Annotated in this window: 103 protein-coding genes (1 of these 103 running past the window's edge); 43 read left to right on the top strand and 60 right to left on the bottom strand. The window is 70.6% G+C overall.

The window, feature by feature from the left end; translation table 11 throughout:
- Positions 1-715: the 5' portion of a type I methionyl aminopeptidase gene (gene map, locus IEW13_RS13755; RefSeq protein ID WP_188551501.1), read on the bottom strand. 161 nt of this gene lie to the left of the window's left edge; only the first 715 of its 876 coding nucleotides appear in the window; its start codon is at positions 713-715; its stop codon lies beyond the left edge, outside the window.
- Between the two features lie 76 nt (positions 716-791).
- Here map and IEW13_RS13750 point away from each other — a divergent pair, with 76 nt between their 5' ends.
- Positions 792-1,535: a FadR/GntR family transcriptional regulator gene (locus IEW13_RS13750; RefSeq protein WP_188551500.1), complete on the top strand. Its 744-nt coding sequence runs from the start codon at positions 792-794 to the stop codon at positions 1,533-1,535.
- Between the two features lie 45 nt (positions 1,536-1,580).
- Here IEW13_RS13750 and ald read toward each other — a convergent pair whose 3' ends face one another.
- Entirely contained in the window at positions 1,581-2,696 is a 1,116-nt protein-coding gene (gene ald / locus IEW13_RS13745) for an alanine dehydrogenase (protein ID WP_188551499.1), read from the bottom strand.
- Positions 2,697-2,794: 98 nt separating this feature from the next.
- Between ald and IEW13_RS13740 the strand changes: the two genes are divergently transcribed.
- Genes IEW13_RS13740 through IEW13_RS13730 form a run of 3 tightly spaced genes read left to right on the top strand, consistent with a single transcriptional unit; the run spans position 2,795 to position 7,411 of the window.
- Positions 2,795-2,974 carry an SPOR domain-containing protein gene (locus IEW13_RS13740; RefSeq protein WP_188551498.1) on the top strand — a complete coding sequence of 60 codons (180 nt, stop codon included), beginning with the start codon at positions 2,795-2,797 and terminating at the stop codon, positions 2,972-2,974.
- A gap of 5 nt (positions 2,975-2,979) precedes the next feature.
- A complete protein-coding gene (locus IEW13_RS13735) occupies positions 2,980-4,317 on the top strand; it encodes a glutamine synthetase family protein (RefSeq protein ID WP_188551497.1) in 1,338 nt (445 codons plus the stop codon).
- Positions 4,304-7,411: a bifunctional [glutamine synthetase] adenylyltransferase/[glutamine synthetase]-adenylyl-L-tyrosine phosphorylase gene (locus IEW13_RS13730; protein ID WP_188551496.1), complete on the top strand. Its 3,108-nt coding sequence runs from the start codon at positions 4,304-4,306 to the stop codon at positions 7,409-7,411. Before IEW13_RS13735 ends, IEW13_RS13730 begins: the two co-directional genes overlap by 14 nt.
- A 1,172-nt stretch (positions 7,412-8,583) precedes the next feature.
- On the opposite strand, the gene glgC is transcribed toward IEW13_RS13730, so the two are convergent.
- A complete protein-coding gene (gene glgC, locus IEW13_RS13725) occupies positions 8,584-9,849 on the bottom strand; it encodes a glucose-1-phosphate adenylyltransferase (protein ID WP_188551495.1) in 1,266 nt (421 codons plus the stop codon).
- A gap of 64 nt (positions 9,850-9,913) precedes the next feature.
- Here glgC and glgA point away from each other — a divergent pair, with 64 nt between their 5' ends.
- Positions 9,914-11,113 (top strand): glycogen synthase, encoded by a 1,200-nt coding sequence (gene glgA / locus IEW13_RS13720; RefSeq protein ID WP_188551494.1) that lies wholly within the window; start codon positions 9,914-9,916, stop codon positions 11,111-11,113.
- 46 nt (positions 11,114-11,159) lie between these two features.
- Here the strand turns inward: glgA and IEW13_RS13715 are convergent, their stop codons facing one another.
- Both IEW13_RS13715 and glnA read right to left on the bottom strand, forming a co-directional pair.
- Positions 11,160-12,584: a mycothione reductase gene (locus tag IEW13_RS13715; RefSeq protein ID WP_188551493.1), complete on the bottom strand. Its 1,425-nt coding sequence runs from the start codon at positions 12,582-12,584 to the stop codon at positions 11,160-11,162.
- 121 nt (positions 12,585-12,705) lie between these two features.
- The gene (gene glnA / locus IEW13_RS13710) at positions 12,706-14,130 is read right to left on the bottom strand and encodes a type I glutamate--ammonia ligase (protein WP_229745172.1); all 1,425 of its coding nucleotides are present in this window, start codon (positions 14,128-14,130) and stop codon (positions 12,706-12,708) included.
- 164 nt (positions 14,131-14,294) lie between these two features.
- Between glnA and IEW13_RS13705 the strand changes: the two genes are divergently transcribed.
- Entirely contained in the window at positions 14,295-14,738 is a 444-nt protein-coding gene (locus tag IEW13_RS13705) for an RDD family protein (protein WP_188551491.1), read from the top strand.
- Between the two features lie 16 nt (positions 14,739-14,754).
- Here IEW13_RS13705 and IEW13_RS13700 read toward each other — a convergent pair whose 3' ends face one another.
- The 3 genes from IEW13_RS13700 to lipB all read right to left on the bottom strand — a co-directional run bounded on the left by IEW13_RS13700 (position 14,755) and on the right by lipB (position 17,334).
- Positions 14,755-15,504 carry a DUF4191 domain-containing protein gene (locus tag IEW13_RS13700; RefSeq protein ID WP_188551490.1) on the bottom strand — a complete coding sequence of 250 codons (750 nt, stop codon included), beginning with the start codon at positions 15,502-15,504 and terminating at the stop codon, positions 14,755-14,757.
- A 149-nt stretch (positions 15,505-15,653) separates the two neighbouring features.
- Positions 15,654-16,667: a lipoyl synthase gene (lipA, locus tag IEW13_RS13695; protein ID WP_188551489.1), complete on the bottom strand. Its 1,014-nt coding sequence runs from the start codon at positions 16,665-16,667 to the stop codon at positions 15,654-15,656.
- A 22-nt stretch (positions 16,668-16,689) separates the two neighbouring features.
- Positions 16,690-17,334, bottom strand: a complete 645-nt coding sequence (gene lipB / locus IEW13_RS13690; RefSeq protein ID WP_188551488.1) for a lipoyl(octanoyl) transferase LipB — start codon at positions 17,332-17,334, stop codon at positions 16,690-16,692.
- Positions 17,335-17,481: 147 nt separating this feature from the next.
- On the opposite strand from lipB, the gene IEW13_RS13685 reads away from it, so the two are divergent.
- Complete coding sequence (locus IEW13_RS13685) at positions 17,482-18,903, top strand: hypothetical protein (protein ID WP_188551487.1); 1,422 nt, start codon at positions 17,482-17,484, stop codon at positions 18,901-18,903.
- 22 nt (positions 18,904-18,925) lie between these two features.
- Here the strand turns inward: IEW13_RS13685 and sucB are convergent, their stop codons facing one another.
- From sucB to IEW13_RS13660, 5 genes are all read right to left on the bottom strand, one after another.
- The gene (gene sucB, locus IEW13_RS13680) at positions 18,926-20,791 is read right to left on the bottom strand and encodes a 2-oxoglutarate dehydrogenase, E2 component, dihydrolipoamide succinyltransferase (RefSeq protein ID WP_188551486.1); all 1,866 of its coding nucleotides are present in this window, start codon (positions 20,789-20,791) and stop codon (positions 18,926-18,928) included.
- A 19-nt stretch (positions 20,792-20,810) separates the two neighbouring features.
- On the bottom strand, positions 20,811-22,205 hold the full coding sequence (lpdA, locus tag IEW13_RS13675) for a dihydrolipoyl dehydrogenase (protein WP_188551485.1): 1,395 nt from the start codon (positions 22,203-22,205) through the stop codon (positions 20,811-20,813).
- Positions 22,206-22,350: 145 nt separating this feature from the next.
- Positions 22,351-23,937, bottom strand: coding sequence for a leucyl aminopeptidase (locus IEW13_RS13670; RefSeq protein ID WP_188551484.1), 1,587 nt, complete (start codon positions 23,935-23,937; stop codon positions 22,351-22,353).
- Positions 23,938-24,011: 74 nt separating this feature from the next.
- On the bottom strand, positions 24,012-24,350 hold the full coding sequence (locus IEW13_RS13665; protein ID WP_188551483.1) for an RNA polymerase-binding protein RbpA: 339 nt from the start codon (positions 24,348-24,350) through the stop codon (positions 24,012-24,014).
- Positions 24,351-24,536: 186 nt separating this feature from the next.
- The gene (locus IEW13_RS13660; protein ID WP_188551482.1) at positions 24,537-25,283 is read right to left on the bottom strand and encodes a glycerophosphodiester phosphodiesterase family protein; all 747 of its coding nucleotides are present in this window, start codon (positions 25,281-25,283) and stop codon (positions 24,537-24,539) included.
- 171 nt (positions 25,284-25,454) lie between these two features.
- Here IEW13_RS13660 and IEW13_RS13655 point away from each other — a divergent pair, with 171 nt between their 5' ends.
- The 4 genes from IEW13_RS13655 to IEW13_RS13640 all read left to right on the top strand — a co-directional run bounded on the left by IEW13_RS13655 (position 25,455) and on the right by IEW13_RS13640 (position 29,828).
- Positions 25,455-25,955, top strand: coding sequence for a DedA family protein (locus IEW13_RS13655; RefSeq protein ID WP_229745171.1), 501 nt, complete (start codon positions 25,455-25,457; stop codon positions 25,953-25,955).
- Between the two features lie 53 nt (positions 25,956-26,008).
- On the top strand, positions 26,009-28,426 hold the full coding sequence (locus IEW13_RS13650) for an ATP-binding cassette domain-containing protein (RefSeq protein WP_188551481.1): 2,418 nt from the start codon (positions 26,009-26,011) through the stop codon (positions 28,424-28,426).
- Positions 28,427-28,689: 263 nt separating this feature from the next.
- Complete coding sequence (locus IEW13_RS13645; protein WP_188551480.1) at positions 28,690-29,568, top strand: SDR family oxidoreductase; 879 nt, start codon at positions 28,690-28,692, stop codon at positions 29,566-29,568.
- A gap of 5 nt (positions 29,569-29,573) precedes the next feature.
- A complete protein-coding gene (locus IEW13_RS13640; protein WP_188551479.1) occupies positions 29,574-29,828 on the top strand; it encodes a DUF7218 family protein in 255 nt (84 codons plus the stop codon).
- Here IEW13_RS13640 and IEW13_RS13635 read toward each other — a convergent pair.
- The 5 genes from IEW13_RS13635 to IEW13_RS13615 form a co-directional block, all read right to left on the bottom strand.
- A complete protein-coding gene (locus IEW13_RS13635) occupies positions 29,815-31,401 on the bottom strand; it encodes an NAD-dependent epimerase/dehydratase family protein (RefSeq protein ID WP_188551478.1) in 1,587 nt (528 codons plus the stop codon). The genes IEW13_RS13640 and IEW13_RS13635 overlap by 14 nt on opposite strands.
- A gap of 65 nt (positions 31,402-31,466) precedes the next feature.
- The gene (locus IEW13_RS13630) at positions 31,467-32,609 is read right to left on the bottom strand and encodes a glycosyltransferase family protein (RefSeq protein WP_188551477.1); all 1,143 of its coding nucleotides are present in this window, start codon (positions 32,607-32,609) and stop codon (positions 31,467-31,469) included.
- The gene (locus IEW13_RS13625; RefSeq protein ID WP_188551476.1) at positions 32,606-33,508 is read right to left on the bottom strand and encodes a galactosyltransferase-related protein; all 903 of its coding nucleotides are present in this window, start codon (positions 33,506-33,508) and stop codon (positions 32,606-32,608) included. Before IEW13_RS13625 ends, IEW13_RS13630 begins: the two co-directional genes overlap by 4 nt.
- A complete protein-coding gene (locus IEW13_RS13620) occupies positions 33,492-34,493 on the bottom strand; it encodes a glycosyltransferase (protein WP_188551475.1) in 1,002 nt (333 codons plus the stop codon). Before IEW13_RS13620 ends, IEW13_RS13625 begins: the two co-directional genes overlap by 17 nt.
- On the bottom strand, positions 34,490-35,623 hold the full coding sequence (locus IEW13_RS13615) for a glycosyltransferase (RefSeq protein ID WP_188551474.1): 1,134 nt from the start codon (positions 35,621-35,623) through the stop codon (positions 34,490-34,492). Before IEW13_RS13615 ends, IEW13_RS13620 begins: the two co-directional genes overlap by 4 nt.
- 297 nt (positions 35,624-35,920) lie before the next feature.
- On the opposite strand from IEW13_RS13615, the gene IEW13_RS13610 reads away from it, so the two are divergent.
- Positions 35,921-36,784, top strand: a complete 864-nt coding sequence (locus IEW13_RS13610; RefSeq protein ID WP_229745170.1) for a serine hydrolase domain-containing protein — start codon at positions 35,921-35,923, stop codon at positions 36,782-36,784.
- Positions 36,785-36,832: 48 nt separating this feature from the next.
- Here the strand turns inward: IEW13_RS13610 and IEW13_RS13605 are convergent, their stop codons facing one another.
- Both IEW13_RS13605 and IEW13_RS13600 read right to left on the bottom strand, forming a co-directional pair.
- Complete coding sequence (locus IEW13_RS13605; protein WP_188551473.1) at positions 36,833-38,260, bottom strand: amidase; 1,428 nt, start codon at positions 38,258-38,260, stop codon at positions 36,833-36,835.
- Entirely contained in the window at positions 38,229-39,221 is a 993-nt protein-coding gene (locus IEW13_RS13600) for a CPBP family glutamic-type intramembrane protease (protein ID WP_188551472.1), read from the bottom strand. Before IEW13_RS13600 ends, IEW13_RS13605 begins: the two co-directional genes overlap by 32 nt.
- A gap of 203 nt (positions 39,222-39,424) precedes the next feature.
- Here IEW13_RS13600 and IEW13_RS13595 point away from each other — a divergent pair, with 203 nt between their 5' ends.
- Complete coding sequence (locus tag IEW13_RS13595; RefSeq protein ID WP_188551471.1) at positions 39,425-39,946, top strand: ferritin; 522 nt, start codon at positions 39,425-39,427, stop codon at positions 39,944-39,946.
- Here the strand turns inward: IEW13_RS13595 and IEW13_RS13590 are convergent.
- Positions 39,934-40,710: a class I SAM-dependent methyltransferase gene (locus tag IEW13_RS13590; protein ID WP_188551470.1), complete on the bottom strand. Its 777-nt coding sequence runs from the start codon at positions 40,708-40,710 to the stop codon at positions 39,934-39,936. The genes IEW13_RS13595 and IEW13_RS13590 overlap by 13 nt on opposite strands.
- A gap of 148 nt (positions 40,711-40,858) precedes the next feature.
- Here IEW13_RS13590 and IEW13_RS13585 point away from each other — a divergent pair, with 148 nt between their 5' ends.
- Positions 40,859-42,151, top strand: coding sequence for an aspartate aminotransferase type Ic (locus IEW13_RS13585; RefSeq protein WP_229745169.1), 1,293 nt, complete (start codon positions 40,859-40,861; stop codon positions 42,149-42,151).
- A gap of 35 nt (positions 42,152-42,186) precedes the next feature.
- Here the strand turns inward: IEW13_RS13585 and def are convergent, their stop codons facing one another.
- Together def and IEW13_RS13575 are read right to left on the bottom strand one after the other, a co-directional pair.
- Entirely contained in the window at positions 42,187-42,678 is a 492-nt protein-coding gene (gene def, locus IEW13_RS13580) for a peptide deformylase (protein WP_188551469.1), read from the bottom strand.
- Positions 42,671-46,072 carry a pyruvate carboxylase gene (locus tag IEW13_RS13575; RefSeq protein WP_188551468.1) on the bottom strand — a complete coding sequence of 1,134 codons (3,402 nt, stop codon included), beginning with the start codon at positions 46,070-46,072 and terminating at the stop codon, positions 42,671-42,673. Before IEW13_RS13575 ends, def begins: the two co-directional genes overlap by 8 nt.
- A 100-nt stretch (positions 46,073-46,172) precedes the next feature.
- Here IEW13_RS13575 and IEW13_RS13570 point away from each other — a divergent pair, with 100 nt between their 5' ends.
- Genes IEW13_RS13570 through IEW13_RS13560 form a run of 3 tightly spaced genes read left to right on the top strand, consistent with a single transcriptional unit; the run spans position 46,173 to position 51,152 of the window.
- On the top strand, positions 46,173-47,297 hold the full coding sequence (locus IEW13_RS13570) for an exonuclease SbcCD subunit D (protein ID WP_188551467.1): 1,125 nt from the start codon (positions 46,173-46,175) through the stop codon (positions 47,295-47,297).
- Positions 47,294-50,308, top strand: coding sequence for an AAA family ATPase (locus IEW13_RS13565; RefSeq protein WP_188551466.1), 3,015 nt, complete (start codon positions 47,294-47,296; stop codon positions 50,306-50,308). Before IEW13_RS13570 ends, IEW13_RS13565 begins: the two co-directional genes overlap by 4 nt.
- A gap of 37 nt (positions 50,309-50,345) precedes the next feature.
- Positions 50,346-51,152 carry a ParA family protein gene (locus tag IEW13_RS13560; RefSeq protein WP_188551465.1) on the top strand — a complete coding sequence of 269 codons (807 nt, stop codon included), beginning with the start codon at positions 50,346-50,348 and terminating at the stop codon, positions 51,150-51,152.
- Between the two features lie 154 nt (positions 51,153-51,306).
- Here the strand turns inward: IEW13_RS13560 and IEW13_RS13555 are convergent, their stop codons facing one another.
- Positions 51,307-51,891, bottom strand: coding sequence for a MerR family transcriptional regulator (locus tag IEW13_RS13555; RefSeq protein WP_188551464.1), 585 nt, complete (start codon positions 51,889-51,891; stop codon positions 51,307-51,309).
- 233 nt (positions 51,892-52,124) lie between these two features.
- Positions 52,125-52,862 (bottom strand): lysophospholipid acyltransferase family protein, encoded by a 738-nt coding sequence (locus IEW13_RS13550; RefSeq protein ID WP_188551463.1) that lies wholly within the window; start codon positions 52,860-52,862, stop codon positions 52,125-52,127.
- Between the two features lie 169 nt (positions 52,863-53,031).
- Between IEW13_RS13550 and IEW13_RS13545 the strand changes: the two genes are divergently transcribed.
- The 4 genes from IEW13_RS13545 (at position 53,032) to IEW13_RS13530 (ending at position 56,351) form a co-directional block, all read left to right on the top strand.
- On the top strand, positions 53,032-53,793 hold the full coding sequence (locus tag IEW13_RS13545) for an alpha/beta hydrolase (protein WP_188551462.1): 762 nt from the start codon (positions 53,032-53,034) through the stop codon (positions 53,791-53,793).
- Positions 53,790-54,281: a hypothetical protein gene (locus IEW13_RS13540; RefSeq protein WP_188551461.1), complete on the top strand. Its 492-nt coding sequence runs from the start codon at positions 53,790-53,792 to the stop codon at positions 54,279-54,281. Before IEW13_RS13545 ends, IEW13_RS13540 begins: the two co-directional genes overlap by 4 nt.
- Positions 54,282-54,342: 61 nt before the next feature.
- Complete coding sequence (locus IEW13_RS13535; RefSeq protein ID WP_188551460.1) at positions 54,343-56,076, top strand: DEDD exonuclease domain-containing protein; 1,734 nt, start codon at positions 54,343-54,345, stop codon at positions 56,074-56,076.
- Positions 56,073-56,351, top strand: a complete 279-nt coding sequence (locus tag IEW13_RS13530) for an Lrp/AsnC ligand binding domain-containing protein (RefSeq protein ID WP_188551459.1) — start codon at positions 56,073-56,075, stop codon at positions 56,349-56,351. Before IEW13_RS13535 ends, IEW13_RS13530 begins: the two co-directional genes overlap by 4 nt.
- A 4-nt stretch (positions 56,352-56,355) precedes the next feature.
- Here IEW13_RS13530 and trpD read toward each other — a convergent pair whose 3' ends face one another.
- Positions 56,356-57,447: an anthranilate phosphoribosyltransferase gene (gene trpD / locus IEW13_RS13525; protein ID WP_229745168.1), complete on the bottom strand. Its 1,092-nt coding sequence runs from the start codon at positions 57,445-57,447 to the stop codon at positions 56,356-56,358.
- A 297-nt stretch (positions 57,448-57,744) separates the two neighbouring features.
- On the opposite strand from trpD, the gene ctaE reads away from it, so the two are divergent.
- The 4 genes from ctaE (at position 57,745) to qcrB (ending at position 62,022) form a co-directional block, all read left to right on the top strand.
- Positions 57,745-58,383, top strand: a complete 639-nt coding sequence (gene ctaE, locus IEW13_RS13520; protein WP_188551457.1) for an aa3-type cytochrome oxidase subunit III — start codon at positions 57,745-57,747, stop codon at positions 58,381-58,383.
- A 97-nt stretch (positions 58,384-58,480) separates the two neighbouring features.
- A complete protein-coding gene (qcrC, locus tag IEW13_RS13515; protein ID WP_188551456.1) occupies positions 58,481-59,266 on the top strand; it encodes a cytochrome bc1 complex diheme cytochrome c subunit in 786 nt (261 codons plus the stop codon).
- Positions 59,267-59,338: 72 nt separating this feature from the next.
- The gene (gene qcrA / locus IEW13_RS13510; RefSeq protein ID WP_188551455.1) at positions 59,339-60,364 is read left to right on the top strand and encodes a cytochrome bc1 complex Rieske iron-sulfur subunit; all 1,026 of its coding nucleotides are present in this window, start codon (positions 59,339-59,341) and stop codon (positions 60,362-60,364) included.
- Positions 60,361-62,022, top strand: coding sequence for a cytochrome bc1 complex cytochrome b subunit (gene qcrB / locus IEW13_RS13505; protein ID WP_188551454.1), 1,662 nt, complete (start codon positions 60,361-60,363; stop codon positions 62,020-62,022). The genes qcrA and qcrB overlap by 4 nt, the downstream gene beginning before the upstream one ends.
- A 1,103-nt stretch (positions 62,023-63,125) precedes the next feature.
- Here qcrB and IEW13_RS13500 read toward each other — a convergent pair.
- The 6 genes from IEW13_RS13500 to IEW13_RS13475 all read right to left on the bottom strand — a co-directional run bounded on the left by IEW13_RS13500 (position 63,126) and on the right by IEW13_RS13475 (position 68,780).
- Positions 63,126-63,527 carry a cytochrome c oxidase subunit 4 gene (locus IEW13_RS13500; RefSeq protein ID WP_188551453.1) on the bottom strand — a complete coding sequence of 134 codons (402 nt, stop codon included), beginning with the start codon at positions 63,525-63,527 and terminating at the stop codon, positions 63,126-63,128.
- Positions 63,524-65,215, bottom strand: a complete 1,692-nt coding sequence (gene ctaD / locus IEW13_RS13495; RefSeq protein WP_188551452.1) for an aa3-type cytochrome oxidase subunit I — start codon at positions 65,213-65,215, stop codon at positions 63,524-63,526. Before ctaD ends, IEW13_RS13500 begins: the two co-directional genes overlap by 4 nt.
- Positions 65,212-66,087, bottom strand: coding sequence for an aa3-type cytochrome oxidase subunit II (gene ctaC / locus IEW13_RS13490; RefSeq protein ID WP_188551451.1), 876 nt, complete (start codon positions 66,085-66,087; stop codon positions 65,212-65,214). The genes ctaD and ctaC overlap by 4 nt, the downstream gene beginning before the upstream one ends.
- Before the next feature lie 95 nt (positions 66,088-66,182).
- Positions 66,183-66,848: a leucyl/phenylalanyl-tRNA--protein transferase gene (aat, locus tag IEW13_RS13485; RefSeq protein ID WP_188551450.1), complete on the bottom strand. Its 666-nt coding sequence runs from the start codon at positions 66,846-66,848 to the stop codon at positions 66,183-66,185.
- A 25-nt stretch (positions 66,849-66,873) separates the two neighbouring features.
- A complete protein-coding gene (locus IEW13_RS13480) occupies positions 66,874-67,230 on the bottom strand; it encodes a HesB/IscA family protein (RefSeq protein ID WP_188551449.1) in 357 nt (118 codons plus the stop codon).
- A 92-nt stretch (positions 67,231-67,322) separates the two neighbouring features.
- Positions 67,323-68,780, bottom strand: a complete 1,458-nt coding sequence (locus tag IEW13_RS13475) for a dipeptidase (RefSeq protein ID WP_188551448.1) — start codon at positions 68,778-68,780, stop codon at positions 67,323-67,325.
- A 22-nt stretch (positions 68,781-68,802) separates the two neighbouring features.
- Here IEW13_RS13475 and IEW13_RS13470 point away from each other — a divergent pair, with 22 nt between their 5' ends.
- Positions 68,803-69,420, top strand: a complete 618-nt coding sequence (locus IEW13_RS13470) for a DUF3043 domain-containing protein (protein WP_188551447.1) — start codon at positions 68,803-68,805, stop codon at positions 69,418-69,420.
- On the opposite strand, the gene IEW13_RS13465 is transcribed toward IEW13_RS13470, so the two are convergent.
- The 3 genes from IEW13_RS13465 to IEW13_RS13455 form a co-directional block, all read right to left on the bottom strand.
- Positions 69,408-70,487, bottom strand: coding sequence for a quinone-dependent dihydroorotate dehydrogenase (locus tag IEW13_RS13465; RefSeq protein ID WP_188551446.1), 1,080 nt, complete (start codon positions 70,485-70,487; stop codon positions 69,408-69,410). The two genes, IEW13_RS13470 and IEW13_RS13465, sit on opposite strands and share 13 nt — an antisense overlap.
- 11 nt (positions 70,488-70,498) lie before the next feature.
- The gene (locus tag IEW13_RS13460) at positions 70,499-71,263 is read right to left on the bottom strand and encodes a polyprenol monophosphomannose synthase (protein WP_188551445.1); all 765 of its coding nucleotides are present in this window, start codon (positions 71,261-71,263) and stop codon (positions 70,499-70,501) included.
- Between the two features lie 392 nt (positions 71,264-71,655).
- Positions 71,656-72,804, bottom strand: coding sequence for a hypothetical protein (locus IEW13_RS13455; protein ID WP_188551444.1), 1,149 nt, complete (start codon positions 72,802-72,804; stop codon positions 71,656-71,658).
- Positions 72,805-72,885: 81 nt separating this feature from the next.
- Here IEW13_RS13455 and IEW13_RS13450 point away from each other — a divergent pair, with 81 nt between their 5' ends.
- From IEW13_RS13450 to secA2, 3 genes are read left to right on the top strand one after another with little or no spacing between them, the layout of a single operon-like run.
- A complete protein-coding gene (locus IEW13_RS13450) occupies positions 72,886-73,860 on the top strand; it encodes a 5'-3' exonuclease (protein ID WP_188551443.1) in 975 nt (324 codons plus the stop codon).
- Positions 73,857-74,552: a 3'-5' exonuclease gene (locus tag IEW13_RS13445; protein WP_188551442.1), complete on the top strand. Its 696-nt coding sequence runs from the start codon at positions 73,857-73,859 to the stop codon at positions 74,550-74,552. Before IEW13_RS13450 ends, IEW13_RS13445 begins: the two co-directional genes overlap by 4 nt.
- A gap of 5 nt (positions 74,553-74,557) precedes the next feature.
- Complete coding sequence (secA2, locus tag IEW13_RS13440; protein ID WP_188551519.1) at positions 74,558-76,831, top strand: accessory Sec system translocase SecA2; 2,274 nt, start codon at positions 74,558-74,560, stop codon at positions 76,829-76,831.
- Between the two features lie 9 nt (positions 76,832-76,840).
- Here secA2 and IEW13_RS13435 read toward each other — a convergent pair whose 3' ends face one another.
- The 5 genes from IEW13_RS13435 to IEW13_RS13415 form a co-directional block, all read right to left on the bottom strand.
- Positions 76,841-79,222, bottom strand: coding sequence for a DEAD/DEAH box helicase (locus tag IEW13_RS13435; RefSeq protein WP_188551441.1), 2,382 nt, complete (start codon positions 79,220-79,222; stop codon positions 76,841-76,843).
- Positions 79,215-80,036 (bottom strand): twin-arginine translocase subunit TatC, encoded by an 822-nt coding sequence (tatC, locus tag IEW13_RS13430; RefSeq protein ID WP_308420831.1) that lies wholly within the window; start codon positions 80,034-80,036, stop codon positions 79,215-79,217. The genes IEW13_RS13435 and tatC overlap by 8 nt, the downstream gene beginning before the upstream one ends.
- 4 nt (positions 80,037-80,040) lie before the next feature.
- Entirely contained in the window at positions 80,041-80,334 is a 294-nt protein-coding gene (gene tatA, locus IEW13_RS13425) for a Sec-independent protein translocase subunit TatA (protein ID WP_188551440.1), read from the bottom strand.
- 73 nt (positions 80,335-80,407) lie between these two features.
- Positions 80,408-81,382 (bottom strand): helix-turn-helix transcriptional regulator, encoded by a 975-nt coding sequence (locus IEW13_RS13420; RefSeq protein ID WP_188551439.1) that lies wholly within the window; start codon positions 81,380-81,382, stop codon positions 80,408-80,410.
- Positions 81,379-82,380: a helix-turn-helix transcriptional regulator gene (locus IEW13_RS13415; RefSeq protein ID WP_188551438.1), complete on the bottom strand. Its 1,002-nt coding sequence runs from the start codon at positions 82,378-82,380 to the stop codon at positions 81,379-81,381. Before IEW13_RS13415 ends, IEW13_RS13420 begins: the two co-directional genes overlap by 4 nt.
- A 35-nt stretch (positions 82,381-82,415) precedes the next feature.
- On the opposite strand from IEW13_RS13415, the gene IEW13_RS13410 reads away from it, so the two are divergent.
- On the top strand, positions 82,416-83,570 hold the full coding sequence (locus tag IEW13_RS13410; RefSeq protein WP_188551437.1) for a DUF3866 family protein: 1,155 nt from the start codon (positions 82,416-82,418) through the stop codon (positions 83,568-83,570).
- Between the two features lie 9 nt (positions 83,571-83,579).
- Here the strand turns inward: IEW13_RS13410 and IEW13_RS13405 are convergent, their stop codons facing one another.
- The 6 genes from IEW13_RS13405 to IEW13_RS13380 form a co-directional block, all read right to left on the bottom strand.
- Positions 83,580-84,185 (bottom strand): DNA-3-methyladenine glycosylase I, encoded by a 606-nt coding sequence (locus IEW13_RS13405; RefSeq protein WP_188551436.1) that lies wholly within the window; start codon positions 84,183-84,185, stop codon positions 83,580-83,582.
- Positions 84,186-84,189: 4 nt separating this feature from the next.
- Complete coding sequence (locus tag IEW13_RS13400) at positions 84,190-85,323, bottom strand: glycosyltransferase family 2 protein (protein ID WP_188551435.1); 1,134 nt, start codon at positions 85,321-85,323, stop codon at positions 84,190-84,192.
- A gap of 38 nt (positions 85,324-85,361) precedes the next feature.
- Entirely contained in the window at positions 85,362-86,174 is an 813-nt protein-coding gene (locus tag IEW13_RS13395) for a phosphatase (protein ID WP_188551434.1), read from the bottom strand.
- Between the two features lie 106 nt (positions 86,175-86,280).
- The gene (locus IEW13_RS13390; protein ID WP_188551433.1) at positions 86,281-87,105 is read right to left on the bottom strand and encodes a TrmH family RNA methyltransferase; all 825 of its coding nucleotides are present in this window, start codon (positions 87,103-87,105) and stop codon (positions 86,281-86,283) included.
- Entirely contained in the window at positions 87,095-87,892 is a 798-nt protein-coding gene (locus tag IEW13_RS13385; RefSeq protein WP_188551432.1) for a sulfite exporter TauE/SafE family protein, read from the bottom strand. The genes IEW13_RS13390 and IEW13_RS13385 overlap by 11 nt, the downstream gene beginning before the upstream one ends.
- Before the next feature lie 5 nt (positions 87,893-87,897).
- Positions 87,898-88,680, bottom strand: a complete 783-nt coding sequence (locus tag IEW13_RS13380; RefSeq protein WP_188551431.1) for an ABC transporter ATP-binding protein — start codon at positions 88,678-88,680, stop codon at positions 87,898-87,900.
- A 38-nt stretch (positions 88,681-88,718) separates the two neighbouring features.
- Between IEW13_RS13380 and IEW13_RS13375 the strand changes: the two genes are divergently transcribed.
- Both IEW13_RS13375 and serB read left to right on the top strand, forming a co-directional pair.
- Positions 88,719-89,441: a hypothetical protein gene (locus IEW13_RS13375; protein ID WP_188551430.1), complete on the top strand. Its 723-nt coding sequence runs from the start codon at positions 88,719-88,721 to the stop codon at positions 89,439-89,441.
- A 26-nt stretch (positions 89,442-89,467) separates the two neighbouring features.
- A complete protein-coding gene (serB, locus tag IEW13_RS13370) occupies positions 89,468-90,346 on the top strand; it encodes a phosphoserine phosphatase SerB (protein WP_229745166.1) in 879 nt (292 codons plus the stop codon).
- Here the strand turns inward: serB and IEW13_RS13365 are convergent.
- Positions 90,343-90,864: a SixA phosphatase family protein gene (locus tag IEW13_RS13365; RefSeq protein WP_188551429.1), complete on the bottom strand. Its 522-nt coding sequence runs from the start codon at positions 90,862-90,864 to the stop codon at positions 90,343-90,345. The two genes, serB and IEW13_RS13365, sit on opposite strands and share 4 nt — an antisense overlap.
- A gap of 7 nt (positions 90,865-90,871) precedes the next feature.
- Positions 90,872-91,600, bottom strand: a complete 729-nt coding sequence (locus IEW13_RS13360) for a beta-ketoacyl-ACP reductase (RefSeq protein WP_229745165.1) — start codon at positions 91,598-91,600, stop codon at positions 90,872-90,874.
- A 106-nt stretch (positions 91,601-91,706) separates the two neighbouring features.
- Between IEW13_RS13360 and IEW13_RS13355 the strand changes: the two genes are divergently transcribed.
- From IEW13_RS13355 to IEW13_RS13345, 3 genes are read left to right on the top strand one after another with little or no spacing between them, the layout of a single operon-like run.
- Entirely contained in the window at positions 91,707-92,057 is a 351-nt protein-coding gene (locus IEW13_RS13355; RefSeq protein ID WP_229745164.1) for a DUF3099 domain-containing protein, read from the top strand.
- A complete protein-coding gene (locus IEW13_RS13350; RefSeq protein WP_188551426.1) occupies positions 92,054-92,263 on the top strand; it encodes a hypothetical protein in 210 nt (69 codons plus the stop codon). Before IEW13_RS13355 ends, IEW13_RS13350 begins: the two co-directional genes overlap by 4 nt.
- Positions 92,260-93,159 (top strand): SURF1 family cytochrome oxidase biogenesis protein, encoded by a 900-nt coding sequence (locus tag IEW13_RS13345; RefSeq protein ID WP_188551425.1) that lies wholly within the window; start codon positions 92,260-92,262, stop codon positions 93,157-93,159. The genes IEW13_RS13350 and IEW13_RS13345 overlap by 4 nt, the downstream gene beginning before the upstream one ends.
- Before the next feature lie 26 nt (positions 93,160-93,185).
- On the opposite strand, the gene IEW13_RS13340 is transcribed toward IEW13_RS13345, so the two are convergent.
- The 10 genes from IEW13_RS13340 to IEW13_RS13295 form a co-directional block, all read right to left on the bottom strand.
- On the bottom strand, positions 93,186-94,784 hold the full coding sequence (locus tag IEW13_RS13340; protein ID WP_188551424.1) for an ABC-F family ATP-binding cassette domain-containing protein: 1,599 nt from the start codon (positions 94,782-94,784) through the stop codon (positions 93,186-93,188).
- Between the two features lie 14 nt (positions 94,785-94,798).
- Complete coding sequence (locus IEW13_RS13335) at positions 94,799-95,500, bottom strand: ribonuclease H family protein (RefSeq protein ID WP_188551423.1); 702 nt, start codon at positions 95,498-95,500, stop codon at positions 94,799-94,801.
- Positions 95,500-95,835: a metal-sulfur cluster assembly factor gene (locus tag IEW13_RS13330; RefSeq protein ID WP_188551422.1), complete on the bottom strand. Its 336-nt coding sequence runs from the start codon at positions 95,833-95,835 to the stop codon at positions 95,500-95,502. The genes IEW13_RS13335 and IEW13_RS13330 overlap by 1 nt, the downstream gene beginning before the upstream one ends.
- Positions 95,835-96,356, bottom strand: coding sequence for a Fe-S cluster assembly sulfur transfer protein SufU (gene sufU / locus IEW13_RS13325; RefSeq protein WP_188551421.1), 522 nt, complete (start codon positions 96,354-96,356; stop codon positions 95,835-95,837). Before sufU ends, IEW13_RS13330 begins: the two co-directional genes overlap by 1 nt.
- A gap of 83 nt (positions 96,357-96,439) precedes the next feature.
- Positions 96,440-97,729 (bottom strand): aminotransferase class V-fold PLP-dependent enzyme, encoded by a 1,290-nt coding sequence (locus IEW13_RS13320; RefSeq protein ID WP_188551420.1) that lies wholly within the window; start codon positions 97,727-97,729, stop codon positions 96,440-96,442.
- A gap of 11 nt (positions 97,730-97,740) precedes the next feature.
- Complete coding sequence (gene sufC / locus IEW13_RS13315) at positions 97,741-98,499, bottom strand: Fe-S cluster assembly ATPase SufC (protein ID WP_188551419.1); 759 nt, start codon at positions 98,497-98,499, stop codon at positions 97,741-97,743.
- A 14-nt stretch (positions 98,500-98,513) separates the two neighbouring features.
- Positions 98,514-98,846, bottom strand: a complete 333-nt coding sequence (locus tag IEW13_RS13310) for a non-heme iron oxygenase ferredoxin subunit (protein WP_188551418.1) — start codon at positions 98,844-98,846, stop codon at positions 98,514-98,516.
- The gene (sufD, locus tag IEW13_RS13305; RefSeq protein ID WP_308420830.1) at positions 98,843-100,048 is read right to left on the bottom strand and encodes a Fe-S cluster assembly protein SufD; all 1,206 of its coding nucleotides are present in this window, start codon (positions 100,046-100,048) and stop codon (positions 98,843-98,845) included. The genes IEW13_RS13310 and sufD overlap by 4 nt, the downstream gene beginning before the upstream one ends.
- A gap of 104 nt (positions 100,049-100,152) precedes the next feature.
- On the bottom strand, positions 100,153-101,589 hold the full coding sequence (gene sufB / locus IEW13_RS13300) for a Fe-S cluster assembly protein SufB (RefSeq protein ID WP_308420829.1): 1,437 nt from the start codon (positions 101,587-101,589) through the stop codon (positions 100,153-100,155).
- On the bottom strand, positions 101,582-102,304 hold the full coding sequence (locus IEW13_RS13295) for a helix-turn-helix transcriptional regulator (RefSeq protein WP_229745163.1): 723 nt from the start codon (positions 102,302-102,304) through the stop codon (positions 101,582-101,584). The genes sufB and IEW13_RS13295 overlap by 8 nt, the downstream gene beginning before the upstream one ends.
- A gap of 232 nt (positions 102,305-102,536) precedes the next feature.
- Between IEW13_RS13295 and IEW13_RS13290 the strand changes: the two genes are divergently transcribed.
- The 3 genes from IEW13_RS13290 to IEW13_RS13280 are packed head-to-tail and all read left to right on the top strand — an operon-like array spanning position 102,537 to position 105,200.
- A complete protein-coding gene (locus IEW13_RS13290; protein WP_188551417.1) occupies positions 102,537-103,481 on the top strand; it encodes an ABC transporter ATP-binding protein in 945 nt (314 codons plus the stop codon).
- Positions 103,478-104,260 carry an ABC transporter permease gene (locus tag IEW13_RS13285; protein WP_188551416.1) on the top strand — a complete coding sequence of 261 codons (783 nt, stop codon included), beginning with the start codon at positions 103,478-103,480 and terminating at the stop codon, positions 104,258-104,260. The genes IEW13_RS13290 and IEW13_RS13285 overlap by 4 nt, the downstream gene beginning before the upstream one ends.
- A gap of 1 nt (position 104,261) precedes the next feature.
- Positions 104,262-105,200, top strand: a complete 939-nt coding sequence (locus IEW13_RS13280) for a COX15/CtaA family protein (protein ID WP_188551415.1) — start codon at positions 104,262-104,264, stop codon at positions 105,198-105,200.
- Here IEW13_RS13280 and IEW13_RS13275 read toward each other — a convergent pair.
- Entirely contained in the window at positions 105,197-105,979 is a 783-nt protein-coding gene (locus tag IEW13_RS13275) for a hypothetical protein (protein ID WP_188551414.1), read from the bottom strand. The genes IEW13_RS13280 and IEW13_RS13275 overlap by 4 nt on opposite strands.
- Positions 105,980-106,092: 113 nt before the next feature.
- Between IEW13_RS13275 and IEW13_RS13270 the strand changes: the two genes are divergently transcribed.
- Together IEW13_RS13270 and IEW13_RS13265 are read left to right on the top strand one after the other, a co-directional pair.
- The gene (locus tag IEW13_RS13270; protein ID WP_188551413.1) at positions 106,093-106,560 is read left to right on the top strand and encodes a DUF3592 domain-containing protein; all 468 of its coding nucleotides are present in this window, start codon (positions 106,093-106,095) and stop codon (positions 106,558-106,560) included.
- 71 nt (positions 106,561-106,631) lie between these two features.
- The gene (locus IEW13_RS13265; RefSeq protein WP_188551412.1) at positions 106,632-107,558 is read left to right on the top strand and encodes an NADP-dependent oxidoreductase; all 927 of its coding nucleotides are present in this window, start codon (positions 106,632-106,634) and stop codon (positions 107,556-107,558) included.
- Here the strand turns inward: IEW13_RS13265 and IEW13_RS13260 are convergent.
- Positions 107,548-108,480, bottom strand: a complete 933-nt coding sequence (locus IEW13_RS13260; protein WP_229745173.1) for a heme o synthase — start codon at positions 108,478-108,480, stop codon at positions 107,548-107,550. The genes IEW13_RS13265 and IEW13_RS13260 overlap by 11 nt on opposite strands.
- A 253-nt stretch (positions 108,481-108,733) precedes the next feature.
- Between IEW13_RS13260 and tkt the strand changes: the two genes are divergently transcribed.
- The 3 genes from tkt to IEW13_RS13245 all read left to right on the top strand — a co-directional run.
- On the top strand, positions 108,734-110,839 hold the full coding sequence (gene tkt / locus IEW13_RS13255; protein ID WP_188551410.1) for a transketolase: 2,106 nt from the start codon (positions 108,734-108,736) through the stop codon (positions 110,837-110,839).
- Positions 110,836-111,954 (top strand): transaldolase, encoded by a 1,119-nt coding sequence (gene tal, locus IEW13_RS13250; RefSeq protein ID WP_188551409.1) that lies wholly within the window; start codon positions 110,836-110,838, stop codon positions 111,952-111,954. The genes tkt and tal overlap by 4 nt, the downstream gene beginning before the upstream one ends.
- 24 nt (positions 111,955-111,978) lie before the next feature.
- On the top strand, positions 111,979-113,276 hold a 1,298-nt coding region (locus IEW13_RS13245), incomplete at its 3' end, for a phosphoglucose isomerase-related protein (RefSeq protein ID WP_188551408.1).

The following is a 113,276-nucleotide window of genomic DNA, read 5'->3' as shown; positions in this document are numbered from 1 at the left end:
ACACCATGCCCGGCAGGATCTCCGCGTCGTGCTCGGGGGAGTCGTAGTGCGGGATGACCAGGCCGGTGTGGAACGCCTCGCCGACGCCGTGGCCGGTGAAGTCGCGGACCACGCCGTAGCCGAACCGCTTGGCGTACTTCTCGATCACCCGGCCGATCACGTTGATCTGCCGCCCGGGCCGCACGGCCTTGATCGCCCGCTGCAGCGACTCGCGGGTGCGCTCGATGAGCAGCGCGGACTCCTCGTCCACCTGCCCGACCGTGAACGTGGCGTTGGTGTCGCCGTGCACGCCGCCGATGTAGGCGGTGATGTCCACGTTGACGATGTCGCCCTCCTGGAGCACGGTCGAATCGGGGATGCCGTGGCAGATGACCTCGTTGACGGAGGTGCACACGGACTTCGGGAACCCCCGGTAGCCCAGCGTGGACGGGTAGGCGCCGTGGTCGATCAGGAACTCGTGCCCGATGCGGTCCAGCTCGTCGGTGGTGATGCCGGGCCGTACCGCGCGGCCCACCTCGGCCAGGGCATCGGCGGCGATCCGGCCGGCGATGCGGATGCGCCCGATCGTCTCCTCGTCCTTGACCTCGCTGCCCTCGAACGGGCGCGGACCGGGCCGGCCGACGTACTCCGGGCGCGGAATGGACGCCGGAACCGGGCGGGTGGGCGATAGGATGCCACGAGTGAGGGTGCCGACTGGCGCAGTGCTCGCTGTCATGATGACTCGATTCTAGTGGCAGCCGCGCGGCGGCACACGCCCGCAGCGCACGTGAGGCACACGGTGAGGAGGACGCATGGCCGCCGGAAGCACACCGCAGGAACCCGCGGAGCCGGTCCTCCCTGATCTGCGGGCCGTCGTCCAGCAGCCGAGCACCCCCGAGCAGATCGCCGAGCACATCCTGTCCTCGATCGTCGTCGGTGCCCTGGCGGAGGGCTCCGCGCTGCCACCGGAGCGGCAGCTGGCCCAGGCGCTGGAGGTGTCCCGGTCCAGCGTCCGCCTGGCCCTGGCCCGGCTGGAGCAGGACGGCGTGCTCGAGCGGCGGCGGGGCCGCAACGGCGGTACGTTCGTCCGGCCGCTGCACGAGGCGCGCAGCCGGCTGGCGAAGACCTCGGGCCTGGAGGCGTTCTGGCAAGCACGGGAAGAGCTGCTCGACGCGCGTGCGCTGCTCAACCGGCTGCTCTCGGAGACTGCGGCACGCCGTCGTGGTCAGCAGCACGTCGAGGCGATCATGGCTGCGCAGGCGGAGCACGCGCGGGTCGCCGATGCGATGCAGGCCCGCGCCGCTGACGGCAGGTTCCATTCCGCGATCGCCGAGGCGAGCGGCAACGCCGAGCTGGCGAGGCTGGCGGTCGAAGTGGATTCGAGGATCAACCTGGGCTTCCGCCACGACCCGTTCTCCGCCTCGTTGCACGCCCAGGCGGTGGAGCACCACCGGCAGATCGCCCAGGCCATCGCCGATGCCGACGCGGCCGCCGCGGGCGAGCTGACGGAGCAGCATTTCCGCGCCACCTCGGCGCAGCGCGCCCCCGAGAACTAAGAACGGGCGCCTGCCGGGCACGGATGCCCGGCAGGCGCCGGCGGCTCAGGCCAGGGCGTCGGCCAGGTCCGCGCCTTCCAGGCCGTGGGCGGCCGCCACCGGCGCGTAGGTGACCTTGCCGGCCCAGGTGTTCAGTCCCTTGGCCAGGGAGGCGTCGTCGCTCAGCGCCTGCTTCCAGCCCTTGGCGGCGATGGCCGCGACGTAGGGGAGGGTCGCGTTCGTCAGCGCCCGCGTGGAGGTGGTCGGGACGGCACCGGGCATGTTCGCCACGCAGTAGAAGATGGACTGGTGCACCTCGAAGGTGGGGTCCTGGTGCGTGGTGGGGCGGGAGTCCTCGAAGCAGCCGCCCTGGTCGATGGCGATGTCCACGAGCACGCTGCCGGGCTTCATCTGCGCGACCATCTCGTTCGTCACCAGCTTGGGCGCCTTCGCGCCGGGCACCAGGACCGAGCCGATCACGAGGTCAGCCTCCTTCACCGCGGCAGTCACCGCGAGGGTGTTGGAGACCTTGGTCTGCAGGGCGGCGCCGTAGAGGTCGTCCAGCTGGCGCAGCCGGGGGATGTTGATGTCGAAGACGGTCACATTGGCGCCCAGGCCCATCGCGATCCGCGCGGCATTGGTACCGGCCACGCCAGCGCCGAGGACCACCACGTTGGCCCGGTCCACGCCCGGCACGCCGGAGAGCAGGATGCCGCGGCCGCCGTTGACCTTCAGCAGGGACTCCGCACCCACCTGGGCGGACAGCCGGCCGGCGACCTCGCTCATCGGCGCCAGCAGGGGAAGCCTGCGGTCCGGGGTCTGCACCGTCTCGTAGGCGATGGCGGTCACCCGCTGCTCCGCGAGCCGGCGGGTGAGGGGCTCGTCGGCGGCCAGATGCAGGTAGGTGAACAGCGTCTGGTCCTCGCGCAGGTAGCCGTACTCCTGCTCGATGGGCTCCTTGACCTTGATCAGCAGCTCGCCGGCTTCCCAGGTGGAGGCGGCGTCGGGCAGGACGGTCGCACCGGCGGCCCGGTAGTCGGCGTCGGAGATGCTGGAGCCGGCGCCGGCCTGCGTCTCGACGAAGACCTCATGTCCGGCGGCGACGAGCTCGTGCACGCCATCGTCGGTGATGGCGACGCGGTACTCGTTGTTCTTGATTTCCCTGGGCACGGCGATTCTCATGGCTGACACTCTACGTCCGTGAAGGTCTGCTCGCAAGACCTTTTGGTTTCCGCGTTAGGCTGGAGGTGAGCACCGCGAAGGGAAGGACGTGAGAGGCCATGTCCGAGGAGAAGTACTGGTACAACCTGGTCACAGGCGAGATCGAACACGGCCGGCAGTCCAGCTGGGAGAACCGGATGGGGCCGTATGATTCTCGTGAAGAGGCCCAGGCGGCCCTGACGCGGGCGCAGCGCCGCAACGACAGCTGGGACGCCGAAGACCACGAGTGGAAGAGCTAGCGCGCATGGATCGTCAGCAGGAATTCGTCCTCCGCACCGTCGAGGACCGCAACGTCCGCTTCGTGCGGCTCTGGTTCACGGACATCCTGGGACAGCTCAAATCCGTCGCCATCGCCCCGGCCGAGCTGGAGGGCGCCTTCACGGAGGGCCTGGGCTTCGACGGCTCCTCGGTGGAGGGCTTCTCCCGCGTGCATGAGTCCGATATGGTCCTGCGGCCCGATCCGAGCACTTTCAGCCTGTTGCCCTGGCGCGGCGAGACCGAGCCGACGGGCCGGATGTTCTGCGATATCTACAACACCGACGGGGAGCCGGCAGCGGTGGATCCCCGCAACGTCCTCAAGCGGGCGATGGACCGGGCCGCCGCGCTGGGGTTCACCTTCTACGTGCACCCCGAGATCGAGTTCTACCTGTTCCGCTCCGCCCACCTGAAGGGCGGGCTGCCCGAGCCCGTCGACGAGGCCGGCTACTTCGACCATGTGCCCGGCGGCACCGCGAACGACTTCCGCCGCGCCGCGGTCAACATGCTGGAGTCGATGGGCCTCTCGGTGGAGTTCTCGCACCACGAGGCCGGGCCCGGGCAGAACGAGATCGACCTGCGCTACGCCGACGGCCTGACGATGGCCGACAACGTCATGACCTTCAAAGCGGTCGTGAAGGAGGTCGCGCTCTCCCAGGGCGTGTACGCCTCGTTCATGCCCAAGCCGCTGGAGGGCCAGCCGGGGTCGGGCATGCACACGCATATGTCCCTGTTCGAGGGTGAGACGAACGCGTTCTTCGAGGCCGGGGCCCAGTATCAGCTTTCCCGCACCGCCCGGCAGTTCATCGCCGGCGTCCTGCGCCATGCCCGGGAGATCTCCGCGATCACCAACCAGTACGTCAACTCCTACAAGCGAATCTGGACCGGTCACGAGGCGCCCAGCTACATCTGCTGGGGGCACAACAACCGCTCCGCGCTGGTGCGCGTGCCGCAGTACAAGTCCGGCAAGGAGTCCAGCGCCCGCATCGAGTACCGGGCGCTGGACTCCGCGGCCAACCCGTACCTGGCCTACGCCGCGCTGCTCTCGGCCGGGCTGAAGGGCATCGAGGAGAAGTACGAGCTCCCCGAGGGCGCCGAGGACGACGTCTGGTCGCTCAGCCCGCAGGAGCGCCGCGCGATGGGCATCAAGGCGCTGCCGAACAGCCTCAACGACGCGCTGGAGCACATGGAGGAATCCGAGCTCGTCGCCGAGGTGCTCGGCGAGCAGGCCTTCGACTTCTTCCTGCGCAACAAGTACCAGGAGTGGAACGACTACCGGGCGCAGGTGACCCCGTTCGAGCTCCGGCACCACTTTGGCACGCTCTGAACCGACCCTCGGCGCACGGCTGCGGCGCGCGGGCCTGGCAGAGGCCGAGCGCGCCGAGCGGTTCCTGCGTGAGGCCGGAGGACATCTGGGCCTGGACGGTGAGCTCGCCGATGAGCGGCTGGTGCGGATCATCGCCGCCACCGCGGATCCCGATGCGGCGGTACTCGGCCTGGTGCGCTTCGCCGAGGCGCTCGCGCAGGCCGGTGCGGCCGGCGAGGGCGAGGCCGCCCGGTTCGCGCAGGCTGTCCGGCACGACCGCATCGGCGGCCGGGGCAGCTCCAGCGGCTCCGGTGTTTTCGAAGGACCGCTCAACCTCCCGCTGCTGACCCGCCTGCTGCGGGTCTTCGGCGCGTCCCAGGCACTCACCGACCACGCGGTGCGGCATCCGGCCTGCTGGCGGCGCCTGGACGACGACGCCCCCCGGGTGCTGCTGGGCACCCCCCGCGCGGCGGCGGAGTCCCTGGGCGCCGAACTCGCCCAGGCCGGGTCCCCGGACGCCCTGCGCGCCCGGTACCGCGATCTCGTCCTGCAGCTGGCCGCGGACGATCTGAGCGAGCCCGAGCCGGCACGCGTCGTCGGCGAGGTCTCCGGCGTGCTCTCACACCTCGCCGGCGCGGCCATCGACGCCGCTCTCACGCTGGCCCGCGCCGAGCTCCCCGGCTCCGAGCGCATCAGATTCGCCGTCATCGGCCTGGGCAAATGCGGCGCGCTGGAGCTGAACTACGTCAGCGACGTCGACGTGATGTACGTCTGGGAGCCGTCCCGTCCGGCCGGCGAGTCCGGCACCGCGGATGAGACCGGCACGGGCGAGCTGGCCGGGATCGCCGCCGCGCTGGCACGCCGGACGGCGGAGATCTGCGCCGCCCCCGGCCAGGAACCCGCGCTCTGGGAGGTGGATGCCGCCCTGCGCCCGGAGGGCCGCGACGGCCCGCTGGTCCGGCGGCTGGGGGAGTACCGCGCCTACTACGACGCCTGGGCCCAGAACTGGGAGTTCCAGGCGCTGCTCAAGGCGCGTCCCATCGCCGGGGACCCCGAGTTGGGGGAGGAGTGGGCGAACGCGATGCGGCCCCTGGTCTGGTCCGCCGCCGGCCGGGACGGCTTCGTGGCGGAGGCCCGTGCGATGCGCCGGCGCGTCGTCCGTCTGCTCCCGGACCGGGAAGCGGCCCGGCAGGTGAAGCTCGGGCCGGGGGGCTTACGAGACGTGGAGTTCACCGTGCAGCTCCTGCAGCTCGTCCACGGGCGCGCCGACGAGTCGCTGCGCACCGCCAATACCCTCCAGTCGCTCGCCGCCCTGGCCGACGGCGGGTACATCGGCCGGTCGGCGGAGGCCGCCCTGGCCGAGGCCTACCGGTTCCTCCGCGTGGTGGAGCACCGCCTGCAGCTGGCCCGCCTGCGTCGTACCGCCCTCATTCCCACCGAGCCGGAGGCGCTGCGCCGGCTGGCCCGCGCCGTGCTGACGGAGGAGGCCGCCGACCGGTCCGCGGAGGCGCTGGAGCAGCTGCGCGCCGCGTACAGCCGGAAGGTGCGCACCCTGCACGAACAGCTCTTCTACCGGCCGATCCTGGAGTCCGCCGCCCGGCTGACCACAGCGGAGGCACGGCTGAGCGAGGAAGCCGCGCGGGCCCGGCTGGAGGCTTTCGGCTACGCCGATCCGGCCGGCGCCATGCGGCACATCGCGGCCCTGACAGCGGGCGTGAGCCGCCGGGCCGCGATCCAGAAGCAGCTCCTGCCGGTGCTGCTGGACTGGTTCTCCGAAGGAGTGGATCCCGACGCCGGCCTGCTGGCGTTCCGCACTCTCAGCGACAATCTGGGCGACTCCGCCTGGTACCTGCGGATGCTGCGCGATTCCGGCGCCGCCGCGCAGCGGATGACCACGCTGCTGTCCACCTCCGCGTTCGTGGCGGGACTGCTGGAGCGGCGCCCCGCGGCGGCCGCCTGGCTCGACGACGACCGTGCCCTCAGCCCCAAGGATCCGCAGGCGCTCCGGGCCGAGATCAGCGGCCTGGCCGACCGGCACGCCGGGGAGCCCGGCCGGCCGGGCGACGCGGTCACCCGGATTCGCGCCGCCTACAGCCGCGAGGTGCTCCGCAGCGCCATCCGCGAAGTGCTCCAGCTGGCCGACGTCGAGGAGATCGCCGCCGAGCTGACCTGCGCGATGGACCTGACCATCGACGGCGTGGTGAAGACGCTGCGCCGGCAGCTGGAGGGCGTGCACCAGGCACCGGAGTTCCGCTTCGCGGTGATCGCGATGGGCCGGCTGGGCGGCCAGGAAGTCGGTTTCCACTCCGATGCGGACGTCATGTTCGTCATGGACGTCCCGGCGGAGGCCGGCGACGAGCACCGGCAGGCCGCCGCGGCCGCGGCGCGGGAACTGGCCCTGGCCGTGCGCAGCCGCCTGGGGGAGGCCTCGGGAGAGCTGGGCATCGACGTCGACGCGGATCTGCGGCCGGAAGGCAAGCAGGGCCCGCTGGTGCGCACGCTCGCCTCCTATGCCCGCTACTACGAGAGCTGGTCGGAGCCCTGGGAGGCACAGGCACTGCTGCGGGCCCGCCCCATCGCGGGCGACGAGGACCTCGGCCGGGAGTACCTGGCGCTCATCGACCCGCTGCGCTATCCGGAGCGGATGCCCGCCGCCTCGGTGCGGCAGGTGCGCCGGCTCAAGGCGCGGATGGAGGCGGAGCGCCTGCCCCGCGGCGCGGATGCCACCCGGCACTGCAAGCTCGGGCGCGGCGGACTGGCGGACGTCGAATGGACCGTGCAGCTGCTCCAGCTACGGCACGCGCACGCGCATCCGAAGCTGCGTACCACCGGCACATTGGAGGCACTGAGGGCGGCGGTGGACCTCGGGCTGATGGACGCCGATGACGCCGATGTGCTCCGGGCGGCCTGGCGGATGGCCTCCCGGGTGCGTTCGGCCGCCGTGCTCTGGCGCGGGCGCACCGCGCATTCCCTGCCCACGCACGGCATCGACCTGGAGGCGGTGGCACGGATCTGCGGGTACCCGCCCGAGGCCGGCCGCGATTTCGAGCAGGACTACCTGCGCACCACGCGCCACGCCCGGAAGGTCATGGAGCGCCTGTTCTACGAGGGCTGAGGCCGAGGGCCTGAGAGAGGCAGCACCGCCCGTCCTTCTTATGACGCGGTATGAACCCCATCAGCCCCGATGATGAGGCGTCCATGTCCGGCGGGCATGGCCCAGTACTCCTCTTCAAGGTGTGTCACCAGGAGACGCCAGGCGGTTTCCTCCGCCGACACATCTGCTCCCCAGGGCGAAACGCTCCCCTTATCGGTCAGGGCCTCCAACCGCGCGGCGAGCTTCCCGGGCTCGGTCTCGATCACGACGTCGCGCTCACCCTCCGCTGGCTTCCACATAAGCTGCCATGGTCGCACCGCCGCGGAGACCGTGCCTTCACTCGCGTTCCCGAGCCGCTCGGCCAGGGTATGGATCAAATCATTCCCGCCCATAATGAGACCTCTAATGCGTTGTTAGGCGCTTCGCGGAAACGCAGTGATTATATTTCCAGACCCTGCTGCTACAGACACTAGCGGCCTATAGTTACCAACGACCTCTCCGCTCGGGTCTCTGATCTCAATTGGAGCCGTATATCCGTAAGTGTCATTTCCACTGTTGTAGGAAGCTGACTCCGGCGCTGACAAGATCACACCTACAGCCCAGTCCGCAAAGCTCTCCCAGTCGCCACCAACCCTGGAAGCGATCGTTCCCCAGTCGGACGAATGGCGCAGATCGATGTGTCGGAGACCCCACGCATCATTGCCGCATCGCAGATAGGACGTTCCCGAGGGGAGACCACCCCCGGTGGGTGGCGTTCCCCGGTTGTAGGTGTACACGACACGCTGGTTATCGTCACCGCTCGCGCAACTAGACGCAAAAGCCTCAAAGTCGGCGTCTGGATCTTATGTCTCGTCACCGATGACTATCTGATACTCGGATTCTTCAGACGCCACCGCAGGCGATACAAACCCGCCGATGAGGATAAAAAGCCAATCCTATTATTCCGGAGATGGTCAGGAGTCGAGGGCTCCGCACGTAACCCGTTCTTGACGATTGCATGGCGACCCACCTTCCGCTTGCGAAATGTCACACTGACATCCCCAGCCTAAGAAGCCCTTCCGAAGGTAGCAAGGGGGCATGTAAGAAAACCCGATTTCGTAGGTCACACGGAAGAAGGATGACGAAAGCGGTACCTGAGTCCACATACCGCTACGCACTGCGTAAAAATATACTGACACGCCAGGGCACCGGCTTCAGAGCCAGGGGTCCTCGAAGGGGTTGTCGTCGACGACCTGGTTCTTGGCCACGACGGTCAGGCCGGACTCGGTGACGGTGAAGCCCCGTTCGGCGTCGAGCTCGGGGAAGATGCCGACGGTCTCGCCCGGCGGGACGAACACGTTCTTGTCCAGGATCGCCTTATGCACCCGCGCACCGCGGCCGATATGCACGTCGTTCATGATGATCGATGACGACACCGCTGCCAGGGAGTCGATCTTCACCGCATCGGAGACGACGCTCCCTTCGACGTAGCCGCCGGAGACCACCACGCCCGGCGCGACGATCGAGTCCACCGCCCGGCCGGGATGGTTGTCCACGTCGTGGATGAACTTCGCCGGCGGCAGCACAGTATGCCGGGTGTAGAGCGGCCAGCTCATGTTGTACAGATTGAACAGCGGCACCGGCGCGATCAGGTCCATATGGGCGTCGTAGAACGCGTCGATGGTGCCCACGTCCCGCCAGTAGTCCTTGTCCCGCTCCGAGGCGCCCGGCACCGTATTGCGGCTGAAGTCGTAGACCCCGGCCTCCCCGCGGGCGACGAAGGCGGGGATGATGTCCCCGCCCATGTCCCGCTTGCTGTACTGATCTCCCGCATCGGCCCGGACCGCACCGACCAGGGCGCGAGCATCGAAGACGTAATTGCCCATCGAGGCCAGGAACTCGCCCGGCGCATCGGGCAGGCCCTCGGTGGTCTCCGGTTTCTCCACGAACCGCGCGATCCGCTCCGGATCGTTCGGATCGGTCTCGATCACGCCGAACTGATCGGACAGCGCGAGCGGCTGCCGTACTGCCGCCACGGTGCACGCCGCCCCGGAGTTCATATGCGCCTCGATCATCTGCCGGAAGTCCATCCGGTAGACGTGATCGGCGCCGGCCACCACCACGACATCGGGTTTGGCGTCGTACACCAGGTTCAGGCTCTGGTAGATCGCGTCGGCGCTGCCCTGGAACCAGCTCTTGCCCACCCGCTGCTGGGCCGGCACGGAGGCGATGTAGTTGCCCAGCTGACTGGAGAAGCGCCAGGTCTCGGAGATGTGCCGGTCCAGGCTGTGGGACTTGTACTGGGTGAGGACCACGATGGCGCGCAGGCCCGAGTTCACCAGATTCGAGAGCACGAAGTCGATCAGCCGGTACGTGCCCCCGAAGGGCACCGCGGGTTTGGCCCGGTCGATGGTCAGGGGCAGCAGCCGCTTTCCCTCACCACCGGCGAGGACGATGGACAGCACCTTCGGATCCGGCATCGTAAGATCGCTCCCTTCGAGCAGCGTCTCGCCTGGTCCCCAGCCTATGGCCTAGATTGGCCTTATGCGAGTCGATATCGTCACGAGGGAGTTCCCGCCCCACGTCTACGGGGGCGCGGGCGTGCACGTGGCCGAGCTGAGCCGGAATCTCGCCGCGCGAATGGACGTGCGCGTGCGCTGTTTCGGTCCCGCCGACGACTACGCCGATGAACCGCTCGCCACCGGCTACCCGGAGCCCGCCGGCCTGGCCGCGGGCAATGGCGCTCTGCGCACTCTCGGCACGGATCTTGCCATGGTGGAGGACATCGGCGGTGCCGATCTGGTGCACTCGCACACCTGGTACGCCAATATGGCCGGGCACTGGGCGCATCTCTACCACGACATCCCGCACGTGCTCTCCGCGCATTCGCTGGAGCCGCTGCGGCCGTGGAAGGCCGAGCAGCTCGGCGGCGGTTACGCGCTGTCCTCCTGGGCTGAGCGCACCGCCTATGAGGGAGCCGCCGCCGTGATCGCGGTCTCCCACGGCATGCGGCGCGACATCCTCCGCTGCTACCCGTTCCTGGACCCCGAGCGGGTCCAGGTGATCCACAACGGGATCGACGCCTCGCTGTGGCGGCCCGATCCGCAGACCGCCGCGCTGGGGGAGCACGGCATCGACCCGGGGAAGCGGAGCATCGTGTTCGTCGGCCGGATCACCCGGCAGAAGGGACTGCCGTACCTGCTGCGGGCCATCCGGCACGTGGACCCGGAGGTGCAGGTGGTGCTGTGCGCCGGCGCCCCCGACACGCCTGAGATCGCGGCCGAGGTGTCCGGTCTGGTCGCCGAGCTGCAGGGCCGCCGGCCGGGCGTGTTCTGGATCGAGCGGATGCTCCCGCGCGATGAGCTGGTCCAGATCCTCAGCCACGCCACCGCCTTCGTGTGCCCCAGCGTGTACGAGCCCCTGGGGATCGTGAACCTGGAGGCCATGGCCTGCGGAGCTCCCGTGGTGGGGACCGCCACCGGGGGGATCCCCGAGGTCGTCGCCGACGGCGAGACCGGCCTGCTCGTCCCGATCGAGCAGGCGCAGGACGGCACCGGCACGCCGGTGGACGGCGAGGCGTTCGTGCGGGACCTGGCCGCCCGGCTGAACGAGATCGTCGCCGATCCGGACCGGGCCGCGCGGATGGGCCAGGCGGGCATGGCGCGGGCGCGGTCGGAGTTCTCCTGGGAGCGAATCGCGGCACGCACGCAGGAGCTGTACGAACGCGTGCTCCACACCGGCTGAACTCCCGCGGCGGCGCCGGCGGGACCGGGGTTACAGCTTCACGGCGTCACAGCTTCAGCAGGGCGTTCTCCACGACCTCCGGCAGAGCCGGATGGATCCAGTACTGCTCCCGCACGAAGCGCCTGGGATCGAGATCCAGCGCGATCACGCCGATGAGCGGTTGCAGCAGGCTGGCCGCGTCGGGACCGAGGATATGCGCGCCCAGCAGCCGGGAGCCGTCCGCCGTCGCCACCAGTTTCACGAAGCCGCGCTTCTCCTCCAGCGCCCAGCCGTAGGCGACGTCCGCGTAGTCGTGCCGGGCGATGAGGACGTCGCGGTGCTCCGCGCGGGCGTCCTCCTCGGTCAGTCCGACCGAAGCGATCTGCGGGCTGCTGAACACCGCTGAGGGCACGGCCCTGTGGTTGACCGCGGTGAGCGGCTCGCGGCCGCGCTCCGCCTGAAGGTTCGCCGTCACCACACGCGCTTCGTGGTTGGCGACATGCTTGAGCTGGAACGGCGAGCAGATGTCCCCCAGGGCGTACACCCCCTGCTGCGGCTCGCCGCCGGCCAGGACCCGCTGATACTCGTCCACCGCGAGGCGCCCATCCAGGTGCAGGTCGTAGCCGGCCGCGGCGAGGCCGAGCTGATCGGTGTTCGGCGTGCGCCCGGCCGCGAGCAGCAGCAGGTCCGTGGCGAGCACGCCACCGTCGCTGAGCTCCAGCTCCAACGCCGGCGCTGAGGCGGCGCCCGGCTCGCGCTCGGTGACCTTCGTGGCGGTGGTGCCGAAGCGCACGTCCCAGTGCTCCTGCACCGCCTCGCCGAGTGTCCGGCGGATCTCGGCGTCGTGCCCGCGCAGCAGTGTCTCGGAGCGGACCAGGACCGTCACCTCCGAGCCCAGGCCCTGAAGGACGTGCGCCATCTCCATGGCGACATAGCCGCCGCCGACGATGGTGGCGTGCCCCGGGACCTCCGCGCGCCGCATCAGCGTCTCGGAGGTGCACACGGCGGAGTCAGGCGCGTCCACCCGCGCGGGGTCCAGGCCGGGAATGGCGGGAACCACCGGGCGTGCTCCGGCGGCGATGACGATCCGATCCGCGGTCCACTCCGCGCCGCTGTCCGTGACCAGGCGCCGCGGACCGGTGAACCGCACCGTCTCCGTCACGGCCTGAAGCTGCGGCGACTGGCTCTGCCGGTATTCGCGTCCGCCGGCCTCGATCCGGTCGATGCGGTCGAAGACGCGGTCCCGGATACCCGGCCAGTCGGTCCTCTCCACACGCAGCTCGACCCCCAGCCGGGCGGCATCGGCGGGGGAGAGGGCCGCCTCGGCTGCCTTGACCAGCATCTTCGAGGGGATGCACCCGGCGTTGAGGCAGGTGCCGCCGAACAGGCCGCGCTCGAACAGCACGGTACGACCCTGCAGGTCCTCGCCGGGGACGGTGTTGCCGGAGCCGGCACCGATGATGGCCAGATCAGCGTGCTGTGCGGTGCTCATGGCCCCCAGTCTAGGGGCGCTCGCGGACACGACGAAGGCCCGCGGGCAGATGCCTGCGGGCCTTCGCCGCCGTAGGCTCGCTCACAGCCTCACGGTGAGCTCACTGTGGTCGCTTAAGACCTCAGATGCCGTAGTACAGCTCGTACTCGGTCGGGGTCGGACGGAGCTTGGCGACCTCGATCTCGTTCTCGCGCTTGTAGGCGATCCAGGCCTGGATCAGGTCCTCGGTGAAGACATCGCCCTGGGTGAGGAACTCGTGATCGGCTTCGAGCGCGTTCAGCGCCTCGTCCAGGCTGTCCGGGACGGTCGCGATGCCCTCGAGCTCCTCCGGCGGCAGCTCGTAGAGGTCCTTGTCCACCGGCGCCGGCGGCTCGATCCGGTTCTTGATGCCGTCCAGGCCCGCCATCAGCTGCGCCGAGAACGCCAGGTACGGGTTGCCCGAGGGGTCCGGCACCCGGAACTCCAGGCGCTTGGCCTTCGGATTGGAGCCGGTCACCGGGATGCGGATCGCCGCGGAGCGGTTCCGCGCCGAGTACACCAGGTTGACCGGGGCCTCGTAGCCCTTGACCAGGCGGCGGTAGGAGTTGATGGTCGGGTTGGTGAAGGCCAGCACCGAACCGGCGTGCTTGATCAGGCCGCCGATGTACCAGCGCGCCAGATCGGACAGGCTGCCGTAGCCGTTCTCGTCGAAGAACAGCGGCTTGCCGTCCTTCCACAGCGACTGGTGGCAGTGCATGCCGGAGCCGTTGTCGCCGAAGATCGGCTTGGGCATGAAGGTCGCGGAGTAGCCGTTGTGCCAGGCCACGTTCTTCACCACGTACTTGAAGGCGAGCAGCTCATCGCCGGCCTTCTGCAGGGTGTTGAACTTGTAGTTGATCTCCTGCTGGCCCGCGCCGCCGACCTCGTGGTGCGCGCGCTCGACGTTGATGCCGACGGCACCCAGGGTCGTGGTGATCTCGTCTCGCACATCGGCGAAGTGATCCTGCGGCGGCACCGGGAAGTAGCCGCCCTTGTAGGGGGTCTTGTAGCCGAGGTTGCCGCCCTCCTCCTGACGGGAGGTGTTCCAGGTACCCTCCTCGGAGTCCACGGCGAAGAAGCTCGAGTACGGCTCGTTCTGGAAGCGGACGTCGTTGAACAGGTAGAACTCGGCCTCGGCGCCGAAGAACGCGGTGTCGGCGATGCCGGTGCTCTTCAGGTAGGCCTCCGCCTTCGCGGCCACCTGGCGCGGATCGCGGCTGTAGGCCTCGTCGGTGAAGGGATCGACGATGGAGTGGTTGACCACGAGGGTCTTCTGCGCGCGGAACGGGTCGATGAACGCCGAGGAGACATCGGCGAGCAGCTTCATATCGGACTCGTTGATCGCCTTGAAGCCGCGGATGGACGAGCCGTCGAAGAGCAGTCCCTCCTTGATCTCGTCGAGACCGTAGGAGCTCGACGGCACATTGAAGTGCTGGACGACGCCCGGCAGATCGGTGAAACGGACATCGACGAACGCGACGTCCTCCTTCTCCAGATATTCGACGAGCTCTTCGGCTGTGTTGAACAAGGTCACTCCTCGCGTGCAGGTGATTAGCGGACCGTCCAGGCCGCATCGGGCTACCGCCATCCTAGGTTCCGCGGGTTTCCCGCCCGTGACGCTTATGTTTCCGGCATGTTACGCGCGGCTGGATGGGCAGGGCTCGATGCGTAGCCGGCGATAGAATGGAGCGCATGATCTCCAGAGACGATCTCGGCTCGTGGCTCGAGGGGCCCAAGCCCGGTCCGCAGGCACAGGACTACCCCGGACAGCGGCTCGGCCGGCCCGAGAACGGGCCGGGATCGATCGCGGGCCTGGGCCGCCGGATCGTGGCGCTGCTGATCGACTGGGCTGCCAGCTCGCTCATCGCCGCCTGGCTGCTGCCGCAGAACATCTGGGGCCCGCTGCTCATCTTCGCCGTGGTGAATCTGCTCCTGGTGGGCACGACCGGCGGTACGCCCGGCCACCGGCTGCTGGGAATGCGCGTGGTCCGGCTGGACGGCAACTGGGCCGGCCCGCTGCGGGCTGCGCTGCGCACCGTCCTGCTGTGCCTGGTCCTGCCGGCCGTCGTATGGGATGCGGACCGGCGCGGCGGCCACGATATGGCCGCCGGCACCGTCCTGGTGCGGACTCGCTGAGCCCTGAGGCGAGGCCTCAGCGGCCGCGCATGGCCTTCCGGTCGATGCGGGCCTTCATCGGATCGACGCCCTTGGGGATCGGCAGCTGGCTGCGCTGCAGCGCGGCCAGGCGCTTGCGCACCACGAGCACCTCGGCCTTCTTCAGCGCCGGCTTGATCCGGTTGACTTCCTTGGGGATCCGCTTGAGCGGCACCTGGCCCTCGCCGTTGCCACCCTGGATCGTATGCACCGGCACGGTGGGCAGCACCCGCGAGACCCGCTTGGCCTCCTTGGCCAGGAGCTTGGCGGCGCGGTGCGGCGGCGCCTCGCTGACCAGGACCACGCCACCGCGGCCCGTGGCGCGGAAGATCAGGTCCTGCGTGCGCGGGTCGATCGCGACCGGTTCGTCCTCCATCAGCCAGGTACGGCGGGCCGAGTTCAACGCGGCGCCCACGGCACCGGGCTGACCCTCGATCTGCTCGAAAGCCGCGGCCTGGGCGAAGCGCCCCAGCAGGATCATCGCCAGCAGGACGCCCAGCAGCAGACCGGAGATGCCGGTCAGGATCGGGTGGCCCCAGACAAAGCCGATTCCCACGCCGGCGGCCGTGGCCAGGACGAGCACGAGCAGCATCCACCACGCCGAGGCGGGGTTCTGCCGCCTCGTCATCTGGAAGACCTGCCACATCTGCTTGAAGCGGTTCGGCTTCTTCGCCGTCTTCTCCTTCTTAGGCTTCCGGGAGAAGAGACGTCGCTTCTGTTCTGGCTCTGGCGTCTGGGTGCTCGACATTGTCCTTGGTTCTTTACGGTGGGTCGCGTGCCGGACGCACGCGAAAGTCGCCCTCCCCAGTGTAGTACGGCACGCAGGAGGGCAGTGTCCCTCACGCCGCGGCCGGTGCGCGGCGGCTCCCGGCGGTGTCCGCCGCCGTGGAGGTGCTCTCAGCCGCGCAGCAGCGAGGCGACCACGGAGGAGGCCTCCTGGCGCGCGGGCGCGTCCTTGTCCAGATGCGCCAGGTGCTCCGGGATCTGCTCGCCGCGCTTCTTCATGGCCTTGGCCCAGAGCTGACCGGCCCGGTAGGACGAACGCACGAGCGGGCCGGACATGACGCCCAGGAACCCGATCCGCTCGGCTTCCTCACTCAGGCTCACGAACTCCTCGGGCTTGACCCAGCGCTCAACCGGATGATGGCGCGGGCTGGGCCGGAGGTACTGGGTGATGGTGATGATGTCGGTGCCGGCGTCGTGCAGCTGCTGCATCGCCTCCACCACCTCATCAGTGGTCTCGCCCATGCCCAGGATGAGGTTGGACTTGGTGACGAGACCGGCGTCGCGGGCCTTCGTGAGCACCTCCAGGGACCGCTCGTACCGGAAGGCGGGGCGGATGCGGCGGAAGATCCGCGGCACGGTCTCCACATTGTGCGCCAGCACCTCCGGGCGGGAGGAGAAGACCTCCGCCAGCTGCTCATCGTCGGAGTTGAAGTCCGGGATCAGCAGTTCCACGCCGGTGCCCTGGCCCAGCCCGTGGATCTGCCGGACCGTCTCGGCGTAGAGCCAGGCCCCGCCATCGGCGAGGTCATCCCGGGCGACTCCCGTGACGGTGGAGTAGCGCAGGCCCATCTGGGCGACGGACTCGGCGACCCGCCGCGGCTCGTCGGCGTCGAAGTCCGCCGGTTTGCCGGTGTCGATCTGGCAGAAGTCGCAGCGGCGCGTGCACTGGGAACCGCCGATCAGGAACGTCGCCTCGCGGTCCTCCCAGCACTCGAAGATGTTCGGGCAGCCGGCTTCCTCGCAGACCGTGTTCAGCCCGCCGCGGCGTACCCGGTTCTTGATGTCGATGTACTCCGGGCCGATCTTGGTCTTCGCCTTGATCCAGTCCGGCTTCTCCTCGATCGGCACCTGCGCGTTGCGGGCCTCGACCCTGAGCAGACGCCGGCCTTCGGGCGCTACCGCCATGGACTCCTCCTCGATTGGTTCCTCATGCCGTGACGTGCTTCCTGAGCGCGGCTTCCACCGGCGCTGCGAGCGCGGCGGGGGTCACCGTGCGTCCGAGCTCCGCGGAGATCGTGGTGACCCCGGCGTCGGCGATGCCGCAGGGGACGATCCGCTCATAGGGGCCCAGTTCGTTGCTGCAGTTGAGGGCGAACCCGTGCATCGTGACGCCCTCGTGGACGCGGATGCCGATGGCGCCGACCTTGCGCGCCGGCGCGGCGCCTTCTCCGGCCAGCCACACACCGGAACGTCCTTCGATCCGGCCGGACTCGATGCCGAGGTCCGCCAGGACCTCGATCAGCGCGGCCTCGAGCTGATGCACGTAGAGCCTGACGTCCTTGGGATCTGCGAGCCGCCGGATGGGATAGCCGACCAGCTGGCCGGGACCATGCCAGGTGATCTTGCCGCCGCGATCGACGTCGATCACGGGGGTGCCGTCGCCCTCGGCCGGCCGCTCATGGGGTTCGGTCCGCTTGCCCGCCGTATAGACGGCGGCGTGCTCCAGCAGCAGGAGCGTGTCGGGACGCGTGCCGGCGCTGACGGCGTCGAAGACACGGCGCTGATGTTCGAGGCCTTCGAGGTAGTCCACCAGGTGCGGGTCGAGGCCAAGCACGGTCGTCTCGAACGTCATGGCCCCACCCTACTCCCGATGTCGCGGCTCCCGGCCACCGGATGACATGCGCGTCATCGTACCCTCCGGTTATCCACAGCCGTCGTCGGGCTCTGGCCGCCGCTTTCCGGGCCGCTCTAGGGTGGGGCCACACGGGAGGAGAGGGTCATGGACGACAGAGGGACGCCGGTACTGGAGCGCTGGATCGACGACGATCTCGCCATCGTCCGCGTGCCCGGGGTGATGGCCGGGGCCGCCGATGCCGCCGGGCCCGATCCCGGGCGGCTGCACTGGGCGGTGCGGTCCCGGTCGTTCTCCTGGCGACGCTGGGCGCAGGTTCCCCACTGCGCGGTTCCGGCGCGGCACCGCGGCGGGATCCCGGACGTCGTCGTGCTGGAGGAGTGCGGAGCCGGCCGGCTGGAGGAGTTCCTGGCGGCACGTGGCACCGTACGGGCCGGGGAGGCCGTGACCGTGCTGACGGCGCTGCTGCGTGCGATCTGCGCCGCTCCCGCGCCGTCTGCCGGAGGCACCCGGCTGAGCGCACGTACGGCCGCCATCCGCGCCACCGGGGAGCCGGTGCTGCTGCCGGGCACGAGCGTCCCCGGCGCGGGAACGGTGGGACGGGACTGCCTGGCACTGCTCTACCGCATGCTCACCGGCCGGGACTGGATGCGCACCGCCGTGCCGCTCGGGGAACTGCGTCCCGGCACCAGTCCGCAGCTGCTGGAGCTGGTGGCGGCTCTCGACGCGGAAGCGCTCACCGCGGAGGATATCCTCTCCCGCTTGGGCGTGCTGGGCCCAGCGGAGCCGCTGGTCCTCCTCCCGGCGGTCCCGGGCACCGAGCGAGCGGCGGAGATGACGGCGCAGATCGTTCCCGGCTCGGTGCTGGCACAGCTGCGCCGGCGCCTCGGGCCGGAGAGCCCGGATGATCCGGATGACGCGGCCGAACCGGGTAGTTCGAGCGGAGACGGTGATTCCCGCAGGCCCGGGCGAGTCCGCCGTCGCCACGGGCGAGGCGCTTCGCGCTCTCGGTGGATGATCGCGGCCGGGGCCGTGCTCCTGATCCTGGGCGCCGGAACGGCCGCGGCAGGAGTCTTCCGGCCGGGCGCCGATGCGGTGGAGGCGACCCCGGAGTGCGAGCCCGGTGCAGCTGCCGGCGATCCGCTGTGCGCTCTGCAGGACCTGACCGCGCTCCGGGAGACCATGGTCCACGAGGGCCGGCCTGAGCTCCTGGACCGGATCACGGTACCGGGTTCGCCGGCATACCGGCAGGACGCGAGGCTGCTGTCGCGGTTCGCCGATCTGGAGCTGATCAGCGCGCCGGAGATCTCCGTGGAGGATCTTCGTCTCGCTCCCGCGGGCACCGGGGACGCCGCCGCGCAGCCAGCGAGCGGCCTTCAGCCTGAGCACCGCACCGCGGTGGTCTGCGCCCGGGCCCGGACAGGGGAGTACCGCTACCGGCAGGACGGCCTCACCGGCAGTCAGCGCGCCGCGGACGAGGAACTGGCATTCCACCTCGTACACACGCAGAAGGAGGGCTGGCGGGTGGAGCGGATCGGATCCGCCTGCCCCGCCGGCCCTCCTTCTTAGAGTGCCGTGCGTATGGTGCGCCTCACAGGTCGAGGTCGGCCTCGAACTGTGCCCCTTCGAGCCGCTTCTTCAGGGTGGACAGGAAGCGGCCGGCATCGGCGCCGTCCACCAGGCGGTGGTCGTAGGTGAGCGGCAGGTAGACCATGTCGCGGATGGCGATGGCCTCCTCGCCCTCCGGGGTCTTCACCACGACGGGCCGGCGGACGATGCTGCCGGTGCCCAGGATCGCCACCTGCGGCTGGTTGATGATCGGCGTGTCGAACAGCGCGCCGAAGCTGCCGATGTTGGTGATCGTGAAGGTGCCGCCGGAGAGCTCGTCGATGCCGATCTTGTTGTTGCGGGTGCGGGTGGCGACGTCGTCGATCCGCTTGGCCAGCTCGGCGATGCTCATGCCGGCGGTGTTATGGATCACCGGGACCAGCAGGCCACGCGGGGTGTCCACCGCGACGGCAAGGTGCTCCGCGTCGTGGTAGGTGATCTCCTGCGTCTCCGCGTTGTAGGAGGCGTTCACGGCCGGATGCTGCTGCAGCGCCTCGGAGACGGCCTTGGCGAAGAACGGCAGATAGGTGAGCTTCACACCGTGCTTGGCCTGGAAGGCCTCCTTGTGCTTGGCGCGCAGCTTCACGATCCCGCTCATGTCGATCTCCGGGACCTGCGTCAGCTGGGCGGAGACGTCGAGCGACTCCTTCATCCGCTTGGCGATGGTCTGCCGGATGCGCGAGGCCTTCTGGGTGGTGCCGCGGAGCTTCTGGGCCTCCTCCGGGATCTCGAAGGTGTACGGCTCCGAGGGCGCCGGCGAGGAGGTCGCGGCAGGCGTGCCGCCCTGGGCCGGGCGGCTTTCCTTGGCGGCGAGCACGTCCTGCTTGCGGATGCGCCCGCCCACGCCGGTGCCGGTGACGGTGGACAGGTCCACGCCCTCCTGCTTGGCGAGCTTGCGCACCAGCGGCGTCACATAGGCCGAAGGCGACTGCGTGCTGACGGCGTCGGCGGCGGCGCGGGAGCGCTGCTGGCTCTCGTCCTGCGCCGGCGCGCTGTCCTGAGTCGCCTCGGCCTGCTCCGCGTCGTCGTCCTGCTCGGGCTCTCCGGTCTGCTCCGCCTCATCCTCTTCCGGCTCAGCCGGCTCCTTGGCCGGAGCGCCGGTCGGCGGTTCTTCGGCGGGGGAGAGGCCCTCGGCGGGTTCGGCCGCGGAGGCTTCGGTGGCCTCGGCCGCACCGGAGTCCTCGGCCGGGGCACCGGAGCCGACGACGGCGATCGCGCCGCCGACCTCGACGGTGTCGTCCTCGTCGGCGAGCTTCTTCAGCAGGGTGCCGGCGACCGGGGAGGGGATCTCGGTGTCGACCTTGTCGGTGGAGACCTCCAGCAGGGGTTCGTCCACCTCGACGTCGTCACCGACGTCTTTGAGCCAGCGGGTCACGGTGCCCTCGGTGACGCTCTCGCCCAGGGCCGGCATGGTGATCTCGGTGCCCTCGCCGGTGCCGCTCTCACCCTGCGTGTCCGCGGTGGGCTTCTCCGGCTGCTGCTCGGCCTGCTCCTCGGCAGGCGCTTCGGCCTCTTCCGGCTGCTGCTCGGCAGCGGCCTCGTTCTCGTCCTCGGCGGGAGCCTCGTCATCGGCGGCGGAGGCATCGCCGGAATCGTCACCGTCGTCCTCCCCGGCCTCGCCGACGAGGGCCAGGTCACCGCCGACCTCGACGACGTCGTCCTCGTCGGCCAGCTTCTTCAGCAGGGTGCCGGCGACCGGGGAGGGGATCTCGGTGTCGACCTTGTCGGTGGAGACCTCCAGCAGGGGTTCGTCCACCTCCACCGTGTCGCCGACGTCCTTGAGCCAGCGGGTCACGGTGCCCTCGGTGACGCTCTCACCCAGGGCTGGCATCTGCACGGCGTTAGACATGATGAAAGCCTTTCGGTCCTTAGGAGTGGAAGTGCAGCGGCTTGCCGGACAGGGCGAGGTGGGCTTCGCCCAGTGCCTCGTTCTGCGTCGGATGGGCGTGGATGAGCTGGGCGACCTCCTCGGGGTAGGCCTCCCAGTTCACGATCAGCTGGGCCTCACCGGCCTGCTCGCTGATCCGCGCGCCGATGGCGTGCACGCCCAGCACCGGGCCGTCCTTCTTGCGGACCAGCTTCACGAAGCCCTGCGTCGCCAGGATGACGCTCTTGCCGTTGCCGCCCAGGTTGTAGTCGACCGTCTCGACTGCGTCCTCGCCGTGCTCCTCCTTGGCCTGCTTCTCGGTCAGGCCGACGGAGATGATCTCCGGGTTGCAGTAGGTGACCCGCGGGATGCCGGACTCCACGATGGGAGCCGGGTTCAGGCCCGCGATCTCCTCGGCCACGAAGATGCCCTGGCCGAAACCGCGGTGAGCCAGCTGCAGGCCCGGGACGATGTCGCCCACGGCGTAGATGTTGCCCACGCCGGTGTGCAGCCGGTCGTTGGTGATGACGAAGCCGCGGTCCAGCGTGATGCCCTGCTCCTCGTAGCCCAGGCCCTCGGTCACCGGACCGCGGCCGACGGCCACGAGCAGGTACTCCGCCTCGAAGGTCTTGCCGTCCTCGAGGGAGACTTTCACGCCGTCGTCGTCCTGCTCCACGCCGGAGAACCGCACGCCGGTGCTGAAGCCGATCTTCCGGCGCCGGAACTGCCGCTCCAGCGCCTTGGAGATGGCGGCGTCCTCGTTCGGCACCAGGCTCGGCAGTGCCTCGACGATGGTCACCTCGACCCCGAAGGAGGCCCAGACGCTGGCGAATTCGACGCCGATGACGCCGCCGCCCAGGATGACCACGCTCTTGGGGAGGTGGTCCAGGCCGAGGGCGTGCTCGGAGGTGATCACGCGGCCGCCGATCTCCAGGCCGGGCAGGGTGCGGGAGTAGGAACCGGTCGCCAGCACGAGCGCGTCGCCGGTCACGCGCCGGGTGCCGTCCTCGGTCTCCACCTCGACGGCGTCCTTGCCGGCGAGCTTGCCGGTTCCCGCGATGAACTCCACGCCGCGGGCCTTGACCAGGCCCTGCAGGCCCTTGTAGTTGCGCTGGATCACCTGGTCCTTGAACTCGTTGACCGCGCCGATGTCGATGCCCTCGAAGGTCGCCTTCACACCCACATGGGCGGCGGATCTGGTGTCATCGGCCACCTCGGCCGCATGCAGGAGCGTCTTGGTGGGGATGCAGCCGCGGTGCAGGCAGGTGCCGCCCAGCTTGTCCTTCTCGATCAGCGCCACGGACTTGCCGAGCTCGCTGGCCCGCAGTGCCGCGGCGTATCCGCCGCTGCCGCCGCCAAGGACGACGAGGTCGTAGTGATTGTCTCCAGAACTCACAGATCGCTCCTTGCGTTGATCCGATTCTCCCGCCGCGTCCCAGGGAAGTCCGGGGACAGCCGGCCGTGTACTTCACTTGTGCCTATCTTTGCACCTTTACGGCAATCTTTAAGCATGCGGGGCGCCGGGAACCGCGAGATCAGCGTCACGCCAGATGCTCGGCGACCGCCACCAGCGTGCGCACCGCGACACCGGTGCCCTTGGGCACGGTGTACCCCCACGCGGACTCGCCGTTGTAGGCCGGTCCGGCGATGTCGATGTGCGCCCAGTCGATCCGGGCGTCGTCGTCGTTGGTCTGCTTGCCGTCCTTGTCGCCGACGAACTGCTGCAGGAAGACCCCGGCGGAGAGCATCCCGGCCGGGCGCTTGCCCACATTCGCCAGATCCGCGGCCTGGGACTTCAGCGTCGGCAGCAGCTCCTCCGGCAGCGGCATGGGCCACACCTGCTCACCGGCCCGCTCGGCGGCGGCCACGACCGCCTCCCGGGCGGCATCGGCGCCCATCACGGCGCTGACGCGGTTGCCCAGGGCGATCACCTGAGCGCCGGTCAGGGTGGCGACGTCGAGGAGCAGATCGGGCTTGTCCTCGGAGGCGAGGGCGAGGGCGTCGGCCATGACCAGGCGGCCCTCGGCGTCGGTGTTGAGCACCTCGACCGTGCGCCCGCCGTAGATCGAGATGATGTCGGAGGGCCGCTGCGCCGCACCGGAGGGCATGTTCTCCGCCAGGGCGAGCCAGGCGGTGGCCTTGACCGGCAGTCCGAGGTCCGCGATGGCGAAGACCGCCTGGACAGCTGCCGCGGCACCGGCCATATCCGATTTCATGTCCTCCATGCCGGCCGCGGGCTTGAGCGAGATGCCGCCGGAATCGAAGGTGATGCCCTTGCCGACGATCGCCAGGTGCTTGGCGCGGCGGGCCCCGCCGCTGTACTCCACCTTGACCAGCCGGGGCGGCCGGGCGGAGCCCTGGCCGACGCCGATGAGGCCGCCGAAACCGTTCTTGCGCAGGTAGGCGTCGTCGTAGACGGTGACCTTCACCTTGTGGTCGCTGCCCTGCGCCTTGACCTCCTGGGCGAAGAGCTCGGGGTAGAGGTGGTTCGGGGACTCGTTCACCAGGTCGCGGGCGCGGTTGACCGCGGCGGCCACCGAGGCGGCCCTGGCGAGGGCCTTCTTGTTCTCGCTGCTCCGCTTGGCGGCGAGGATCTCGACCCGCTCGGCGGGAACGGCGGGGGAGGAGAGCTCGGAGGCCTTGTGCCGGGTGAAGGCGTAAGCGCCGAGCCAGGCGCCCTCGGCGAGGGCGGTGAGCGCCGCCGGGGTGGGCGCCGGGAGCCCCAGCACGACGTGCGCGCCGCCGTTCTTCCCGTTCAGGCCCCGCAGCACGCGCCCGGCGGCACGGCGCAGGCTCTCCAGCGCGCGGTGCGGCTCCTGGCCGGTGAGATCCGCCGGATCCAGGGAGCCGACGCCGACGAGGGCCAGTGAGGGCGCTTTGAGCCCGTCCACCGCCGGAATGCGGGCGAACTCCTCGGCGCCTCCCGTGAAGCCGACCGCCTCGGCGGCCGCCAGGATCCGCGACTCCGCCTTCTTCGGCAGCGTGCCTGTCCCGGTGCCGTGCACCACGAGCGCGGAGGCGTCCTTGCCTCCGCGACCGGCAGTGCCGACGGCCAGGACGAGCACACCCCCGGACACCTGGCCGGGGGTCTGAGTGGAGAGGTCGATGCTGGGGGAGTGGGAGGACATATGCGAAGCCGCCTTTCTCGTCACGGGATGCGAAAGCGCCCGCCGGGCCACCAGGGCGCCGGCGGGCGCGGATGTCATGCGCTGGGCCGGGAGCTGCGGAGGACTTCCAGCCGTTCGTCGAGGAGCACCTGCAGCTCCTCCAGGGACCTGCGCTCAAGCAGCATGTCCCAGTGCGTGCGGGCCGGTTTCTCGGGCTCCTCGTCGGGGTTCTTGCTGCCCTTGAGAACGCCGATGCCGTGCTTGCCGGAGTCCCACGTCTGCGGGACATCGGCTTCGACCGAGAACGGCACGGAGAAGGTGTGCCCGTCCTCGCAGACGTACTCCACCACCTGGCGCGGAGCCGGCTCGACGCCGGCATCGGATTCGAGGCTGCGTGAACCCAGCTGGGTTCCCCTCAGGCTGCGTTCGCTCATCTTCGGTCGTGCTCTCCTCGTTCTCGACGTGTCTGGCGTATCTGCGGCGGATGTGCTGCGGCGCGCAGGCCAGTGGTGCCAGCGCGCTTCGTACGTGAAGAACGCGGTCCGTGCCGGCGGCTATTCCCGCCCGGCCAGCTGGTCCACGGCACCAGCCCAACAGCTTACCGCAGCCGCGGCGACGGTTCAGCGGCGGCCGGAGTGAGCGGCCTGCGCGATGACCTTCATCGCGAGATCGGGCCGGCCGGTGACCAGGCCGTCGACGCCGAGGGCGATCAGCCGCCGCATCTGAGGCTCCTCGTCCACGGTCCACACGTGCACCGCGAGGTCCATCCGGTGGAGCTTGCCGATCACGGCGCGGGTGGCGATCGGCACACCATGCCAGTGCAGCGGGATCTGGGCGGCGTCGATGTTCGGGTACCGCATGCTGGCAGGCGCCGCGCCCAGGACCAGCAGCCGGGCCAGCTCGTTCCGGGAGATCGAGGTCCGGGCGCCGGGAAGCGCCTCGCGCACGCGCACCAGGCGGTCCGTGTCGAAGGATGCCAGCCGGATCTGCGCGCCGTGCCCGGCCGAGCGCAGCAGCCGGATGAGCGGCGCCACCGCCTGGTCGGATTTGATGTCGATGTTGAAGTTGACGCCGCTGAACCGCCGTAGCACCTCGCTCAGCCGGGGCATCGGCTCCCGTCCGCCGATGCGCACCCGGTCCAGCACCGAGGAGTCGGTGTCCTCGATGCGGTAGTGCGCCCCGGCGAGCCGGCGCAGGTCTTCATCGTGGATGACGTAGACGACTCCGTCCTTCGAGGCGCGCACATCGGTCTCGATCCAGCTGCAGCCGAGTGCGACGGCGCGCTCGAACGCGGAGATCGTGTTCTCCAGTTTGAGGTTGTACAGCATCTTGGCGCCGCCGCGATGCGCCAGCACGAGAGGTGACATGCATGCTCCTTGCGGCAGGGGCGTTCAGCGGCGGCCAGGGGAGGGCCGAGAACGGGGTACATCCGTATCAAGCCGCCCCGGAGCGGCCTTATTCCCGCGTTCTTCGCGCCCCATGCTTTCTCGCGCCAGGCTGCTTAAGGCTTGCCTTGCCTGCCCGGTAGACTCGTCCCCGTGAACTCCGACGGCCTGGCCGCCTACGGCCTTCAGGACTTTCCCTTCGCCGCCGCGGTGGCGATCCTCTTCGGGATCGTCCTGCTGCGCGCGCAGGGCACGTACTGGCTGGGCCGTGCCATCGCGGCCGGCACCGCCCGGGCCGGAGTCGCCCGCCGGTTCGAGGAAGGCAGGCTGGACCGCGGCATCTCCTTCCTCCGGAGGTGGGGCCCGGCCGCGGTGCCGTTCAGCTTCCTGACCATCGGCTTCCAGACCGTCATCAACCTCTCCGCCGGCGTCATCCGGATGCCCTGGCCGGTGTACACGCTGGTGATGATTCCCGGCTGCGTCGCCTGGGCGTTCATCTATGCCACGATCGGCCTGGCGGCGTTCCTGGCCGTGGTCGGCGCGGCCGCGGGCTCGCCGTGGGGCGTCGCCGTGCTGGTGGTGCTCCTGGCCGCCGTCGCGCTGCTGATCCGTTCGCGGCGCAGGCGCCGCGCCTCCCAGCCGGCCGGGGACTGAACTCAGGACCGCAGTCCGCCGTCGGCATGCGCGCGCACGCATAGGATGCTGCCATGAGCGAGTCTTCCACGCGGTACCCGGCCACACTGCATCCGGCCGACAGTCACGATGCGATCCGCGTGCAGGGCGCGCGGGAGAACAATCTCAAGGACATCAGCATTGAGATCCCCAAGCGCCGGCTGACGGTCTTCACCGGCGTCTCGGGCTCGGGGAAGAGCTCGCTGGTATTCGGCACCATCGCCGCCGAGTCGCAGCGCATGATCAACGAGACCTATCCGGCGTTCCTGCAGGGGTTCATGCCGTCTATGGACCGGCCGGACGTGGACGTGCTGGACGGCCTGACCACCGCGATCATCGTCGACCAGGAGCGGATCGGCGCGAACTCCCGCTCCACCGTGGGCACCGTGACGGATGTGAACGCGATGCTGCGCATCCTGTTCAGCCGCTGCGCCGAGCCCAGCCTCGGTTCTCCCAACGCCTACTCCTTCAACATCGCCACCGCCACGGGCAAGGGCGCCCTGACGGTGGAGAAGGCCTCGGCCGGGTCCCGGCCGGAGCGCAAGGAGTTCACCGTCCTCGGCGGCATGTGCCCACGCTGCGAGGGGATGGGCGTGGTGAACGATCTGGACATCAGCCAGATCGTCGACGAGAGCAAATCGATCAACGAGGGCGCCATCATGGTCCCCGGGTACAAGGCCGGGGGCTGGTCGGTGAAGTTCTTCGCCTCGACCGGGTTCTTCGACCCCGACAAGCCGGTGCAGGACTTCACTGAGACCGAGCGTCACGACTTCCTCTACCGGGAGGCGACGAAGGTGAAGATCGACAACGTGAACATGACCTACCAGGGGCTCGTCCCGCAGATCCAGAAGTCGATGCTCTCTAAAGACAAGGAGTCGATGCAGCCGCACATCCGCGCCTTCGTGGAGCGGGCGGTGACCTTCACCAGCTGCCCCGACTGCGGCGGCACCCGGCTGAACCGGGCCGCGCGTTCGTCCACCATCGACGGCAAGAGCATCGCGGACCTCTGCGCCATGCAGATCAGCGATCTGGCCGGCTGGATCTCCGGGCTGCGTCTGGAAGGCGTCGCGCCGCTGCTGAACGCGCTGGCGGAGACGCTGCGCCATTTCGTGGAGATCGGCCTCGGTTATCTGAGCCTGGACCGGTCTTCCGGCACGCTTTCCGGCGGCGAGGCCCAGCGGGTGAAGATGATCCGGCATCTGGGCTCTTCCCTGACAGATGTGACCTATGTCTTCGACGAGCCGACGATCGGTCTGCACCCGCACGACGTCCAGCGGATGAACGCCCTGCTCCTGCGCCTGCGGGACAAGGGCAACACGGTGCTGGTCGTCGAGCACAAGCCGGAGAGCATCGCCATCGCCGATCATGTCGTGGACATCGGTCCCGGCGCCGGTACCGACGGCGGTGAGATCGTCTACCAGGGCACGGTCGAAGGATTGCGGGGGAGTGGCACCCTCACCGGACGCCATCTGGACGACCGGGCCGCGGTCAAGGACGCGGTCCGGTCGCCGGCGGGGAAAGTGGCGATCCGCGGTGCCGGGGCGCACAATCTGCGCGATGTCGACGTCGATGTCCCGCTCGGGGTCCTGGTCGCGGTGACCGGGGTGGCGGGTTCAGGCAAGAGCTCGCTCATCCAGAGCGCGCTGCCGCAGGCGGCCAGGTCGGCCGGGGTGGAGACGGTGTTCGTCGACCAGGCGCCGATCAAGGGCTCCCGGCGGAGCAACCCCGCGACCTACACCGGTCTGCTCGAGCCGGTCCGCAAGGCGTTCGCCAAGGCGAACGGCGTCAAACCGGCACTGTTCAGCGCCAACTCCGAGGGTGCGTGCCCGGTGTGCAACGGCGCCGGCGTGATCGTGACGGACCTGGGCGTGATGGCCTCGGTCTCGACCACCTGCGAGGAGTGCGAGGGCCGCCGGTTCCAGGCGGAGGTGCTGGAGTACACCCTCGGCGGGAAGAACATCGCCGAGGTGCTGGCCATGTCGGTGGCCGAGGCGGAGGAGTTCTTCAGCGGCAATTCGTCCGGAGGAGAAGGCGTGAAGCTCACCGCCGCGCACGCCATCCTGCGGCGCCTGGCGGACGTGGGCCTGGGCTACCTGCGGCTGGGTCAGGCGCTCAACACGCTGTCCGGCGGTGAGCGGCAGCGCCTGAAGCTGGCCACGCATATGGGCGCCGATGCCGGGATCATCGTGCTGGACGAGCCGACCACCGGATTGCATCTGGCCGATGTCGCACAACTGCTGGCGCTGCTGGACCGGCTCGTCGGCGACGGCACCTCGGTGCTCGTGATCGAGCACCATCAGGCGGTCATGGCGCACGCCGACTGGATCATCGACCTGGGTCCCGGAGCGGGTCACGACGGTGGCCGCATCGTCTTCGAAGGCACGCCCGCCGATCTGATCGCGGCCCGCACCACGCTCACCGGCCAGCACCTGGCCGATTACGTCGGCCGCTGAGCCGGACCCGGCACGCCCGCCGCCACTCGATACCCGCTGAACACTCGAGATCCGCCGATCCGGGCGGGCTAATTCTCTCCGGTCCGCAACCGCCGATAATGTGCATTATGTTAACTAGAACACCGTGACCGATCCCCGCACCCGATTCCCACGCACGAGTACCCCGGTGCCCATTGAACGTCCAGCGCATGCGGCGATAGCGTGAGGAACACGACGGCGCGGGCGCCGCTCGCGCCGGAGTTCCTCGAAGAAGGAGGCGGCCAGTGAGTACGCAGGATCCACGGACCAAGCATCACGACGACGACTTCCCGGCCCAGGTGCAGGACCAGCCTGGGCTGACCACCGAAACCACCCCGGTCCCTGATCACGGTGAGGACAGCTGGACCGGACGGAACCGGCTGAGCGGCAAGAAGGCGTTCATCACCGGCGGTGACTCCGGCATCGGACGCGCGGTGGCGCTGGCCTTCGCACGCGAGGGCGCCGACATCGCGTTCGTCCATCTCCCCGAGGAGGCGCAGGACGCCGAGGCGACCGCGTCACTGGTGCGCGACGCCGGCCGGACGTGCACGCACTACGCCGTGGACATCCGCGACGACGAGACCGCCGCCGAGGTCGTGCGCCAGGCGGTCGAGGACCTCGGCGGACTCGACGTCCTCATCCTCAACGCCGCCTACCAGCGCGCCCGCGAAGGCATCGACACGGTGCCCACCGAGGAGATCCGCCGGGTTTTCGAGACGAACCTCATCGCGCACATCATCATCACGCGCGAGGCCGTCCCGCATATGAAGCCCGGCTCCTCCATCATCACGACCACCTCCATCCAGGCCTCGCAGCCGAGTCCCCCGCTGTTCGACTACGCCATGACGAAGGCGGCGCAGAAGGCGTTCACGGAGGCACTCGCGCAGGAACTCGGGCCGAAGGGCATCCGGGTCAATGCGGTGGCGCCGGGTCCGATCTGGACGCCGCTCATCCCGGCCACCGACTTCCCAGACGAGTTCGTGCAGCAGTTCGGCCAGGACACTCCCCTGGGCCGGCCCGGTCAGCCGGCAGAACTCGCCGGCGCCTATGTCTATCTGGCCAGCGAGGAAGCATCCTATGTGTCCGGTTCCGTGATCCCGGTGACCGGCGGAAAGGGGTTCTGAGAACCATGGCACGCTCAGTCAAGGACGAGGAACTGTACGAGCGGCTGCGCGAGGAGGGCAACTCCAAGGAGAAGGCCGCGCGGATCGCCAACTCCGCGGCGAAGGAAGGCCGCGAGAAACAGGGTGAGAAAGGCGGGCACGCCGAGAACTACGAGGATCGCACGGTGGACGAGCTACGCGACCGCGCCAAGCAGCTCGGCATCGACGGCTACTCCGATATGAAGAAGGACGAGTTGATCGACGCGCTCAGGAATCACTGACCGGGCGGAACGTCTCCCGGTGGCGGCGGAACGCCATCTCGCGAGCGTGTTCGTGCACCGCGCCCAGCTGGGACAGCTGACGCTCGGCGTCCGCGATCAGGCGCTCGAACGCCGCCGCCGGGACTCCCAGCTCGGTCGCGTGCTCGCGCAGCACCAGCCATCCGTGCAGCTTGGCGGTCACCGCCGCCAGCATCAGTTCGGTGTTCAGCACCAGGCCAGAGGGCGAACGCTTCATCGGGCGGCTGTACGGTTTCAGCCGTGCCAGCCGCTCCCCCGCCCAGAACGCCGGCGCCGCCGCCGGCCTGGGGAAGCCCTGCCGCTTCATGAGTTCCTGCAGGAAGGCGTGCTCCTGCCGGACGTCCTCAGCCACGGCCGAGAGCTGCGCAAAGACCGGTGTGTCGACGTAGACGCTCGCCATCATGCTGATACGGCTCAGCCCCGCCGTCGCGCCCGAAAGATGGTCGGCGATGTACTGCCGCAGCAGCACCCCGTCGATCTCGTCCGGGATCCGGTGCCCCTCAGCCGGCAGTAGCGCGGACTCGGCGACGGCCGCGCGGCGGGGACGCATCGGCACCGAGGCGGTCCCCTCCCCCGTGCTCATGCCTTCGATCAGCTCCTCCAGCGCCTGCGCGGCGGTCGTCCTCGGCCGCCAGCCGAGGTCGCGCTTCGCCTTGGAGTTGTCCAGCAGCGGCACCCGCAACGCCATCCTCAGCCAGCCCTCGTCCATCGGGAGGAGATGTGCCCGGTTGGCCGCTTTGATGAGCGGGACCAGCGGACGGGCCGGCAGGGGCAGCAGCCGGCCGCGGCCGACGATGCGGGCGATGGCAGCGGCATCGAGCACATCATCGGCGCAGACGTTGTAGGCCCCGTGGGCTCCGCGCACGATGGCCTCGACGTAGGCGCGGGCGACATCGTCGCTGTGCACGGCCTGGGCCCGGACCCCCTTCGGCAGCGGCAGCACCGGCGGGCGCACGTGCTTCAGCAGCTGCACTGGCGCCAGCACCCCGGCGAAGTAACGCTGGATCTGTGAACCCGCGCTGCCCTGGAACACGAGCCCGGGCCGGATCCGGGCCAGGCAGACGCCGGGATGCTTCGCCTCGAACTCGTCCATCACCCGTTCCTGGGCGGCCTTGTCCTCGCTGTAGTGCGAGCCGGGCACTCCCATGGTCGGCCAGGTCTCGTCCCGCGGCCGGTCATCGTCGACCGGCGAATACGCACCCACCGACGAGGCCACAGCGATGTGCTTCACGCCGGCCCGCGCGGCCGCGGCCAGCACTCTCGCGGTGCCGGTCACGTTCACCTGCCGCAGCAGCTCGCGCTTGCTGCCCGGCTGGATCAGCCAGGCCAGGTGAATGACAGCGTCCGCACCGCGGAAGGCCTCTTCGAGTCCTTCCGCCGCGTCCTCCCCGGCGATGTCCAGCGAGCGCCATTCGCAGCCGGCGAACGGCTCGGCGTCGCCGTCCGGCAACCGCCTGGCGATGCCCACGACGGAATCGATCTCTTCTCTCCGGGCGAGTTCCCTCAGGACCGCGGTGCCCGCGTTCCCGGTGGCGCCCACGACTGCCACGCGCATGACCAGCTCCTCCTCGAGACGACGATCCGTTGTTCAAGTCCATCACACCGGCCGGCCCAGGGCTCTCATCCCGCCTGGCGCTCGTCTCCGGCGCCGCGCTCGAGCAGGCCCCGGTAGATCCGCTCGTGCACGGCGGCGATCTCTCCCCGCTGCCGCGCCCGCCAGGCGATGTGGCCCGCCGCGCGGGCCGGCCACGCCGAGGGCGCCGCCGCCAGAGCCCGGAGCGCTTCCCGTACGGATCCCGCGTCCAGGCGGCCGGTCGCATCGCGGTGGTAGAGCGCATCGGCGCCCTGGTCCGCATACCCGCCCAGAGCCGGGGCCAGGACGCGGGTCCCGACGTCCCGGCACGCTTCCAGCCACCCCGAGTGCGTGCCGAAGCGGTACGGCAGCACGGACACGTGCAGGCCGGCCAGATACGCGAAGAACTCCTCATCGCGAAAGAAATCGTGCACCCGCACATCGAGGCCCTCGTCCCGCAGGCGGGACGCGACCTCCGGATCGTAGCGGGCGCCGTCCTCCTCGACGATGTCGCGGTGCGCATTGACCTGCAGCACGCCACCGGGAATCGTGCCGACGGCTTCGCTGAGCGCGTCGATCATCGGGATGCCGTCCATATTGGCGCGCAGGCTCTTCAGGTGGAGCCCGACCCGGAACTCCCCCGGATCGCGGAGTTCGTCCTCCGCCAGCCGCCGCATCGTGAGGATGTCCACCACGTGAGGATGGGAGACCACATCGGCGCGCCGGCCCCAGCGGCGTTCGATCTCACCGGCCGCCCACGGGGTCAGGGTCAGCAGCCGGTCCGCCGCCGGGATCAGCACGTCCAGCTGGGCCGCGTGCAGCGCCGGATCCTCATGGTGCGGGTTGCGCAGGTCGTGCACGGTGTAGACGAAGGGCTTCCCCTCCTCCCGCAAGGCCTGCGTCAGCGCGCGGAGCTGATCCGGGGTCCTGGCATCGAAGCCGAAGTGCAGGTGGAACAGATCGAACTCGTGCCGGTGCTCGCGCACCCAGTGCGGCTCCAGCATCGCCGGCGGCCACCACCTCGCACCGGCCGGCCGGATCGATCCCGGATGCCCGCCGTCCGGATCCGGGTCCGGTAACCGCACCACCTCGGTGGCGGCGGGATCGATGGCGCGCTGCACCGACAGGTGCCTCACGTAGACGTGTGAACTCGGAACCGAGGCCACCGTGATGGTGCCAGGCGTCGTCATTGCCGTACTCTCCTCTCGGCCGCCCCGGGACCGTTCCCGGTGGTCGTGCCGTTCTTGGTGCGCTGGTAGCCCGTCGCGGTGCGCTCGATGAGACCGTGCTGGCAGAACGCCTCCAGCCAGCCGCGCATGGGCCATTCGCCCCAGCGCAGGGCGAACCGTGCGCCGTTGGCCAGGATGTCGTCCACGTGCTCCACGGGCGGATCCGAGACAGGATGGTGCTGGTGGTAGGCGGGTGCCGAGCCGATCCAGCTCAGGCCGATCCCGGCGGCCCGGGCGCGCCAGCCGAAGTCGGTGTCCTCCGCGCCGTAGCCGACGAACTGCTCGTCGAAACCTCCCAGCCGCTCCCAGACCTCGCGGCGCACCGCGAAGGACAGGGACCAGAAAAGGGAGTGGTCCCCGCCCCGTTCGAGCGTCCCCGGCGGCGGCGCCGGACGTGCCGGATGCGGCGCGGCGAGCGTGTGCAGCCGCTCGGGGCCCGGGTACCCTTCCGGGCCGGGCGGCGGAAGATAGGCCACCGGCCCGCAGAGCAGATCGCCCGGCGCCTGGCGGGAGGCCTCCGCATAGGCCTGAACCAGGCCGGGGGCCGGAATGCAGTCGACGTCCAGGAAGATCAGCAGATCGCCGGGACCGCCCGGCCGCGCTGCCGCCCCGGCGTTACGGGCCCGGGCCAGCGGCAGGCGCCCGTCCTGCAGGGGGACGTCCACGACCTGCACCGGCGGTCCCGGTGCCATCGTCGCCGGCATGGCCGCCAGTGCCGGGTCGCCCATGGCCACGATGATGTGCGCCTCGGGAAGCACGGTGCCGCCGCCGAGTCCCGCCCGCAGGCGCCGGAGATGGTCGTGCCGGCCGTGCACCGGGGTGATGACGATCAGCCGGGAGGGCTCACGCTCGGCGGACATGGGCGATCACCTCCGCGAAGCGGGCCCCGGCACGGCCGTCGTTCCACGTCTGCCAGGCACGGCCGTCGAGGGAGGCGGCCCGGCGGAGCGCCCCGGCCCAGGCTCTGGCGTCCCCGCCCTCCGGCGCCGCCACCACCGGCCACGGCCCGCGGCACAGCGCACCGAGCAGGTACCGCTGCTCGTCGAAAGGCCGCGGCAGCGCCACGGCCACCGCGGGCGTGCGGCTGGCGGCGACCTCGGCGATCGCGTTCTGGCCGGCGTGCGTGACCACCACATCGGCGCGCTGCAGGAACGGCCACGGATCGTCCACCCAGACTCCCTCCGGCCCGCCCAGCACGGTCACCTCCGCGTCCGGGACCGCCTGGCGCAGGGAGCTGAGCGTGCTGCGGCTCAGTCCCCCTCCCCCGCTGCCGTGCAGCACGGTGATCCGCCGGATCTCCCCCGGTCCGCAGCGGGTGGTGGGCTCCGCGGGCCGGAACCGGGACAGCGCGCCCACGGCGTGGAACTTGCGGGCGTGGGCCTCGTCCAGGCCGCTGAGGATGCCGCGGGCCGATGCCGGCCACATCCCGATGACCGCCTCGGCGACATCGAAGCCGAGCTGATGCGCAGCATCGGCACGGCAGCCGGGCAGCACGACCGTCGCCACCGGCGTACCGTGCAGCCGCGCCAGCAGCAGGATCTCCACCGAGACATCGGCGATCACCAGATCCGGCTCCGCCGCCTGGATCCAGGCCGAGACCGCGGCCATGCGCGAGGCCAGCCCCGGATGATGCCTCGGCACCCAGTGCAGACGCCGGTGAGCGCTCACATCCCGGCCGGTGTCGGCGGGGGTGTCGTCGCGGGCGAGAACCACCCACTCCCCCGCCCAGCCCTGCGGACGCGGCAGCGAGGACAGTCCCGTGACGGGAACGCCCAGGGCGCCGGCGAGCACCTGCGCCCGGTGCAGATGCCCGGACCCCTGATGGTGCACGTAGTACCCGATCATGTCTCCCCTCTCGCCTCGGCGACGGGGAAAGCCGGGGAGGGAGCGCGGCCGCCGGCGTCGATGGTGGCCTCATAGGCCTGCTCGTACTCCTCCACCATGCGCTGGGACGAGCAGTGCCGCTCCGCATAGCGGCGGACGCCGGCCCGGTCGAGCTGCGAGGCGGCCACGATGGCCTCGGCGAGCGCCGCGGTGTCCTCCGCCGGGGCGAGGCGGCCGGATTCGGCGGCGACGACCTCGGGGAGCCCGCCGCGGCGGAACGCGGCCACCGGCGTGCCGCAGGCCATTGCCTCGGCGGCGACCAGGCCGTAGGGCTCGTCCCAGACCGGGCTGACCACCGCCACCCTGGCGCGTGAGACCAGGGCATGCATTCCCTCGCGGGACAGATGCCCGTGGTAGCGGACCGTGGAGGACAGCAGCGGCTTGAGCTCCCGCCGGAAGTAGGCTTCGTCCATGACGGGACCGGCCAGATCGATGGCCATCCCGGCCATGAGGGCGGCCTGCACGGCCAGATGCGGGGCTTTCTCCGGCGCGATCCGCCCGGTCCATACGGCGTCGGGCCCGCCCGGGCCCGGGCGCCAGGCCGCCAGATCGACGCCGTTGCGCACCACCGTGGCCGGTACATATGGCTGCCAGGCCACGGCCGTGGCCGCACTGACCGCGACGAAGCGGGCTGCGGCACCGGCGAACGCCACCGCCGACTCCAGCCACGGGGTCGGCGGGGTGTGCAGCGTGGTCAGCAGCGGCACCGGGAGCATCGGCGACATCGCCACCGGAAGATGGTGGAGGCTGTTGTTGTGGATGACGTCGAAGTCGCGGGCACGCGCTCCGAGCAGGGCAAGCATGACACCGAGGTAGGCATGGTGCTCTTGCATCCACTCCGCCGGCAGGGCACCCACATCCGGCCGTCCGGAGGAACGTCCGCTGAAACGCGGCACCGGGATTTCCTCGGCCTGCAGGCACGGGTCCGAGCCGGGCGCGGCGAACAGCGCGACCTGATGCCCGCGCTGCTGGAGGCTCCGCGCGAGGAGATGCGTGTGGGACTCCATCCCGCCGGCGAAGGGCTCGCGGATGGGAAACCGGCTGGACGCGATGAGGCAGATCCTCAGCCGTCGCCCCGCGACACGCTCCATATGTACTCCTCCCCGAAAAGGGTGCTCGGCCCCCGGTAGATGCGACCACGCCTCAAGCAGGCCGCCGCCGGTGAGGGCATGCGACCTGTACGGTCCTGACGTCGTCCTCTGCCCGGAGGCCGCCGGTGCCCGTCGAAGGGGTACCGGCAGAGTGCAGATGGGACTTCGATCACAGTAACAAGGTGCCTCGTCAGCGCGGCAGGCGGGGTCCGGCCCAGGTGTCCGGGGCCGGCTGCTCCGGGGCGGAGGGCACGGTCTCCAGCGGCGCCACGGGCACGGTCTCGTAGGATCGGGGGCATGCAGAACCTCTCCTCCGCCGAGCCGCCAGAGGCGGCAGCACAGACCATGCAGCAGACCGTGGAGCGGATGGCCGGCTGGCCGGTCGACCACGCCGCCGGCGCCGTGCTGGCCGCCGACGGCCGTGTGCTGGGACGTCATGGCGAGCAGGACAGGGTCTTCCCGCTGGCCTCCGTGACCAAGATCCTGGCTGCCTACGCGGTGCTGATCGCTGTCGAGGAGGGTGCTTTCGAGCTGGATTCCCCGGTCTCCGTGCCGGAGGGCGCCACCGTGCGGCACCTGCTCGCCCACGCCTCGGGCCTGGACTTCTCCGAGCGACGGGTGCGCGCTCGTCCCGGCGAGCGGCGGATCTACTCGAACGCCGGCTTCGAGGTGCTCGGCGAAGAGCTCGAGCGTGCCACCGGGATGGCCTTCGCGGAGTATCTGCGCGAGGCGGTGCTGGATCCGCTGGGCATGACCGCCACGGAGCTCGGCGGCTCACCGGCTCATGCGGCAGCTTCCAGCGTGAACGATCTGCTCCGCTTTGCCGCTGAGCTGCAGCGCCCGCAGTTGCTGCACGCCAGTACTCTCACCGAAGCCGTCTCGGTGCAGTTCCCGGGGCTCGACGGCGTGCTGCCGGGATTCGGCCGGCAGCGACCCTGCGACTGGGGTCTGGGGTTCTCACTGCGGGGATCCAAGGATCCGCACTGGACCGCTCCGGGGAACTCCCCGCGGACCTACGGGCACTTCGGCCAGTCCGGGACCTTCCTCTGGGTCGACCCGGACGCCGGGCTGGCGGCCATCGCGCTGACCGACCGCGCCTTCGGCGACTGGGCCGCGCAGGCCTGGCCCGAGTTCTCCCAGGCCATCCTCGACGCGGCCTGAGGCCTCCCGGCGCGTACCGCTCGTGCGCGCCGGCGTGCGGGATGCGCCCTAGACGCCCGGCGCGCGCCAGGCGGGGAACCCGGTGGCCGTCTCGATCTGCGCTGCCAGGGAGAACAGCGCATGATCCTCGCCGGGCCGCCCGGCGAGCATGGTCCCGATCGGAAGTCCCGAGCCGGACACGGCGGTGGGGATCGACACCGCCGGCATGCCGGTGACGTTCCAGGCGGAGGTGAAGGGGCTGAAGCGCTTCTGCGCTTCGAAATCGGCGTGCGGGTCCTCGTCGTCCCGGATCGCCCCCACTTCGAGCGGCGGCTGCGCGAGCGTCGGGGTGAGCACGGCATCGTACGGCGCCAGGGCCTCCAGTGCGCGGGCCGCGATCTGCCGCAGTTCCACCAGGGCCCGGCCGAACTCGACGGCGCCCGTCGACCGGCCGCGGTCCATCAGCCACCGGGTGATGGGCATCAGATCGTCCTCCTGGTCCGCCGGGAGCGGCGCCAGGGCGGTCAGCACGGACCAGCACACCTCAAAAGCGGGAGCCGCATCGGGCCCGATGGGCGCCTCGATCTCGACCACCTCGTGGCCGAGGGACTCCAGCAGTGCTCTCATCGACTCGTAGGCGGCCAGGCAATCGGGATGCACCTGCGCCTCGGTGATGATGGGGCGGGAGAACCGGGCGATGCGCAGCCGCCCGGGTGCCTCCTGGCACGCCGAGAGGAAGCTGCCGGTCGCCTCTGGCGCCCAGTACGGGTCGCCGGGCTCGCGGCCGGCGAGGACATCGATGAGGGCGGCCGCGTCGCGGACGTCGCGGCTGAGCGCGCCGGCGGTCGCCAAGCCCATCGGGTCGCCGTAGGCCGGTGCCGGGGAGATGCGCCCACGGCTCGGTTTGAAGCCGAACAGCCCGCAGCACGACGCCGGGATCCGGATGGAGCCGCCGCCGTCGCTGCCGTGCGCAAGCGGCACCAGGCCGGCGGCCACCGCCGTGGCGGCGCCGCCGGAAGAGCCGCCGGCCATATGCCCGGCGCGCCACGGGGTCTCCGCGGCCGGGCCGAGGGCGTTCTCCGTGTAACAGCTGGTCCCGAACTCCGGTGTGTTGGTCTTGCCGAGGGAGATCAGGCCCGCCGCCTGCATCCGGACCACGATGTTGTCACCCGCCTCCGGGACGAGGTCCCGGCAGGCGTAGGAGCCGAAGGTCGTGCGGATGCCCGGGGTGGGGTTGAGGTCCTTGATGGCGGTGGGCACGCCCGCCAGCGGCGAGGCAGGGACCTCGCCCGCCCGGCGGGCGCGCGCTGCGTCCTCGTCGAAAGCCCGGCTCCGGGCCAGCGCATCGTCCAGATTCAGGGTCAGGAACGCCCCGGGCGCGTGCGAGCTGGCCTCGATTCGGCCGGCGAAGTGCCGGACGGCCTCCTCGCTGCTGATCTCGCCGGTCGCGATCCGCTTCCCCAGCTCAAGGGCGCTCAGTTCGTGGAGTTCGGCCATGCGACGATCCTAGCCGGGCCAGCAGGAGCCAGCCGAGCCCGGCCGCGCCGAAGACGATCCATCCAGCGATCCCGAGCGGGTTCGCGATGACCAGGTCCGGCGGGACCTCGGCGGACTGAACGGCCAGCCCGATCCCGGCGGCGGCGTTGAACGCGCCGTGACCCACCACGGCCGGCCAGACCGAGGACGTCCGCTCCGTCACCTCGATGAACAGCGCACCCAGGACGATGCAGCCGACGATCATCAGGCCCACGCCCGGCAAGCCGTACAGCCCGAAGTTGTGGCCGAGCATCACCACCGGCGCATGCCAGAGCCCCCAGATGACGCCGCCCAGGACGATCGTCGCGGGCCGGCCCAGCGGCGCCAGCACCGGGGTGAGGTATCCGCGCCAGCCGATCTCCTCGCCGGCGGCCAGCAGCGCGTTGGGTACGAGCGCGGCGATCGGGATGGACGCGGCGGTGAGCGCGAACAGCACCCAGCCGGGCATCGCGCCCTCGGCCTGCGCTTCCAGCGCGGAGAACGTCCAGTCCGGGGTGATCGCACCGAACCCGATGGCCACCACGGCCGTGACGAGGCACAGCGCGATGATCACCGCGGCGAAGCCGAGGGTCCACACGGCGATCTGGCGGAAACCGCCGCGGCCGCCGAGTCTCAAACGCGCGACGAGGGCACGGCCCCGGTGCCGTTCCACCCATCGGGCCGCGACGAAGGCGGCCAGGCCCGGGGTGAGCATCATCGCCGCGCTCACGCCGGTGGCCAGCAGGGCCGTGGCCTCGGCGGGCAGCCCGGCCGTGTCGAGCAGCCACAGCGGCGAGGCGGTGAGCCAGGCCAGGCCGAACGCCAGGACGAGGAAGACCGCCAGGCTCAGGCCGCGCCGGTTGACCGCGGTCCCGCGCAGGTCCGGCTGCCGCGATCCGGGTGGCTCGGGCTGCTCCGGGACGTCCTGGCGCTCAGCCGGCATCGTCGCATCACTCCTCGTGTCAGGCGGAACAGCCGCCGCGTACGCGCCCCATCAGCCTAAACGACCAGCCTGGAACCCACTGACAGGCGCGCTAAGGTGAGACGCACCTCGCTTACAATCTGGAATCGTTCCGGATAAGCTGGCGATGCGAGCGCGCCGGTGCAGGTCCGGCGCAGCAGTTCGCCTAAGACGAGGAGCACATCATGGCAGAACTCACCCCCGCCCTGGCCAAGGCCGTCACCGATCAGGTCACCCTGGAGCTCAAAGCCTCCCTCGTGTACCTCCAGCTCGCCATCGAGCTCGACCACCTCGATCTTCCCGGCATGGCCGGCTGGATGCGCGCGCAGTCCGAGGAAGAGCAGGTGCACGCGGCCAAGTTCATCCAGCACGCGCTCGACCGCGGGCATGCCCCGGCCATCGGCGCCATCGAACCGGAAGAGCTCAAGGCCGACAGCCCGGCCGAGCTGTTCGAGGCCGCGCTCGCGCATGAGGAGAAGGTCTCAGCAGCCATCCGGGAGCTGTACCGCACCGCGCAGTCCGAGGGCGATCTGGACATCCTCCCGCTGCTGCACTGGTTCATCGACGAGCAGGTCGAGGAGGAGGCCTCCGTCGGCCAGGTGGTCGCGCAGCTGCGCCTCATCGGCGACGACGGCGCCGGCCTGCTGCGGATGGACGCCAAGCTGGGCGAACGCAGCCCCGAGATCACCCCGGATCACGAGGACTGACGGACCGCGCGCAGCGCGAAGCAGCGATACGGCAGCCGGAGGGAACCTGCGGGGTCCAGACGCAGGTGCTCGTCCAGGAACCACCGCAGGTTCTCCTCCAGCCGGGCCCGGCCGCGCGGACCGGCCCGGCGCCAGTAACTGCGGCTTCGCGCCAGCGCGAACACCCCGTCGCGGTCGAGTTCCTGGGTGAACCCGAACTCGGCGAACGCCACCGGCCCGAATCCGTCCGGCAGTGCCGGGCGGAAGGTCTCGTCGTAGACGTCGCCGGCGTGGATGATGCGGCTGAGCCGGAGCACGGATCCGAGCCGCACGTCCAGCTGGTTGATCAGGATCGCCGCCACTCCCCCGGGCCGCAGCACGCGCAGCAGCTCACGCCCGCAGTCCCGCGGTTCCACCCAGTGCCAGGCCTGCGCCAGCAGCGCCACATCGACGGAACCGCCCGGGATCGGCAGCGCCTCCGCCCGGCCGGGCGCCACGCGCACCCCGGGAAGCTCGTCCCGCAGCACGGCCAGCATCTCCGCGCTCGGGTCCACCGCGGTGACGCTCTCAGCCGGGAAGCGGGCCAGCAGCCCCGCCGTGGACTTGCCCGTCCCGGCGCCGATGTCGACCGCCGCCCGCAGCCGGGTCCCGTCCAGCGGGGCCAGCAGCCAGTCGAAGGCCTCAGCCGGGTACCCGGGACGGACCGCGTGATAGGCGCGTCCCTCATCGGCGTACGCCGCGCCCAGCTCCTGCCGCCGGACGGCGGGGATGCGAGGTGCCGACATCGAACTCGCGCCCTCCTGACATGGCGGATGCCGTTGGCAATGGTTGGCAATAGACTGGCATCAACACTAATGGCGCGCCATGGACGAGGGCTTCGTCGGCCCCGGGCGCGGCGCGCGGGTCCGATGAGAGAAAAGAGCACAGCACGCCGTGAGCGCTTCCCGCTACCCCGATCTGGATCGCACCGCACTGGCCGCCGCCCTGGAGGATGCCCGCGCCGGGTACGCGGCTCTCGCCGAGAGCGGCCTCGCACTGGATCTGACCCGGGGCAAGCCCGCCCCCGCTCAGCTGGACCTCGCCGGGCCCCTGCTCACCGCCGTCACGGCGGACGACTACCGCAGCCCGGGTGGCGTCGACGTCCGTAACTACGGCGGCCTGGAGGGCCTGCCGGAACTGCGCGCCGTCTTCGGGGAACTGCTCGGGATCCCGGCGGAGCAGCTCCTGGCGCAGGGCAATTCCTCCCTCGTGCTCATGCACGCGGCGCTCGGGTTCTCCGTCCTGCACGGCACCGCCGATGACGGCAGCAGCGGATGGATCCGCCAGCCGCAGGCGCCGAAGATGCTCTGCCCCGTCCCCGGCTACGACCGGCACTACACGGTGGCGGAGTCCCTCGGCTTCGAGCTGATCCCGGTGCCCCTGACCGATGAGGGCCCGGATATGGCGGTGGTGCGCCAGCTGGTGGCCGCGGACTCCTCGATCAAGGCGATGTGGGCGGTCCCGATGTACTCCAACCCCACCGGCATCACCTACAGCGAGCCGGTGGTCCGCGAGCTGGTCTCCATGACCACGGCGGCCCCGGACTTCAAGATCCTGTGGGACAACGCCTATGCTCTCCACCACCTGGGCCCGGACGAGCCCGCGCCGCTGGATGTCCTCGGGCTGGCCGAGGCCAGCGGCAACCCGGACCGGGTGCACGTCTTCGCCTCCACCTCCAAGATCACCCATGCCGGTGCCGGAGTCGCCTTCTACGCCTCCAGCCCGGCCAACATCCGCTGGTACCTGCACCATGCCGGGCAGATGTCCATCGGCCCGGACAAGATCAACCAGTTGCGCCACCTGCGGTTCTTCCAGGACGCGGAGGGCGTGCGCGCGCATATGCGCAGGCACGCCGAGATCATCGCGCCGAAGTTCCAGGCGGTGCTGCGCACGCTCGACCAAGGCCTGGGCGGGCTGGGCATCGCGCGCTGGACGCGTCCCGCGGGCGGCTACTTCATCAGCCTGGACGTCCTGCCGGGCACCGCGGACCGGGTGATCAAGCTGGCCGCGGAGGCCGGCATCGCCCTGACTCCCGCCGGCGCGGCGTTCCCGCACGGACTCGATCCGCGGGACGAGAACATCCGCATCGCCCCGACGCTGCCGGAGCCGCAGGACGTGCAGAAGGCGGTGGACGGCCTGGTGGTGTGCGTGCGGCTGGCCGCGCTGGAGAAACTGCTGGCCGCCTGAGCGGGCGGCAGCGTCTCACACCGCGCTGGGACCGGTTAGAACCAGGCGGACTGCCGGACCTGGCGCAGCGCCGCCTTCCGGTGCTCGCGCTCCAGCCGGTCCAGGTAGACGTAGCCGTCCAGGTGGTCCGTCTCGTGCTGGAGCATCTGCGCCATCAGCCCTTCGCCCTCCAGGGTGACGGGCTCCCCGTCAGCGTCCACGCCGCGCACGACGGCGCGCTCGTACCGGGGCGTGGGGAACCACAGCTCGGGCACCGAGAGGCATCCCTCCCCGATCTCGCGTTTCTCGCCGGAGAGCTCGACGATCTCCGGGTTCACGACATATCCGGTCCGGCCCTCGATGTGATAGGCGAACACCCGTTGCGAGACGCCGATCTGCGGTGCCGCGACGCCCGCCCGGTTCGGCAGCGCGGTGGTGTCCAGCAGGTCCCGGACGAGGTCCTTCAGCGCATCATCGAAGACGGTGACCGTGGCTGCCGGGGTCTTGAGCACAGGGTCCCCGAACAGCCGGATCTCCCGTTCAGCCATCGATGACCGCCACCAGGTCCCCGCCTTCGAGCTGCTGGACCTGGCCGATCGCCACCCGGCTGATGGTGCCGTCCACGGCGGCGGTGATGGAGGCCTCCATCTTCATCGCCTCGATGGTGGCGACCGTGTCCCCGGCCTTGACCGCCTGGCCCGCCTCCACCTGCAGGGTGACCACGCCGGCGAACGGCGCGGCGACATGGCGCTTGTCGTCCGGATCCGCCTTCTCCGCGCGTTTGACGTCCACCTTCACGGAGCGATCGCGCACCGAGAGCGGGCGCAGATGCCCGTTGAGCGTGCACATGACCGTGCGCATGCCGCGCTCGTCGGGAGCGCCCACCGCCTGGACGCCGACCAGCAGCTCCTTGCCCTTGTCCAGCTCGATGGTGTGCTCCTCGCCCTCGAGCAGCCCGTAGAGGTAGTCGTGGGTGTCCAGCACCGAGACATCGCCGAACTCGGAGCGCATCCGCTCGAACTCCTTGGTCGGCTGCGGGAACAGCAGGCGGTTGAGCGCCTCCTGCCGGGTGCGGCCCGGCTCACGCAGCAGCGCCGCGTCCTCCTCGGGCACATCGGCCATCTGCGGCTTGACCGTGCGTCCTTCGAGCGCCTTGCTGCGGAACGGCTCGGGCCAGCCGCCGGGCGGATCGCCGAGCTCGCCGGAGAGGAACCCGATGACCGAGTCGGGAATGTCATAGGCCTGCGGGTTCTGCTCGAACTCAGCCGGATCCACGCCGGCGCCCACCAGGTGCAGGGCGAGGTCGCCGACCACCTTCGACGACGGCGTGACCTTGACGATGTTGCCGAGCATCCGGTTGGCGGCGGCGTAGGTCTCCTCGATCTGCTCGAACTTCTCCCCCAGTCCGAGCGCCTGAGCCTGCTGGCGCAGGTTCGAGAGCTGGCCGCCGGGGATCTCATGGTGGTAGACGCGCCCGGTCGGGCCGGGCAGGCCCGACTCGAAGGGACGGTAGACCTTGCGAACCGCCTCCCAGTACGGTTCCAGATCGCCGGCGGCGTCGAGCGAGACGCCCGAATCGTACTCGGTGTGCGAGAAGGCCGCCACGAGCGCCGAGAGCGAGGGCTGGCTGGTGGTCCCGGCCATGGAGGCCGAGGCGGCGTCGACCGCATCGGCGCCGGCGCGGGCGGCGGCCAGCAGGGTCGCAAGCTGCCCGCCGGCCGTGTCGTGCGTATGCACATGGACCGGCAGGTCGAAGTTCTCCCGCAGCGCGCTCACGAGGCGCTCGGCCGCGGCCGGCCGCAGCAGGCCGGCCATATCCTTGATCGCCAGGACGTGGGCGCCGGCCTCGACGATCCGCTCGGCCAGGCGCAGGTAGTAGTCCAGGGTGTAGAGCTTCTCGCCGGGATCGTTCAGATCCGAGGTGTAGCACAGCGCGACCTCCGCCACGGCCGTGCCGGTGCCGCGCACCGCCTCGATGGCCGGGCGCATCTGCTCCACGTCGTTGAGGGCGTCGAAGATCCGGAAGATGTCGATGCCGGTGGCCGTCGCCTCCTCCACGAAGGCGTCGGTCACGGCTGTGGGATAAGGCGTGTACCCGACGGTGTTGCGCCCGCGCAGCAGCATCTGCAGGGCGATATTGGGCATCTCCTCGCGGAGCTTGGCCAGCCGCTCCCAGGGGTCCTCTCCCAGGAAGCGCAGCGCCACGTCGTAGGTGGCCCCGCCCCAGCACTCCACGCTCAGCAGCTCCGGCGTGAGCCGGGCGACGTAGGGCGCGGCGGCCAGCAGGTCCCGGGTGCGCACCCGGGTGGCCAGCAGCGACTGGTGGGCGTCGCGGAAGGTGGTGTCGGTGATGCCCACGCCGCGCCGCTGGCGCAGATCCGCCGCGAAGCCCTCCGGGCCGAGCTGGAGCAGGCGCTGGCGCGAGCCCGCCGGCGGTTCCTGGGTGAGGTCGATCTGCGGCAGTTTCTCCTCCGGGCGCACCTGCAGGTCGGACTGGCCGTGCGGCCGGTTGACCGTGACATCGGCCAGGAAGCGCAGCAGCTTGGAACCGCGGTCCGCACTGGATTTCGCGTGCAGCAGCTCGGGCCGCTCGTCGATGAACAGCGTGCTCAGGTCCCCCGCGATGAAGGAGGCGTCCTCCAGCACCGCCTGCAGGAAGGTGATGTTCGAGGCCACGCCGCGGATGCGGAACTCCGCCAGCGCGCGGCGGGCCCGGTTGACCGCCTCGGGGAACGTCCGCCCGCGGCAGGTCAGCTTCACCAGCATCGAGTCGAAGTGGGCGCTGACCTCGGCACCGGCGTGCGCGGTCCCGCCGTCGAGGCGCACGCCCGCGCCGCCGGCGGAGCGATAGGCGGTGATGGTGCCGGTGTCGGGCCGGAAGGAGTTCGCCGGGTCCTCAGTGGTGATCCGGCACTGCAGCGCCGCGGCCTTCACCGCGATGCTGTCCTGCTGCAGGCCGAGGTCGGCCAGCCGTTCCCCCGCGGCGATCCGCATCTGGGACTGCACCAGGTCCACATCGGTGATCTCCTCGGTGACCGTGTGCTCCACCTGGATGCGCGGGTTCATCTCGATGAACACGTGCTTCCCGGCCCGTGGACCGGCGGTCTCCAGCAGGAACTCCACCGTGCCGGCGTTCTGGTAGCCCAGGGCGCGGGCGAAGGTCAGCGCATCGCGGTGCAGCGCCTGCCGGACCTCCTCGTCCAGATTCGGTGCCGGGGCGATCTCCACGACCTTCTGGTGCCGGCGCTGGACCGAGCAGTCGCGCTCGAACAGGTGGATGGCGTTGGCGTCGTTGTCGGCCAGGATCTGGACCTCGATGTGCCGGGGCCGTTGCACCGCCTGCTCGATGAACACGGTGGGATCGCCGAAGGCACCCTCGGCCTCGCGCATCGCCGCCCGTAGCGCCTCGGGAAGCTTCTGGGCCGAGTCGACCCGGCGCATGCCGCGGCCGCCACCGCCGGCGACGGCCTTCACGAACAGCGGGAACTCCAGGCCCTCGGCCTCCGCCAGGAGGCTGTCGAGGTCGGAGGACGGCCGGGTGGAGGCGAGTACCGGGATCCCGGCCTTGCGGGCGGTGTCCAGCGCCTGCACCTTGTTGCCGGCCAGCTCGAGCACATCGGCGCGGGGGCCGATGAAGGTGATGCCGGCCTCGGCGCAGGCACGGGCGAGGCCCGGGTTCTCGGACAGGAATCCGTAGCCGGGGTAGATCGCGTCGGCGCCGGACTCCTTGGCCACCCGCATGATCTCGTCCACATCGAGGTAGGCGCGCACCGGATGGCCGATCTCACCGATCTGGTAGGACTCGTCCGCCTTCAGCCGGTGCTCGGAGTTCCTGTCCTCATGCGGGAACACCGCCACCGTGCGGGCTCCGAGCTCGTAGGCGGCGCGGAACGCGCGGACTGCGATCTCACCTCGATTGGCAACCAGGATCTTCGAGAACATCTAGGGAACTCTTTCGTCCAGTGTCGTCGGCGACACACCGTGCAGGTCTGGACGCTAATGTACCGGAACCGTTGTCCGCCCCCTGACCTAGGCTGGGGCCATGCGCTTCATCCACACCTCCGACTGGCATCTGGGCCGCACCTTCCACGGCGCCGATATGCGCCGGTTCCAGCGGGATTTCCTGGAGTTCCTCGTGCGCGAGGCCGCCTCGCACCAGGTGGACGCGGTACTCGTGGCCGGCGATGTCTACGACCGCGCGCTGCCGGGCCCTGAGGTGATCGCGATGTTCGACGACGCCGTGGACGCGCTGCTGGAGACCGGCGCGCAGGTGGTGATCAGCTCCGGAAACCACGATTCCGGTCCCCGCCTGGGGTACGGCCGCCGTCGATTCGCCCGCGCCGGGCTGCACCTGCGCACCGTCCCGGCGGACATCGCTGATCCGGTCCGGCTGGAGGACGCCCACGGCCCGGTTGAGGTGTACGGCATCCCCTATCTGGAGCCCGGCCTCGTCTGGCGGGATCTCGGAGCGGCGCACCGGACGCATCAAGCGGTCCTGACGGCGGCGGTCGAGCGCATCCTCGCAGGCCGGGACACGCTGCCGCACCGGTCCGTGGTCCTCGCGCACGCCTTCATCACGGGAGCCACGCCGAGCGATTCGGAACGCGATGTCTCCGTCGGCGGCCTCGGCAATGCGGGCGCCTCGGTCTTCACCCCCTTCGACTACACCGCGCTGGGCCATGTGCACCGGCCGCAGGCGATCACCTCCGCGGTGCGGTACTCGGGGTCGCCCCTGCCCTACTCGTTCTCCGAGGCCGGCGTGCCCAAGACGGTCTCCCTCGTCGAGCTGGGCGAGGCCGGCGAGCTGGAGCTCGAGCAGATCCCGGTGCCGGCGGGCCGGCCGCTGGCAGTGCTGGAAGGATCGTTCGAGCAGCTGCGCACGGACCCCGCCTTCGCCTTCGCCGAGGGCGCTTTCGTCTCCGCCCGGCTCGACGACACCGCCCGGGTCCCCCACGCCATGGCGCGGTTGCGGGAGCGCTTCGCCCATCTGGTCCATCTGGAGTGGACCTCCCGGTTGCCGGCCGCCCCGGCCACCCGCCTCGGCGCCGGCTCCGGTCCCAGCGACGAAGAGATCTTCAGCGCCTACCTGCGGCACGTGACCGGCAACCCCGCCGGCACCGCGCAACGTCGGGCTTTCGCCGAGGCGATGCTGGAAGCACGCGCATGAGGTTCAGCCGCCTGGAGCTGAGCGCTTTCGGTCCCTTCGCCGGCCGGATCGCCCTGGACCTCGACCGGCTGGCCTCGCAGGGGCTGTTCCTCCTGCACGGTCCCACCGGGGCGGGGAAGACCACCCTCCTGGACGCGATCAGTTTCGCGCTCTACGGCCGCGTCCCCGGGGAACGGCAGGCCGCCGCTCAGCTGCGCAGCCATCTCGCTGCCCCGGAGGCACAGACCTACGTCGAGCTGGAGTTCGCCGCCGGGGAACGCAGCTTCATCGTGCGCCGGGGCCCGGCCTACGAACGGCCCAAGAAGTCCGGACGGGGCACCACGGTCAACCGTGCCTTCGTCCAGCTGAAGGAGACCACCCCGGGAATTCACGACGAGGGCACGCGCAATATGCAGGAGGCCGGCGAGATCATCGGCCAGGCCGCCGGCTTGAGCGCGGAGCAGTTCCAGCGGATCATCATGCTGCCCCAGGGGGATTTCGCCCGGTTCCTGCGCGCGCCTGCCCAGGACCGCGAACCGATCCTGCAGCGCCTCTTCGGCACCGAACGGTTCCAGCGGGCGCAGGAACTCCTGGCCGAACGGGGCAAGGAGGCCCGGCGGGAGACCGAGGCCCACCGGCAGGCCTGGAGCGATCTGCTCACCCGGGCGGCGGAACACGCCAGCACCGCCATCGACCTCCCGGCCGCGGCGCTGGAGCGCCTGGACCGGCAGGAGGTGCTCGCTCACCTGCATCTGCTGGAGCAGGACACCCGGGAGTTCGCCGTCACCGCCGGGCTCGCCGCGGAGGGCGCCGTGGCGCTCGAACGCGCGGCCGCCGGGTCCGTCCAGGAGCTCCAGGCCCGCATGGAAGCGCTGCACCGGCTGGCGGAGCTGCACGCCGAGGAGCAGGAACTCGCCGGGCTGGAATCCGGCGCCGCCGAGGCGGATGCGCTTCTGAAGGCGCATCACGAGGCACGGGGCGTGCTTCCACTGCTCCGGCATGCGGAGGAACTCGCCGCGGCCAGGGACCGGGCCGCACGGGAGTACCACGAAGCGCGGCAACGGGCCGGCCGGCTCGGTCTGGACGATGCCGTGTGCACGGACCCGCCGGCACGGGAGAAGGCGCTGACCGCCTGGCAGACGGTGACGGAGGCCAGCCGGGGCGTCGATGAGGCAGCGGCGCAGGCACGGGAACGGAACCGGGCGCTCGACGAGGCACGCGCCGAGCTCGAGGCCGCACGGCAGGCCGCCGCGGCGATCCGGGCGGATGACGCCGCCGCGCAGGAGCTCACGTGCGAATCTGCGGTCCGCGAGGCGCAGGAGCGACTCGCCGACGCGCAGGCCGCCGCCGGGCGCGCCGAGCGGCACGCTGAGCTGTCCGCCGCCGGTTCCCTCGCCGCGCAGCGGGCCCGTGCCGCCGAGGAGCAGTACGACCGGGCGGCGGATCTGGTCGCAGCGCTGCGCGGGCGCCGCATCGCCGGGATGGCCGCCGAACTCGCCCGCGACCTGGAACCGGGGTGCCCCTGTCCGGTCTGCGGCAGCTCTGCCCATCCCGCGCCCGCCGAGCCGGCCGAGGACGCCGTGGGCGCCACCGAGGAAGAGGAGGCCGCAGCGCTGGCGGCGCAGGCCGCAGCGCACCGGGATGAATGTCGCGCGCGCAGCCTTGAGCTCGCCGCGGAGCTCGCGGCCCTGGAACGCGAGGGCGAGGTCCGCTCCGCCGACGATGCCCTGGACGAACTCACCGCAGCACAGCAACGTGCCGAGACGGCCATGCAGGCGCTCGCCGACGCACAGGCCCGCAGCGAGGCGGCCGGGCGGGCCCAGGAGCGGGCCCGGACCGCCGAGATCGGCTACGCCGCCGCCGAGGCGCGGGCGGATCAGTGCCAGCAGGCGCTGCAGGCCAGGCACTCGGAGCTGCGCGCGGCCCTGGCCGCCGCCGGCCAGGCCACGGACCGCCCCGCGCCGGGCGAATCGTCCGGGACGCTGCAGGCGCAGGCAGCCGAGCACATCGCCGTGCTGAAGGAACTCGGGACGGCGCAGGTCCGCCTCGACGAAGCCGAACGGTCCGCGGCCGCCGCCGCCGAGGACGCTGCCGAGGCCCGGCGCGCGGCCGGCCTGGCCGACGACGACGCCGTCCGGGAGGCTGTCCTGGAGGCCGAGCACGTCACCACGCTGTCCGCGCAGCTGGCTCGCCGCGATGCGCTCCGCGAGTCGGTCGCCCGGCAGCGCGCCGCGGCCTGGGTCGAACCCGCCGAGGCGGAGCGCCACAGCATCCAGGAACTCGAGCATCTGCTTCAGGCCGCCCGCCAGGAGTTCGCCCGGGCCTCCGAGCACGCCGAACAGGCTCGCTTCGCCTTCCGCACCGCGCAGGCCCGCGTGGATCGCCTCGTGCGGGTGCGCGAGGGGTTCGGCGCCGGCGCCGCCGCCGAGGACGCCCGGCTGGCGGAGCTGGCCGGGCGGAGCGAGCTCGGGCAGATCGTCACCGGCACGGGCGCCAATGCCCGCCGGATGACCCTGACCTCCTTTGCGCTCCTGGCCCAGTTCGAACGGACCATTGCCGCCGCCAGCGAACGGCTGGCGGTCATGAGCCGCGGGCGGTACCGGCTGGCGCACGAGGAGGAGCGGGCCCGCGGGGACACCCGCTCCGGCCTGGGGCTGGCGGTGCTCGACGCATACTCGGGCACCCGAAGGGATCCGCGGACGCTGTCCGGCGGGGAGACGTTCCAGGCGTCCCTCGCCCTGGCTCTGGGCCTGGCCGACACGGTGACCGCCGAGCAGGGCGGCCGGCAGCTGGAGACGCTGTTCATCGACGAGGGCTTCGGCACGCTCGATCCGGAGGCCCTGGAGGAAGTGCTGCGGATCCTCGACGATCTGCGCGACGGCGGCCGCACCGTGGGAGTGATCTCGCACGTCCCCGAACTCCGGCAGGTCATCCCGGTGGCGCTGAGAGTCGTCCCGTCCCCGGCCGGCTCGCGGGTGGAGTTCACCGGCGCGGATCTCGGTGCGCCGGCTGGTACGGAGGGTGCGTCATGACGGCGGCCGGGGGCCTGGATCGTATACGGTTGGACTCGTGTTAGTCCTCAGTCTGAGCAGCCTCAAAGGCGGAGTCGGGAAGACCTCCATCACCCTCGGCCTGGCCTCCGCGGCGCACGCCAGGGGCGTGCCCACGCTGGTGATCGACATGGATCCCCAGGCGGATGTCTCAACCGGCCTGGACGTGCCGGTCAGCGCGGAGATGGACGTCGCCGACGTCCTGCTCTCGCCGCGGCCCCGGACCATCCAGCAGGCGATCACGCCCAGCGGCTGGTCCGAGGGCAAGCGGGGGCACCTGGACGTCATCCCCGGTTCCCCCCGTTCGGCCGAGTTCGACCGGCCCAGCCTCTCGGAGAAGTACCTGCGCCGGCTCAAGGAGGCTCTGGCGCGGACGGACCAGTCGTACCGGCTCGTCCTGATCGACTGCCCGCCGTCCCTGGGCGGCCTCACCCGCGCCGCCTGGGTGGCGAGCCACCGGGTGGCCGTGGTGACCGAACCGGGTCTGTTCTCCGTCGCCGCCGCCGACCGCGCCCTGCGCGCCGCCGACGAGGTCAAGCGCCGCCTGGCCCGGCAGCTCCAGCCGCTGGGCATCGTGGTCAACCGAGTGCGGACGAACTCGCTGGAGCACGAGTACCGGATCAACGAACTCAAGGAGATGTTCGGTCCGCTCGTGCTCTCCCCGTCCGTGCCGGAGCGCTCCGTGCTGCAGCAGGCCCAGGGCTCGGCCCGGCCGATCCACTCCTGGCCCGGCGAGACCTCCGCGCAGCTGGCCGCCGGATTCGACGAACTGCTGGAACGCGCCCTGCGCGCCGGTCAGATGCGCCGCCGGGACCGCGGCGCCTAAAAAGGGGCGGGCTGTAAGGCCCCTGGACGAGAGCGGGCAAGAGAAGAGCCACGTACCTCGCCGTTGAAGGCGAAGGAACGTGGCTCTCGGGCGTTCCCGCGACCCGCGCCGTGGGGTATCCGGGCCGCCCGTCGTGCGTACGGGGAGACTGCTCTCAGCCGGTCTTCTTCTTGGCCCGGCGCTGCGCCAGTTCATCGGCGACCGCAGGGACGTCGTCGCCCTCGGGGGTGCGCTCGCTGGGAAGGTCGGAGAGGCTGCCCTCCACCTCGCGCCAGACCCGGCCCACGGCGATACCGAAGACTCCCTGGCCACCCTGGAGCAGGTCGATGACGTCGTCGGCCGAGGTGCACTCGAAGACGCTGGCACCATCGGACATGAGGGTGATCTGTGCCAGTTCCTCCACCCCGCGGTCCCGCAGATGATTCACCGCGGTGCGGATCTGCTGGAGGGAGACGCCGGTGTCCAGGAGGCGCTTGATGACCTTGAGGACGAGGATGTCGCGGAAACTGTACAGCCGCTGGCTGCCGGATCCCGAGGCGTTCTTGATGCTGGGCGCCACCAGCCCGGTGCGCGCCCAGTAGTCGAGCTGGCGGTAGGTGATGCCGGCGGCGCGGCAGGCGGTGGGACCGCGGTAGCCCGCCTCGTCGTCGAGTTCGGGCAGATCGTCGTCGAAGAGCAGGCCCTGGGCGTTGCTGGGGACGCGTTTGGGACCGAGCGGTTCTTCACTAGAGCGGCTCACACCAGCTCCTCCTCACTCAAAACCTTCGGGGGAAGTCGACGACCATGCACGGCATGCGCGCATGCAACACGGGACTCATCTCCAGGGTACCCCAGCGGTGAGCGACCGGTAAGGCCGTCTTCAGGTTTGCTTATCGAGATCGAACCTATGGGTCCAGCGCCGGCGGATCAACGACCGGCGCGGTAACGATTCCGGCGTGTCGCCGTTATGGCCTGTTCCGAACACCGGCGTGATCAGCGGCGCTCGGGCGATTCGCCCGGCCCCTCATCGGTCTTGCGTTCGGGCTTCTTGCTGGTCAGCAGCTTGGTCTTGACGGAGGAGGCGTAGGCGTCGACGTACTCCTGGCCGGTCAGCCGCATGATCTCGTACATGATCTCGTCGGTGACCGAGCGCAGCACGAACCGGTCGCTTTCCATGCCGTGGAAACGCGAGAAGTCGAGCGGCTTGCCGAAGACGATCCCCACCCGCCGGATGCGCGGGATCATCCGGCCCTCCGGCTGCACCTTGTCGGTGCCGATGATCGCGACCGGGATGATGGGCGCCTGGCTGTCCAGTGCGAGCCTGGCCACACCGGTGCGTCCCCGGTACAGCCGGCCATCGGGACTCCGCGTGCCCTCCGGGTAGATACCCAGCAGGTCTCCCGCTTTGAGGACGGCCAGGCCGGATTTGAGCGAGGCCTCCGAGTTCGACCCGCCGGAGCGGTCCATCGGCAGCTGGTTGTTCAGTTTGAAGAACCAGCGCGTCGCCCGGCCACGCAGCCCAGGCCCCTCGAAGTAATCCTTCTTCGCCAGGTAGACGACGGGGCGCGGCGCGACGAGCGGCACGAAGATGGAGTCCATGAAGGACAGGTGATTGCCGGCGATGATCGCCCCGCCGGATTCGGGGATGTTCTCCAGGCCCCGCACCCATGGCCGGAACAGCAGCCGAAGCAGCGGTCCGAGCAGGACCCTCTTCAGCAGCCAGTAGAACACTCCAGGGCGCCTTTCGCTTTGCCAACGGATTGCGTCACGAGCAGCGCGAGCCGGTGCCGGTCGGAAACTGCCGCAAACCACTATAAGCCTTCCGGTCGGGTGCGCCATGAGCGAGCGCGAGGCAACCTGCATGAGGCCAGGTTCCCAGACAGCATGAGATGCTGATGGCATGACGCCAGACGGTCGGCACCGGGTCCCGCACGAGGTCCTGCACGCGGTGCGCCCGGACGCCGGAACGGCCGTGCTCGTGCTGCACGGATTCACCGGAGGCCCGGCCAGCGTGATGCCCCTGGCCCGGACCCTGAGCGCGCAGGGTCATTCGGTCGTGGTGCCGCTCCTTCCCGGTCACGGCACCCGCTGGCAGGACCTCAACCGGACCGCCTACTCGCAGTGGCTGGACGCCGCGATGGCCGCCTACGACGAACTTGCCGGCACGCACAGCCGGGTCTTCGTGGCGGGGCTCTCGGCCGGCGGCGCACTGGCTCTGGAGATCGCAGTGCGGCGCACCGGAGTGGCCGGCCTGGTACTGATCAACCCGGCCGTCGAGCTCTCCGCCAAGGGACTGCGCCTGCTGGGCGTACTCAAGCTCCTGCTGCCCTCGGTGCGCGCCATCGGCGACGACATCGCCCGCCCCGGAGTCTCGGAGCACGCCTATCCCCGCACTCCCCTGCGCGCTCTCCACTCTCTGGTGCGCGGCCTGGCACTGCTGCGGCAGCGGCTGTGGCGCGTCACCGTGCCGGTGCTCCTCTTCTCCTCCGCGACCGACCACGTCGTGCCCACGGCCTCCTCCGACCGGGTCTGGCGGGACATCCGCAGTGTCCATAAGGCGCGGGTGGTCTTGCGCCGCAGCCTGCATGTCGCCACGCTTGACTATGATGCGGATGAGATCCACCGCAGGACGATCAGCTTTGTGGAGAGCGGTAGGCCATGAACGAGCCGAAGGAACCCTGGGAGTCCAGCGGCGAGGAGCGCCCCGGCGACTCCGGCTCGGAAGACCGGCACGAACCGGACGAGCCCGGCCAGGACGCCGCGACCCCGGCCGCCGAGCGGCTGCGCTCGGAGGACCGCGTCCCCGACACGGTCTGGGACCAGATCGTCTCGGATTTCCGCGCCGACCGGGGCTTCGTGCCGGAGATGTCCCGCGATGAGATCACCGATGCGCTGGAGGAGTCGGAAGGGTACGTCCCGCCGGATCCCGGCCCGATCGGCGTCCACACCGCCCCGCCCATCCTCGTCCTGTGCTGGGTGCTGGCGATAGGCGGCGCCCTGGGACTGCTGACCATGGCGGTGTTCTTCCGGGGCGCGCCGGGCGGGATCGTGATGACCGCGGTCGCCGCCACCATCCTCGGTGTGCTGGGACTGTTCTGGCAGCTGCCGAAGGGTCGCGGCGATCTGGACGGCGACGGCTCCGCCGTCTGATGCCCCCGCGCAGCAGCCGGTGCACGGCAGTGTGTCCGTGCCCCATGCGAGCATGGGGGCCATGAAGGATCAGGAGCGCTTCCTGCGCACCCTCGTGCCCGGGCAGCCGGGCCCGGAGCAGCTGAGCTTCGCGGATCTGGGCCAGCCGCTCTCGGAGACCACGTTCATGGCCGTGGACCTGGAGACCACCGGCACCGGGGCCGGGGCGGAGATCACCGAGATCGGTGCGGTCAAGGTGCGCGGCGGGGAGGTGCTCGGCGAGTTCCAGTCCCTGGTCCGCCCCGCCGAGAGCGTCATCACGCCGTATGTCTCCGCGCTCACCGGCATCACCAACTCGATGGTGCTCAGCGCGCCGGAGCTGCCGGCGGTGCTGCCCTCGTTCCTCGAGTTCGCCGCCGGCACGGTCTGGGTGGCGCACAACGCCCCGTTCGACATCGGCTTCCTCAAACGCGCCTGCCAGGCGCACGACTACCGCTGGCCCCGGCCGGTGGTGCTCGACACCGTCAAGATCGCCCGCGCGACGCTCAGCCGCGAGGAGATCCGCAATCACAAGCTGGCCACCCTGGCCGCGTTCTTCCAGGTCGCAGCACCCCCGGACCACCGCGCCCTGACCGATGCCAGGGCCACCGTCGATGTGCTCCACGGACTGATCGCCCGGCTGGGCTCGCAGGGGGTGTTCAGCCTCGAGGAGCTGCGCGGCGTCGGCCGCTCGGTCAGCCCCCGCCAGCGCAGCCGCCACCATCTCGCCGCGGACCTGCCCAGCGGGCCGGGCGTCTATCTGTTCCTGGACGCGCAGCAGCGGCCGCTGTACATCGGCACCTCCGTCAACATCCGCTCCCGCGTCAAGCAGTACTTCACCGCGGCGGAGACCCGCTCCCGGATGGGAGAGATGGTGCAGATCGCCCAAGAGGTCCGCGCGGTGGAGTGCGCCAGCGCGCTGGAGGCGAACGTGCGCGAACTCCGGCTGATCGCCCAGCACAAACCGCCGTACAACCGTCGGTCCCGCACCCCGGAGCGGGCCGTATGGCTACGCCTGACGGATGAGGATTTCCCCCGCCTGTCGGTCACGGCTTCGGGCCCCTGCCCACCGGGTACCGCGATCGGGCCGTTCGGCTCCAGGCGCGGCGCGATGGAGGCCAAACGCGCGCTCGAGCAGCTCACTCCGGTGCGCAGCTGCACCCGGAGGCTGCGTGCCGGCACCGCCGCCGAGCCCTGCCCCGCGGGCCAGACCGGGCACTGCGGCGGGCCGTGCCAGGGAATCACGGACCCGCAGGCCTACGCCGCCACGCTGGACGCCCTGGAGGCCCTGCTGCACGGATCGAGCCGGCCGGTATGGGACCGTGCCACCGAGCGGATGGCCGCCCTGGCCGCGGCCGAGCGGTTCGAGGAAGCCGCGCGCCTGCGCGATGGCGCCCTGCGGGCGGCCGAGGCTGCCCGCAGGGCGGTCGAGCACGGCGGGCTGGAACGGATCGAGCTCGTCGCGGCCGCGCCCTCGGCGCAGGGTGGCGGGTGGGAGATCGCCGTGATCCGGCACGGCCGGCTGGCAGCGGCCGCGCGTGCGGCCACGCGCCGGGAGGTGCCCGCGGCGGCGGAGGCCGCGCTGCTCACCGCCGAGCACGTCGCGCCGCCGGAGCCGGGCCGGCCCGCGGCTCTTCCTGCGGAGACGGCACTGATCAGCCGGTGGCTGTCCGAATCAGGCGCCCGGTTGCTGCGGATCAGCGGAGAGTGGAGCCAGCCAGTGGCCTCCGCGCCGGCGGCGCGGCACACCCCGGCCGACGTAGGATTGGCGACATGATCACCGCCATCGTCCTGATCGACGCCGCTCCGGAGAGCATTCCCGAGACCGCCCAGAGCATCGCCGAGCTCCCTGGCATCAGCGAGGTGTACTCGGTGACCGGGGAGCACGATCTGATCGCGATCGTGCGGGTACGCCGCTACGAGGATTTCGCCGAGGTCATCTCAGGCCGCCTGAACAAGGTCCCCGGTGTGCTGGACACCACGACGCACCTGGCGTTCAAGACGTTCTCCCGCCACGACCTGGATGCCGCGTTCGATCTGGGCATCGAGTGACGGTTCAGCCCGCCTGGCCCAGCTCGGTACTGACCTGGGCCAGCGCGGCCAGTTTCCGGGCAGCCGCGCCGGAGTCGACCGCTTCCTCCGCAGCCCGCAGCGCGTCCTGAAGACGGGCCGCCAGGGGCGTGCCCGCCTCCGGGGCATACGCCACCAGGGCCGCTGCGGCGTTGAGCAGCACGATGTCCCGGACGGCCGACCGCTCCCCGGTGAGCACCCTTCTGGTGACCTCGGCGTTCTGGGCCGGATCACCGCCGCGCAGCGCGTCCTTGGTCACCCGCGCGAGGCCGAGGTCGCGCGCGTCGAGGCTGCTGTGCTGCACGGTGCCGTCGCGCACCTCCCAGACGTCGTTCGGCGCCGTGGTGCTCAGCTCGTCCAGACCGTCCCGCGAGTGGAACACCAGGGCACGGCGGCCCGACTCGGCCAGCACGCCGGCGATGAGCGGCCCGCGGGCGGCATCGGCCACGCCGATCGCACTGGCCGTCACGCGCGCGGGGTTGGTCAACGGCCCCAGCAGGTTGAACGCTGTCGGGATGGCCAGCTGCTTGCGCACCGGCCCGGCGAAGCGGAACGCCGGGTGGAAGGTGGTGGCGAAGAGGAAGGCGATGCCGGTGCGCTCGGCCAGCTCGCGGCTCTGCTCCGGTCTCAGGGACAGGTCCACGCCGAGGGCTTCCAGCACGTCAGCGGAACCCGAGGCCGAGGAGGCCGCCCGGTTGCCGTGCTTGACGACGCGGACCCCGGCCGCGGCGGCGATCAGAGCGGCGGTGGAGGAGATGTTCACGGTACGGGCCCCATCGCCGCCGGTGCCGACGATGTCCACGCTGTCCTCCAGGCCCGGCATCGGCACCGCATGATCGAGCATGGCGCTGACCAGGCCCGCGAGTTCCTGGACGGTCTCCCCCTTGGTGCGCAGCGCTGCGAGGAAGGCGGCGATGTGACTGTCCTCTGCGTCACCGGACATGATCTGATGCATCGCCCACGCGGTCGCCTCCGCGGGCAGATCCTGTCCGGAGGTCAGCCCGGTCAGGAGCGCCGGCCAGCTGAGGCCGGCATCGGCGGCGGAAGCGGATCCGGCGGGTGAGGGTTCGGCGGTCACGGCGGACGGCCCCTTTCGTACGGCTGGCGGCGTCTCGGCGCCGCCAGGTGGAGTGCAGCGGAGAGCGTGAGCTGCCGGCGGCGCCGCCTCCATGCTAAGGCTTCGAATTACGCATGAGGAACGTTGCGGAAGTGCTCCGGCGGGGCCCTCAGGCCCCGCCATGACACGCCGGGTGCGAATCTCCCGTCGATCCCGTTCCCCGGAATCTCGGGCCAATCGCTACAGCGTGTAGAAAAATCCTGCCCCGAGGCCCCTTCCGAAGATGAATTCGGCACCCTCCCAGGTAATAATGATCTTGTGTCAACAGCCACTGCCTCTTACTCCGCGCCCGCGCAGCCCTCCGTGAAGCGCCCGAACGCCACGGCCATCGGCTGCATCGTCTGGCTCGCCAGCGAACTGATGTTCTTCGCCGGCCTCTTCGCCATGTACTTCACGCTGCGCTCAGTCGCGCCGCAGCTGTGGGAAGAGGAATCGGCCAAGCTGGTCGTGCCGTTCGCGCTGACCATCACGATCATCCTGGTCCTCAGCTCGGTCACCTGCCAGTTCGGCGTCGCCGCGGCGGAGAACCACCGCCCGCGCCGGACCGGATCGATCTTCAACGTGGCCAAGTGGGGCATGGTCGAGTGGTTCATCGCCTCGTTCATCCTCGGCGCCGTCTTCATCGCCGGCCAGTCCTACGAGTACGCGAACCTCGTCATGGAAGGCGTCACCATCGCCTCCAGCTCGTACGGCTCCGCCTTCTACATCACCACCGGCTTCCACGGCCTGCACGTGGTCGGCGGCCTGATCGCGTTCCTCTTCGTGATCGGACGGGTGTACGCGGCGAAGAACTACGGGCCCAAGGAGGAGACCGCGGCGATCTGCGTGTCCTACTACTGGCACTTCGTCGATGTCGTCTGGATCGCACTGTTCTTCATCATCTACTGGCTGCAGTAAACGGCACCACAGACCGCTTCAGGCGCGTACGCCGCCCCTTACGTCCGGGAACCGGCACCGCGTGACGAGAACTCGATAAGCAAAGGACTTAAGAAGAGTGAAGGCACTTGCCGCCCGACGAAGGCACCCAATGGCACTCGCCGTGCTGCTCCTCCTGGGACTGCTGCTCACCGGCGGGGCGTACGCGATGTTCACCAACAGTGCCAGCGCCAATGCTCAGCAGGTCAGCGCCCAGGACATCGCCGAAGGCGAGAAGCTCTTCGTCGCCAACTGCGCGACATGCCACGGGATGAACGCCGAGGGCTCCGAGAACGGCCCGTCGCTGATCGGCGTCGGCGCCGCCGCGGTGGATTTCCAGGTGGGCACCGGCCGGATGCCGCTGCAGATGCACGGGCCGCAGGCTGCGCGTAAGGCGCCGCAGTTCAACGAGGAAGAGACCGCGCAGCTGGCCGCCTACGTCGCCTCCCTGGCCCCCGGCCCGGCGATCCCGGACGATGAGTACCTCGACCCTGCGCTGGGCGACCCGGCTGCCGGCGGCGGACTGTTCCGCACCAACTGCGCCATGTGCCACAACGTGGTCGGCTCCGGCGGCGCGCTGACCCGCGGCAAGTACGCGCCCAGCCTGAGCGGCGTCTCCGAGCGTCATATCTACGAGGCCATGCAGACCGGCCCGCAGAACATGCCCAAGTTCAACGACGCCAGCCTGACTCCCGAGGAGAAGCGGGACATCATCGCCTACCTCGACGAGATCAACACGATGACCGCCCCCGGCGGTTTCAAGCTCGGCTCGCTGGGCCCCGTCGCCGAAGGCCTGTTCATCTGGTTCTTCGGCCTCGGCGCGGTCATCGGTCTCACGGTCTGGCTCTCGGCCAGGGCGAAGTAGGCGCTCCATGACGACGGTGCAGTTTTCAGTGAAGTTTTCAGCGACGGTTTCGAAGAACGATCGAGGGAACGCATGAGCTCGAAGGAGCACACGGTCACATCGGACGAACTCGATGTCAACGGCCACACGAACCCGGGGCTGCCTGAGCACAAGCCCCGCCTGACCGATACCTACCCGGAGATCGAGCGCCGCTTCGAGCGCCAGGTGGCCGGCTGGTTCGTGCTGTCGATGCTCGGCACGGTCCTGTTCATCGTCTCGTTCATCGCCATTGAGCCGGGCGAGTCGTACGACCTGATGCGGCTGTCCAACACCCTGCTGGGCCTGGGCGCGACGCTGGCCCTGCTGGGCATCGGCGTCGGCGCCATCGTGTGGGCCAAGAACCTCATGAACGACCACGAGGTCACGGAGTCCCGCCACGACATCCACGGCAGTGAGGAAGACCGCGCCATCGCGGTCGAGATCATCAAGCAGGCCAAGGAGGAGTCGGGCATCGCCCGCCGTCCCCTGATCCGCAACACGCTCATCGCCGCCCTGGCGCTCGCGCCCCTGCCGGCCGTGATCGTGTTCCGCGAACTGGGTCCGCTTCCCGGTGACAAGCTGTTCAACACGCTGTGGGACCAGGGCGTCCGGCTGGCGATCGACACCGGCGGCATCCCGGAGAACCCCCGCCTGCTGCGCGCCGAGGACGTCACCATCGGCTCCGTCGTGCACGTCATCCCGGAGAACATCCACGACGGCGATCACGCGCTGGACGAGAAGGCCAAGGCTGCCGTCCTGCTGATGAAGATCGATCCCGACGAGCTCAACGAGGACCCCGAGCGCGCGGACTGGTCGTACGACGGCATCGTCGCCTACTCCAAGATCTGCACCCACGTCGGCTGCCCGGTGGCGCTGTACGAGCACCAGACCCACCACCTGCTGTGCCCGTGCCACCAGTCGACCTTCGATGTGACGGACCACTGCAAGGTGATCTTCGGACCGGCCAAGCGCCCGCTGCCCCAGCTGCCGATCACCGTCGACAGCGAGGGCTACCTCGTCGCGCAGTCGGACTTCCCCGACCCCGTCGGCCCGACCTTCTGGGAGATTAATACACGATGAGCACTACCACTCCTGAACCGACGACCGCCGTCGGCAAGGCCGCGGACTGGGCAGACACCCGGATGGGCGCCTCCAAGCTGGTGCGCGAGTTCGGTCGTAAGATCTTCCCCTCGCACTGGTCGTTCATGCTCGGCGAGGTGTCGCTGTACAGCTTCATCATCGTGGTGCTGACCGGCACCTACCTCACGTTCTTCTTCTACCCGGCGATGGGCGAGCTGCACTACGACGGGCCGTACGTCCCGCTGCAGGGCGTGGAGATGTCTCAGGCGTACCAGTCGACGCTCTACATCTCCTTCGAGCTGCGCGGCGGCTTGCTGATCCGGCAGATGCACCACTGGGGCGCCCTGCTGTTCGTGGCGGCGGTCTCGATCCACATGCTCCGGGTGTTCTTCACCGGCGCGTTCCGCCGGCCGCGCGAGCTCAACTGGCTCGTCGGCGTCGGTCTGCTGGCGCTGTCCTGGGCCGCCGGTTTCACCGGCTACTCGCTGCCGGACGACCTGCTCTCCGGCAACGGCCTGCGGATCATCGACGGCATCATCAAGGCGATCCCGCTGGTGGGCACATACATCTCGTTCTTCCTCTTCGGCGGCGAGTTCCCGGGCATCGACATCATCTCGCGGCTTTACACGCTGCACATCATGATCATCCCGGCGGCCATCATCGCGCTGATCGCCATCCACCTGATCTTCGTCGTGGTGCACAAGCACACCCAGTGGCCTCAGGCGGGCAACACCGAGCGCAATGTGGTGGGCGAGCCCGTGCTGCCGACGTTCGCGGCCAAGGGAGGCGGGTTCTTCTTCCTGGTCTTCGCCCTGATCGCCGGCCTGTCAGCGTTCTTCCAGATCAACCCGGTCTGGAACTACGGCCCGTACGACCCCTCACCGGTGTCCGCCGGTACTCAGCCGGACTGGTACATCGGCTGGGCGGACGGCATCCTGCGTATCGCGCCGGGCTGGATGGAGTTCTACATCTTCGGCTGGCCGATCAGCATGAACATCCTGGTCGCCGTGATCATCATGGTCGGCGTCCTGGTCGGCATGGCGGTGTGGCCGTTCTTCGAGGCCTGGGTGGCCAAGGACAACCGTGAGCACCACGTGCTCGACCGTCCGCGCAACGCCCCCACCAGGACCGCCGTCGGCGTGGCCTTCGTGGTCTGGTACCTGGTGATGTGGGCCGGCGCCTCCGGTGACCTCATCGCGGTGTTCTTCCACATGTCGCTGAACGACATGATCTACATCTTCCGGTTCCTGTTCTTCTTCGGCCCGATCATCGCGTACATCGTGACGAAGCGGATCTGCCTGGGCCTGCAGCGCAAGGACCGCGAGGTCGCCCTGCACGGCCGGGAGACCGGCCGGATCCTGCGCCTGCCGCACGGTGAGTTCATCGAGGTGCACGAACCGCTCGACCCGCACTCCGCGTGGAGGCTCGTGGCCTTCGACTCCCCGGAGTACGTGCCGGCGCAGGCCGATGAGAACGGCAAGATCTCCACGGCTGAGAAGTGGCGCGGACGGTTCTCCAAGTTCTTCTTCGAAGATCGCGTCGCTCCGCTGTCGAAGGCCGAGCTGGAGGCCGCTCACGCCCACAATGAGGGTCACGGCCACCACCTCGACTCCGAGGGCAACGATCAGGACGGGCAGGGACGGCCTCTCCCCCACTGACGTCCTGCATCGGACCCGATCCGCGCTGCACCGAAGGCCGGTCTCCCCGTTCGCGGGGGGCCGGCCTTCGTCGTGCATGCCGGCGATATTGCGTGCGCAGCCCGGACAAGTCCTCCGCGGTCCGCTTCATACGCGCTCGGCATGGGGCGCCGCAGAACGACCGGTTAGTGACAGAACCACACCGTCTACGGTGGTGTTTCGTCACTAGCCGGTCGTTTCATCGTGAAGAGGGTGCCTCACAGCGGCTGCGCGAGGCGGGGTGGCTAGGGTTGTGGGTCCGGCCGGTGAGCGCGGGCGCACTGCTCACGGGGCATCCCCTCGTACAGGGCGCGCGAGTAGACCGGTGGTCACGGCACGCGCTGCGTTCACGGCGTAGAGGCCTCGTATACATTCGCAGCTACGGCCTCTCCTGTACACCGTCTGCACCGCGGAACACCGGCTTCCAGCCGGAGCGACGAACCGTACAGGCGCACGAGCATGCCCCGCTCGGAGACATACGCCGACGGTCTCCCCGGACCGAGGCAGCCGCCTGAAGCGGAAAATCCGGCGCCCCAAGCTCACCCCAGCCGTCAGACGCTCTGTGAGGCTGCGCCCCGAGCCGGGGCGCGGGTCGCGTGGGGCGGCGTAGAACGACCGTCTGTTGACAGAACCACACCGTCTACGGTGGTGTTTCGTCACTAGCCGGTCGTTTCGTCGTGAAGAAGATGCCCAGCAGCAGCCCGTCGCGCTTTCATCAGCTCGGGGCGGTGCTCGCGGACGAACGTGAGCGCCTCCTCACTGACAGTGTCCTCGTGCTGTCGGTCACGCACGTTAGCGACGCCATTCATGAAGGCCGCGGCCGGAGCACAGCACAGAGCTCCGGGAGGACCGTCGTGAGGGTCCGGGAGCCGCGAACGGCGCTGCGCCGTAACCCGTGACCGGCCGGCAGCCTCAGCATCGGTCACTTTTCTAGGCGCCGCCATCACCTGAACCCCGGCAGGCACAGCAGGCACGGCAGGCGCAAGCAGGCACAGGGCGCGTGACAATACGACGACGGCCGACAGACCCTACAGGGAGGATCTGCCGGCCGTCGTGGCGCTCAGGCGCCGAAGGAGCGAGTGCCCTTAGTGGGCGTGCTGTCCCGAGGAGTACTCGTACACCCAGCCGAAGACGCCGATGAAGGCGATCACCGCGCCGAACGGGACGGACCACCAGCCGATGGCCACGCCGGCGAATGCCAGCGCCGCGCCGGCGCCGAGCACCAGCGGCCACCAGCTCCAGGGGCTGTAGAAGCCGTACTCGGCATCGGCATCCTCGATGTTAGCGGTTTCGAGGTCCTGCGACTGGACGCCGAAGTTCTTGTGCACCAGGAGCAGGTACACGCCGATCATGAGCGACATGCCGCCGGTCAGCAGCACCGCGGGCGCACCCACCAGCTCGTTCCAGTCGGTCAGGATGCCGTACACGAGTCCGGCCGGAATGAAGAAGAACGTTCCGGCGAAGAAGAGCCAGCCAGCGGTCTTCACTTGGTAACCCCCTGCTTCTCAAGGTGGTGGGCGGATGCCTCCAGCAGCTCCGGGTGGTTGGCGTCGAACGCCGGACGCTCGGAGCGGATCCGCGGCAGCGAGGTGAAGTTGTGCCGCGGGGGCGGGCAGGAGGTGGCCCATTCGAGCGAGTTGCCGTAACCCCACGGGTCGTTCACCGTGACCTTCGGCGCCTTGCGGGCGGTGACCCACACGTTCCACAGGAACGGGATGACCGAAAGTCCCAGGATCAGCGAGCCCACGGTCGAGAGCTGGTTCATCCAGGTCCAGCCGTCCTGCGGCAGGTAGTCCGCATAGCGACGGGGCATGCCGTTAGCGCCCAGCCAGTGCTGGATCAGGAAGGTCATGTGGAAGCCGACGAACAGCGTCCAGAAGTGGACCTTGCCGATCCGCTCGTCCAGCATGCGCCCGGTGAACTTGGGCCACCAGAAGTAGAAGCCGGCGAACATCGCGAACACCACGGTGCCGAACACCACATAGTGGAAGTGCGCCACCACGAAGTAGGAGTCGGACAGCGGCAGGTCCAGCACCGGGCTGGCCAGGATCACGCCGGTGATGCCGCCGAAGACGAAGGTCACCAGGAACCCGAGAGACCACAGCATCGGTGTCTCGAATGTCAGCGATCCTCGCCACATCGTGCCTATCCAGTTGTAGATCTTCACGCCCGTGGGCACGGCGATCAGCATGGTCATGAAGGCGAAGAACGGCAGCAGCACCTGACCGGTGACGTACATGTGGTGCGCCCACACCGTCACCGACAGCGCGGCGATCGCGATGGTGGCGTAGACCAGGCCGGTGTACCCGAAGATCGGCTTCCGGCTGAAGACCGGGAAGACCTCGGAGACGATGCCGAAGAACGGCAGCGCGATCACGTACACCTCAGGGTGGCCGAAGAACCAGAACAGGTGCTGCCACAGCAGCGCGCCGCCGTTCTCGGGGCTGAAGATGTGGCCGCCGGCGACACGGTCCATGGCCAGGCCGAACAGGGCGGCGGCCAGGGGCGGGAACGCCATGATGATGAGCACCGCGGTGATCAGGGTGTTCCAGGTGAAGATCGGCATCCGGAACATCGTCATGCCCGGAGCGCGCATGCAGATGATGGTGGTGATGAAGTTGACGCCACCGAGGATGGTGCCGAAGCCCTGCAGGGCCAGTCCCATCACCCACAGGTGCCCGCCAGCGCCCGGCGTGTAGGTCGTGTTCGACAGCGGCGCGTAGGCGGTCCAGCCGAAGGAGGCCGCGCCCTGCGGGGTGAGGAAGCCGCTCAGGGCGATCAGGCTACCGAAGAGGAACAGCCAGAACGCGAGGGCATTCAGCCGCGGGAAGGCCACATCGGGCGAGCCGATCTGCAACGGCATGAGCACGTTCGCGAAGCCCGCGAACAGCGGGGTGGCGAACATCAGCAGCATCACGGTGCCGTGCATCGTGAACAGCTGGTTGTACTGCTCCTTGGTCTCGATCAGCTGCATGCCCGGCTCGAACAGCTCGATCCGGATCAGCAGCGCCATCAGGCCGCCGAGCAGGAAGAACAGGAACGACGTGGCCAGGTACATGTAGCCGATCTTCTTGTGATCGGTCGTCGTCAGCCAGTCGACGATCGCCTTGCCCTTCGACCTGGGCACGGGCGGCGCAGCCAGCGGCTGCGGCGCATGCTCAGCTGTCGCGCTCATTCGTTCCCACCAATCTCTGCGTAAGGATCGCGATCGTACTCCGGCCCGAGGCGCCCGGTGTTGCCCTGCTCGCGGAGCGATTCGATGTACTCGTCGTACTCGGCCATGGAGACGACACGGACGTTGAAGAGCATCTCGGAGTGGAACTCACCGCACAGCTCGGCGCACTTGCCGAGGTACTCGCCCTCCTGCTGGGTGGTCAGGAAGATGCGGTTCTCCACGCCGGGGATCGTGTCGCGCTTCTGCAGGAACGCGGGCACCCAGAAGGAGTGGACCACGTCGCGGGAGCGCAGGACGATCTCGATCTCCGTGTCGACCGGCAGGTACAGCGTGGGAGCGTCGACGCCCGGCTGCTCGGTGCCGTCCAGGTTGGCCTGCACGCCTGCGTAGTAGACGTCGTCGCTGAGGTAGTTGAAGTCCCAGGACCACTGCTTACCGACGACCTCAATGACCTTCTCGGAGCTGTTCGGCTCGTCGACCTCGGCCTGGGCCTGCACGGTGTGGAAGAAGAAGGCCACCACCAGCAGCAGCGGCACTGCGGTGTAGAAGATCTCCACCGGCAGGTTGTACCGCAGCTGCACGGGCAGGCTGGTCTCACCCTTGCGGCGCCGGTAAGCGACGAGGCACCAGAGGATCAGCGACCACGTGATGAAACCCACGATCAGCGCGGCGATCCAGCTGCCGTTCCACAGCCCGATGATGACATCCGCGTTGTCGGTGACGCCCTTGGACTGGGGCGGGAGGAACCCGACCTCGATCTGCTCGCGTGTACAGCCCGCCAACAACAGGGCGGAGGCGGTCAGGCCCGCCAGGCCTGCCCCCCGCGTCCAGCGCCGGCGAACCCGGCTCGCTGGTTCATTCTGAGAGCGCACGTGCAGCCTTTCTCAGCTCGATCCCGTACCGCAGGTCCCGCGAGGAGAAAACGCGCGCGTGCCTGCGATGAAATGTCTCGTAGAACAGCCTACCGCTACGGGGCGTAGAAATTCATCTGCGGTGTGTGCCAGTTGTGAGAATTCCTAGAGTCGCCGCCCGCGATCGCCGCGTGCATCCGGGGCAGATAGTCCCACCGGTGCAGCTCCGACACGCCCAGGGAGGCCAGGTGCGGGGTGCTCCACTGGGTATCGATCAGCCAAATGTTTCCAAATTGCGCTTCCAGGATGCGCACCAGTTCCACGAGTGCGGCCTTGGAGGCGTCGCGCGCCCGGTGGAACATGGACTCCCCCGCGAAGAAGCTGCCCATCCCGATCCCGTAGAGGCCGCCGACCAAGCGGCCCTCGTGCCAGACCTCCACCGAGTGCGCCCAGCCCTGTTCGTGCAGGCGGGTGTAGACGTCGATGATGCCCGCGTCGATCCAGCCGCCCTCCCGGGACGGATCGGCGCAGGCGCGGATGACTTCCCCGAAGGCCCGGTCCACGGTGTAGTCGAACCTCCGCACGCTACGCGCCAGCGAGGCGGACACTTTCAGCCGCCCCGGCAGCAGCACGCCCCGATACTCAGGCGCCCACCAGGCGTAAGGCGGTGCCCCCTGCTCGCCGAGGCCCATCGGGAACAGCCCGGCCCGGTACGCACTGAGGACCTGAGCGGGATCCAGGCGCGCCGTCAGCGCGCGGATCTCGCTCAGGTCCTCAGCCATGGCCCTCCCGCTTGCGCGGAGTCGTTCAGTGGAACGAGTCGCCGCAGGCACAGGAGCCGGCGGCGTTCGGGTTGTCGATGGTGAACCCCTGCTTCTCGATGGTGTCGGCGAAGTCGATAGTGGAGCCGTCCAGGTAGGGCACGCTCATCTTGTCGACGATCACCTCGACGCCGTCGAAGTCCCGCACGGCGTCGCCGTCCAGGACGCGCTCATCGAAGTAGAGCTGGTAGATCAGCCCGGAGCAGCCGCCGGGCTGCACGGCGACCCGCAGGCGCAGGTCCTCCCGGCCCTCCTGGTGCAGAAGCGCCCGGACCTTGTCGGCGGCGGTGTCCGTCAGCGTCACGCCGTGGGTGGCGATGTTCTCGGTCTCGGCAACGGTCATGATGGTTCCTCACCTGGTGGCGGATTGCTTGCTTCCCAGTGTAAGTCCGCCGGGGCGCTCTTTCATTCCCTTCTGCGGGCTGGTTCCCGTGTTCAGGCCGTGCCGCTGCCGGCGCCACCCTGGCCGCTGCGGGCCAGGAACAGCGCTTCGGCGACGACGGCCCTGCGGAAGTCCGGCAGGTACAGGGACTCGTTCGGGCTGTGCGCCCGGGTATCGGGGTCCTCCACGCCCGTGACCAGGATGGCGGCCTGCGGGAAGACGTCCAGGAGGTCCGCGATGAACGGGATCGAACCGCCGATCCCGGTGTCCACCGGCGTCGTGGGCACGCCGAGGTCGTGCCCCCAGGCATCGGCGAGGCACTCGCGCATGAGTACCACCGACGGCGCCGCCACATCCGCCTGCCAGGGCCGTCCCGCTTCCTCCTCGCCGAACTCCAGGTGAGCGCCGAAGGGCGCATGCTCACGCAGATGCGCTTTGAGGGCTGCCAGCGCCTCCGCCGGGTCCACCCCCGGCCCGATGCGCATCGAGATCTTTGCGCGTACGCTCGCCTGCAGGGTATTGGAGGCGCGCTCGACCGCCGGCAGGTCCAGTCCGGTGACGGTCAGCGCCGGCTGCTGCCACAGCCGCGAGGCGATGCTGCCCGAGCCGATCGGCTCCACACCCTCCAGGAGGCCGGCATCGGCGCGGAAGCCTGCCGGATCGAAGTCGACTTCCGGTTCCGGTGCAGGCGAGGCCAGTCCCGGCACCGCGACGCTGCCATCGGCGTGGTGCAGGGACGCCAGCAGGCGGGTCATCGCCAGGGCGGCATCGGGCGCGGCGCCGCCGTACATCCCCGAATGCAGCGCGTGGTCCAGGGTCGACACCGAGAACTCGAGGCTGGCCATGCCGCGCAGGCTCGTGGTGAGCGCGGGCACGTCCACCGCCCAGTTGGAGGAGTCGGCGACGATGATGGCGTCCGCGGCGAGCCGTTCCCGGTGCGTCTGGAGGAAGGAGCGGAAGCTGGGGCTGCCGGCCTCCTCCTCGCCCTCGATGAACAGCGTCACGCCGACACCGGGCCCGCCGTTCACGGACTGCAGGGCGCGCACCGCGCCGAGGTGGGCGATGACGCCGGCCTTGTCGTCGGCGGCGCCGCGCCCGTACAGCCGGTCGCCGATGCGGGTGGCGGTGAACGGCGGGGTGTGCCAGTCCTCATCCCGGCCCGGCGGCTGGACGTCGTGGTGGGCGTAGAGCAGCACGGTCGGGCGTCCCGGCGGCGCCGGGATCCGCGCGACCACGGCCGGCGCTCCGCGCTGCCCGGTCCCGTCGCCGAGGGGCGCATCAAGGATGTCGACCTCGGCGAAACCGGCCATGCGGGCGAGGTCCGCCACCGCCTCGGCGGAGCGCCGGACGTGGGACTGGTCGAATGCGGGCCAGGCAATGGAGGGAATCGCGACGAGCGCGGACAGTTCCTCCAGGAGCCGATCGAGGTCGGTGTCCACCTGCTGGGCGAGGGCGGCGGCGAGATCGCCGGGGCCGCCGGCGGGATCGTTGCGTGCGTCGGTCGTGGTCATGCCCCCACGGTAGTATGGCCGGGTGTTTGGACGTAAGAAGGACTCAGAGGCGGCAGCGGCCGCGCCCGTGGACGAGGCCGTGACGCCGGCCGCCGTCTCCGAAGAGGAGCGCCGCGCCGCGGAGCAGAAGAAGAACCGGCCGACGCCCACCAGGAAGGAGCGGGAGGCCGCGAGGAAGCAGCCGCTCGCCCAGCCGCGGCGCAAGCCCCGCACCAAGGAAGAGAAGGAACGTCTGCGCACCGAGCGCGAACGCGCCCGGATCGGCCTGATGAACGGTGAGGAGCGCTACCTGGGGCCGCGCGACCGCGGCCCGCAGCGCCGGTTCGTGCGCGACTGGGTGGATGCGCGGTTCTCCATCGGTGAGGTCTTCATCCCGGTGGCCCTGCTCATCCTGATCGTGGGGATGTTCAACAACGTCCAGGTGCAGATCGCCGCGAACATCACCGTCTACGGCCTGGTGCTGCTGCTCGTGGTGGACGGCTTCCTGATGTCCAGGGCGCTGAAGAAGCGCCTGCGGGAGAAGTTCGGCGAGGACTCCCTCGAGCGCGGGCTGACGTTCTACGCCGTCATGCGCGCCCTGCAGATGCGCCGCTTCCGGGTGCCCAAGCCCCAGGTCAAGCGCGGCGCCTACCCGGGGTAGGCGGCTGCCGCGATGCGCCGGGGCCAGAACGGCCCGTGGTAGATGAAGCCGGTGTAGCCCTGGAGCAGGTCGGCGCCGGCGGCGAGCCGGGCACGGGCATCGGCGGCGGTCTCGATCCCGCCGGCGGCGATGACGGTCAGCCCGGGCCCGGCGGTGCGGCGGATCAGCCGGACCATATCGCAGGCGCGCCCGGCCAGCGGGGGCCCGGACAGTCCTCCCGGCCCGGCGGCGCCGACCCGTTCGGCATCCGTGCGCAGACCCTCGCGGGAGATCGTCGTATTGGAGGCCACCACGCCGTCGACGCCGAGTTCGAGCGCCAGTTCGGTCACGGCCACCACATCCGCATCGGCGAGGTCGGGGGCGATCTTCACCAGCAGCGGGACGTGCCCGAGCGCGTTGCGCGGATGCGGAACCGCCTGCGCGGCGGTCTCCTGCACGGCCTGGATCAGCGGGCGCAGCGATTCGACCGCCTGCAGATCCCGCAGTCCCGGCGTATTGGGCGAGGAGACGTTGAGCACCAGGTAGTCCGCCAGCGGTGCGAGCAGGCCGGTGGAGTGCCGGTAGTCGGCGATGGTGGCCTCCAGGCCGGCGACGTCCTTGGTCTTGCCGATATTGACCCCGACGACGGGGCGCACCGGCGCGGGGATCCGCTCCAGCAGCCGGCGCTGGTCCGCCAGCCGGACGGCGGCGGCATCGGCGCCGACGTTGTTGAAGCCCATCCGGTTCACCAGCGCACGATCCCGGGTGAAGCGGAACATCCGCGGCGCCGGGTTACCCGGCTGGGCGCGGCCGGTGATCGTGCCCACCTCGATGTAGCCGAAGCCCAGCCGTGCCAGGCCGCGGACACCATCGGCGTTCTTGTCGAAACCGGCGGCCAGGCCGAAGCGGTTGGGAAAGCGCAGGCCGAGCACCTCGGCGCTCTCCTCCGGACGGGGCCGTAGCGCGCGTCCCACGGCCTCCCTGGCGACCGGGACGCGGTCGAAGGCCTTGATGGCACCGAAACCGATGTGATGGGCCCGCTCCGCGCTCATCGGCGCGAAGACGGTGCGGAACAGGAGCTTGTACACGAATCCCAAGCCTACCGTCTGGGCCGGCGGCCCCGGACCCTGCTGGCCAGCGCGGAGAGCTGCCCGGCGCGGTGCTCGGCGCCCCAGCGCGCGGTCAGCCGCATGGCCTCCAGGATGATGCCGCGGCTCATCTTGGATTCGCCGTGCTCACGCTCGACGAACACGATCGGCACCTCTTCGATGAGGAAGCCCTCCGCCGCCAGCCGGCGGGTCATATCGACCTGGAAGCTGTAGCCGCGTGCCTCCACCTCGTCAAAGTCGATCCGTTCGAGCGCCCGCCGCCGGAAGGCGCGGAAGCCCGCCGTGGCGTCCCTGACGCGAAGGCCCATCACGGCGCCGACCCAGATATTGGCTCCCCGGGAGAGCACCTCGCGCGGAAGCGGCCAGTTCACGACCGCGCCGCCTGGCACCCAGCGGGAGCCGATCGCCAGGTCCGCACCGGCCTCGACCGCCGCGAGCAGCGCCGGCAGATCGCGGGCGCGGTGGGAGCCGTCGGCGTCCATCTCGCAGAGCACTTCGTAGCCGCGCTCCAGGCCCCAGCCGAATCCCGCCAGATAAGCGGTGCCCAGACCGGACTTGCCTTCCCGGCGGAGCACATGGACGTCCTCCCGGCGGCCGGACAGATCCGCCGCCCACTCCCCCGTGCCGTCCGGCGAGCCGTCGTCGACGACGAGGATGTCGGCCGCCACGCCGGCGCGGTCCAGGGACTCGATGGTACGCGGGAGCGAGTCCCGTTCGTTGTAGGTGGGGATGACGATGAGGGTGCTGGAGGGCATAGGGGAACCTTAACGCGCCGGGGCCCGCAGTTCATCACCGCCAGAACGCCCGGGCAAAGAAATAGCCCGGCCCAGCGACCTTCGGACCGAGCACGCCGGGAGAGAGGAGTGCTTCGTTTTCTATGGGCCGCCGAGCCGGGCTGAGCCCCCGCCCCTCTCGGGGCGAAGACGCTGAGACGAATCTACTCGATCTGCCTCGGTTGGCAATCCGACCTGACCAGCGGTGACGAACATCACCGCTGGTGAAGTGCCGGATAAGGAATCCTCATGATTTATCCACTCGTGAAGATGACGGGCCCGCCGCAGTACCTGTCCTAAACAACAGCCGTGGGATTCCGCACCGGGTGCGAGTGAAGCGACGAACCGGCGTGATCCGGCGGCTCAGATCACCCTCAGATCACCCTCCGGCCGCCGATGACGAACTCCCGCAGCCGCGGCAGCGTGCGGCCGGGACTCAGGTCCGGCAGACCCGGCGTGCCCGCCCGAGGGTCCGTGCTCCAGGCCGCCACCCGCTGATCGGCGGCCTGGACCACCAGGTCCCCGGCCTCCCAGATCGCGAAGCTGGCCGGGGCACCCGGCGCGAGCACCGCCCGCCCGGCGCCCAGCCCGGCACCGTCGAGTGCTCGCCAGCCGCCCTTCGTCGCGGCGGTGAAGGCCGCCCGCGCCGTGGATCCGGTCACGCCTCCGGGCGGGAAGACGAGCGCACGGAGCACCTCCCAGGGGCTGCGGGCGGGATCCCAGCCCAGCGACAGGACCGCTCCGGCGGCGAGGCCTTCGGCGAAGTCGTGCCGCCCGGCCAGCGGATCGATCGTCACCGCCAGGCCCAGCGCCGCCACGGCCTCGGCGTGCTCCCCCAGCGGCGTATGGGCGCGCAGCCGGTGACCGCCGGCGCCGATGGCTCCCGGCCGGGCCGATTCCAGTTCGCGTCCGGCGGCGACCAGGGCCGCCAGGCCGGCCTCGTCGCGCACCTCGAAGGCCAGCCCCCGACCCGGTTCCAGGAGCTCCAGCAGCCGCGGCAGCAGGCCGGCGTCGGCTTCCTCGAACTCGGCCACCGGGAGCAGCCGGCTGCTCTGCACGGCCGCCGCCACGGCTGAGGCCTCAAGCAGGGCCAGCAGGTCCCCGGCGGGCAGGCGCAGCGCGTGACGCAGTTCGATCCCGTCGGCCCGCTCGCCGTGCCCGGCAGCGGCCATCGCGGCCGAGGGCTCCCGGTGCACCAGCATCAGGACCTCGACGCCGCCGGCCGCCGCCAGCGCCGCCGCCTCGTCAGCATCGCCGGCCCCGTCGGGGCCCGCGGGCACCTCAGCCCAGGCGTTGACGAACGGCGGTGCGATCAGACAGCCGGCCAGGTCCACGGGCTGGTCCGCGGTGATGACGCGCACCGCCTCATCGGAGCCGAGCCAGGCGATGGTGTCGCGTTCCGTCACGAGCGCGGTGGCGAACGGGTCGACGCGGTTGTAGATCTCCGCGCCCTGATAGGCCCGGGAGGCCGGATGGGCGCGCTGGGCAGAAGCTTCGGGTGATTCAGTCGGGTCCGCAGGCATGGGACAAGTGTGCCTCACCCAGCCGGGGTCGCTCCGCCGGGTGTGGCTGCGCCGTCCGTGCCAGGCGGTAGGGTCGGGCATGTGAACGGACCGCTGCTCGCGCTGGACACGCCGGCGCTGTACTACCGCGCCTTCTACGCGCTTCCCTCCTCGCTGCGCTCGCCCTCGGGGGCTCCCATCGGCGCGGTGCGCGGCCTGCTGGACATGCTGGCCGGGATCATCGGCCGGTCTGACTCCGCCCGGGTGGTCGCCGCCTTCGACGCCGACTGGCGCCCGGCGTTCCGCACTGGGATCCTGCCGGAATACAAAGCCGCCCGCGTCCGGCAGGACCGGAGTGACGGCGCTGAGACGCCGGACGATCTGGAGCCCCAGGTGCCGCTCCTCCGCCGCGCGCTGACCCTGGCGGGAATCCCGCTGCTGGAGCAGGTCGGTCACGAGGCCGATGACGTCCTGGGCACGCTCGCCGCCGAGGCCCGGCAGGCCGAGCGCGAGCTGATCGTGGTGACCGGGGACCGTGATCTCTTCGCGCTGGTCGGCGGCGCGGTCCGGGTGCTGTACCCGGGCAAGCAGATCGCCGCGGCCCGGCTCGTGGACGACGCCGTGCTCGCCGCTGAGTACGGGGTGCCCGGCGGCCCGGCCTACCGGGAGGCCGCCGCCCTGCGCGGGGACTCCTCGGACGGGCTCAGCGGCGTGCCCGGCATCGGCGAGAAGACCGCGGCGCAGCTCATCGCCGCTCACGGCGACCTGGAATCCGTCCTTGCGGCCGCGGCACGCGCCGCCCGCGGGGAGTCCGTCCCCGGGCTCACCCCGCGCCGGGCCGCGCTGCTCACCGAACACGCCGATCTGGCCAGGAGGACCCTGCAGGTGATGACCACCGTCGACGATCTCCCGCTCGGCTTCGATTTGGCGACGCCGCTGCCGGCGGCCCGCGACCGGCAGGGACTGCTCGCCTTCGCCGAGCAGCACGGTTTCGGCTCGGCCGCCACGCGGCTGCTCGCGGCCCAGGACGATGCGCTGGCCGCGACCGCAGGCCAAGGTTCCGGTGAGCGCCCATGAGCTGGACGGAGGGCTTCCTGGTCGGATTCGACCTGGAGACGACGGGGGTCGACCCGAAGAACGACCGGATCGTCACCGCCTGCATGGTCGGTTTCGAAGGGCCGCAGGCACTGGGCTCGCGGGACTGGCTCGCCGATCCCGGCTGTGAGATCCCGGAGGCGGCGACCCGCGTGCACGGCATCTCGACCGAGCACGCCCGCACGCACGGCGCGCCGATCGCCGCGGTGCTGGAGCAGCTGCTGGACGGGTTCCGGCGGGTCGCCGCGGCCGGCGGCGTCATCATCGGGCACAACGTCAGCTACGACCTGACCGCGCTGCACACGGAGCTGCTGCGGCACGGGTTCCCGCCGTTCCTCACCGGCGACGAGGCGCCGGCGATCGTGGATACTCTTGTCCTGGACAAGCAGTTCGACCGGTACCGGAAGGGCAAGCGCACGCTCGGGACGATCGCGGAGCACTACGGCGTCCGGCTGGACGACGCCCACAACGCCAGCGCGGACGCGCTCGCCGCGGTGGAGATCGCGGTGGCCCTCGCGCAGCGCTATCCCAAGATCGCGAAGGTCTCGCCGAAGGAGTTGCACAGCATGCAGATCGGGTGGAAGCAGGAGCAGGCCGCTGATTTCCAGCGCTACCTGCGCCAGTCCAAGGATCCCCAGGCAGTCGTCAGCGGCGCCTGGCCGGTGGAGGTGTGACCGCGATGGGATTCTTCGCCAAACTGCTCAACCGCCCGGGAACCGAGGTCACCCGCCGGATGGACCGGCACCGCGCCCAGCTGCCGGTCATCGAGAAGCTCGGCGAGGAGATCGCCGGGCTCGGGGACGAGGAGCTCACCGCCGCCGCCGGCGAGGTCTTCACCGGCTATGACGGACGCGAGGCCATCTACCGCTTCGCCGCGCTCGCCCGGGAGGCCGGCGAGCGTACCCTGGGCGAACGCGCCTACGACACGCAGGTCCTGGGCCTGATCGGCCTGCTCGAAGGACACGTCGTGGAGATGGCCACCGGTGAAGGCAAGACCCTCATCGGTGCGATGGCCGCCGCCGGCTATGCGCTGCAGGGCCGCACCGTGCACGTGCTCAGCGTCAACGACTACCTGGCCGACCGCGACCACGACTGGATGCGCCCGCTGCTGCAGCTGCTGGGCGTCGAGTCCGGGAGCGTGACCTCGGCCCTCGACCGGGAGGCCAGGCAGGCCGCCTATGCCAAGGAGATCGTCTACGGCGCCGTCACCGAGATCGGTTTCGACGTGCTGCGCGACCGGTTCATCACCGAGGACGAGGAGCAGCGGATCGGCGCGCGCGATGTCGTGATCGTCGACGAGGCCGACTCCATCCTGATCGACGAGGCCCGCGTACCGCTCGTCCTGGCCGGCTCCACAGAGGTCGAGGAGGCCGACGCCGCCATCGCCGCGCTGGTGGAGAGCATGCACGAGGGCGAGCACTACGAGGTGTCCGAGGACCGTCGCGCCGTTTCGCTCACCCCGGCCGGCACCGACCTGGTCGAGAGCCGGCTGGAGGTCGAGCTGTACGGCGAGGACGCCCAGACGCTCGCCGCGGTGAACCTGGCGCTCTACGCCAAGGCGCTCGTGACCAAGGACGTGGACTACCTCGTGGTCGACGGCGAGGTGAAGCTGATCAGCGAATCCCGCGGGCGCGTGGCCAACCTCCAGCGCTGGCCCGACGGCCTGCAGGCCGCCGTGGAGGCGAAGGAGCGGCTGGCCACGAGCGTCAGCGGCGAGATCCTGGACCAGATCACCGTCGAGGAGCTCATCATGGGTTACTCGACGATCTGCGGGATGACGGGCACGGCGGTGGCCGTCGGGGACGATCTGCGGGAGTTCTACGAGCTGGAGATCGCCCGCATCGAGCCTCACCTCCCCGTGCAACGGGTCGACGAGCCGGACCGGCTCTACACGCTGCAGTCGTCCAAGGAGAAGGCCATCATCGAGGAGGTCGTGGAGCAGCACCGCAGCGGCCGTCCGATCCTCATCGGCACCCGCAGCGTCGCTGAGAGCGAGAGCCTGGCGGAGAAGCTCGCGGCCCGCGGCATCGAGCCGCAGGTGCTCAACGCCAAGGACGACTCCCGGGAGGCGGAGATCATCGCCCGCGCCGGCCAGCGCGGCGCCGTGACGGTCTCCACGCAGATGGCCGGCCGCGGCACCGATATCCGGCTCGGCGGCGAGGACGTCGTCGAGGCGGGCGGCCTGCTGGTCATCGGCGCCGGGCGCTATCCCAGCTCGCGGCTGGACGATCAGCTGCGCGGGCGCGCCGGGCGCCAGGGCGATCCGGGCACCTCAGTGTTCTTCACCTCGCTGGAGGACGATCTGATGACGCGCGTGCCGGAGGCTCAGCGTTTCGTCACCGAGGGTGATGAACACGGCCGGATCGACAACCGCCGGGCGGCCGCGCTCGTGGAGCACGCCCAGCGGATCGCCGAGGGCGAGAACACAGCGGTGCACCGGGACACCTGGCGCTTCACCCAGCTGATGGCCAAGCAGCGCGAACTGGTGCTGCAGCGGCGCGCCGGGATCCGCGCCGGCGAGGACGGCATCACCGAGGTCCGTGAGGGCCTGGGCGCGGACCGAGTGAAGGAGATCGAGGAGACCATCGGCGAGGACGGCGCGAACGTGCTGGACGAGACGATCCGGCAGACTCTCCTGTTCCAGCTCGACTCGCGCTGGGTGGAGCATCTGGCGTTCCTCAACGACCTGCGGGAGGGCATCCACCTGCGCACGCTAGCGCGGGAGCGCCCGCACGAGGCGTTCAATACCGAATCGATCGCGGCGTTCAACAGCTTCTGGCCCGATGTGCTCGACGCCTCGGTAGAGGCCCTGCGGGAGGCCGAGTTCACCTCGGAGGGCGTCGATCTGCCCACGTTGGGGATGAAGCGGCCGAGTTCGACCTGGACGTATCTGACCACGGAGTCGGCCTTCGGCTCGGACATCGAGACGATCGTGAAGAAGATCCGCGGCTGACGTCCAGTCTCAGATCACGACGCCGCGGCGGACGGCGTCGATGGCCGCTTCCAGGACCCCGCGGGTGCCCGGCTCCGCGACCTGAGCGATCTGGTCGAGCAGGTCGACCGTCTGCTTGGCCCAGCGCACGAAGTCACCCGCGGCCATGTCCCCGCGGCGCAGCACGCCTTCCAGGCTCCTGCCCTGCGCCCACCGGTAAACCGGCCAGACCAGTCCGGGCTCTGGCCGGGGCGTGCGCGGCAGGCGGTGCTGCTCCTCCAGATCCTCGACCTGGCTCCAGAGCCGGAACACCCGCTCGAGCGCCTCGGTGAGCCGTTCTGTGGGGTATCGCTCGGGCAGCGCGGCATCGTCCCGGCGTGGCTGGTACACGAGCGCCGCGGCCAGCCCGGCGGCCTCCGCCGGGCCCAGGCCGTCCCAGACGCCCTCGCGGACGCTGAGCGCGGTGAGCAGATCCCGTTCGCCGTAGATGCGGATGATCTGGCTCAGGTTGTCCGGCAGGAACTCCAGCGCTTCCAGCACCGCGCACACCCGGCGGTAGACCTTCGCGATCGACGAGGTGCGTCCCTCGATCTGCCGGATCAGGGAGTCGGTGTCCTTGCGCAGCTTCCACCAGCGGTCCGCCCAGCGGGCGTGCCGTTCGCGGTCCGGGCACCCGTGACAGGGATGTGCCCGCAGCGCCAGCAGCAGGTCCTGCCGGCGACGCTCCCGCGCTTCCCGGTCCCCGCCGCCTCGGCCCTGTCGTTCCGCGGCGCTGAGCTGCCGGCGCAGCCGGTGGTACTCGGCGAAGTCGCCGCGTTCGCACTCCATATTGCCGGCGTAGGACTCCAGCGCCTCCTCGTTCTTGCGCACGCGCTTGGCCAGGCCGACGACCCCACGGTCCGCCTGGAACTGGGCGAAGGAGGTCTCCAGGACCGTCTCCGCCTCCTCGTCGCTGAGCCGGGTCGCGAGATTGGCCGCCATGTTGTAGGTCGGCCGGAAGCTGGAGACCAGGCGGTAACTGCGCTTGACCGCCAGTCCCGCCGCCTCCGCCGGGTCCAGCTGCGGGTTCCACACCACCAGGGCGTGGCCCTCCACGTCGATGCCGCGGCGCCCCGCGCGGCCGGTCAGCTGGGTGAACTCGCCGGGCGTGATGGTCGCGTGGGTCTCCCCGTTGAACTTGGTCAGCTGCTCCAGCACGACCGTGCGGGCCGGCATGTTGATGCCCAGGGCGAGGGTCTCGGTGGCGAAGACCACGGAGAGCAGCCCCTCCTGGAAGAGCTGCTCCACCAGCTGCTTGAACTGCGGGAGCATCCCGGCGTGATGCGCCGCGACGCCGGCGAGCAGTCCCTGGCTGAAGGTCGCGAAGCCCAGCACGCCCAGGTCCGCTTCCTCCAGGGTCCCGGCCAGGGCGTCCAGCCGCTCCTGGATCCGCGCCCGGTCCTCCCGGTCGGTCAGCAGCACCCCGGCGGCGAGGCACTGGGTCACGGCCTCATCGCAGCCGTTCCGGGAGAAGATGAAGGTGATGGCCGGCAGCAGACCCCGGCCGCGCAGCTCCTCGATGACCTGGACGCGGCTGGCCCGGCGCGGCAGCCGGTCCCGCTGCGCGCGGCTGCGGTCCCTGCCGCGGTCCCGGTGCCGGCCTCTGTCACGGCCCGGCCCGTGGCCGCGGTAGCCGCCCGGCCGCGGCGTGAACCGCTTGAGCGCGGGATTGGGCTTGCCGTCGCGGCCGAACATGTCGTAGACGCGGTCGCCGACCATGATGTGGTGGTAGAGCGGTACCGGCCGGCGTTCGGAGACGATCACCTCCGTCTCGCCGCGGACCTCCGCCAGCCAGGCGCCGAACTCCTCGGCGTTGGAGACGGTGGCGGACAGCGAGACGAGCCGGACGTGGTCCGGCAGCATGATGATGACTTCCTCCCAGACCGGGCCGCGGAAGCGGTCGGCCAGGTAGTGGACCTCGTCCAGCACCACGAAGCCCAGCGACTCCAGGCGGCTGGAGCCCTCGTAGATCATGTTCCTCAGGACTTCGGTGGTCATGACCACGATCTGCGCGTCGCCGTTGACGACCGTGTCACCCGTGAGCAGCCCCACCCGCTCGGCACCGTGCACCGCCGCCAGTTCGTGGAACTTCTGGTTGCTGAGCGCCTTGATGGGGGCGGTGTAGAACAGGCGGCGGCCCTCGTCCAGGGCGAGCCGCACGGCGAACTCCGCGACCACCGTCTTGCCCGCGCCGGTCGGCGCGGCGACCAGCACCGAGGTGCCGTCCTCCAGCGCCTGACCGGCACGGCGCTGGAACTCGTCCGCTTCGAAGCCCAGTCCTGCTTCGAACGCGCCGAAGCCGGTGCGCAGCCGCGCCTGGCGTTCGCGTGCCCGGGCGTACCGCTCCGCCGGGGAGAGATCCTGATCAGTCATCGTCCTCCAGGCCGTCGTCCGGATCGACCCAGGTGCCCTCCGCGATGGCGCGCTTCTTGCGCCGGCGGTCGTTGAGCCAGCACAGCACCCAGGACAGCGCGAACAGCGCCATCATGGGAATCACCAGGAAGAACATGGAGAGAGCATCGGGCGCCGGGGTGGCGATCGCAGCGAAGACGAACACCAGCATGACGATCCATCGCCAATGCCGGGCAATCGTCCTGGCGCTCAGGATCCCCATCAGATTGAGCCCGAAGAGCAGCACCGGAAGCACGAAGGCCACGCCGAAGACCAGGATGATCAGCATCACGAACGACAGATACTGATCGGCCTGGATGAAGTTCGACGCACCGGTCGGGGTGAAGGCGGTGAGCGCGCGGATCGCGTTCGGCAGGGCGAAGAACGCCAGTCCGGTGCCGGCCAGGAACAGCGGGATGGCGGCGGCCAGGAACCCGAGGGTGTAGCGCTTCTCCCGCCGGGTCAGGCCCGGCACAACGAACGCCCATACCTGGTAGAGCCACATGGGCGAGGAGACGAAGGCGCCGATGAAAAGAGAGACCTTCACCTTCAGATCGAAGGGCGAGACGACACCGGCGAAGTTCAGCTCGGCGTTCCTGCCGTCCTGCGCCGCCACGTCCTCGATCGGCAGCATGAGCAGCTGGAGCACCGGATCGTAGAAGAACCATCCGGCCACGGCACCGGCCACCAGGGCGATGGCCGCGATGATCAGCCTGTTGCGCAGCTCGACCAGATGCGCCTTGAGCGGCATCCGGCCTTCGGGGTCTCGCTTCCTGCGCGCAGTGGGCTTGCGCACCGGGTCAGCTGTCGCGGCGCGGCGCGCTGTCCTGCGAGGGCTGCTGGGTCGGCTGCGATGCCTGCGAGGACCCCGGCCGCCCGAGCTCGTCCTCCGCCGAGGCCGGCGTGGTGTCCGTCAGTGCCCGCGTGTCCTCGCTATCGGTGGATCCGTTGTCGTCCCGCAGGTCCTTGACCTCGGACTTGAAGATCTTCATCGATTTGCCGATGTTCTTCGCGATCATCGGCAGCTTGGGGGCGCCGAAGATGATCAGCACCACGATCAGCAGGATGATGATGTGGATGGGCTCTGGTCGCATCGGCTCTCCTTGCGCAGTGTGGAACGCCTTCCATTGTACGCCCTCACGGCTCTCCTTCGCCGCAGGTCTCCGCTCATCCGTCGCTGCTCTCCTCACCGGCACGGCGGCTGCGGATCCGGCGCAGCGCCTCGGCGGCGGCCTCGGGCGGGGAGACCTCCAGGACCGCGTCGCCGTGCTGGAGCAGGAAACGGTGCAGCCACTCCGGCTCGACGATCGTCAGCTCCAGGGTGAGCGATCCGTCGTCGGCGTGCTCGCGGGTCCGCGCCGGGATCCGCTCGGCCAGATAGGCCCGTTCCGGCGCCAGCCTCAGCCGCACCCGCCGGCTGGTGCGGCTGGCACCGGGCAGCAGGTCGGTGCGCCGGCGCGCTGATCGATCTGCGCGATCCGGAGCCGCGGGTGCTGCCGGTGCGCGTACGGGCTCCAGCGCGTGGATGGCATCGAGCCGGAACCGGCGGTCTCCCCCGGAGGTGTGACACCACGCATCGACGTACCAGGTGCCGTCGGCCACCAGGAGCCGCTGCGGCGAGACGATCCGCTCGGTCATCTCGTCGCGGGCCGCCACGTGATAGCTGATCCGCAGCGCCTCGCCCCGTTCGACGGCACGGGCGAGCGCTCGCTGCACGGCGGGATCCTCCGGCGGGAGCTCCAGGTCCAGCGCGGTGGCCGCGCCCTCGCCCGCCGCCACGCGCAGCTTCTCCTCCGCCGAATCGAGTGCGTCGAGGTGCTCGGCGGCCAGCGCGGAGCCGCGCAGCGCCCGCAGCGCCACCAGCAGGGCGCTCGCCTCGTCGGCGGAGAGCCGGGCCGGCACGGACAGTTCCTGGGCGTTCTCCACGTAGATCCGGTCGCCGTCGCGGATGACGTCGATGAGGTCGTCGGGCATATGGCCGGGGCGGCCGGAGAGGAACAGCAGGTTCAGGTCCTCCTCCAGCTGCTCCTCCGTGATGCCGAACCGGGCGGCGGTCTCCGCGCGGGACGCCCCGGGATGCTCCACCAGCCACGGCACCAGGCTGATCAGGCGGGTCAGGCGGCCTGCGGCGTCGGCACTCATCGGGCCGGTTCCTCTCCCTCGACCAGGGCCGCCAGCCGGCGCTCGACCGCGGCCAGGTGCCGATCGAGCGCGTCGCGCAGCGTCTCCGGCTCCAGCACCCGGACATCGGCGCCGTAGGCGGCCAGCTCGGCGGCGAAGGCGGTTTCGTCCCGGTAGCCCAGCCGCACCACATCCGGATCGTCCGGCTGCACCGTCCCGCGCCGGCGGAGGGCGGCGCCTCTGCCGGGCGCCAACCGCAGCACCGCCCGGCTCTGCTCCTCCTCCGCCTGCATGCGCGGCAGCAGCGCGCGGAAATCGATCTGCTCGGGGCGCTCGTAATCGCCGCCACGGCGCCCCGGCAGCGGTTTCACCGTGCCTGCGATGCGGTCCAGGCGGAACAGCCGCGGCGCCTGGCGATCGAGGTCCCGGCCGTAGAGGTAGCTCGTGCCCCGGCGGGTCAGCAGACCCCATGGCTCCACCCGGCGCGGCTGCGGTCCCTGACGGGGTTTGCGGTAGGAGAAGCCGATCGCCTGGCCGTCACGCACCGCCTCGTACACCGGGGTGAAGGACGGCTCCGGCTGATGGCCGAACATCGTGATCCCGCCCAGCGCCTCGGCGGAGAACTCCACCCCGAGCGCCTTGAGCTTGGTCAGGGCGCGTTCGGCGTGCTGCCCCAGCGCCGCCTGCCGCCAGATGCCCGCCGCAGCGGCGATGACGGCGGCCTCGGCGGGCGTGAAACTCAGCGGCGGCAGCTCGTAGCCGGAGTCGGCGATGCGATAGCCGGAGTCCGATTCGTCCTCGCCGAAGAAGTCGTCGTGCTCCCGGGTGAGGATGTTCACGCCGAGATCGCGCAGCGTCTTCTTGTCCCGGCTGAACTGCCGGTCGAAAGCCTGGTCCGAGAGCTCCCGGTAGCCGTCGATGGACTCCCGCAACTGGGCGCGGCTGATCCAGGTGGAAGTGGATCGCAGCGCGATCAGCACATTGAGCAGACGCTCGGTCCGGTCCCCGCGATCACTCACGTCTTCCACGGTACTACGGGCGGTAGCATGACGGCGTGATCCATTGGCGCAGCGCACAGGTGACGGCTATCCGGAGCGAGTGGCCGGGGGTGCGGGAGGTGGCCGCGCGGCTTGAGGCACCGCTGCCGGCCGCGCCCGCCAGTGAGCCCGGCGAGCACGATGAGCCGGGCCGCGGCGGGGAGCCGGAGTCCGTCCGGGCACTGGCCTATACGGACCTCGTCGGCTCCCCGGAGCCCGGTGATCGGGTGCTGCTCAACGTCTCCTCCCTGGCCCGCCGGCTCGGCACAGGGGGTTTCGCGCTCGTGGTGGCGATCCCTGACCGCCTGCCCGCCGATCCTCCCCCGGGCCCCGGGCATCTGGTGAAGGACAGGTATTCCCCGCTGCAGACCATGGTGCTCGGCGTGGACGATCAGGAGTCCGAGCATCACGAGGCCCTCGCCGCAGCCGGGTCGCTGGAGGGGATGCCGGTGCTCGTCGCCGATCTGCATTCCGCGCTGCCGGCGGTCGCCGCTGGCGTCCTGGCGGCCAGGCCGGGCACGCGCATCGCCTATGTGCTCACCGACGGCGCCGCCTTGCCGATGGCGTTCTCCCGCGCCGTGGCCGGGCTGAAAGAGGCCGGCTGGCTGGCCGGCACCGTCAGCACGGGCCAGGCGCACGGCGGGGATCTGGAGGCCGTGACGGTGCACAGCGGCCTGCTCGCCGCCCGGCATGTGCTCGGCGCCGAGGTGGCGGTCGTCGCTCAGGGTCCCGGCAATCTGGGCACCGGAACAGCCTGGGGTTTCTCCGGCGTGGTATGCGGCGACCACCTCAACGCGGCGCAGGTCTTGGGCGGTCGTCCCATCGGCGTGCTGCGGGTCTCCGGCGCCGACCGGCGCGAGCGGCACCACGGAATCTCCCACCACAGCATGACGGCCCTGGGCAAGGTGGCGCAGTCCGGCGTCGATGTCCCGCTGCCGGATCTGCGCGATCCCGGGCTGGAGTGCCCGCCGGAACTCGCCGGTCTGGTCGCAGAGCAAGCACGCACCCTGGCGGGCCGGCACCGGATCGTGCCGGTGGCCTGCGAAGGACTCGGTGCCGCCTTGAAGACCAGTCCGGTGGCCCTGCGCACGATGGGCCGCGGCCTGGAGGACGACCCCGCCGCGTTCCTCGCCGCCGCTGCCGCAGGCCGCCACGCGGCGAGCCTGCTCTAGCCGAGGGCGTTAAGGACGGGTGAACGCCGCCCGGGCCTGGTCGACCCGGGGGCGGACGACGCAGCCGTGGACGTGGTCGTTCAGCAGCCCCATCGCCTGCATGAAGGCGTAGGCCGTGGTGGGGCCGACAAAGCGCCAGCCGCGCCGCTTGAGTTCCTTCGCCATCGCGATCGATGCCGGAGAGGTGGTCACCGACTGCGGTGCCGGCAGCTCCTCCGGGGCGGGTTCGTACCGCCAGACGAACGCCGCGAGCGAGCCTTCGCGTTCCACCAGCTCGGTCATGCGGCGGGCGTTGCCGATGGTCGCCTCGATCTTCGCGCGGTTGCGCACGATGCGCGGGTCGCCGAGCAGCCGGGCGATGTCCCGTTCGCCGAACTCCGCGATCACCGCGTGGTCGAACCCCGAGAACACCTCCCGGAACGCCTCGCGCTTGTTCAGGATGGTCCGCCAGCTCAGCCCGGCCTGGAAGGTCTCCAGGCACAGCTTCTCGAACAGGCGGCGGTCCTCCCCGACCGGGAACCCCCACTCGGTGTCGTGATAGGGCACGAGCTCCGGGGCGCCGGCGCTCCACGGGCAGCGGGGAAGATCATCGGGGGCGAAACGCTCGGCGTCCATGGCGTCAGGTCCCTTCGGGCCGTGCACCGGCCACCCGCTCCTGACGCAGCCGTGAGCCGTCGACGGTGTGCCGGGCACCGCGCAGCACACCGCGCAGGAAACCGGCGCCCCAGGCCAGGTGCATGGTCGGGAGCACGGCGAGCGTGCAGACCTTGTCCCGCCAGCTCTCCCCGCCGCCGGGACCGGCCGCGACGCCGGCGATGAGCAGCGCATAGGCGCCGACCGGAAGATGCACGACAGAGGCGACCCAGGCGGCCGGCCCGGTCAGGACGTCGGCAGCCTGCAGGGCTCCCACGGCGGCCGAGCAGGGCAGCGCGAGCACGAGTGCCGGGGGCGCGAAGTAGCGCAGCCCGTTGCGCAGCCGGTACCGGCGGACCAGCTCGCCGCGCCAGGTGCCGGTGGCCAGGAACTGCTGGGCCAGGCGGCGCCAGCTCTCCCTGGGCCAGTAGGTGACCGCGAGCCTGGGGTCGAACCACACCCGATAGCCGGCTTCGCGGATGCGCAGGTTCAGCTCCCAGTCCTCGCCGCGCCGGATGGTCTCGTCGTACAGGCCGACCTCGTCCAGCACCGCGCGGCGCATGACGCCCAGATAGGCGGACTCGGCCTCGCCGGGCTCGCCGCCGCTGTGATAGGCGGCGCCGCCGAGGCCGATGCGTGAGTTGTAGGCGCGGGCGACGGCGCGCTGGAACGGACGTCTGCCATGGGCCCGCATCACGCCGCCGACATTGGCCGCGCGCTGCTCGGCGAGGATCTCCAGGCCCAGCGCCGCGTAGCCCGGCGGCAGCTCGGAGTGCGCGTCGACGCGGACGACGGTGGGATGGGAACTGGCCCGGATGGCGGCGTTCAGGCCGATCGGGATATCGGTGCCCGGGTTGTCGACCAGCACGATGCGCGGATCTTGGGCGGCCAGGTCCCTGGCCAGCTCCGTGGTGCCGTCGGTGGAGGGACCCAGCGCCAGCACGATCTCGACGGGACCGTCGACCTCCTGCCGCAGCACGGTCTCGACCGCCTGGCGCAGATAGGCGCGCTCGTTCAGGACGGGCATCACGAAGGACACGCCGCTTCCCGGCGCCGGGACCGGGGCGTCCCGCCTGGATTCGGGGGCAGGGTGCTGACTGCCGGCGGGACCGTTTTCCATGGGGTCGATTCTATGCGCCGCCGCGGACCCGGGCGGATTCACCACACCGGCGGCCGGGGCAGGCCCGCGCGTTCGGCGATGAACTCCGCCAGTGGCGCGTAGAGCTGGGAGGGCACATTGTCGTCCAGCGGGACGCAGACCTCGACCTGTCCCTGGGCCTCGGCGACGAAGAGCGCCGGATCGTTGCAGTCGGCCACGCCGATGGTGCGCAGGCCGGCGCTGCCGGCCGCCCCCGCCCAGCCGTGATCGGCGATCACGAGTCCAGGCTCCGTGTTTTCCTCCGTGCCGTCCCTTGCCAGCGCGGCCAGCAGGGCGCGCATCGGCTCCGGGGCATGGGTGTGCAGGGCGCTGCCGTGGCGCTGCCAGTACCAGACGCCGCCGAGGTGCCGCAGGTCTCCCCCGCCTGCCGGCTGCCGGTCGTCGACGGGGATCCCGCCAGTCAGGGTGAGCACCCGGGCGCCGGCCTGGGCAGCGGCCTGGGCGAGGGAGGCGTAGACGGGCAGCATCCCGGCCGGATGACCGGAGGCGAAGAGCAGCGGTTCCCCGGCGGCGACCGCCTCACCGAGGACCTCGGCGTACCGCTCGGCGGCGGCGATGCATGCTCCCGCCGAGATGGTGTCCTGGCCCTGAGTGTGATCCGGGTCGGGGTCGATGCCGGCTTTGTCCACCATGAGGGCGAAGACGCTCTCGGCATCCCAGTGCCGGGTCAGCTCCACGCCGAAGTGGAAGCCCTCCTCCTGGTCCAGGAAGCGGCGTATGTGCAGGAGGTTGTTCTCCCGCGGGGTGGCGACGTTCCCGGTGATCCGCGCGGCGTCGAGGGCCGCTGCCAGCTGTGCGTGCTCGCCGGTCATGCGTGGGTTCTCTCCTTGTCGCAGGGCTTGTCCCAGGGGCGCGGGCTCACGGCTCGCGCCAACCGGCATCGACCGGTCGCGCGAACGCCACCAGGCACTCTACCGTTTACCGCGTCGCGTAGAACGCCACCGCCGAGGAGGCCGCGACGTTGAGCGAGTCCACCCCGTGCATCATCGGGATCGTCACCCGCCGGTCCAGCATGCGGTCCGCCGCCGGCGTGAGCCCGTGGCCCTCGGTGCCGAACACCAGGGCGAGGCGCTCATGGTCCTCTGCCGCCAGCTCGTCCAGGGTGATCGCGCCCTCGCCCAGGGTCATGCCCGCCACCGCGAACCCCGCCTGCCGCAGTACGCCGATGCCCGCCGGCCACGGCTCGATCCGCGTCCACGGCACCTGGAACACCGTGCCCATCGACACCCGGATCGCGCGGCGGTACAGCGGGTCCGCGCAGCGGGGCGTGACCAGCACGGCATCGACGCCCAGGCCCGCGGCGGAACGGAAGATCGCGCCCACGTTCGTGTGGTCCACGATGTCCTCCAGCACCGCCACCCGCCGGGCGCCGCGGTTCCCGCCGGCAGCGCCGAGCAGGGTGGCGGCGTCCGGCAGCGCGGGCCGTTCCATCGCGGCCAGGGCGCCGCGGTGCAGGTGGTAGCCGGTGAGGGATTCGAGCACCTCGTCCTCACCGGTGTAGACCGGGACGTCCGGGAAGCGGCCGAGCACATCGGCCATGCCCTCGAGCCATTTCGGCGCCATCAGGAAGGAGCGCGGCCGGTGGCCGGCATCGACGGCCCGGCGGATGACGGTGGAGGACTCCGCCATGAACAGGCCCCGCTCGGGCTCGGTCCGACGGCGCAGCGCCACATCGGTCAGCGTGGTGTAGTCGGCCACCCGCGGATCGGCCGGATCCCGGATGACGACGGGCTCACATGCCAAGGATCCTCCAGAGCGCCACCAGGCCCAGCGCGACGATGACGGCCCGCAGCACGATGGGGTTGAACCGGCGCCCCAGGCGCGCCCCGAAGTAGCCGCCGATGAGGGAGCCGACGGCGATCAACCCCACCGCCGCCCAGTCGATCCGGTCGTGGCCGACGATGATGTAGCAGCTGGCGGCGACCGTGTTGACCACCAGGACGAGGACGTTCTTGGCCCCGTTGATCCGCTGCAGGGAGTCCGGCAGCAGCAGGCCGAACAGGGCGATCAGGATGATGCCCTGCGCGGCGGCGAAGTAGCCGCCGTAAATAGCGGTGAGGAACGTCGCCAGGATCACCAGCACGGCCCGGCCCGCGCCCAGCGGCGGCGGCTCCGCGGCGGGGGCGGGCAGGTCGGTGTGCGCCTTGCGGGATTTCAGCCAGCGCTGCAGTAGCGGCTGCACCACCACGAGGACGAGCGCGACGATCAGCATGACCGGCACGATCCGGATGAACGCCCGCTCGGGCAGGTGCAGGAGCAGCCAGGCGCCGCACAGCGCCCCCAGGAGCGAGGCAGGCGCCAGCTGCAGCAGCCTGCGGCCCTGACCGCGCAGTTCCTCGCGGTAGCCGAGGGAGGAGGCGATATTGCCAGGGACCAGGCCGACGGCATTGCTCATCGTGGCGGTCACCGGCGGCACGCCGAAGGCGACGAGCGCGGGGAAGGTGATGAGGGTGCCGGAGCCGACGACCGCGTTGATCGCGCCGGCGCCGATCCCTGCCAGCAGGATCAGCAGCGCGGGAACGAGCTCCAAGGCCGCTACACGGCCCGTGCGTGGAAGCGGCCGCCGTCACGATGCACCTCGACCGGCAGGCCGAAGGTCTCGCTCAGGTGCTCGGGGGTGAGGGAGACTTCCAGCGGCCCGGCTGAGACGATGCGTCCGGCCTTCAGCAGCAGCGCGTGCGTGGCGCCGGCCGGGATCTCCTCCACGTGGTGGGTGACCATCAGCACGACCGGCGCGGTCTTGGAGGACATGATCTCGGTGAGGGCGCGCATGAGCTCCTCGCGGCCGCCCAGATCGAGCCCGGCGGCGGGCTCGTCGAGGATCAGGATCTCCGGATCGGTCATCAGCGAGCGGGCGATCTGCACCCGCTTCTTCTCCCCCTCCGAGAGCGTCCCGAACCGGCGGTCGCGCAGATGCGAGACACCGAACGCCCACAGCAGCGCTTCGGCGCGCTCGTCGTCCTGGCCCTCGTACTCCTCGGTCCACCGGCCGACGACGCCGTGCGCGGAGGTGATGACGAGGTCGAACACCGTCTCCCCCTGCGGGATGCGGGAGGCCAGCGCCGCGGAGGCGTAGCCGATCCGCGGCCGCAGCTCGAACACGTCCACCCGGCCGAGCTGCTCGTCCAGGATGGTCGCGGTGCCGGCACTCGGGTGCATACGACCGGCAGCGATCTCCGCCAGCGTCGTCTTCCCGGCGCCGTTCGGCCCCAGCACCACCCAGTGCTCGCCTTCGCTGATGCTCAGTGTGATGTCGTCGAGGAGGACGTTCTCCCCGCGCCTGAGCGAAACCCCGTCGAGACCCAGAACTTCCGTCATGGCCTCAAGCCTAACGCGGTGCTCCTACTCTGGAGTACATGCACCATGATTCTCCGGCTTTCGTCTTCGCGCTCGGCGCCACCGCGGTCCTGCAGGGCAGGACGGCGGTGGATGAGCTGCACGAGCACTGGAACCGGGCGCTGGGCCGCACCGCCCGGGTCGGAGCCGATGACGTCTTCGGCGCTGCCGGGGGCACCCTGGGCTTCGGCGAGCTGCTGGGCCGGATGCGCACCGCCGGGGTGTCCGCCGTCCGGCTGGCGCCGCCGAGCCCGCTCGGGCCGCTGGGGCTGCCGCGGCTGAGCCGGGAGGACCGGCGACGGCTGCTGGGTGAGACCGTCTGCGTGGCGGAGACGGACCGGACGGCCCGCGCGGTGCTCTCGGTCTCGGGACCGGCGGTGCGGGTGCATGCCTGCGCGCCGATCCGTTACCAGGCGGGGGCCGCCACGGGGCCTGAGGCGATGCGCCAGCTGCGCGAAGCCGTCCTGGCGGCGCTGCTGCAGGTCGGAAGGGGCGACGATCTGGGCTACGAGCTCACTGCCTGGCAGGAGCGCGCCGTGGCGCCCGGGGCGGTCGAGCTGCCGGCGCCGCTGCCCACCTGGTTCCCGGCTCCGGAGGCGGTGGAACTGGCGGAACTGAGCCTGCGGCTCTCGGAGCTGGCCGGGCAGCTGGCCGACTCGCCGTGGGAGCTGCCGCCCGGCTCGCCGATGCGGGAGCTGAGCCAGGCGGCCGCAGAGGGACTGCTGGCCGCCACCAGGCCATGACGGCCGCCGGTACGTATGATCGAGGCGTGACCACGCGCATCAGCCTGCTCTCTCCCGCCTTGCCGCCAGCGGCAGAACTCTGCCCCGGCGCCTCGTTCACCGTCACCCGCGGCCCTGGTTTCGACCTGGCCACAGCTCTTGTCCCGAGCGCACAGGCCGATGCCGTGCTGAGCTCACTGACGTCGCTGCGCCCAGGGCCGGCGGTCACTGATGTCCTGGCGGTCCCCGGCACCCTGTGCCCGCCGCGGCTGGTGCTCATGGACGTCGACTCGACCCTGATCAACGAGGAGGTCATCGAGGTCCTGGCCGGGTACGTCGGCAAGCGTCGGCAGGTCGCGGAGATCACCGACCGCGCGATGGCCGGCGAACTGGATTTCGCCGCGAGCCTGCGCGAGCGGGTGGCGCTGCTGGCGGGCGTGCCCGGACGGGCCCTGCAGGAGGCGTCCGGCCTGGTGAGCTTCACCCCGGGGGTGCCGGAGTTCGTCGCCGCGGTGCAGGCAGACGGCGGCACCGTGGCGCTGGTTTCCGGCGGGTTCGCCGAGGTGGTGGAGCCGCTCGTCCGGCCACTGGGCATCACCCGGGTGCGCGCCAATCGCCTGGAGGTCTCCGCCGGCACGCTGACCGGCCGGCTCTCCGGGGAACTGGTGGGGCCCGGCACCAAGGCCGAGGAACTGCGCCGGCTCGCCGCGGAGCTCGGCGTGCCGGTGGAACGGACCGTCGCGATCGGCGATGGCGCCAATGACATCGAGATGATCGCGCAGGCCGGCTTCGGGATCGCGTTCTGCGCCAAGCCCGCGCTGGCCGCCCGCGCCGATGCGCAGGTGCGCCTGCGCCGGATGGACGCCGTCTACGCGGCTCTGACCGGCCGGATCCCGGCTGCCGAAGGTCTGGCCGCCGGCGCTTAGCGTCCCGCGCGGCGCACCTGCAACAGCCTCCCGGTGCCCGGTTCCAGCCGGTCCCAGCCGCCCGCCTCGGGCGGGTCGAACTCCAGCAGCGCCGCGGTCGCCGGCGGGAAGTGACCCAGCTCGGCGATCAGCGGCTCCGCCTCGGTGGCCAGCCAAGCGGCGGTGGCGGAGATGACCGGCTGGTGCCCCACCAGGACCAGCGGCGCGGCCGGCTGCGCCGCATCTAGCTGCGTCGGGGCCAGGCGGATCGCTTCGAGCCAGTCCTCCGGTGAGGCCTGGTACAGCGTGCCGTCCAGTTGCAGCCGGCTCCCCGGGCAGGCGTCCCGGATCGCCTCCGCGGTCCGGCGGGTGCGCCGGGCGGCGGAGGCGATCACGAGACGGGGCTGAAGCGCCTCGGCGAGGAAGGCCGCGGTGTCCCGGGCCTCCTGCACGCCGCGCTCGTCCAGCTGGCGGTCGTAGTCGGCACAGGCGGCGCCGCTGACGGCGGTGCCGTGACGGACCAGTGCCAGGCGGAGCATGAGGACCTCAGTGCCCCATGCCCAGGCCGCCGTCGACCGGCAGCACGGCACCGGAGATGTAGGCGGCTTCGTCGCTCGCGGTCCAGCGCACCACCTTGGCGACCTCCTCGGCCAGGCCGAACCGCTTGGCGGGGATGACGGAGAGGTATTCCTTCTGCTGCTTCTCCGGCAGCGCATCGGTCATATCGGTGCGGATGTAGCCCGGGGCAACGACATTCGCGGTGATGCCCCGGCCGCCCAGCTCCCGGGTGATGGAGCGGGCCAGGCCCACGAGCGCGGCCTTGGAGCTGGAGTAGTTCGCCTGCCCGGCCACGCCGTAGAGGCCCGAGACCGAGGAGATGAACACGATACGGCCGAACCGCGCCTTGATCATGCCGGTCACGACCCGGCGCACCGCGCGGTACGAGCCGCCGAGATTGGTGTCGACGACGGAGTCGAACTCCTCCTGGCTCATCCGCATCAGGAGGTTGTCCTTGGTGATTCCGGCATTGGCCACCAGCACAGTCACCGGGCCGAGCTTCTCCTCCACCTCGGTGACGGCGGCGTCGATGGACTCGGCGCTGGTGACGTCGGCGGCGACCGCCAGGGCGCCCTCGGGCGCCTCGCCGTTGCGCGAGGTGACGGCGACCTTGTCGCCGCGACGCACGAACTCCTCGGCGATGGCGCGGCCGATGCCGCGGTTGCCTCCCGTGACGAGGACGACGCGGGGTTCAAAGGCCTGGTCTGTGTGGCTCACGTTCTTCCTTCGCTCCCTTGCTGGTGCGTTACGGTGGCGGATCTCTCCCCACCGTAACGCAGGAGGTGAGACAATGGAGAGCAGTCCGAATCGTCGTGAGAGGGTCATGGCCAGGAGCAGTAAGAACACCGTCCGCATCACCGGAGCCGCACGCTCCGGTGAGGAGGACATCAATCTGCGCATGCGCAAGTACCTCATCACGATGGGGATCCGCGTGGTGTGCCTGGTGCTGGCCTTCGTGACGCCGGGCTGGTGGACCTGGGTCTTCCTGGCCGGTGCGGTGCTGCTGCCCTGGGTGGCGGTGCTGATCGCCAATGCCGGGCGGGAGCGCAGCGGCACCACCTCGGGGTACGTCCAGCTGCCGGTCTACCCGCAGCTCGAGCAGCGCCGCCCGGAGACGGACGAGCCAGGTCGCGCAGCCGGCTCTGCCACCGAGCCCGGGGAGCTGGACCGGTGAGCGCGCTGCTGTGCTCCCGGAAGGGGTGCCGCGAGCCGGCCTCGCGCGCGCTGCTGTGGAACAACCCCTCGCTGCACCTGCCCGAGCGCCGCAAAGTGTGGCTCGCCTGCGCGGCGCACGAGGGCTATCTGGCCGATTTCCTGCGTGCGCGCGGCTTCCTGAGCGAGGTGCGCGACGCCGACGACATCCCGGAGGGAGCCGGATGAGCCGCACGGGACGCTACCGGTTCCTGCTCTCAGCGCGCTGGCTGCGCTATTACGCGCTCATGCTGGTGGGCGTCATCGCCTGCGTCGCGCTGTCCTTCTGGCAGGGCGAACGGCGCGAGCAGCGGCTGGAGGAGATCCGGCACATCCAGGAGAACTACGACGGCCCGGTCCGGGACGTAAGCCAGGTGCTGCCATCGCGGCAGGACCGGCTCGCCGAGGAGGACGAGTGGACCCGGGTCGAGCTGCACGGGCAGTATGACGACCGCAGCCTGCTGGCCCGCAACCGGCCGCTGAACCAGCAGGCCGGCTTCGAGGTCGTGGTGCCGTTCCTGCTGCAGGACGGGACGACGATGCTCATCTCCCGCGGCTGGGTGCCGACCGACTCCTCCGGCGGCGCGCCGGAGAGCGTGCCCGCGCCGCCCGCCGGCGAGGCGACGGTGACCGTCAGGCTCCGGCCGGCGCAGGACGGCAGCGGCGACGACAACCCTCCGGAGACGCTGCTGGCGATCGACCCGGCGGTGGTGGACGGCCTGGAGCAGCCCTATCTGGGCGCCTACGGCGTGATGGAGAGCGAGCAGCCGCCGGCGGCCGAGCCGCTCCAGGCGATGCCGCGGCCGAGCGTGAGCGAGGGCTCGCATCTGTCCTATCAGATGCAGTGGCTGGCCTTCGGCGTGATGGTGATCGCCGGCGGCGTCTACGCCGCCCGCCGGGAAGCGCAAGGCGCCCGGGAGGCCCGGCTGCAGCGCGAAGCCGCGCAGGCGCAGGAGTACGTCGTGGTGGACAAGGACCAGCTCAAGTCCGGGCGGCTGGCACGCCCGCTTCCCTCCCAGGAGCGCCGGCGCAAGGACCGCAGGGACGAGGCGGAAGAGGACGCGCTGCTCGAATCGCGCCGCTAGCCGGACGCATCGGAACCGTCGGCCGTTCAGGCCAGCGCCACGAGCTCCTGGTAGTCGGTGCTCCACAGGTCCTCGTCGCCGTCCGGGAGCAGCAGCACCCGGTCCGGTTCCAGCGCCGCCACCGCGCCCTCGTCGTGCGTGACCAGGACGATGGCGCCCTCGTAGCGGCGGATGGCCGAGAGGATCTCCTCGCGGCTGGCGGGATCCAGGTTGTTCGTGGGCTCGTCCAGCAGCAGGACATTGGCGCTGGAGACCACCAGGGTGGCCAGGGCCAGCCGGGTCTTCTCCCCACCGGAGAGCACGCCCGCGGGCTTGTGCACATCGTCGCCGGAGAACAGGAACGACCCCAGCACGGTGCGCACGCCGGTGTCGTCCAGATCCGGGGCCGCCGAGCGCATGTTCTCCAGCACCGTGCGGGAGGTGTCGAGGGTCTCGTGCTCCTGGGCGTAATAGCCGAGCTTGAGGCCGTGGCCGTGCTCCACCGCGCCGGAATCGGGCTGCTCCAGACCGGCCAGCAGCTTCAGCAGCGTCGTCTTGCCGGCGCCGTTGAAGCCGAGCACCACCACGCGCGAGCCGCGGTCGATGCTCAAGTCCACGCCGGTGAAGATCTCCAGCGAGCCATAGGACTTCGACAGGCCGCTGGCGCTCAGCGGCACTCGGCCGCAGGGTGCCGGCTGCGGGAAGCGCAGATGCGCGACTTTGTCCTGGGCGCGCTCGGCCTCCAGCCCGGCGAGCATCCGCTCGGCGCGTTTGGCCATGTTCTGCGCGGCCACCGCCTTGGTGGCCTTGGCCCGCATCTTGTCCGCCTGGGCGCTGAGCGCGGCGGCCTTCTTCTCGGCGTTGGCGCGCTCCCGGCGCCGGCGGCGCTCATCCGACTCGCGCTGTTTGAGGAACAGGGAGTAGGACATGGCGTACACGTCGATCACGGAGCGGCCGGCGTCGAGGAAGAACACCTTGTTGACCACGTGGTCGAGCAGTTCCACATCGTGGCTGATGACGATGAGGGCACCGGGATAGACGGCGAGGTAGTCCCGCAGCCACAGGATCGACTCGGCGTCCAGGTGGTTGGTCGGCTCGTCCAGGATCATGGTGTCCGGCGCCGCGAACAGGATCCGCGCCAGCTCCACCCTGCGGCGCTGGCCGCCGGAAAGGGTGTCGATGCGCTGGCCGAGCAGCCCGGCGTCCAGGCCGAGGTTCGCGGCGATGCCCAGCGCCTCCGACTCGGCCGCGTACCCGCCCTTGGCCAGGAACTCGGCCTCTATGCGGGGGTACCGGTCGATGGCCTTGGTCATCACGTTCGCGTCCGGGGAGGACATCTGCTCCTCGGCTTTCCGCATCCGCCGGAGGATCTGCGCCAGATCGCGCGCCTCCAGGATGCGCTCCAGGCCGGTGAGGGACAGATCCCCGGTGCGGGGGTCCTGCGGCAGGTAGCCGACGTCGCCGGTGTGGCTGACCGTGCCGGACGCCGGCAGGACCTCGCCCATGAGGGCTTTCGTCAGGGTCGTCTTCCCGGCGCCGTTGCGGCCGACCAGGCCGACGCGTTCACCGCGGTTCACGTGGAAGCTCACATCGGACATCAGCACGCGCGCGCCGGCGCGCAGCTCGAGGCCGCTCACAGAGATCATGGCAGCAGCCTCCTTCAGGTGTAGAGCGCGGACATTCCGGCGCGGATCAGCCGGGCGAGTTCCTCCTGCGGCCTGACGCCGCGGTCCCGGGCCCGGCGGACGATCTCGTCCGCCTCGCCGGCCTCCAGGGTACAGGTGACGACCTGACTGCGGGGACGCGGCGCCTCCGGCCCGGCGCCGGGCTGACCGTCGGACGACGGGCCGCCCGGCTCGCGCCCGGCTCCGGCATCCGGGCGATCGCCCAGGCCGGGCCCGGCGGGAACCGGCTCACCGCGCTGGAACGCGGTCGCCGCGGCACGGGCGCGGAGATCGGCCGCCTCGTTGAGCTCGTGGTCGTTGTGCCCCTTGACCCACTCGAAGGTGACATCGCGGCCGGCCATCGCGGCGTCGATCTCCTGCAGCTGCTCGCGGTTGAGCACCGGCTTGCCGTCGGCCTTCTTCCAGCCGCGGCGTTTCCATCCCGGCAGCCAGGAGGTCACCGCGTTGATCACGTACTGGCTGTCGCACAGGATGTGCAGCGGCCGGTCCAGGTGCGCGGTGGCGCGCAGCAGCTCGCTCACCGCTTGCAGCTCGCCCTGGTTGTTCGTCGCGCGCGGCCAGCCGCCGGCGGCCCAGCGGTCCTCGTCGATGTACCAGGCCCAGCCGGCCGGGCCCGGGTTGCCGAGCGCGGAGCCGTCAACCGCCGCGTGCAGCGCGTCGTCCGTGGCGCCGGCCACTAGATGTTGAAGCCGAGCGCGCGCATCTGCTCCCGGCCGTCGGGGGTGATCCGCTCCGGTCCCCACGGCGGCATCCAGACCCAGTTGATCCGGTACTGCGGCACGATGTCCATCAGGCTCTCGCGGGTCTGGTCCTCGATCACGTCGGTGAGCGGGCAGGCGGCGGAGGTGAGCGTCATCTCGATGACGGCGGTGCCGTCGTCCTCCACGGAGAGGCCGTAGACCAGGCCGAGATCGACGATGTTGACCCCGAGTTCGGGATCGACGACGTCTTTCAGGGCCTCGGCGACCTCCTCGGGCGTGGCATTGGTGGGCCCGTCGATGACCTCGGGCATCAGTCCTCCTCGTTCCGTCCGGCACCGGTGCTCCGGTCGCCGTTCTCGTCAGGATAGTCGGCGCTGGCCTGGCGCAGCGCGTCCTCGAAGGCCTTCCAGGCCAGCAGCGCGCATTTGATCCGCGCGGGATAGCGGGACACCCCGTGGAAGGCCGCAGCATCGCCCAGCAGTTCCTCGTCCGGTGCGCCCTGGCCCCGGGAGTGCATGAGCGCCTGGAAGCCGGCCATGACCGGTGCGACCTCGTCCGGCTTCGCCTCCTGGGCCAGCTCGGAGAGCACGCTGGCCGAGGCCATGGAGATCGAGCAGCCCTGGCCGTCCCAGCGCAGCACGATCCGCCCGTCCTCTTCCCGCCGCTCCACCTCGACGGTGATCTCGTCACCGCAGGTCGGGTTCACCTGATGGGAATGGCCGAAGTACGGCGGGCGCGGCACCTCGGGCAGGCCGGAGATCGGCACGGTGTTGCCGTGCCGCTGCCGCGCGTGATCGAGGATGACCTGCTGGTACAGCTGTTCCAGGCTCATGCCGTGTCCCTCACGTCCCTCATGCAGCTCGTCTCCTTCATCTGCCCGCGTCCATCGTCCCCGTGTTCATCTGCCCCGTGCGCTCACCGGAGGAAGAAGCCGCGAACCTCGGCGACCGTGCCAAGGAGGACGTCGATCTCCTCCTCGGTCGTGTGCAGGTAGGCGCTGGCCCTGGTGGTCGCGGTCACGCCGAACCGCCGGTGCAGCGGTTGCGCGCAGTGGTGACCCACCCGCACCGCGATACCCCGTTCGTCCAGGAACTGGCCCACATCGTGGGCGTGGACCCCTTCCACGTCGAAGGCGACCGTCGCCAGCCGGTCCCCCGGCTGGCCGATCTCCTCCGGGCCGATGACGCGCACTCCAGGGATCTCCTGCAGGCCGGCGAGCATCCGCCCGGCCAGGTGTTCCTCCCAGGCGGCGATCCGGTCCATGCCGGTCTCGGCCAGGTAACGCGCCGCCGCGGCCAGTCCCACCGCCTGGGCCACCGGCTGGGTGCCGGCTTCGAACCGCTGCGGGGCCGGCATGAAGGAGGCCTGCTGGTAGTCGACCGTCGTGATCATGGAACCGCCGGTCAGGAAGGGCGGCAGGGCGTCCAGCAGCTCGGCGCGCCCGTACAGCACGCCGATGCCGGTGGGCCCGAGCATCTTGTGCCCGGAGAAGGCGGCGAAGTCGACGCCGAGCGCGGGCAGGTCCACGCCGAAGTGCGGCACCGACTGGCAGGCGTCCAGCACCGTGACGGCGTCGTGGGCGCGGGCCAGATCGACCAGGCGCCGGGCCGGGTTGACGGTGCCCAGGACGTTCGAGGCGTGGGTGAAGGCCAGCACGGCGGTGGCGGAGTCCACCAGCGCCTCGGCCCGCTCCAGGTCGAGACGACCGGCATCCGTCACCGGGATGACCCGCAGTTCGGCTCCGGTGTGCGCCGCGACCTGCTGCCAGGGCACCAGATTGGCGTGGTGCTCCATCTCGGTGATGACCAGGTTGGCGCCCGGCCCGATCCGGAAGCGCTCCGCCTCCGGGCCGCCGAGCCCGGCACTGGCGTTGACGAAGCCGTAGGCGACGAGGTTGAGCGCCTCCGTGGCGTTCTTCGCCCAGACGATCTCGCGCTCGCCGGCGCCGACGAACCCGGCCACGGCAGCGCGGGCGTCCTCGAACGCCTCGGTCGCCTCCACCGCCAGCTGGTGCGCACCGCGGTGCACTGCGGCGTTGCGGCGCTCGTAGAACTCCTGCTCCGCCTCCAGCACGCTCAGCGGCTTCTGCGACGTCGCCCCGGAGTCGAGGTAGGCCAGCCGGCGCCCGCCGGCCTCCTGCTCCTGGTAGTGCCCCAGCAGCGGGAAGTCGTTGCGGATGCGCTCCACCTCGGCCGCGTCGAACATCACCCGTCCCTTCAGGCCGTCGCGCTCAGGAACCGGTCGTAGCCTTCGTTCTCCAGCCGCTCGGCCAGTTCCGGGCCGCCTTCCTCGGCGACCCTGCCGTCGACGAAGACGTGCACGTGATCCGGCTTGATGTACTGCAGGATCCGGGTGTAGTGCGTGATCAGCAGGATGCCCACATCGGTGTTCTGCTTCGCCCGGTTGACCCCCTCGGAAACCACGCGCAGCGCGTCCACGTCGAGGCCGGAGTCGGTCTCGTCGAGCACCGCGAACTTCGGCTTGAGCAGCTCCATCTGGAGGATCTCCTGGCGCTTCTTCTCACCCCCGGAGAAGCCCTCGTTCACGTTGCGCGCGGCGAAGCTCGGATCGACCCGGAGCGCCTCCATGGCGGCGTTCAGCTCCTTGGTCCAGGTGCGCAGCTTGGGGGCCTCGCCGTCGATGGCGGTCTTGGCCGAGCGCAGGAAGTTCGTCACCGTGACGCCGGGAACCTCCACCGGGTACTGCATGGCCAGGAACAGGCCGGCGCGGGCCCGCTCGTCCACGGACATCTCCAGCAGGTCCTCGCCGTCGAGCTCGGCGGTGCCGGCGGTCACCTCGTACTTGGGGTGGCCCGCCAGGGAGTAGGCGAGGGTGGACTTGCCGGAGCCGTTGGGGCCCATGACGGCATGAGTCTCATTGGAGTTGATGTCCAGGTTGACGCCCTTGAGGATCTCCTTGGCGCCCTGATCGGTCTCGACGCTCACATGCAGATCGCGGATGGACAGTGTAGGCATGTCGTTCTCTTTCTCTACGTGCTCGGGTTGATCGGGTTGTCGATGTCGACCAGGACGTCCTCGCCCTCCAGGGAGACGGGGTAGACCCTGACCGGCTCCCAGGCCGGCGGGGTCTGCGGCTCGCCCGTGGTCAGGTCGAAGCGGGAGCCGTGGCCCCAGCACTCGATCGTGCAGCCTTCGACCTCGCCCTCGGAGAGCGAGACGTCGCCGTGCGTGCAGATGTCGTCCAGGGCGTGCACGGTGCCGGATTCGTCCTGCACGATGCACAGCTCGCGCTCTCCCACCTCGGCCCTCACGGCCTTGCCGGGGGCGAGCTCGGACCTGGCGCAGGCCACGGCGAAGCTCACAGCATGCTCCGCTGCAGCTCCTCCTCGATGGCATCCATCAGGCGGGCCTCCACCTCGGGCACCTTGATCTGCTGGATGACCTCGTTGAAGAAGCCGCGCACCACGAGGCGGCGGGCGACGATCTCGGGGATGCCGCGGGACATCAGGTAGAACAGGTGCTCCTCGTCGAAGCGGCCGGTGGAGGAGGCATGGCCGGCTCCTTCGATCTCGCCGGTCTCGATCTCCAGGTTCGGCACCGAGTCGGCGCGGGCGCCGTCCGTGAGCACCAGGTTCCGGTTCAGCTCGTACGTGTTGATGCCCAGCGCCTCGTTCCGGATGAGCACATCGCCCACCCAGACCGTGTGCGCGCCCTCGCCCTGGAGCGCGCCCTTGTAGAGCACGTCCGAGTTGGCGTTCGGCGCGTTGTGGTCGATGAAGGTGCGGTGCTCCAGGTACTGCCCGGCATCGGCGAAGTACAGGCCCAGCAGGCGGGCGTCGCCGCCGGGGCCGTCGTAGACGACGTTCGAGGCCACCCGGACGATCTTGCCGCCCAGGCTGATGGCGATGTGCTTGTACTCGGCGTCGCGGCCGACCTTGCCGTCGTGCTGGGCCAGGTGCACCGCCTCATCGTCCCAGAGCTGGAGCGAGATGACGGTCAGCTTGGCACCGGCGCCGATGACGGTGGAGAGCAGCTGGCTGAGCTTGGCCTCTCCCTTGTGCTCGATCACGACGGTCGCGGTGGAGTTCGCCCCGGCCGTGATCGCCACATGGCTGTGCGCCACCTGCCCGGCATCGGTCCCGGTGAAGCCGATGAAAACCGGCTCGCTCAGCTGCGCGTCCTGCGCGATGTCGTAGTGCAGCACCTGCGGCGCGCGGGCGGCGGCGATCGCAGCCGGGCGGTCCTCCGGCGCCGGGATGCCCAGCGCGCGCGCCTCCTCCAGGCCGATGGCCCGGCTGGTCACGCCCGCGGGAAGAGCCTCCTCGGCGCCGAGCGTGCCGGTGCCGGCTTCGTCGACGAGCAGATCGCCGATCTGCTTCAGCGGCGTGTAGCGCCACTCCTCCTGGGTGCCGGTGACCTGCGGGTAGTCCGCGGGATCGAAGGAGCGGATGCGGTCGTCACGGGACAAGGCCGGCACCTGGGCGCCGGCGCCGTGCGAATGCGGCACGGCACCGTGCTGAGCGGGCTGGCCCGCCTGGACGGATTCATTGGCTGCTGCGGTCACGTCTTTCGTCTGCCTCCTTAGCGCGCAGGCGCTCACGTACATCGATGTCTTCACGGGTGCACAGGCATCGCCTGGCGGGGTGCCTTCCAAAGGCACCGGCGGCGTCAGCCGACCGCGCCCTCCATCTGGAGCTCGATCAGCCGGTTGAGTTCCAGCGCGTACTCCATCGGAAGCTCGCGCGCGATCGGCTCGATGAACCCGCGCACGATCATCGCCATGGCCTCGGTCTCCTCCAGGCCGCGGGACATGAGGTAGAACAACTGGTCCTCGCTCACCTTCGACACCGTCGCCTCGTGGCCGAGGGAGACGTCGTCCTCCCGGATGTCGATATAGGGGTAGGTGTCGGACCGGGAGATGTTGTCGACCAGCAGAGCGTCGCACAGCACCGTGTTGGAGGAGTGCTCCGCGCCCGGCTGCACCTGCACCAGTCCCCGGTAACCGGCCCGGCCGCCGCCACGGGCCACGGACTTCGACACGATGGACGAGGAGGTGTGCGGGGCGGCGTGCACCATCTTGGCCCCGGTGTCCTGGTGCTGGCCGTTGCCGGCGAATGCCACGGAGAGGGTCTCGCCGCGGGCGTGCGGCCCGGTCAGCCAGATGGCCGGGTACTTCATGGTCACCTTGGAGCCGATGTTGCCGTCGACCCACTCCATGGTGGCGCCCTCTTCCGCGACGGCGCGCTTGGTCACCAGGTTGTACACGTTGTTCGACCAGTTCTGGATCGTCGTGTAGCGCACCCGGGAGTTCTTCTTGCAGATGATCTCCACGACGGCCGAGTGCAACGAGTCCGACTTGTAGATCGGCGCGGTGCAGCCCTCGACGTAGTGCACGTAGGAGCCCTCGTCGGCGATGATGAGCGTGCGCTCGAACTGGCCCATGTTCTCGGTGTTGATCCGGAAGTAGGCCTGCAGCGGGATCTCCACGTGAACGCCTTTGGGGACGTAGATGAAGGAGCCGCCGGACCACACGGCCGTGTTGAGCGCGGCGAACTTGTTGTCGCCGGTCGGGATCACGGTGCCGAAGTACTCCTCGAAGATCTCCGGGTGCTCCCGCAGGGCGGTGTCGGTGTCGAGGAAGATGACGCCCTGGCTCTCGAGCTCCTCGTTGATCTTGTGGTAGACCACCTCGGATTCGTACTGCGCGGCGACGCCGGCCACGAGGCGCTGCTTCTCCGCCTCGGGGATGCCCAGCTTGTCGTAGGTGCGCTTAATGTCCTCGGGCAGGTCATCCCAGGTCTGGGCCTGCTTCTCGGTGGACCGGACGAAGTACTTGATGTCGTCGAAGTCGATCCCGGTCAGATCGCCGCCCCAGGTCGGCATGGGCTTGCGCTCGAACATCTTCAGGCCCTTGAGCCGGCGCTGGAGCATCCACTCCGGCTCGTTCTTCAGGCCGGAGATCTCCCGCACGACGGCCTCGCTCAGGCCGCGCTTGGCGGTCGCGCCGGCGACGTCCGGATCGGCCCAGCCGTAGGCGTAGTTGCCGATGTCCTTCAGCTGCGGGTTCGCCTCGATGATGTGGTTGGTCTCCGCGGTATCAGTCACCGGAAGCCTCCTTCGTGCTGGTTCGGGTGCGTGCTCCGTACGAGCCGTACGGGATGTCGAGCAGTGGCCGGTGGAAGTTGGAGGTCGGGATGTGGGTGGTGCAGACGTGGTCGCCGTTGGCGAGCGTGGACAGCCTCCGCACATCGACGCCGAGCATCCTGGCGAAGCTCTCCCGCTCGACCTCGCAGAATTCGGGGAACTCCGCGGCGACCTGCTGGATCGGGCAGTGCCCCTGGCACAGCTGCATGGCCTCCATCGGGGTGCCCGCCGCGACCGGGGTGGCCGAGGCCGAGTAGCCCTCCCGCGAGAGCGCCTCGCCCAGGGCGCGGGACTTCGCCGCGACCTCCGGGCCGGCTGCCTCCACGGCGGGAGCCACTCTACGCTCGATCGCCTCCATCCGGCGCCTGGCGAACTCGGCCACGGCGCCCTCGCCGGCGTGCTCCTGGAGGTACCCCAGGACATCGACGGCGAGTTCGTCGTAGGCGGTCTCCAGGTCTTCGTGGCCGTCGGAGGTCACCACGTAGTTGCGTGCCGGGCGGCCGCGGCCGGCGTTCGGACGGCCCACCGAGCGGACCTCGATCCGGCCGGCGCGCACGAGCGCGTCGAGATGGCGCCGGATCGCCGCCGGCGTCAGGTTCATCTGCTGCGCGAGGCGGGAGGCCGGGATCGGCCCGTGCTCCAGGATGGCCGCGAAGACCCGCTGCCGGGTCTTCATGTCCTGCGAGCTGCCCGCGCCTATCCTGCCGGCAGTTCCGGCACCGCCTGCGCGGCCGCCGCCATCGACAGTGGACTTGCGTGTGATCACACTACGCCCCCTCTCGATATTCACAAGACAATCATGTCGAAAAATATTCCGGGGCGGAAACAAGGGTGCCCTAAGCCCTCGGGTTCTCCACTTGGGCCTCGGGTTCTCTACTTCGAGTAGAACAACGGTAGACTGAAGCCCTATGCCCTCTGCCGCCGTCCTCACCCTCGATGGGGTGCACAAATCCTTCGGTCCCGTGCAGGCGCTCGCCGGAATCTCACTGAGCGCCTCCCCCGGCAGCATCCTCGCCCTGCTCGGACCCAACGGCGCGGGGAAGTCCACCACCATCGCCCTCGCCGTCGGGCTGCTGCGCCCGGACGCCGGGACGGTCCGCGCCTTCGGCGCCGATCCCGTGGCCCAGGCCGCCGCGACCAGCCCGCGCACCGGCGTGATGCTGCAGGACGGCGGGCTCCCCATGGGCAGCCGCCCGATGGAGGTGCTGCGGCATCTGTCCCGGCTCTACCCGCGCACCCGGGACATCGACGAGTTCGCCGAGCGGCTGGGCATCACCGCCTTCGCCGGACGCACCGTGCGACGGCTCTCCGGCGGCGAACGCCAGCGCGTGGCGCTGGCAGCGGCGCTCGTCGGCGAACCTGAGCTGGTGTTCCTGGACGAGCCCACCGCCGGCATGGACCCGCAGGCGCGGCTGGCGGTCTGGGAGGTCGTGGAGGAACTGCGCGCCCGCGGCACCGCCATCGTCCTCACCACGCACACCATCGACGACGCCGAGCGGCTGGCCGACGACGTCGTCATCGTCGATCACGGCACCGTGATCGCCCGCGGCACCCCCGGCGCCCTGGTCGGTGCCGAGATCCACGGTGAACCGGTCCGCCGGCTGCGACTGGAACTCGCCCAGCGGCCCGAGCCTGTGCTGCAGGAGGCGCTCGAGGCCCTCGCCGCCCGGCATGGCCACGAGCTGCGGATCTCAGGCGCCACCGTGACGCTCACCGGCAAGGTGTCCACCACCGCCGTGCACGAGCTCACCGGCGCGGTGATCCAGCACGGCTCCGAGGTGACCGCCCTGGCGCTGGAACAGCGCACCCTGGAGGACGTGTTCCTCGACCTCACCGGAAGGAGCCTGCGATGAGCCCCGCCGCCAACCCGGCTGCCGCCACCGGAGCGCGCATCCGGCGCGTGCTGGCGCAGGCGCGGTTCGAGGCCCTGGCGACGCTGCGCCACGGCGAGCAGCTGCTGCTGTCGATCCTGCTGCCGGTCATCATCCTCATCGGCCTGTCCACCACGGGACTGCTGGACGCCCGCGGCCTGCTGGACCGGATGGGCGATCCCGCCGAGGCCCCCGTCGCGCTCGTCCTGCCCGGCGTCCTGGCCGTCTGCGTGGTCTCCACGGCCTTCACCGGCCAGGCCATCGCCACCGGTTTCGACCGCCGTTACGGCGTGCTCCGGCACCTGGCCACCACGCCACTGGGCCGGTCCGGGCTCGTGCAGGGCAAGCTCCTGGCGGTGCTCGCCGTCCTCGTGGTGCAGACCCTCGTGATGGGGCTCGTCGCCGCCGCGCTCGGCTGGCGCCCCAGCCTGCCGATGCTGCTGCCCGGGGCACTCATGCTGCTGCTGGGAACCGCGGCGTTCCTGGCCCTCGGGCTGCTCGTGGCCGGTACGCTACGGGCGGAGGCCACCCTGGCCGGGGCGAATCTGCTCTGGGTGCTGTTCCTGGCCGGCGGCGGGCTCCTGGTGGAGCACACCGGGGCGTGGGGCGCCGTCACGGCCGCCCTGCCGCCTGGCGCGCTCGGCCAGGGCATGCGCGCCGCCCTCCTGGAGGGCCGGCTCGACCTCGCCGCCGCGCTCGTCCTCGTCCTGTGGGCCGCCGCGGCCTACCTCGCCACCGTACGCTGGTTCAGATGGAGCTGATATGAGTCCCGCGTTCCGCGACCGCCTGCCCGCCTTCGTCGACCGCCGCGTCCGTGCCGCCGCATGGGCCATGCTGGTGGCGCAGTCCACGATCGTCTTCACCGGCGGCGTCGTCCGCCTCACCGGATCCGGCCTCGGCTGCCCTGAGTGGCCCCGCTGCACGGAGGATTCCTACGTCAACACCCCCGAGATGGGCCTGCACGGCTTCATCGAGTTCGGCAACCGCCTGCTGGGCGTGGGGCTGGGGATCCTCGGCGTGCTCACCATCCTGCTGTTGTGGCGGCTCCGCCGGCAGCGGCGCGACCTGTTTTTCATGGCGGTGGGCCTCACGGCCATCGTCCCGGTGCAGGCGCTGATCGGCGGGATCACCGTCTGGACCGGCCTGAACCCCTGGGTGGTGGCCGCCCACTTCCTGCCCTCGGCCGTGGCGGTGGCCGTCTCCGCGCTGTTCGTCCGCCGCACCTACGACGCCGGCGACCGCCTGGGCCGGCGTTCGGCGGGGCTGCCGCGCGCGCTGCTGCCGGCCATCGGCGTGCTCACCGCGATCACCGTGCTGCTCGGGGTCATCGCCACCGGCGCCGGACCCCACGCCGGTGACGCGAACACGCCGCGCAACGGCTTCGACCCCGCCCTGATGTCCCGGCTGCACGCGGTCCCGGTGTGGCTCCTGGTGGCCTGCACGGTGGCGTTCCTCATCATCGCGGTGGCGCGGCACGACCGCACGCTCATCCGCGCGGCGGCCCTGCTGCTCGGCGCCCAGCTGCTGCAGGGCACCATCGGCTACATTCAGTACTTCACCGGCCTGCCGGAGTGGCTGGTGTCGATCCACCTGATCGGCTCCTGCGCCGCGATCGCCGCGACGGCGAACCTGCTCGACGCCGATGTCCGCCGCACCCCGCTGGCACCCGCCAGGCGGGCTCCGGACCCCGTACCGGCCTAGGCCTTCCGCCGCGAGAACAGCGCCGAGACGGCACAGACCGCCGCCAGGCCCGCTACGGCGGCCACGGACCAGACGAGGAGCGCCTGCCCGGCCGGCGGGTTCTCGAAGATCCGCACCCCGCTGAACATGAACAGGAACACGGCGCCCAGGAACGGCAGCAGGCAGATCAGGGCGCCCTTGACCGGCCAGCGGATCATCACCTGGACGATGACGCTGAACCAGGACATGCCCGCGACGAGGAAGACGAACACCAGGGCCAGCGCCGCCGGATCGCGGTGCAGCTCAGCGGCGACAGTGCCGGGCACGGCCCGCCCGCCCGCGATCAGCGGCCACAGCAGCATCGCCGCGAGATGGATGAGCGCTCCGGCCGGGATGGTGAGCAGCATGAGCACCGGCAATCCCCGCAGCCGGAATCCATGGTCTGGGCGCCGGGGCGCGAACTGCAGGAACGGCCAAGCGAGTCCCGGCGCGCCGGCCAGCACGCCCACCAGCACGACGTCCAGCTCCACCTGACGGCCGTTGTGCCGCAGAATGCCGAAGCCTGCCAGCCACAGCACCGCCGTCCACAGGATGGCACTGCAGGCCGCGTAGATCAGCATCCGCCGGACGTCTCCCCACCAGCCGGGCACGGTGCTCTCGGCATCGGGCCGCGAAGCCCGGACCGGGCGCCCGGCAGGTTCGAGGCTCTCCGGCGGGGGCACCGGAATCCGATCCAGTTGTCGGGGAGGGAACGGGGGTGGCTGCTCGGGACGGGGCGGCACCGGAGGCTGCTGGCTCATGCCACCCATCGTGCCCCACCGCGGCCGGTCACCGCGGGACGCCGATGTGCCAGTCCGGCCACGCGCCGCGTGAGCGCCCTCCCGGCACAGCTGCCGGGCGTCATACTGGGGCCATGACGGCACTGCTTCTCCCCGTGCTGGGAATCGTCCTCGTGCTCGGGCTGTGCACCGCCGCGATCATCGCAGGCGCGGTGCGGCTCAGGCGACGCCACCGGCTCACCGCCGAGGGCGTCCCGGTCCGGGCCACCATCGTGGCGGTGCGGGCGCAGTCCGTCGACTCGACCTACGCCTACCATCCGATGGTGCGCTACCAGTTCCACGGCCGCTGGTGGGATTCCGCGCCCTCCGGAGGACAGCACGCGCTGCGCACCGGGACGGTGTTCAAGACCAGCGGCATGGGACAGCAGTTCATCGGCCAGCAGCTCGACGTCCTGGTGGATCCGCGGAACCCGGCGATCTCTGCGGTGCCGGGACGGGACCGGCTGGGCATCTTCCTGATCGCCCTGGGCGCCGTGTTCGGCGGGCTGTTCGTGATCCTCGGAGTGCTGGGGGCCGTGGCGGGAATCCTCTCGCGGCTCTGAGGCGGCTCTCCTCCACGAGGATCGCACGCGCGGCGGGAATGCCCGCAACCCCGCGCGGCGTTCACGCCGGTATGCGAGCACTCAGCTACTCCGCCTACGGAGATCCCGGGTCCCTGTCCCTGACCGAGCTGCCGACGCCCAAGGTCGCTCCCGGCGCCGTGCTGATCCAGGTCCATCGGGCCGCGGTCAACCCGGTCGACTGGAAGCTCATGGCCGGCGGCCTCGACGGCATGATCGACGTCGTCTTCCCGGTGGTGCCCGGCTGGGACGTCACCGGCACCGTGGCCGCGCTGGGACCGGACGTCCCGGAGTTCCAGGTGGGCCAGCGGGTCGCCGCCTACGCCCGCAAGGACGTCGTCTCCGGAGGGACCTACGCCGAGTACGTCGCCGTCCCGGCGACCTCCGTCGCGGCCGTTCCCGAGGGCGTCAGCGACGAGGCCGCCGCCGGCCTGCCGCTGGCCGGGCTCACGGCGCTGCGCTCCCTGGAGGCGCTGGATCCGCTCGGTCCCGGGGACACCGTGCTCATCCACGCCGCCTCCGGCGGGGTGGGCCATCTGGCCGCCCAGCTGGCGGTCGCCGCCGGCGCCACCGTGCTGGGCACCGCCTCTGAGGCCAATCACGAGCGGCTCCGCGCGCTGGGCGTGACTCCCCTGAGCTACGGGGAGGGACTGCCGGACCGGGTACGCGAGCATGCACCGGACGGGGTCACCGCGGTGGCGGACTTCGTCGGTGGCGTCCTCGACGACACGCTGGCCGTGCTGCGCCCCGGCGGCCGGCACGTCTCCATCGCCGATCCGGGCGTCGCCGAGGCCGGCGGGCGGTGGATCTGGGTGCGGCCCGACGGCGCGCGGCTGGCCACGCTACTGAGGCTGGTGGCGGAGGGCTCGCTGCGGGTGGAGATCGACCGGGTGTTCCCGCTCGCGGAGGGCGCCGAGGCCCTCGCGCTCAGCCGCGACGGTCAGGCCCGCGGCAAGCTCATCATCGACGTCACCCGGTGAACGGGTTGAAGAACGGATCCACCGCCACCGCGATGAACAGCACGGTCAGGTAGGTGATCGAGGCGTGGAAGACCTTCATGGCCTTCAGCTGGGTGCCGGCCAGGCCCCGCTTGGCGCGCCGGGTGAGGTCGTAGCAGAGCTTGAGGAACCATGCGCCGGCCAGCACCGAGGCGACCGTGTAGATGGGGCCCATCGGCGCCAGCGGGATCAGGGCGAGGCTGCTGAGCACCATCGCCCAGCTGTAGCCGATGATCTGCCGGCCCACGCTCACCGGCGGGGCGACCGCCGGGAGCATCGGCACCTTGGCCGCCTCGTAGTCGGCCTGGTACTTGATCGCCAGGGGCCAGTAGTGCGGCGGGGTCCAGAAGAACACCACCAGGAACAGCAGGACGGGCTCCCAGCTGAGCGAGCCGGTCACGGCGCTCCAGCCGATCAGCACCGGCATGCATCCGGCGGAGCCGCCCCAGACGATGTTCTGCGCGGTGTAGCGCTTGAGGATGATGGTGTAGCCGACCACGTAGATGAGGATCGCGACCGCGGTCAGGCCGGCCGCCACCCAGTTGGTGAAGCCGCCGAGCCAGAAGATCGAGCCGACGCCCAGGGCCAGGCCGAAGGCGAGCGCCTGCATCGGCGTGATCTCCCCGGTGACCAGCGGGCGGTTCTGCGTCCGCTCCATCTTCGCGTCGATGTCCCGGTCGATGTAGCAGTTCATCACCGAGGCACTGGCGGCCGCCATGGCGCCGCCGATGAGGGTGGCGATCATGAGCCAGATATCCGGCATGCCGCCCTGTGCGAGGAACATCACGGGAGCGGTGGTGACCAGCAGCAGCTCGATCACGCGCGGCTTGGTCAGTGAGATGTACGCCGCCAGCTTGGACCGCTTGCGCGGGGGCGCCTTCGCCTCGTCCAGAATGCGCTGCAGCGGCGCCTCGCCCTCGCGGTCCTCGCGCGAGCCGGCGTCCTGCGAGTGGGGGTTCAGTGCCGTCACGATCCTCTTCTTTTCTACCGGCGGTCGAATCCTCGACCATACTACCGCGTCTCGCCCATGGAGGCGAAGCCTCCAGCGGGCGTGGCCGAGGCGGTATTGTTCTTCACGTTCGGCTATGTTCCCGCAGGCGGCCCGCGACCGCTCCTTACAACCAGACCCCCGCACCGAAAGGGACACACGAGGCACCATGACTTCTCTGGACTGGTCAGATCTTGATGCACGGGCGGTCGACACCGCTCGTATGCTCGCCGCCGATGCGGTGCAGCGGGCCGGGCACGGACACCCCGGCACCGCCATGAGCCTGGCCCCGGCGGCGTACCTGCTCTACCAGAAGGTCATGCGGCACAGCCCCGCCAATCCGCAGTGGCTGGGCCGGGACCGCTTCGTGCTCTCGGCCGGCCACTCCAGCCTGACCCAGTACATCCAGCTGTTCCTGGCCGGGTACCGGCTTGAGCTGGACGATCTGAAGGCGCTGCGCACCTGGGGCTCGCTGACCCCGGGACATCCCGAGGTGGGGCACACCGACGGCGTGGAGATCACCACCGGCCCGCTCGGCTCGGGGCTCGCCTCCGCCGTCGGCTTCGCCTTCGCCGCCCGGCGTGAACGGGGGCTCTTCGATCCGCATACCCCCGCCGGCGAGTCGCCCTTCGACCACACCGTCTTCGTGATCGCCTCCGACGGCGATCTGCAGGAGGGCGTCTCCGGCGAGGCCAGCTCCCTCGCCGGTACGCAGCGCCTCTCCGATCTGGTGGTGATCTGGGACGACAATCGCATCTCGATCGAGGACGACACCTCGATCGCCTTCACCGAGGACGTCGAGGCCCGGTACCGCGCCTACGGCTGGCACGTGGAGCACGTCGACTTCACCCAGGGCGGGACGGAGTACCACGAGGACGTCGAGGCGCTGCACGCCGCCATCGAGCGCGGCCGCGCCCGGACGGACGCCCCCACCTTCATCCGGCTCTCGACCATCATCGCCTGGCCGGCACCGAACGCCCGGGGCACCGGCGGCTCCCACGGGGCGGCCCTCGGCGCCGACGAGGTCCGCGCCACCAAGGAGCTGCTCGGCTTCGACCCGGACGAGGACTTCGCGGTCGCCGAGGAGGTGCTGGCCCACACCCGTGCCGCGCGTGAGCGCGGGCAGGTGCTGGAGCAGTCCTGGCTGGAGCGGTTCGACTCCTGGAAGGCGGCCGAGCCGGAGCGGGCCGCGCTGCTGGAGCGGCTGCGCGCCGGGCAGCTGCCCGAGGCGGAGCTGGAGGCGGCGCTGCCGGAGTTCGCGCCCGACGAGGAGAAGGGCGTCGCCACCCGTGCCGCCTCCGGCAAGGTGCTGAACGCCATCGGCCCGGTGCTGCCCGAACTGTGGGGCGGCTCGGCGGACCTCGCCGGCTCCAACAACACCATCATCTCCGCCGATGAGAGCTTCCTGCCCGAGGACCGCTCCAGCGCGAAGTTCAAGGGCAACCCCTACGGGCGCAACCTGCACTTCGGGGTGCGGGAGTTCGCCGCCGGCCTGATCGCCAACGGCATCGCCCTGCACGGGCCGACCCTGCCCTACGCGGCCACCTTCCTGGTGTTCAGCGACTACCAGCGGGCCGCGGTCCGGCTCGCGGCGCTGCAGGAGCTCCCGGTCACCTTCGTCTGGACGCACGATTCGATCGGCCTGGGCGAGGACGGACCGACGCACCAGCCCGTAGAGCACCTGTCCGCGCTGCGGGCCATCCCGAACCTCGACGTGGTGCGGCCCGCCGACGCCAACGAAACCGCGCACGCCTGGCTGACGGTGCTCCGGCACCGCGACCGGCCCGCCGGCCTGGCGCTCACCCGCCAGGCCGTCCCGGTGCTGGACCGCTCGGAGGGCTCGGGCCTGGCCCCGGCCTCCCTCGCCTCTCGCGGCGCCTATGTGCTCAAGGACCCCGAGGGCACCCCCGACGTGGTGCTCCTGGCCAGCGGATCCGAGGTGGCCATCGCCCTGGCAGGCCAGCGCATCCTGGCGGCCGAGGGCATCGCGGCCCGCGTCGTCTCGGTGCCCTGCCAGGAGTGGTTCGACGCGCAGGACGAGGAGTACCGCGAATCGGTGCTGCCGCGTCAGCTGCGCGCCCGGGTCTCCGTCGAGGCCGGCTCCGCGCAGAGCTGGCACCGCTACACCGGCAGCTTCGGCCGGAACGTGTCGCTGGAGCACTTCGGTGCCTCGGCCGACTACCAGCGCCTGTACACCGAGTTCGGCATCACCCCGGAGGCCGTGGCGCAGGCCGCACGGGAGTCCATCGCCGATGTGAAGGAGTTCGCCAAGTGAGCCTGTCCCAGCTGAGCGCCGCCGGCGTGTCCGTGTGGCTCGACGACCTGTCCCGGGAACGGATCGAGTCCGGCAATCTGCAAGAACTCATCGACACCCGCGAGGTCGTCGGCATCACCACCAATCCGACCATCTTCGCCCAGGCGCTGCGCAACGGCGCCGCCTATGAGACCCAGGTCCGCGAGCTCGCGGCGGCCGGCACCGGAGCGGTGTCCGAGAGGGACGTCGACGAGGCCGTGTTCGCCATCACCACCCGCGATGTGGCCGCCGCCGCGGAGGTGTTCGCACCGCTGTACGAGTCCACGCAGGGCAAGGACGGCCGCGTCTCGATCGAGGTCGATCCGCGGCTGGCGCACGACACCGAGGGCACCGTCGCGGCCGCCAAGCGCCTCTGGGAGACCATCGGCAAGCCCAATGTGATGATCAAGATCCCCGCCACCGAGGCGGGCCTGCCGGCGATCACGGAGGTCATCGCGGCGGGGATCAGCGTCAATGTCACGCTGGTGTTCTCGCTGCAGCGGTACCGCGCCGTCGTCGAGGCCTATCTGGCCGGTCTGGAACGGGCCCAGGAGGCCGGCATCGACCTGTCCGCCATCCGCTCGGTGGCCTCGATCTTCGTCTCCCGGGTCGACACCGAGGTGGACAAGCGCCTGGAGGCGCTCGGCACCGAGCAGGCGCTGCAGCTGCGTGGCAAGGCGGGCATCGCCAACAGCGTGCTGGCCTACCAGATCTACCAGGAGCTGTTCAGCTCCGCCCGCTGGGACGTCCTGCAGCTTGCCGGCGCGCATCCGCAGCGGCCGCTGTGGGCCTCCACCGGCGTGAAGAACCCCGACTACCCGGACACCATGTACGTGACGGGGCTGGTCGCGCCGAACACCGTGAACACCATGCCCGAGGCGACCCTGGAGGCCTTCGCCGACCACGGCACGGTCGAGGGCGATGTCGTCAGCGGCCGCGGGGACGAGGCCGATGCGGTGCTCGACGCCCTGGCCGCCCAGGGCATCGACTACGCCGAGGTCGCCGAGGTGCTCGAGCGGGAGGGACTGGAGAAGTTCGACGCCAGCTGGGCCGAGCTGCTGCAGACCGTGCGAGGGCAGCTGGAGCAGGCCCGCTAAACCACACCGAGCGAAGGAGCGTCAATGAGCGAGGACACCACCTTGGAGTTGCACGTCGGATATCCCTCCCCGGAGGAGTTCGAGAACGAGCTCGGGGATCTGGTCACGGCCAAGGTCGCCTCCCGCATCGCCGCCGGCGATGCGACGCTCTGGGGCCCGGCCGCCGAGGAGGAGGCCGCCAAGCGGCTCGGCTGGGTGCACGCCCCGGAGCGCTCGGTGCCCCTGGTGGAGGAGATCATCGGGCTGCGCGAGGAACTGCGCGCAGAGGGAATCGACCGGATCACGCTGGCCGGCATGGGCGGTTCCTCGCTGGCCCCGGAGGTCATCGCCGCCACCTACGGCGTGGAGCTGGAGGTCCTCGACACCACCGATTCCGGGCAGGTGGCCGAGGCCATCGGCACTGATCTGTCCCGCACTCTGCTGGTGGTCTCCTCCAAGTCGGGCGGCACGGTGGAGACCGACTCGCACCGGCGTGCCTTCAGCGCCGCATTCGAGGCCATCGGCGTCGACCCCGCCTCCCGGATCGTGGTGGTGACGGATCCCGGCTCTCCCCTGCACCGCCTCGCCGAGGAAAGCGGATACCGCCGCGTGTTCCTGGCCGACGACACCGTCGGCGGCCGGTTCAGCGCCCTGACCGCCTTCGGCCTGGTGCCGGCGGGGCTGGCGGGGGCCGACATCGGCGCTCTGCTGCAGGAGGCCCAGGAGGTGCTGCCGGTGCTCACCGCCGACGCCCCGGAGAACCCGGCACTGCGGCTGGGGGCGTTCCTCGGAGCGGCGCACGCCCGGGACTCGGAGAAGCTCGTCATCGCCGACCACGGCTCGGGCCTGCCCGGCTTCGGCGCCTGGATGGAGCAGCTGGTCGCCGAATCCACCGGCAAGGACGGCAGGGGCCTGCTGCCGGTCGTGGTGGAGTCGCCTGACGCCCCCGGCTTCGCCGATGCCCGTGCCGACGCCATCCTGTTGTTCCTGGGATCCTCCCGGCCCGACATCGCCCCGGCCTCGGGACTGGCCGCCGCCGTTTCCGGGCGCCTCGGCGAGTCGTTCCTGCTGTGGGAGTACGCCATCGCGGTGGCGGGCTACAGCATCGGCATCAACCCCTTCGACCAGCCGGACGTGGAGGCCGCCAAGGTCGCCGCGCGCTCCCTGCTGAGCGGCGAGGCGCCTGCCTCCGGCGAGCCCGCCTTCACGGACGGCGCGGTGGACGTCTATGCGCTGGCGCTGGATCTGGGCCACGCCCGCACCCTGCACGAGGCGATCGACGCGCTGCTCCATGCGGCCCCCGAGTACGGGTACCTGGCGATCCAGGCGTATCTGGACCGCTT

The organism is Sediminivirga luteola (assembly GCF_014639315.1).
GTDB classification, from domain to species: Bacteria; Actinomycetota; Actinomycetes; order Actinomycetales; family Brevibacteriaceae; genus Sediminivirga; species Sediminivirga luteola.
The sequence above is the reverse complement of the archived record's forward strand: the minus strand, read 5'-3'. Positions and strand labels throughout refer to the sequence as shown.

Coding starts and splice junctions, on each gene's coding strand:
- IEW13_RS13545 (WP_188551462.1), top strand. CDS start 53,032: ATGACGCCAGACGGTCGGCACCGGGTCCCGCACGAGGTCCTGCACGCG.
- IEW13_RS13750 (WP_188551500.1), top strand. CDS start 792: ATGGCCGCCGGAAGCACACCGCAGGAACCCGCGGAGCCGGTCCTCCCT.
- qcrB (WP_188551454.1), top strand. CDS start 60,361: ATGAGCACTACCACTCCTGAACCGACGACCGCCGTCGGCAAGGCCGCG.
- IEW13_RS13685 (WP_188551487.1), top strand. CDS start 17,482: ATGGACGACAGAGGGACGCCGGTACTGGAGCGCTGGATCGACGACGAT.
- IEW13_RS13735 (WP_188551497.1), top strand. CDS start 2,980: ATGGATCGTCAGCAGGAATTCGTCCTCCGCACCGTCGAGGACCGCAAC.
- IEW13_RS13535 (WP_188551460.1), top strand. CDS start 54,343: ATGAAGGATCAGGAGCGCTTCCTGCGCACCCTCGTGCCCGGGCAGCCG.
- IEW13_RS13445 (WP_188551442.1), top strand. CDS start 73,857: ATGAGCTGGACGGAGGGCTTCCTGGTCGGATTCGACCTGGAGACGACG.
- secA2 (WP_188551519.1), top strand. CDS start 74,558: ATGGGATTCTTCGCCAAACTGCTCAACCGCCCGGGAACCGAGGTCACC.
- sucB (WP_188551486.1), bottom strand. CDS start 20,791: ATGTCTAACGCCGTGCAGATGCCAGCCCTGGGTGAGAGCGTCACCGAG.
- IEW13_RS13345 (WP_188551425.1), top strand. CDS start 92,260: ATGAGCCGCACGGGACGCTACCGGTTCCTGCTCTCAGCGCGCTGGCTG.
- IEW13_RS13665 (WP_188551483.1), bottom strand. CDS start 24,350: ATGAGCGAACGCAGCCTGAGGGGAACCCAGCTGGGTTCACGCAGCCTC.
- ald (WP_188551499.1), bottom strand. CDS start 2,696: ATGAGAATCGCCGTGCCCAGGGAAATCAAGAACAACGAGTACCGCGTC.
- IEW13_RS13320 (WP_188551420.1), bottom strand. CDS start 97,729: ATGTTCGACGCGGCCGAGGTGGAGCGCATCCGCAACGACTTCCCGCTG.
- glgA (WP_188551494.1), top strand. CDS start 9,914: ATGCGAGTCGATATCGTCACGAGGGAGTTCCCGCCCCACGTCTACGGG.
- sufU (WP_188551421.1), bottom strand. CDS start 96,356: ATGAGCCTGGAACAGCTGTACCAGCAGGTCATCCTCGATCACGCGCGG.
- IEW13_RS13620 (WP_188551475.1), bottom strand. CDS start 34,493: ATGATCGGGTACTACGTGCACCATCAGGGGTCCGGGCATCTGCACCGG.
- lipA (WP_188551489.1), bottom strand. CDS start 16,667: ATGGCGGTAGCGCCCGAAGGCCGGCGTCTGCTCAGGGTCGAGGCCCGC.
- IEW13_RS13715 (WP_188551493.1), bottom strand. CDS start 12,584: ATGAGCACCGCACAGCACGCTGATCTGGCCATCATCGGTGCCGGCTCC.
- IEW13_RS13640 (WP_188551479.1), top strand. CDS start 29,574: ATGGCACGCTCAGTCAAGGACGAGGAACTGTACGAGCGGCTGCGCGAG.
- IEW13_RS13610 (WP_229745170.1), top strand. CDS start 35,921: ATGCAGAACCTCTCCTCCGCCGAGCCGCCAGAGGCGGCAGCACAGACC.
- IEW13_RS13630 (WP_188551477.1), bottom strand. CDS start 32,609: ATGACGACGCCTGGCACCATCACGGTGGCCTCGGTTCCGAGTTCACAC.
- IEW13_RS13700 (WP_188551490.1), bottom strand. CDS start 15,504: ATGTCGAGCACCCAGACGCCAGAGCCAGAACAGAAGCGACGTCTCTTC.
- IEW13_RS13625 (WP_188551476.1), bottom strand. CDS start 33,508: ATGTCCGCCGAGCGTGAGCCCTCCCGGCTGATCGTCATCACCCCGGTG.
- aat (WP_188551450.1), bottom strand. CDS start 66,848: ATGGCTGAGGACCTGAGCGAGATCCGCGCGCTGACGGCGCGCCTGGAT.
- IEW13_RS13295 (WP_229745163.1), bottom strand. CDS start 102,304: ATGAAGACCCGGCAGCGGGTCTTCGCGGCCATCCTGGAGCACGGGCCG.
- IEW13_RS13660 (WP_188551482.1), bottom strand. CDS start 25,283: ATGTCACCTCTCGTGCTGGCGCATCGCGGCGGCGCCAAGATGCTGTAC.
- IEW13_RS13460 (WP_188551445.1), bottom strand. CDS start 71,263: ATGCCCTCCAGCACCCTCATCGTCATCCCCACCTACAACGAACGGGAC.
- glgC (WP_188551495.1), bottom strand. CDS start 9,849: ATGCCGGATCCGAAGGTGCTGTCCATCGTCCTCGCCGGTGGTGAGGGA.
- IEW13_RS13355 (WP_229745164.1), top strand. CDS start 91,707: ATGGCCAGGAGCAGTAAGAACACCGTCCGCATCACCGGAGCCGCACGC.
- IEW13_RS13270 (WP_188551413.1), top strand. CDS start 106,093: ATGACGGCACTGCTTCTCCCCGTGCTGGGAATCGTCCTCGTGCTCGGG.
- IEW13_RS13540 (WP_188551461.1), top strand. CDS start 53,790: ATGAACGAGCCGAAGGAACCCTGGGAGTCCAGCGGCGAGGAGCGCCCC.
- ctaD (WP_188551452.1), bottom strand. CDS start 65,215: ATGAGCGCGACAGCTGAGCATGCGCCGCAGCCGCTGGCTGCGCCGCCC.
- IEW13_RS13475 (WP_188551448.1), bottom strand. CDS start 68,780: ATGACCACGACCGACGCACGCAACGATCCCGCCGGCGGCCCCGGCGAT.
- IEW13_RS13605 (WP_188551473.1), bottom strand. CDS start 38,260: ATGGCCGAACTCCACGAACTGAGCGCCCTTGAGCTGGGGAAGCGGATC.
- IEW13_RS13265 (WP_188551412.1), top strand. CDS start 106,632: ATGCGAGCACTCAGCTACTCCGCCTACGGAGATCCCGGGTCCCTGTCC.
- IEW13_RS13570 (WP_188551467.1), top strand. CDS start 46,173: ATGCGCTTCATCCACACCTCCGACTGGCATCTGGGCCGCACCTTCCAC.
- IEW13_RS13435 (WP_188551441.1), bottom strand. CDS start 79,222: ATGACTGATCAGGATCTCTCCCCGGCGGAGCGGTACGCCCGGGCACGC.
- IEW13_RS13400 (WP_188551435.1), bottom strand. CDS start 85,323: ATGGAAAACGGTCCCGCCGGCAGTCAGCACCCTGCCCCCGAATCCAGG.
- IEW13_RS13670 (WP_188551484.1), bottom strand. CDS start 23,937: ATGTCCTCCCACTCCCCCAGCATCGACCTCTCCACTCAGACCCCCGGC.
- IEW13_RS13595 (WP_188551471.1), top strand. CDS start 39,425: ATGGCAGAACTCACCCCCGCCCTGGCCAAGGCCGTCACCGATCAGGTC.
- IEW13_RS13365 (WP_188551429.1), bottom strand. CDS start 90,864: ATGCTCCGCCTGGCACTGGTCCGTCACGGCACCGCCGTCAGCGGCGCC.
- lipB (WP_188551488.1), bottom strand. CDS start 17,334: ATGACGTTCGAGACGACCGTGCTTGGCCTCGACCCGCACCTGGTGGAC.
- IEW13_RS13635 (WP_188551478.1), bottom strand. CDS start 31,401: ATGCGCGTGGCAGTCGTGGGCGCCACCGGGAACGCGGGCACCGCGGTC.
- IEW13_RS13280 (WP_188551415.1), top strand. CDS start 104,262: ATGAGTCCCGCGTTCCGCGACCGCCTGCCCGCCTTCGTCGACCGCCGC.
- IEW13_RS13285 (WP_188551416.1), top strand. CDS start 103,478: ATGAGCCCCGCCGCCAACCCGGCTGCCGCCACCGGAGCGCGCATCCGG.
- IEW13_RS13420 (WP_188551439.1), bottom strand. CDS start 81,382: ATGAGTGCCGACGCCGCAGGCCGCCTGACCCGCCTGATCAGCCTGGTG.
- IEW13_RS13380 (WP_188551431.1), bottom strand. CDS start 88,680: ATGACGGAAGTTCTGGGTCTCGACGGGGTTTCGCTCAGGCGCGGGGAG.
- IEW13_RS13395 (WP_188551434.1), bottom strand. CDS start 86,174: ATGACCGGCGAGCACGCACAGCTGGCAGCGGCCCTCGACGCCGCGCGG.
- IEW13_RS13340 (WP_188551424.1), bottom strand. CDS start 94,784: ATGATCTCTGTGAGCGGCCTCGAGCTGCGCGCCGGCGCGCGCGTGCTG.
- IEW13_RS13615 (WP_188551474.1), bottom strand. CDS start 35,623: ATGGAGCGTGTCGCGGGGCGACGGCTGAGGATCTGCCTCATCGCGTCC.
- IEW13_RS13405 (WP_188551436.1), bottom strand. CDS start 84,185: ATGGACGCCGAGCGTTTCGCCCCCGATGATCTTCCCCGCTGCCCGTGG.
- qcrA (WP_188551455.1), top strand. CDS start 59,339: ATGAGCTCGAAGGAGCACACGGTCACATCGGACGAACTCGATGTCAAC.
- IEW13_RS13275 (WP_188551414.1), bottom strand. CDS start 105,979: ATGAGCCAGCAGCCTCCGGTGCCGCCCCGTCCCGAGCAGCCACCCCCG.
- IEW13_RS13330 (WP_188551422.1), bottom strand. CDS start 95,835: ATGCCCGAGGTCATCGACGGGCCCACCAATGCCACGCCCGAGGAGGTC.
- IEW13_RS13600 (WP_188551472.1), bottom strand. CDS start 39,221: ATGCCGGCTGAGCGCCAGGACGTCCCGGAGCAGCCCGAGCCACCCGGA.
- IEW13_RS13375 (WP_188551430.1), top strand. CDS start 88,719: ATGCACCATGATTCTCCGGCTTTCGTCTTCGCGCTCGGCGCCACCGCG.
- tkt (WP_188551410.1), top strand. CDS start 108,734: ATGACTTCTCTGGACTGGTCAGATCTTGATGCACGGGCGGTCGACACC.
- IEW13_RS13590 (WP_188551470.1), bottom strand. CDS start 40,710: ATGTCGGCACCTCGCATCCCCGCCGTCCGGCGGCAGGAGCTGGGCGCG.
- def (WP_188551469.1), bottom strand. CDS start 42,678: ATGGCTGAACGGGAGATCCGGCTGTTCGGGGACCCTGTGCTCAAGACC.
- IEW13_RS13290 (WP_188551417.1), top strand. CDS start 102,537: ATGCCCTCTGCCGCCGTCCTCACCCTCGATGGGGTGCACAAATCCTTC.
- IEW13_RS13650 (WP_188551481.1), top strand. CDS start 26,009: ATGAGCGAGTCTTCCACGCGGTACCCGGCCACACTGCATCCGGCCGAC.
- tatA (WP_188551440.1), bottom strand. CDS start 80,334: ATGCGACCAGAGCCCATCCACATCATCATCCTGCTGATCGTGGTGCTG.
- sufC (WP_188551419.1), bottom strand. CDS start 98,499: ATGCCTACACTGTCCATCCGCGATCTGCATGTGAGCGTCGAGACCGAT.
- IEW13_RS13480 (WP_188551449.1), bottom strand. CDS start 67,230: ATGACCGTTGCCGAGACCGAGAACATCGCCACCCACGGCGTGACGCTG.
- IEW13_RS13565 (WP_188551466.1), top strand. CDS start 47,294: ATGAGGTTCAGCCGCCTGGAGCTGAGCGCTTTCGGTCCCTTCGCCGGC.
- IEW13_RS13705 (WP_188551491.1), top strand. CDS start 14,295: ATGATCTCCAGAGACGATCTCGGCTCGTGGCTCGAGGGGCCCAAGCCC.
- IEW13_RS13740 (WP_188551498.1), top strand. CDS start 2,795: ATGTCCGAGGAGAAGTACTGGTACAACCTGGTCACAGGCGAGATCGAA.
- IEW13_RS13530 (WP_188551459.1), top strand. CDS start 56,073: ATGATCACCGCCATCGTCCTGATCGACGCCGCTCCGGAGAGCATTCCC.
- IEW13_RS13575 (WP_188551468.1), bottom strand. CDS start 46,072: ATGTTCTCGAAGATCCTGGTTGCCAATCGAGGTGAGATCGCAGTCCGC.
- IEW13_RS13455 (WP_188551444.1), bottom strand. CDS start 72,804: ATGCCTGCGGACCCGACTGAATCACCCGAAGCTTCTGCCCAGCGCGCC.